This window comes from Ammoniphilus sp. CFH 90114 (genome assembly GCF_004123195.1).
In the GTDB taxonomy this organism is placed as follows: domain Bacteria; phylum Bacillota; class Bacilli; order Aneurinibacillales; family RAOX-1; genus YIM-78166.
In genome coordinates this window covers 54,909-170,251 of record NZ_SDLI01000006.1, presented here as the reverse complement: position 1 = coordinate 170,251, position 115,343 = coordinate 54,909, and the positions used below count along the sequence as shown (strand labels likewise).

General features: G+C 41.6%; 119 protein-coding genes, 1 other RNA gene and 1 pseudogene (1 of these 121 only partly in view). 85 read left to right on the top strand and 36 right to left on the bottom strand.

Features of this window, described 5'->3' with window-relative positions; genetic code table 11:
* The first annotated feature begins 77 nt into the window (after positions 1-77).
* Together EIZ39_RS15110 and EIZ39_RS15105 are read left to right on the top strand one after the other, a co-directional pair.
* Positions 78-938 (top strand): manganese catalase, encoded by an 861-nt coding sequence (locus EIZ39_RS15110; protein ID WP_129200814.1) that lies wholly within the window; start codon positions 78-80, stop codon positions 936-938.
* Between the two features lie 112 nt (positions 939-1,050).
* Positions 1,051-2,304: a hemolysin family protein gene (locus EIZ39_RS15105; protein ID WP_164985132.1), complete on the top strand. Its 1,254-nt coding sequence runs from the start codon at positions 1,051-1,053 to the stop codon at positions 2,302-2,304.
* A 188-nt stretch (positions 2,305-2,492) separates the two neighbouring features.
* Here EIZ39_RS15105 and EIZ39_RS26680 read toward each other — a convergent pair whose 3' ends face one another.
* Entirely contained in the window at positions 2,493-2,639 is a 147-nt protein-coding gene (locus EIZ39_RS26680) for a hypothetical protein (protein WP_164985114.1), read from the bottom strand.
* 176 nt (positions 2,640-2,815) lie between these two features.
* Between EIZ39_RS26680 and EIZ39_RS15100 the strand changes: the two genes are divergently transcribed.
* Together EIZ39_RS15100 and EIZ39_RS15095 are read left to right on the top strand one after the other, a co-directional pair.
* Positions 2,816-4,204 (top strand): hypothetical protein, encoded by a 1,389-nt coding sequence (locus EIZ39_RS15100; protein WP_129200813.1) that lies wholly within the window; start codon positions 2,816-2,818, stop codon positions 4,202-4,204.
* A 142-nt stretch (positions 4,205-4,346) separates the two neighbouring features.
* A complete protein-coding gene (locus tag EIZ39_RS15095; RefSeq protein ID WP_129201028.1) occupies positions 4,347-6,386 on the top strand; it encodes a molybdopterin-containing oxidoreductase family protein in 2,040 nt (679 codons plus the stop codon).
* A 44-nt stretch (positions 6,387-6,430) separates the two neighbouring features.
* Here the strand turns inward: EIZ39_RS15095 and EIZ39_RS15090 are convergent, their stop codons facing one another.
* Positions 6,431-6,667, bottom strand: a complete 237-nt coding sequence (locus EIZ39_RS15090; RefSeq protein ID WP_129200812.1) for a hypothetical protein — start codon at positions 6,665-6,667, stop codon at positions 6,431-6,433.
* 165 nt (positions 6,668-6,832) lie between these two features.
* Here EIZ39_RS15090 and EIZ39_RS15085 point away from each other — a divergent pair, with 165 nt between their 5' ends.
* The 4 genes from EIZ39_RS15085 (at position 6,833) to EIZ39_RS15070 (ending at position 10,474) form a co-directional block, all read left to right on the top strand.
* Positions 6,833-7,762 (top strand): DMT family transporter, encoded by a 930-nt coding sequence (locus EIZ39_RS15085; protein ID WP_129200811.1) that lies wholly within the window; start codon positions 6,833-6,835, stop codon positions 7,760-7,762.
* 159 nt (positions 7,763-7,921) lie between these two features.
* Positions 7,922-8,491 carry a TetR/AcrR family transcriptional regulator gene (locus EIZ39_RS15080; RefSeq protein ID WP_129200810.1) on the top strand — a complete coding sequence of 190 codons (570 nt, stop codon included), beginning with the start codon at positions 7,922-7,924 and terminating at the stop codon, positions 8,489-8,491.
* 52 nt (positions 8,492-8,543) lie between these two features.
* Positions 8,544-9,494, top strand: a complete 951-nt coding sequence (locus EIZ39_RS15075; protein ID WP_129200809.1) for an SDR family NAD(P)-dependent oxidoreductase — start codon at positions 8,544-8,546, stop codon at positions 9,492-9,494.
* Positions 9,491-10,474 carry an MBL fold metallo-hydrolase gene (locus tag EIZ39_RS15070; protein ID WP_129200808.1) on the top strand — a complete coding sequence of 328 codons (984 nt, stop codon included), beginning with the start codon at positions 9,491-9,493 and terminating at the stop codon, positions 10,472-10,474. Before EIZ39_RS15075 ends, EIZ39_RS15070 begins: the two co-directional genes overlap by 4 nt.
* 33 nt (positions 10,475-10,507) lie before the next feature.
* Here EIZ39_RS15070 and EIZ39_RS15065 read toward each other — a convergent pair whose 3' ends face one another.
* Positions 10,508-11,848 (bottom strand): sodium-dependent transporter, encoded by a 1,341-nt coding sequence (locus EIZ39_RS15065; RefSeq protein ID WP_129200807.1) that lies wholly within the window; start codon positions 11,846-11,848, stop codon positions 10,508-10,510.
* Between the two features lie 181 nt (positions 11,849-12,029).
* Here EIZ39_RS15065 and EIZ39_RS15060 point away from each other — a divergent pair, with 181 nt between their 5' ends.
* The 5 genes from EIZ39_RS15060 (at position 12,030) to EIZ39_RS15045 (ending at position 15,420) form a co-directional block, all read left to right on the top strand.
* Complete coding sequence (locus EIZ39_RS15060; protein WP_129200806.1) at positions 12,030-13,004, top strand: YbgA family protein; 975 nt, start codon at positions 12,030-12,032, stop codon at positions 13,002-13,004.
* A gap of 10 nt (positions 13,005-13,014) precedes the next feature.
* The gene (locus EIZ39_RS15055) at positions 13,015-13,479 is read left to right on the top strand and encodes a hypothetical protein (RefSeq protein WP_129200805.1); all 465 of its coding nucleotides are present in this window, start codon (positions 13,015-13,017) and stop codon (positions 13,477-13,479) included.
* A 41-nt stretch (positions 13,480-13,520) separates the two neighbouring features.
* The gene (locus EIZ39_RS15050; RefSeq protein WP_368666323.1) at positions 13,521-14,432 is read left to right on the top strand and encodes a virulence factor; all 912 of its coding nucleotides are present in this window, start codon (positions 13,521-13,523) and stop codon (positions 14,430-14,432) included.
* A complete protein-coding gene (locus EIZ39_RS27750; RefSeq protein ID WP_368666322.1) occupies positions 14,401-14,655 on the top strand; it encodes a HEAT repeat domain-containing protein in 255 nt (84 codons plus the stop codon). Before EIZ39_RS15050 ends, EIZ39_RS27750 begins: the two co-directional genes overlap by 32 nt.
* A gap of 126 nt (positions 14,656-14,781) precedes the next feature.
* Positions 14,782-15,420, top strand: coding sequence for a YpjP family protein (locus EIZ39_RS15045; RefSeq protein ID WP_129200804.1), 639 nt, complete (start codon positions 14,782-14,784; stop codon positions 15,418-15,420).
* Positions 15,421-15,695: 275 nt separating this feature from the next.
* Here the strand turns inward: EIZ39_RS15045 and recQ are convergent, their stop codons facing one another.
* Complete coding sequence (recQ, locus tag EIZ39_RS15040) at positions 15,696-17,834, bottom strand: DNA helicase RecQ (RefSeq protein ID WP_129201027.1); 2,139 nt, start codon at positions 17,832-17,834, stop codon at positions 15,696-15,698.
* Positions 17,835-17,856: 22 nt separating this feature from the next.
* On the bottom strand, positions 17,857-18,126 hold the full coding sequence (locus tag EIZ39_RS15035; protein ID WP_129200803.1) for a hypothetical protein: 270 nt from the start codon (positions 18,124-18,126) through the stop codon (positions 17,857-17,859).
* Positions 18,127-18,300: 174 nt separating this feature from the next.
* On the opposite strand from EIZ39_RS15035, the gene EIZ39_RS15030 reads away from it, so the two are divergent.
* The 8 genes from EIZ39_RS15030 to EIZ39_RS14995 all read left to right on the top strand — a co-directional run bounded on the left by EIZ39_RS15030 (position 18,301) and on the right by EIZ39_RS14995 (position 26,704).
* A complete protein-coding gene (locus EIZ39_RS15030) occupies positions 18,301-18,852 on the top strand; it encodes a cysteine hydrolase family protein (RefSeq protein ID WP_483296043.1) in 552 nt (183 codons plus the stop codon).
* 174 nt (positions 18,853-19,026) lie between these two features.
* Positions 19,027-19,416 carry a hypothetical protein gene (locus tag EIZ39_RS15025; protein ID WP_129200801.1) on the top strand — a complete coding sequence of 130 codons (390 nt, stop codon included), beginning with the start codon at positions 19,027-19,029 and terminating at the stop codon, positions 19,414-19,416.
* A 125-nt stretch (positions 19,417-19,541) separates the two neighbouring features.
* Positions 19,542-19,877, top strand: a complete 336-nt coding sequence (locus EIZ39_RS15020; RefSeq protein WP_164985113.1) for a hypothetical protein — start codon at positions 19,542-19,544, stop codon at positions 19,875-19,877.
* Positions 19,878-20,001: 124 nt separating this feature from the next.
* On the top strand, positions 20,002-21,153 hold the full coding sequence (locus EIZ39_RS15015) for a GNAT family N-acetyltransferase (protein WP_129200800.1): 1,152 nt from the start codon (positions 20,002-20,004) through the stop codon (positions 21,151-21,153).
* A gap of 11 nt (positions 21,154-21,164) precedes the next feature.
* Complete coding sequence (locus tag EIZ39_RS15010) at positions 21,165-21,689, top strand: GNAT family N-acetyltransferase (RefSeq protein ID WP_129200799.1); 525 nt, start codon at positions 21,165-21,167, stop codon at positions 21,687-21,689.
* 87 nt (positions 21,690-21,776) lie between these two features.
* The gene (locus tag EIZ39_RS15005; protein ID WP_129200798.1) at positions 21,777-22,031 is read left to right on the top strand and encodes a YuzF family protein; all 255 of its coding nucleotides are present in this window, start codon (positions 21,777-21,779) and stop codon (positions 22,029-22,031) included.
* A 78-nt stretch (positions 22,032-22,109) separates the two neighbouring features.
* Positions 22,110-23,006, top strand: coding sequence for a manganese catalase family protein (locus EIZ39_RS15000; protein ID WP_129200797.1), 897 nt, complete (start codon positions 22,110-22,112; stop codon positions 23,004-23,006).
* A gap of 167 nt (positions 23,007-23,173) precedes the next feature.
* Positions 23,174-26,704: a chemotaxis protein CheB gene (locus EIZ39_RS14995; RefSeq protein ID WP_129200796.1), complete on the top strand. Its 3,531-nt coding sequence runs from the start codon at positions 23,174-23,176 to the stop codon at positions 26,702-26,704.
* Between the two features lie 43 nt (positions 26,705-26,747).
* Here EIZ39_RS14995 and EIZ39_RS14990 read toward each other — a convergent pair whose 3' ends face one another.
* Positions 26,748-27,308 carry a hypothetical protein gene (locus tag EIZ39_RS14990; RefSeq protein WP_129200795.1) on the bottom strand — a complete coding sequence of 187 codons (561 nt, stop codon included), beginning with the start codon at positions 27,306-27,308 and terminating at the stop codon, positions 26,748-26,750.
* On the bottom strand, positions 27,295-27,981 hold the full coding sequence (locus EIZ39_RS14985; RefSeq protein ID WP_129200794.1) for a cobalamin B12-binding domain-containing protein: 687 nt from the start codon (positions 27,979-27,981) through the stop codon (positions 27,295-27,297). Before EIZ39_RS14985 ends, EIZ39_RS14990 begins: the two co-directional genes overlap by 14 nt.
* A gap of 214 nt (positions 27,982-28,195) precedes the next feature.
* On the opposite strand from EIZ39_RS14985, the gene EIZ39_RS14980 reads away from it, so the two are divergent.
* A complete protein-coding gene (locus tag EIZ39_RS14980) occupies positions 28,196-28,846 on the top strand; it encodes a CAP domain-containing protein (protein WP_129201025.1) in 651 nt (216 codons plus the stop codon).
* Positions 28,847-28,924: 78 nt separating this feature from the next.
* Here EIZ39_RS14980 and EIZ39_RS14975 read toward each other — a convergent pair whose 3' ends face one another.
* Complete coding sequence (locus EIZ39_RS14975; RefSeq protein ID WP_129200793.1) at positions 28,925-29,356, bottom strand: hypothetical protein; 432 nt, start codon at positions 29,354-29,356, stop codon at positions 28,925-28,927.
* 165 nt (positions 29,357-29,521) lie between these two features.
* On the opposite strand from EIZ39_RS14975, the gene EIZ39_RS26675 reads away from it, so the two are divergent.
* A complete protein-coding gene (locus EIZ39_RS26675) occupies positions 29,522-29,671 on the top strand; it encodes a hypothetical protein (protein WP_164985111.1) in 150 nt (49 codons plus the stop codon).
* 20 nt (positions 29,672-29,691) lie between these two features.
* On the opposite strand, the gene EIZ39_RS14970 is transcribed toward EIZ39_RS26675, so the two are convergent.
* On the bottom strand, positions 29,692-30,918 hold the full coding sequence (locus tag EIZ39_RS14970; protein WP_129201024.1) for an aminopeptidase: 1,227 nt from the start codon (positions 30,916-30,918) through the stop codon (positions 29,692-29,694).
* 155 nt (positions 30,919-31,073) lie between these two features.
* Between EIZ39_RS14970 and EIZ39_RS14965 the strand changes: the two genes are divergently transcribed.
* The 3 genes from EIZ39_RS14965 to EIZ39_RS14955 all read left to right on the top strand — a co-directional run bounded on the left by EIZ39_RS14965 (position 31,074) and on the right by EIZ39_RS14955 (position 33,510).
* Positions 31,074-31,595 (top strand): YfiT family bacillithiol transferase, encoded by a 522-nt coding sequence (locus EIZ39_RS14965; RefSeq protein WP_129200792.1) that lies wholly within the window; start codon positions 31,074-31,076, stop codon positions 31,593-31,595.
* Positions 31,596-31,642: 47 nt separating this feature from the next.
* On the top strand, positions 31,643-32,302 hold the full coding sequence (locus EIZ39_RS14960; RefSeq protein WP_129200791.1) for an L-fuculose-phosphate aldolase: 660 nt from the start codon (positions 31,643-31,645) through the stop codon (positions 32,300-32,302).
* 98 nt (positions 32,303-32,400) lie between these two features.
* The gene (locus EIZ39_RS14955; protein ID WP_129200790.1) at positions 32,401-33,510 is read left to right on the top strand and encodes a hydantoinase/oxoprolinase family protein; all 1,110 of its coding nucleotides are present in this window, start codon (positions 32,401-32,403) and stop codon (positions 33,508-33,510) included.
* 56 nt (positions 33,511-33,566) lie between these two features.
* Here EIZ39_RS14955 and EIZ39_RS14950 read toward each other — a convergent pair whose 3' ends face one another.
* The gene (locus EIZ39_RS14950) at positions 33,567-35,732 is read right to left on the bottom strand and encodes an alkaline phosphatase (RefSeq protein ID WP_164985110.1); all 2,166 of its coding nucleotides are present in this window, start codon (positions 35,730-35,732) and stop codon (positions 33,567-33,569) included.
* A gap of 248 nt (positions 35,733-35,980) precedes the next feature.
* Between EIZ39_RS14950 and EIZ39_RS14945 the strand changes: the two genes are divergently transcribed.
* The 3 genes from EIZ39_RS14945 to EIZ39_RS14935 all read left to right on the top strand — a co-directional run bounded on the left by EIZ39_RS14945 (position 35,981) and on the right by EIZ39_RS14935 (position 40,536).
* Positions 35,981-38,269 carry an Ig-like domain-containing protein gene (locus tag EIZ39_RS14945; protein WP_129200789.1) on the top strand — a complete coding sequence of 763 codons (2,289 nt, stop codon included), beginning with the start codon at positions 35,981-35,983 and terminating at the stop codon, positions 38,267-38,269.
* A 141-nt stretch (positions 38,270-38,410) separates the two neighbouring features.
* The gene (locus EIZ39_RS14940) at positions 38,411-39,109 is read left to right on the top strand and encodes a response regulator transcription factor (RefSeq protein ID WP_129200788.1); all 699 of its coding nucleotides are present in this window, start codon (positions 38,411-38,413) and stop codon (positions 39,107-39,109) included.
* On the top strand, positions 39,106-40,536 hold the full coding sequence (locus EIZ39_RS14935) for a sensor histidine kinase (RefSeq protein ID WP_129200787.1): 1,431 nt from the start codon (positions 39,106-39,108) through the stop codon (positions 40,534-40,536). The genes EIZ39_RS14940 and EIZ39_RS14935 overlap by 4 nt, the downstream gene beginning before the upstream one ends.
* Before the next feature lie 48 nt (positions 40,537-40,584).
* On the opposite strand, the gene EIZ39_RS14930 is transcribed toward EIZ39_RS14935, so the two are convergent.
* Positions 40,585-40,815 (bottom strand): hypothetical protein, encoded by a 231-nt coding sequence (locus EIZ39_RS14930; RefSeq protein ID WP_129200786.1) that lies wholly within the window; start codon positions 40,813-40,815, stop codon positions 40,585-40,587.
* 220 nt (positions 40,816-41,035) lie between these two features.
* Here EIZ39_RS14930 and EIZ39_RS14925 point away from each other — a divergent pair, with 220 nt between their 5' ends.
* Positions 41,036-41,371: an ASCH domain-containing protein gene (locus tag EIZ39_RS14925; protein ID WP_129200785.1), complete on the top strand. Its 336-nt coding sequence runs from the start codon at positions 41,036-41,038 to the stop codon at positions 41,369-41,371.
* 39 nt (positions 41,372-41,410) lie between these two features.
* Here the strand turns inward: EIZ39_RS14925 and EIZ39_RS14920 are convergent, their stop codons facing one another.
* On the bottom strand, positions 41,411-42,025 hold the full coding sequence (locus EIZ39_RS14920; RefSeq protein WP_129200784.1) for a TVP38/TMEM64 family protein: 615 nt from the start codon (positions 42,023-42,025) through the stop codon (positions 41,411-41,413).
* A 276-nt stretch (positions 42,026-42,301) separates the two neighbouring features.
* Between EIZ39_RS14920 and EIZ39_RS14915 the strand changes: the two genes are divergently transcribed.
* From EIZ39_RS14915 to EIZ39_RS14880, 8 genes are all read left to right on the top strand, one after another.
* Positions 42,302-43,441: a peptidylprolyl isomerase gene (locus tag EIZ39_RS14915; RefSeq protein ID WP_129200783.1), complete on the top strand. Its 1,140-nt coding sequence runs from the start codon at positions 42,302-42,304 to the stop codon at positions 43,439-43,441.
* A gap of 17 nt (positions 43,442-43,458) precedes the next feature.
* Positions 43,459-44,895: a sigma-54 interaction domain-containing protein gene (locus EIZ39_RS14910; protein WP_129200782.1), complete on the top strand. Its 1,437-nt coding sequence runs from the start codon at positions 43,459-43,461 to the stop codon at positions 44,893-44,895.
* A gap of 251 nt (positions 44,896-45,146) precedes the next feature.
* On the top strand, positions 45,147-45,839 hold the full coding sequence (locus EIZ39_RS14905; protein WP_129201023.1) for a CoA transferase subunit A: 693 nt from the start codon (positions 45,147-45,149) through the stop codon (positions 45,837-45,839).
* Positions 45,840-45,855: 16 nt separating this feature from the next.
* Positions 45,856-46,509 (top strand): CoA transferase subunit B, encoded by a 654-nt coding sequence (locus tag EIZ39_RS14900; protein WP_129200781.1) that lies wholly within the window; start codon positions 45,856-45,858, stop codon positions 46,507-46,509.
* Between the two features lie 24 nt (positions 46,510-46,533).
* Positions 46,534-47,853, top strand: coding sequence for a GntP family permease (locus tag EIZ39_RS14895; protein ID WP_129200780.1), 1,320 nt, complete (start codon positions 46,534-46,536; stop codon positions 47,851-47,853).
* A 39-nt stretch (positions 47,854-47,892) separates the two neighbouring features.
* Positions 47,893-48,678 (top strand): 3-hydroxybutyrate dehydrogenase, encoded by a 786-nt coding sequence (locus EIZ39_RS14890; protein WP_129200779.1) that lies wholly within the window; start codon positions 47,893-47,895, stop codon positions 48,676-48,678.
* Between the two features lie 149 nt (positions 48,679-48,827).
* On the top strand, positions 48,828-50,090 hold the full coding sequence (locus tag EIZ39_RS14885; protein ID WP_129200778.1) for an APC family permease: 1,263 nt from the start codon (positions 48,828-48,830) through the stop codon (positions 50,088-50,090).
* Between the two features lie 38 nt (positions 50,091-50,128).
* Entirely contained in the window at positions 50,129-50,875 is a 747-nt protein-coding gene (locus EIZ39_RS14880) for an SDR family NAD(P)-dependent oxidoreductase (protein WP_129200777.1), read from the top strand.
* Positions 50,876-50,923: 48 nt separating this feature from the next.
* Here EIZ39_RS14880 and EIZ39_RS14875 read toward each other — a convergent pair whose 3' ends face one another.
* Together EIZ39_RS14875 and EIZ39_RS14870 are read right to left on the bottom strand one after the other, a co-directional pair.
* Positions 50,924-51,025 carry a sporulation protein YjcZ gene (locus EIZ39_RS14875; RefSeq protein WP_129200776.1) on the bottom strand — a complete coding sequence of 34 codons (102 nt, stop codon included), beginning with the start codon at positions 51,023-51,025 and terminating at the stop codon, positions 50,924-50,926.
* Positions 51,026-51,131: 106 nt separating this feature from the next.
* Positions 51,132-52,307 (bottom strand): SpoIID/LytB domain-containing protein, encoded by a 1,176-nt coding sequence (locus EIZ39_RS14870; protein WP_240675822.1) that lies wholly within the window; start codon positions 52,305-52,307, stop codon positions 51,132-51,134.
* A 171-nt stretch (positions 52,308-52,478) separates the two neighbouring features.
* Between EIZ39_RS14870 and EIZ39_RS14865 the strand changes: the two genes are divergently transcribed.
* The 8 genes from EIZ39_RS14865 (at position 52,479) to EIZ39_RS14830 (ending at position 60,673) form a co-directional block, all read left to right on the top strand.
* On the top strand, positions 52,479-52,796 hold the full coding sequence (locus EIZ39_RS14865) for a DUF3870 domain-containing protein (RefSeq protein WP_205668566.1): 318 nt from the start codon (positions 52,479-52,481) through the stop codon (positions 52,794-52,796).
* A gap of 230 nt (positions 52,797-53,026) precedes the next feature.
* A complete protein-coding gene (locus EIZ39_RS14860) occupies positions 53,027-54,217 on the top strand; it encodes a CaiB/BaiF CoA transferase family protein (protein ID WP_240675821.1) in 1,191 nt (396 codons plus the stop codon).
* Between the two features lie 13 nt (positions 54,218-54,230).
* Positions 54,231-55,421 carry an acyl-CoA dehydrogenase family protein gene (locus EIZ39_RS14855; RefSeq protein ID WP_129201021.1) on the top strand — a complete coding sequence of 397 codons (1,191 nt, stop codon included), beginning with the start codon at positions 54,231-54,233 and terminating at the stop codon, positions 55,419-55,421.
* 125 nt (positions 55,422-55,546) lie between these two features.
* A complete protein-coding gene (locus EIZ39_RS14850; protein WP_205668565.1) occupies positions 55,547-56,350 on the top strand; it encodes an ABC transporter permease in 804 nt (267 codons plus the stop codon).
* Positions 56,351-56,354: 4 nt separating this feature from the next.
* Complete coding sequence (locus EIZ39_RS14845) at positions 56,355-57,164, top strand: ABC transporter permease (protein WP_129200773.1); 810 nt, start codon at positions 56,355-56,357, stop codon at positions 57,162-57,164.
* Positions 57,165-57,192: 28 nt separating this feature from the next.
* Complete coding sequence (locus EIZ39_RS14840) at positions 57,193-58,200, top strand: ABC transporter ATP-binding protein (protein WP_129200772.1); 1,008 nt, start codon at positions 57,193-57,195, stop codon at positions 58,198-58,200.
* Between the two features lie 92 nt (positions 58,201-58,292).
* Entirely contained in the window at positions 58,293-59,642 is a 1,350-nt protein-coding gene (locus tag EIZ39_RS14835) for a cytochrome ubiquinol oxidase subunit I (RefSeq protein ID WP_129200771.1), read from the top strand.
* The gene (locus EIZ39_RS14830; RefSeq protein WP_129200770.1) at positions 59,639-60,673 is read left to right on the top strand and encodes a cytochrome d ubiquinol oxidase subunit II; all 1,035 of its coding nucleotides are present in this window, start codon (positions 59,639-59,641) and stop codon (positions 60,671-60,673) included. Before EIZ39_RS14835 ends, EIZ39_RS14830 begins: the two co-directional genes overlap by 4 nt.
* A 152-nt stretch (positions 60,674-60,825) precedes the next feature.
* On the opposite strand, the gene EIZ39_RS14825 is transcribed toward EIZ39_RS14830, so the two are convergent.
* On the bottom strand, positions 60,826-61,224 hold the full coding sequence (locus EIZ39_RS14825) for a (deoxy)nucleoside triphosphate pyrophosphohydrolase (RefSeq protein WP_129200769.1): 399 nt from the start codon (positions 61,222-61,224) through the stop codon (positions 60,826-60,828).
* Between the two features lie 159 nt (positions 61,225-61,383).
* Here EIZ39_RS14825 and EIZ39_RS14820 point away from each other — a divergent pair, with 159 nt between their 5' ends.
* A complete protein-coding gene (locus EIZ39_RS14820) occupies positions 61,384-61,659 on the top strand; it encodes an HU family DNA-binding protein (RefSeq protein WP_129200768.1) in 276 nt (91 codons plus the stop codon).
* A gap of 72 nt (positions 61,660-61,731) precedes the next feature.
* On the opposite strand, the gene EIZ39_RS14815 is transcribed toward EIZ39_RS14820, so the two are convergent.
* Together EIZ39_RS14815 and EIZ39_RS26670 are read right to left on the bottom strand one after the other, a co-directional pair.
* A complete protein-coding gene (locus tag EIZ39_RS14815) occupies positions 61,732-62,667 on the bottom strand; it encodes a beta-ketoacyl-ACP synthase III (RefSeq protein ID WP_129201019.1) in 936 nt (311 codons plus the stop codon).
* A gap of 249 nt (positions 62,668-62,916) precedes the next feature.
* Positions 62,917-63,072: a hypothetical protein gene (locus EIZ39_RS26670; protein ID WP_164985109.1), complete on the bottom strand. Its 156-nt coding sequence runs from the start codon at positions 63,070-63,072 to the stop codon at positions 62,917-62,919.
* 231 nt (positions 63,073-63,303) lie between these two features.
* On the opposite strand from EIZ39_RS26670, the gene EIZ39_RS14810 reads away from it, so the two are divergent.
* From EIZ39_RS14810 to EIZ39_RS14800, 3 genes are all read left to right on the top strand, one after another.
* Positions 63,304-63,921 carry a LysE family translocator gene (locus tag EIZ39_RS14810; protein WP_129200767.1) on the top strand — a complete coding sequence of 206 codons (618 nt, stop codon included), beginning with the start codon at positions 63,304-63,306 and terminating at the stop codon, positions 63,919-63,921.
* A 203-nt stretch (positions 63,922-64,124) separates the two neighbouring features.
* Positions 64,125-65,807: a PAS domain S-box protein gene (locus tag EIZ39_RS14805; RefSeq protein ID WP_129200766.1), complete on the top strand. Its 1,683-nt coding sequence runs from the start codon at positions 64,125-64,127 to the stop codon at positions 65,805-65,807.
* An 18-nt stretch (positions 65,808-65,825) separates the two neighbouring features.
* Entirely contained in the window at positions 65,826-67,904 is a 2,079-nt protein-coding gene (locus EIZ39_RS14800; protein ID WP_129200765.1) for a molybdopterin-containing oxidoreductase family protein, read from the top strand.
* Positions 67,905-68,297: 393 nt separating this feature from the next.
* Here EIZ39_RS14800 and EIZ39_RS14795 read toward each other — a convergent pair whose 3' ends face one another.
* On the bottom strand, positions 68,298-69,392 hold the full coding sequence (locus EIZ39_RS14795; RefSeq protein ID WP_129200764.1) for a DNA polymerase Y family protein: 1,095 nt from the start codon (positions 69,390-69,392) through the stop codon (positions 68,298-68,300).
* 142 nt (positions 69,393-69,534) lie between these two features.
* Between EIZ39_RS14795 and EIZ39_RS14790 the strand changes: the two genes are divergently transcribed.
* From EIZ39_RS14790 to ffs, 5 genes are all read left to right on the top strand, one after another.
* Complete coding sequence (locus tag EIZ39_RS14790; protein ID WP_129200763.1) at positions 69,535-70,392, top strand: YitT family protein; 858 nt, start codon at positions 69,535-69,537, stop codon at positions 70,390-70,392.
* 12 nt (positions 70,393-70,404) lie between these two features.
* Positions 70,405-70,635: an excisionase family DNA-binding protein gene (locus EIZ39_RS14785; protein ID WP_129200762.1), complete on the top strand. Its 231-nt coding sequence runs from the start codon at positions 70,405-70,407 to the stop codon at positions 70,633-70,635.
* A 137-nt stretch (positions 70,636-70,772) separates the two neighbouring features.
* Positions 70,773-71,888, top strand: a complete 1,116-nt coding sequence (locus tag EIZ39_RS14780; protein WP_240675820.1) for a carbohydrate kinase — start codon at positions 70,773-70,775, stop codon at positions 71,886-71,888.
* Complete coding sequence (locus EIZ39_RS14775) at positions 71,872-72,789, top strand: pseudouridine-5'-phosphate glycosidase (RefSeq protein ID WP_129200761.1); 918 nt, start codon at positions 71,872-71,874, stop codon at positions 72,787-72,789. The genes EIZ39_RS14780 and EIZ39_RS14775 overlap by 17 nt, the downstream gene beginning before the upstream one ends.
* A gap of 80 nt (positions 72,790-72,869) precedes the next feature.
* Positions 72,870-73,140: signal recognition particle sRNA large type (gene ffs / locus EIZ39_RS14770), an RNA gene on the top strand.
* A gap of 74 nt (positions 73,141-73,214) precedes the next feature.
* Here ffs and lepB read toward each other — a convergent pair.
* Complete coding sequence (gene lepB / locus EIZ39_RS14765; protein WP_129200760.1) at positions 73,215-73,778, bottom strand: signal peptidase I; 564 nt, start codon at positions 73,776-73,778, stop codon at positions 73,215-73,217.
* 98 nt (positions 73,779-73,876) lie between these two features.
* On the opposite strand from lepB, the gene EIZ39_RS14760 reads away from it, so the two are divergent.
* Entirely contained in the window at positions 73,877-74,704 is an 828-nt protein-coding gene (locus tag EIZ39_RS14760; protein WP_129200759.1) for a YihY/virulence factor BrkB family protein, read from the top strand.
* A gap of 66 nt (positions 74,705-74,770) precedes the next feature.
* The gene (locus EIZ39_RS14755; protein ID WP_129200758.1) at positions 74,771-76,393 is read left to right on the top strand and encodes an ABC-F family ATP-binding cassette domain-containing protein; all 1,623 of its coding nucleotides are present in this window, start codon (positions 74,771-74,773) and stop codon (positions 76,391-76,393) included.
* Between the two features lie 70 nt (positions 76,394-76,463).
* Here the strand turns inward: EIZ39_RS14755 and hpaB are convergent, their stop codons facing one another.
* Entirely contained in the window at positions 76,464-77,912 is a 1,449-nt protein-coding gene (gene hpaB / locus EIZ39_RS14750) for a 4-hydroxyphenylacetate 3-monooxygenase, oxygenase component (RefSeq protein ID WP_129200757.1), read from the bottom strand.
* A 133-nt stretch (positions 77,913-78,045) separates the two neighbouring features.
* Entirely contained in the window at positions 78,046-78,324 is a 279-nt protein-coding gene (locus EIZ39_RS27090; protein ID WP_205668564.1) for a YjcZ family sporulation protein, read from the bottom strand.
* Between the two features lie 187 nt (positions 78,325-78,511).
* On the opposite strand from EIZ39_RS27090, the gene EIZ39_RS14740 reads away from it, so the two are divergent.
* Positions 78,512-80,998, top strand: a complete 2,487-nt coding sequence (locus tag EIZ39_RS14740) for a U32 family peptidase (protein WP_129200756.1) — start codon at positions 78,512-78,514, stop codon at positions 80,996-80,998.
* A 268-nt stretch (positions 80,999-81,266) separates the two neighbouring features.
* Here the strand turns inward: EIZ39_RS14740 and EIZ39_RS14735 are convergent, their stop codons facing one another.
* Complete coding sequence (locus EIZ39_RS14735; RefSeq protein ID WP_129200755.1) at positions 81,267-81,767, bottom strand: hypothetical protein; 501 nt, start codon at positions 81,765-81,767, stop codon at positions 81,267-81,269.
* 253 nt (positions 81,768-82,020) lie between these two features.
* Between EIZ39_RS14735 and EIZ39_RS14730 the strand changes: the two genes are divergently transcribed.
* The 6 genes from EIZ39_RS14730 (at position 82,021) to EIZ39_RS14705 (ending at position 85,620) form a co-directional block, all read left to right on the top strand.
* On the top strand, positions 82,021-82,533 hold the full coding sequence (locus tag EIZ39_RS14730; RefSeq protein ID WP_368666321.1) for an LbetaH domain-containing protein: 513 nt from the start codon (positions 82,021-82,023) through the stop codon (positions 82,531-82,533).
* Positions 82,534-82,615: 82 nt separating this feature from the next.
* Positions 82,616-82,969: a hypothetical protein gene (locus EIZ39_RS14725; RefSeq protein ID WP_129200753.1), complete on the top strand. Its 354-nt coding sequence runs from the start codon at positions 82,616-82,618 to the stop codon at positions 82,967-82,969.
* A gap of 111 nt (positions 82,970-83,080) precedes the next feature.
* On the top strand, positions 83,081-83,398 hold the full coding sequence (gene ppnP, locus EIZ39_RS14720; protein WP_129200752.1) for a pyrimidine/purine nucleoside phosphorylase: 318 nt from the start codon (positions 83,081-83,083) through the stop codon (positions 83,396-83,398).
* Between the two features lie 149 nt (positions 83,399-83,547).
* Entirely contained in the window at positions 83,548-83,736 is a 189-nt protein-coding gene (locus tag EIZ39_RS14715; RefSeq protein WP_129200751.1) for a hypothetical protein, read from the top strand.
* Between the two features lie 353 nt (positions 83,737-84,089).
* Positions 84,090-84,296 (top strand): WYL domain-containing protein, encoded by a 207-nt coding sequence (locus EIZ39_RS14710; RefSeq protein ID WP_129200750.1) that lies wholly within the window; start codon positions 84,090-84,092, stop codon positions 84,294-84,296.
* 58 nt (positions 84,297-84,354) lie between these two features.
* Entirely contained in the window at positions 84,355-85,620 is a 1,266-nt protein-coding gene (locus EIZ39_RS14705; RefSeq protein ID WP_129200749.1) for a DNA polymerase IV, read from the top strand.
* A 39-nt stretch (positions 85,621-85,659) separates the two neighbouring features.
* Here EIZ39_RS14705 and EIZ39_RS14700 read toward each other — a convergent pair whose 3' ends face one another.
* Positions 85,660-85,863 (bottom strand): DUF378 domain-containing protein, encoded by a 204-nt coding sequence (locus EIZ39_RS14700; protein ID WP_129200748.1) that lies wholly within the window; start codon positions 85,861-85,863, stop codon positions 85,660-85,662.
* A gap of 262 nt (positions 85,864-86,125) precedes the next feature.
* On the opposite strand from EIZ39_RS14700, the gene EIZ39_RS14695 reads away from it, so the two are divergent.
* On the top strand, positions 86,126-86,320 hold the full coding sequence (locus EIZ39_RS14695) for a helix-turn-helix domain-containing protein (RefSeq protein WP_129200747.1): 195 nt from the start codon (positions 86,126-86,128) through the stop codon (positions 86,318-86,320).
* A 156-nt stretch (positions 86,321-86,476) separates the two neighbouring features.
* A complete protein-coding gene (locus EIZ39_RS14690) occupies positions 86,477-86,689 on the top strand; it encodes a PLDc N-terminal domain-containing protein (protein ID WP_483296039.1) in 213 nt (70 codons plus the stop codon).
* A 9-nt stretch (positions 86,690-86,698) separates the two neighbouring features.
* Here the strand turns inward: EIZ39_RS14690 and EIZ39_RS14685 are convergent.
* Positions 86,699-86,821, bottom strand: a pseudogene (locus tag EIZ39_RS14685) (universal stress protein); the annotation flags it as partial.
* A gap of 185 nt (positions 86,822-87,006) precedes the next feature.
* Here EIZ39_RS14685 and EIZ39_RS14680 point away from each other — a divergent pair.
* The 5 genes from EIZ39_RS14680 (at position 87,007) to EIZ39_RS14660 (ending at position 91,788) form a co-directional block, all read left to right on the top strand.
* Positions 87,007-88,779, top strand: a complete 1,773-nt coding sequence (locus EIZ39_RS14680; protein WP_129200746.1) for an SLC13 family permease — start codon at positions 87,007-87,009, stop codon at positions 88,777-88,779.
* A gap of 340 nt (positions 88,780-89,119) precedes the next feature.
* Entirely contained in the window at positions 89,120-89,302 is a 183-nt protein-coding gene (locus EIZ39_RS14675; RefSeq protein ID WP_129200745.1) for a hypothetical protein, read from the top strand.
* 207 nt (positions 89,303-89,509) lie between these two features.
* A complete protein-coding gene (locus EIZ39_RS14670; RefSeq protein ID WP_205668570.1) occupies positions 89,510-90,451 on the top strand; it encodes an NAD(P)H-dependent flavin oxidoreductase in 942 nt (313 codons plus the stop codon).
* Between the two features lie 117 nt (positions 90,452-90,568).
* The gene (locus tag EIZ39_RS14665; protein WP_129200743.1) at positions 90,569-91,426 is read left to right on the top strand and encodes a hypothetical protein; all 858 of its coding nucleotides are present in this window, start codon (positions 90,569-90,571) and stop codon (positions 91,424-91,426) included.
* A 119-nt stretch (positions 91,427-91,545) separates the two neighbouring features.
* On the top strand, positions 91,546-91,788 hold the full coding sequence (locus EIZ39_RS14660) for a hypothetical protein (protein ID WP_129200742.1): 243 nt from the start codon (positions 91,546-91,548) through the stop codon (positions 91,786-91,788).
* 54 nt (positions 91,789-91,842) lie between these two features.
* On the opposite strand, the gene EIZ39_RS14655 is transcribed toward EIZ39_RS14660, so the two are convergent.
* Positions 91,843-92,628 carry a divergent polysaccharide deacetylase family protein gene (locus tag EIZ39_RS14655; RefSeq protein ID WP_129200741.1) on the bottom strand — a complete coding sequence of 262 codons (786 nt, stop codon included), beginning with the start codon at positions 92,626-92,628 and terminating at the stop codon, positions 91,843-91,845.
* A 91-nt stretch (positions 92,629-92,719) separates the two neighbouring features.
* Positions 92,720-92,911: a hypothetical protein gene (locus EIZ39_RS14650; RefSeq protein WP_129200740.1), complete on the bottom strand. Its 192-nt coding sequence runs from the start codon at positions 92,909-92,911 to the stop codon at positions 92,720-92,722.
* Positions 92,912-93,096: 185 nt separating this feature from the next.
* Here EIZ39_RS14650 and EIZ39_RS14645 point away from each other — a divergent pair, with 185 nt between their 5' ends.
* The 3 genes from EIZ39_RS14645 (at position 93,097) to EIZ39_RS14635 (ending at position 95,549) form a co-directional block, all read left to right on the top strand.
* A complete protein-coding gene (locus EIZ39_RS14645) occupies positions 93,097-94,098 on the top strand; it encodes an ABC transporter substrate-binding protein (RefSeq protein ID WP_129200739.1) in 1,002 nt (333 codons plus the stop codon).
* A 124-nt stretch (positions 94,099-94,222) separates the two neighbouring features.
* Positions 94,223-94,783, top strand: a complete 561-nt coding sequence (locus tag EIZ39_RS14640) for a spore coat protein (protein WP_129200738.1) — start codon at positions 94,223-94,225, stop codon at positions 94,781-94,783.
* 13 nt (positions 94,784-94,796) lie between these two features.
* Entirely contained in the window at positions 94,797-95,549 is a 753-nt protein-coding gene (locus EIZ39_RS14635) for a ferritin-like domain-containing protein (protein WP_240675819.1), read from the top strand.
* A gap of 253 nt (positions 95,550-95,802) precedes the next feature.
* Here EIZ39_RS14635 and EIZ39_RS14630 read toward each other — a convergent pair whose 3' ends face one another.
* Both EIZ39_RS14630 and EIZ39_RS14625 read right to left on the bottom strand, forming a co-directional pair.
* Positions 95,803-96,294, bottom strand: coding sequence for a hypothetical protein (locus EIZ39_RS14630; protein ID WP_129200737.1), 492 nt, complete (start codon positions 96,292-96,294; stop codon positions 95,803-95,805).
* Positions 96,295-96,393: 99 nt separating this feature from the next.
* Entirely contained in the window at positions 96,394-96,630 is a 237-nt protein-coding gene (locus EIZ39_RS14625; protein WP_129200736.1) for a hypothetical protein, read from the bottom strand.
* A 174-nt stretch (positions 96,631-96,804) separates the two neighbouring features.
* On the opposite strand from EIZ39_RS14625, the gene EIZ39_RS14620 reads away from it, so the two are divergent.
* A complete protein-coding gene (locus EIZ39_RS14620) occupies positions 96,805-97,698 on the top strand; it encodes a MerR family transcriptional regulator (RefSeq protein WP_129200735.1) in 894 nt (297 codons plus the stop codon).
* Positions 97,699-97,769: 71 nt separating this feature from the next.
* Here EIZ39_RS14620 and aspA read toward each other — a convergent pair whose 3' ends face one another.
* The gene (gene aspA, locus EIZ39_RS14615; protein ID WP_129200734.1) at positions 97,770-99,191 is read right to left on the bottom strand and encodes an aspartate ammonia-lyase; all 1,422 of its coding nucleotides are present in this window, start codon (positions 99,189-99,191) and stop codon (positions 97,770-97,772) included.
* A gap of 282 nt (positions 99,192-99,473) precedes the next feature.
* Here aspA and EIZ39_RS14610 point away from each other — a divergent pair, with 282 nt between their 5' ends.
* On the top strand, positions 99,474-100,664 hold the full coding sequence (locus EIZ39_RS14610) for a glycine C-acetyltransferase (RefSeq protein ID WP_129200733.1): 1,191 nt from the start codon (positions 99,474-99,476) through the stop codon (positions 100,662-100,664).
* Positions 100,665-100,691: 27 nt separating this feature from the next.
* On the top strand, positions 100,692-101,654 hold the full coding sequence (locus tag EIZ39_RS14605; protein WP_129200732.1) for an L-threonine 3-dehydrogenase: 963 nt from the start codon (positions 100,692-100,694) through the stop codon (positions 101,652-101,654).
* A gap of 54 nt (positions 101,655-101,708) precedes the next feature.
* Here EIZ39_RS14605 and htpX read toward each other — a convergent pair whose 3' ends face one another.
* From htpX to EIZ39_RS14590, 3 genes are all read right to left on the bottom strand, one after another.
* Positions 101,709-102,593, bottom strand: a complete 885-nt coding sequence (htpX, locus tag EIZ39_RS14600; protein WP_129200731.1) for a protease HtpX — start codon at positions 102,591-102,593, stop codon at positions 101,709-101,711.
* Positions 102,594-102,685: 92 nt separating this feature from the next.
* Positions 102,686-103,318, bottom strand: coding sequence for a 2,3,4,5-tetrahydropyridine-2,6-dicarboxylate N-acetyltransferase (gene dapD / locus EIZ39_RS14595; protein WP_129200730.1), 633 nt, complete (start codon positions 103,316-103,318; stop codon positions 102,686-102,688).
* Between the two features lie 94 nt (positions 103,319-103,412).
* The gene (locus tag EIZ39_RS14590; RefSeq protein WP_129200729.1) at positions 103,413-104,966 is read right to left on the bottom strand and encodes an ABC-F family ATP-binding cassette domain-containing protein; all 1,554 of its coding nucleotides are present in this window, start codon (positions 104,964-104,966) and stop codon (positions 103,413-103,415) included.
* Positions 104,967-105,122: 156 nt separating this feature from the next.
* On the opposite strand from EIZ39_RS14590, the gene EIZ39_RS14585 reads away from it, so the two are divergent.
* Entirely contained in the window at positions 105,123-105,536 is a 414-nt protein-coding gene (locus EIZ39_RS14585) for a hypothetical protein (protein WP_129200728.1), read from the top strand.
* 75 nt (positions 105,537-105,611) lie between these two features.
* Here EIZ39_RS14585 and EIZ39_RS14580 read toward each other — a convergent pair whose 3' ends face one another.
* The 3 genes from EIZ39_RS14580 to EIZ39_RS14570 form a co-directional block, all read right to left on the bottom strand.
* The gene (locus EIZ39_RS14580; RefSeq protein WP_129200727.1) at positions 105,612-105,896 is read right to left on the bottom strand and encodes a hypothetical protein; all 285 of its coding nucleotides are present in this window, start codon (positions 105,894-105,896) and stop codon (positions 105,612-105,614) included.
* A gap of 141 nt (positions 105,897-106,037) precedes the next feature.
* Positions 106,038-106,988, bottom strand: a complete 951-nt coding sequence (locus tag EIZ39_RS14575) for an isopenicillin N synthase family dioxygenase (protein WP_129200726.1) — start codon at positions 106,986-106,988, stop codon at positions 106,038-106,040.
* Positions 106,989-107,131: 143 nt separating this feature from the next.
* Positions 107,132-108,382: an NAD(P)/FAD-dependent oxidoreductase gene (locus tag EIZ39_RS14570; protein ID WP_129200725.1), complete on the bottom strand. Its 1,251-nt coding sequence runs from the start codon at positions 108,380-108,382 to the stop codon at positions 107,132-107,134.
* 130 nt (positions 108,383-108,512) lie between these two features.
* Here EIZ39_RS14570 and thiT point away from each other — a divergent pair, with 130 nt between their 5' ends.
* The 7 genes from thiT (at position 108,513) to EIZ39_RS14535 (ending at position 115,027) form a co-directional block, all read left to right on the top strand.
* Complete coding sequence (thiT, locus tag EIZ39_RS14565; protein WP_129200724.1) at positions 108,513-109,058, top strand: energy-coupled thiamine transporter ThiT; 546 nt, start codon at positions 108,513-108,515, stop codon at positions 109,056-109,058.
* 104 nt (positions 109,059-109,162) lie between these two features.
* Positions 109,163-109,693 (top strand): hemerythrin domain-containing protein, encoded by a 531-nt coding sequence (locus EIZ39_RS14560; RefSeq protein ID WP_129200723.1) that lies wholly within the window; start codon positions 109,163-109,165, stop codon positions 109,691-109,693.
* A gap of 275 nt (positions 109,694-109,968) precedes the next feature.
* Positions 109,969-110,826 carry a DegV family protein gene (locus EIZ39_RS14555; protein WP_129200722.1) on the top strand — a complete coding sequence of 286 codons (858 nt, stop codon included), beginning with the start codon at positions 109,969-109,971 and terminating at the stop codon, positions 110,824-110,826.
* Between the two features lie 441 nt (positions 110,827-111,267).
* Entirely contained in the window at positions 111,268-112,230 is a 963-nt protein-coding gene (gene coaA / locus EIZ39_RS14550) for a type I pantothenate kinase (RefSeq protein WP_129200721.1), read from the top strand.
* Positions 112,231-112,545: 315 nt separating this feature from the next.
* The gene (locus EIZ39_RS14545) at positions 112,546-112,803 is read left to right on the top strand and encodes a DUF2621 family protein (RefSeq protein ID WP_129200720.1); all 258 of its coding nucleotides are present in this window, start codon (positions 112,546-112,548) and stop codon (positions 112,801-112,803) included.
* Positions 112,804-112,993: 190 nt separating this feature from the next.
* Positions 112,994-114,565, top strand: a complete 1,572-nt coding sequence (locus tag EIZ39_RS14540; protein ID WP_164985108.1) for an AMP-binding protein — start codon at positions 112,994-112,996, stop codon at positions 114,563-114,565.
* Positions 114,566-114,637: 72 nt separating this feature from the next.
* Positions 114,638-115,027, top strand: a complete 390-nt coding sequence (locus EIZ39_RS14535; protein ID WP_129200718.1) for an ankyrin repeat domain-containing protein — start codon at positions 114,638-114,640, stop codon at positions 115,025-115,027.
* Between the two features lie 13 nt (positions 115,028-115,040).
* On the opposite strand, the gene megL is transcribed toward EIZ39_RS14535, so the two are convergent.
* Positions 115,041-115,343: the final stretch of a methionine gamma-lyase gene (gene megL, locus EIZ39_RS14530; protein WP_129200717.1), read on the bottom strand. It continues 888 nt past the right edge of the window; only the last 303 of its 1,191 coding nucleotides appear in the window; its start codon lies off the right edge, out of view; its stop codon occupies positions 115,041-115,043.

The following is a 115,343-nucleotide window of genomic DNA, read 5'->3' as shown; positions in this document are numbered from 1 at the left end:
TTCACAAATGTAACAGATAGGCATCTAGTCGCATAGCCTAAAGAGGTAATAATTTCTAGCTAAAGAAAGGTGAGCCTATGTTCTATCATGTTAAAGAATTACAATACCAAGCTAAACCAGAGCGACCAGATCCTGTATTCGCTAAGAAATTACAAGAAATTTTAGGCGGAGCCCACGGAGAAATTACAGTGGCTATGCAATATTTGTTCCAAGGTTGGGCAAGTCGTGCTGATGCTAAATATCGTGATTTACTTCTAGATACCGGTGCAGAAGAATTAGCACATATTGAAATGCTGGCAACTATGATTGCTCGTTTATTAGATAAAGCTCCTGTACAGCATCAAGAAGAATTTGTTTCTAAGGATCCTATTGTAGCTGCTGTGCTGGGTGGTATGAACCCTCAGCATGTGATCGTTTCAGGATTAGGAGCTCAACCTGCTGATAGTGTAGGGTATCCTTGGAATGGACGTTATGTCGATGCCAGCGGAAATTTGTTGGCGGACTTTCGTTCGAATTTGGTGAAGGAGTCAAATGGCCGTCTCCAGGCTGTAAGACTATATGAATCTACAACGGACCGTGGTGTAAAAGATATGTTGTCATTTCTCATAGCTCGAGATACCATGCACCAGAACCAATGGCTTGCTGCTATTGCCGAACTTGAAGAAAGGGAGGGACGCACCGTTCCGAACACATTTCCGCGACAACTCGAGAAACAAGAAGTTTCGTATGCTTTCTTCAATCTTTCGCGAGGTGAGGAAAGTGCTGCGGGTAGATGGGCAAAAGGACCGAGTCCAGATGGCTTAGGTCAGTTCCAGTATGTTTCCCAACCAAAACCTTTTGGTGAAAAGCCTGTATTAAAACCGGCACCTCCTTTTGTCCACAATACGATGCCTCCCTTGCCGCCGAAAGCCATGCCAAGTATGCCACCCCATATCTAAACAAAAGTTAACAAAATTACGAGCCTTCGTCTAATACGTTGGCTTTTTTTGTTATTATTCGTAGCGGATTGTACAAACTAATAGAAATAGATGGTTCGGGAGCGTGAGTGCATTGGACGTCGTGCCATGGGGATTAATCATTACACTTGGAATCCTAATCTTCATTTCTGCTTTTTTCTCTTCAGCTGAGACGGCTTATTCTAGTTTAAATAAAATAAGATTGAGAAATTATGTGAGTGAAAAAAAAACAGGTAGTGAAAAGGCGTTATACATCTCTGAAAATTTTGATCATGCTTTGTCCACGATATTGGTTGGTAATAATGTAGTTAATATTGCTGCTGCAAGTATTTCCGCGAAAGTCGCTACAGATTTATTCGGGGCGAGTAGTGGACTCGTCATTAGTACAGTTGTGATGACTATTTTAATTCTCATTTTCGGTGAGATCCTACCTAAATCTTTTGCGAAAGAGCATGCAGAGACTTACGCTTTAAAAATATCAGGTTCACTACATTTTCTCATAAGATTATTAACACCGATTAACTTCCTATTTTCTAAGTTACGTTCTTTCGTGACTCGTGCTTTTTCAGGTGGTCAAGAAAACGTACCTTCCATTACTGAGGAAGAAATTAAGGTTATGGTAGATATTAGTGAAGAAGAAGGGGTTATTAATAAAAATGAGAAGGAACTCGTTCATCGTTCCCTTGACTTTAATGAAATCATGGTAGGTGAGATTCTGACACCTCGCATTGATATGACCTCTATTGAGGTAGGACAACCTGTTGAAGAAATAAAGCATTTATTCTTTGAAGAAAGATTCTCTAGGGTTCCTGTCTATGAGGAACATATCGATAATATCATTGGCATTCTATCTGAACGAGAGTTCCTTACCGCTCTATTACAGGAAGATGAAATTCATGTAAAGTCCTTACTAAGAAAGCCCATGTTTGTAGTCGGTTCCATGAAGATAGCATCCTTGCTTCCTGAACTGCAGAAGAGTAAAAGTCACATGGCTATTGTGATTGATGAATACGGCGGTACAGCTGGATTAATTACATTAGAGGACATTTTAGAGGAATTAGTCGGTGAGATTTGGGATGAACATGATGAAAAAATCAATGTGATGACGAGACTGAATGAGACTACCTTTGTTTTTGACGCCCAATTTCAATTAGATGATTTTTCTAAGATCCTCAATATTCCTCATCCTGATAGTACTTATCATACAATTGGAGGGTGGATCGTGGAACAATTAGAGAGAGTGCCTATAAATGGTGAACAGTTTTGTTATGCAGATTACCAAATTATAGTAGAAGAAGTGGAGAATCGCCGCATCAGAAAAGTAAAAGTAGAAGCAACCCAAGCTTAGTAGAATAAAAGAGAGGGTCCCGGCTATAGGTGCAAGCTAGTGGTTTTTCCCATATAATCACAAAAGAAGGCTTCTCTCAACTGTGATGTTGAAAGAAGCCCTTTTTGTTTTATTTAACTCTGGCTTGTATTCTGCCAAATGTTAAAATTACCTTGCTATTCTACACCCCGTAACGGAACCCTTTACAACTAATGATCACTCTCTTTTTGAGCTTGACGTAAGGGTTCGTTTAATCGAAATTTGGGGTCTTGTTCATTTTCTTTGGGTTTAAAAGCAGGATCAATAGGATTGCTCTCCAATGGAGCTTTACCTTCTAATGGATGGTTTTCTTTCATATTGTAAACACCCCTAAATCAAAATTCTTTTTCGAATTTATCTTCCCCTAATCCCTCATGAATATCGGTCCATTTACAAATTTTTTATACTACCCCCATAAATATCCACTTGCATCGAATCTTATAATCGACTCAAAGGCAAAGTAGCATATATCAATCGTAAGGGAGTGTTAATTATGAAGAAAATCGTTGTTTCTTGTCTGGCTATGTCACTCATTTTCAGCTCTGGGCTATATGTAAAAGATGCAGGTGCAGCGCCACCACATAAAAACGATTCACCCGCTTCGGTGCAAAAGAAAACAGGATTAGAAAATGCCTTATCAAAAGGAAATAAAAACGATGTAGCCAAAGCAGCTATCCAAAGAAACATGGTTAAAAAAGAGGGGAAAATGGTGCCTCAACCGGTAGAACCGGTACCTGCTGATGTTACACTTTCTACTCTTACTATTGGTGGCTTAGATGCTAGTAAGCTGGAAGGACTATCGACTTCAGCTGGTGCAACGTTGGAGGTTGCAGAATTCACTAATTTTAAAGGTATTTCTTTTTCAACGAATAATAAGGATGTAAACACTACGGTATCTGTTAATAATTACGTGCTGCAACCTGATAGACTGGCCAACTTCATGTTCAGATCCGGAGACAAAATTGTTATCACAGTGAAAGATGGAAGTACTACTCAGACTTACACCATTCAGCTTGTTTCTTCAGTGGATTTAAGTTTGAATAAGTTTACTATTGGTGGTCTTGATGTAAGTAAATTATCAGAACTTACAACGACGAAAGGTGCAATTTTTAAGGTAGACAGCTTTTCTAATTTTAATGGGATTGAAATTCAACCGAAAAATAATCAAGCCAATGTTACGATCAGTTTAAATGGTGATAATCTCCCATCTTCTCAATGGAAGGATATTCAACTATTAAACAATGATGTCATTATCGTAACAGTTAAGGAAGGTAGTAATACGCTAAGCTACAAAATCACCTTAGTCAAGGATGCTATCCTGAAGTTAGACCAATTCAAGATTGGCGATAAGGATATTACAAACCTGTCGGGTTTGACTAGCGCCTCCGGAGCACTTCTTCAAGTAAGAAACTCTGATGATTTAAGAGGGTTAGATGTTTTGACCACAGATAATAATGCAGATATTACGATTAATATTAATGATGTCACCTATTCTCCTAGCCAGTATAGAGACCTAGCATTTAGAGTTGGGGATCGTGTCGCTTTAACCGTCAAGAATGGCCAGTTCGTAGAAGTGTATAAAGTGAAGCTGATCAATGAAGCTGATTATCCTTTAAAGAAATTTACCGTAGGGGGAATTGAGCTGAGCACTTGGGCTGGACTCACTACGACGAATGGAGCCGAAATTAAGCTTGAACAGCTAAAAAACCTAAATGGAATAACAGTTGAAGCAAAAGATGCTGACGCTACCGTTACAATAAGTGTAAACGATACAGTAATCCTTTCAGGACTTTCTAATTTTGCATTGAGAGCGAATGACAAAATTGTAGCGAAGATCAAAGAAGGGGATACAACTCAAACATTCCAAGTAACGATTAGGTAAAACACGGGCTATCCCACATCGGGATAGCCATTTTTTGTCTAGTAATGACAGGTATAGTAAAACAAGGTATGATACATGTAAATAAATCACATAAGGAATCATCAAGCGATAATAAGAGATAAGAGAGGTGATATAAAGGATGATGCCTTCCTATATAGATCAACCAGAGGGCGTTTTCCCTTCTGTATGTTCTTTAGACTGCCCAGATACATGTGGACTTCTTGTACACAAGAAGGAAGGGAAGATTGTAAAGATAGAGGGGGATCCCACCCATCCGATAACCCAGGGTGCCATTTGTAATAAAGTAAGGAACATGCCAGCTAGACTCTATGATGTCAACCGCCTTGCCTATCCAATGAGAAGGATAGGAGCTAAGGGAGAAGGACGATTTGAGCGAATTAGCTGGGACGAAGCGGTAAAAACCATCGTACAACAGTGGACCCGCCTCATTCATGAGCATGGTTCCGAATCTATTCTGCCTTACAGCTTTGCAGGAAATATGGGCAGGTTAAATATGGTTGCGATGGGCAATCGTTTTTTTGAACGTCTGGGAGCAAGTAGACTGGATCGAACCATATGCAATGCAGCGGGGAATACCGGCTATCGATATACGATGGGAGCGACCTACGGAACAGACCCAGAAGATACCATCCACTCTAAACTTCACATCTATTGGGGATGCGACGCTTTCAATACGAATATGCACCAAATCATGTTTTCGGAAAAAGCAAGGAAAAACGGGGCTCAAATTGTCGTGATCGATGTACAACAAAACCGAACAGGACAGTGGGCTGATTGGTTTATTCCGATCGTACCGGGTACAGATGCCGCCCTAGCCCTTGGTCTTATGCACATCCTGTTCAAAGAGGGGTTTATTGATGAGCATTTTATGCATGAATATACCCTGGGCTTTCAGGAATTAGCCGAGCAGGTAAAGGAATATGATCCAGAGACGGTGTCCGCTATTACAAAAGTTCCCGTGGCAGATATATATCGACTAGCCCGTCTGTATGGGGAAACTAGTCCTTCTTTTATCCGAATCGGGAATGGGCCACAGCACCATGACAATGGTGGTATGTTTGTACGCACCGTCTCCTGTCTACCTTCCCTTACAGGACAATGGATGGTAAAAGGAGGAGGGGCACTAAGAGAAAACGGTGATTTTGCTATGCTGCAATTTCCTTCCATCCCTTACAATCGACAACAGAAACCAACACGACTCATTAATATGAACCAAATTGGAGAAGCTCTTACGGAATTTAGTCCCCCGATCCATTCCTTATTTGTGTATGGGACTAATCCGTTAGTCGTTACCCCTGACTTGAACAAGGTTAAGAAGGGATTTGCTAGAGAAGACTTATTTACCGTAGTCCATGATCTGTTCCTAACGGAAACAGCAAAATATGCTGACATTGTATTGCCAGCCACTTCTTCCTATGAAAACTTAGATATCTACACTTCGTATTGGCATCACTATGTCCATTTGCAAAGGCCAGTTATGGAACCGTATGGAGAAAGTAAGTCAAATGTTGATGTATTCCGCTTATTGGCCCGTGGGATGGGTTATCAAGATAAGGAATTATATGAAACGGAAGAGGATGTTTTACGAAATGTTCTGAGTCAATCGGATAATCCCTACTTAAAAGGAATCAGCCTTGATAAGCTGAAGGAAAAGTCATTTATGAAGCTGGACCGCAATAATGGCCCCATGTTCCCGAATAAACTCCCAACCCCCAGTGGAAAAATAGAGCTCTTGTCTGAAAAAATGGCAAGTATAGGGTTGCCTGCGTTACCCGTGTACGCTTCAATAAAAGAGGGAGAAAAGTATCCTCTTCTGTTCATACCAGGACCTAATCGGGGTTTTCTTAATTCAACCTTTTCTAATAATGAAAAGCATATGTCTATGGAAAAAGGGCCGTTTCTTCATATTCACCCTAAAGATGCAGGAGAAAGATGCATTAAGCAAGGTGAGATGGTTCGAGTCTTCAATGATCGAGGTGAATGTGAGTTCGAGGCACTTGTAACCGAACGAGTCATTCAGGGGACCGTTGTGACTCATGGATTATGGTCTGATCAGCCAGGTACTAAACGTTTAGTTAATTCCCTTACATCCAGTCGTCTAGCGGACATGGGTGGAGGAGCTACTTTCTTCTCAACAAAAGTAGAAGTAAGAATTTGTTAAAACAAAACACAAAAAAACTCCGAGCAATGGAAACTCGGAGTTTTTTAATGAATAACCCCATCTTTATTTTCTTCTAGTATCATACGAAAGAAATAATACAGATCTAGTTTATGTTCCTCTGCAACCACTTGTCCGTTAGGGTAACGCATATCCGTTTGACGTATATCGTCCTCACTTTTTGGTTCTTTAAGCCAAGCCATAAAGTCTTCATCTTCCTTGAGATGGTTTAATACATGAAGAAGTTGTGGGTCAATGACAACGATTTTGGATTCCTTTTGCATTCCTAATCACCATACCAATCCTTGTGCTTTCCTTTATTGTTACTTATGAGGAAGACATTATTCATATAGGGATCAAGGTTAAAAAAAGTTTAGCCAAAAAGAATTATTTTTGTCATAATAAGTTTAGATATTCTGAAAAAATAGGCAGAGAGGAAATGACCCGGAATGAAACAGGAAAGGTTATGGTTGACCTATATTACATTAGCTGTTGCAACAAGTATTTGGGGAACAGCTTTCATTGCAGGCAAGTATGCAGTAGAAAGTTTTGAACCGATTACCGTTGCGTTTTTAAGATTTTTGGGAGCGACGCTGATCTTATACCCGTACATGAGATACAGGGAGAAGGATCGAGCTAAACCAACTCCAAGAGATTGGGGTCTCTTTGCTGTACTAGGTTTAACCGGTATAGCCATTTACAATATTTGTTTCTTTATGGCTAGTAAATATGCACCGGTAATCAAAAGTTCTTTACTCATAGCTTCTAATCCCGTGTTCATTACTCTTTTTGCTGGTCTATTTCTAAAAGAGGTAATCTCTAAAAATCACATTGTAGGAATGGTTATGGCTTTATTAGGAGTGGGGTTCATCATCTCTCAAGGAAAACTCGATGTTATCCTTGGCCTTCAATTTGAATTCATCGATCTCATCTTATTAGGAGCTATTTTAAGCTGGGCAGCTTATAGTGTTGTAGGGAAAGTCGTGCTGAATAAATACAATGCTGTGGTCTCCACAACTTACGCCTGTGCCTTTGGAACTCTATTCCTATTTCCCTTCACAATCATGGAAACCACATGGGCAGATATTACGCAAGCAAGTCTAGCAAGTTGGCTCTCCATTTTACACATGTCTATTTTTGTTACGGTCGTCAGTTTTATTATGTATTACGATGGCATACGTAAAATTGGGGCGTCTAAGGCCTCCATCTTTATTAATGTAATGCCCGTATCAGCCGTTGCTCTGTCCGTCATCATCCTCGGAGAACAATTTCAATTTTACCATTTTATCGGTGCCTTCATGGTGCTTGGTGGTGTTTATATCAGTACACTTAAGCTAAAAACGATGAAGAGCAGCAAAAACGAGGTAAAGTCCGCATAGTAGGATATTTAATGCAACTAAAAAAGTTGGGCTTGGATGAAGTATGATAAGAAACAATCATACTTTTTCAAGCCCTTTAACTTTCCTATTGACAAAGTCCATAATTATCCATTAATATTTATTTGAACAGTGTTCAATAAAAAGTAGAGGTAAATGTTCATGTCACCAAGAAAAGCTGTAGATAAAGAACTGACTAGAGAAATGATTATGAATGTGGCTCGAATGCTTTTTGTTAAGCAGGGGTACCAGCATGTATCGATGCGAAAAATTGCAGCGGAGCTGGGTTACAGCCATGGAGCTATCTACTATCACTTTAAGAACAAAGCTGAGCTTTTTTACGCCCTCGTAGAGGAGGATTTCTCTTTACTTAATCATGAGTTGGAAGAGGTGATGAGTCTATCAGCTCCTTCCATAGAGAAGATAAGACAAATATTATTAAGGTTCATTCGGTTTGGACTTACACACCAGAATCACTACGAAATTATGTTCCTATTAAAGGATGAAGAGGTTAGGGGGTATACGAACGAGGGACCTAATCGAAGCTATGACAACTTTGCCTCATCCTTATACTTACTAAGTGAACAGAAATTAAAGATTAAAGAAATCTGGTCTATCTTTCTCATGCTGCATGGATTTGTTGCCCATTATTGTCGAAGTGATCAAGACTATGACGAGGTAAAGGATCTTGCAGAATCCCATGTGGACTTCATTATGAGGGCGATAAGGTAATTATTTTTTTGAGTTTATTTGAACAGTGGTCAATAACAAGGAGGTCATGACATTGAAAAAAGCATTAGTATTAGGAGCTTCAGGAGGCATGGGCAGCGCAATTGTTAGAGAACTAGTAAGCAGAGGAACTCAGGTTCGTGCCTTTGCAAGAAACAGAGATAAGTTAGAAAGCATGTTTGGGACTCTCGATGAGGTGGAAATCTATTCTGGTGATCTCTTTAACGAGGAGTCTCTTTCCCAAGCAGCAGAAGGAGTGGAAATCATCTATCATGCAGCTAATATTCCTTATCAAGATTGGGCGACTAAACTACCTACTCTTATGAATAATATTCTTGGAACAGCCAAGAAACACAGAGCCAAATTGGCCATTGTCGATAACATCTATGCTTATGGAAGAAGTTACGGAACCCTTATAACAGAACAACACCCTAAAGATCCTCACACAAAAAAGGGAAAACTTCGACTGAATGTAGAACAATTAGCGAAAGAGTCAGGAGTCTCTATGTTCATAGCCCATTTTCCAGACTTCTACGGTCCGGATGCAGATAACACGCTATTGCATTTCCTATTCAAGTCCATTGTCGAAAATAAGAAAGCCATGTTTGTCGGCAAGCAAGACATCGCAAGGGAATATATCTTTACCCCGGACGGAGCCAAGGCGATAGTTGATCTGTCTTTACAAGATGACACATATGGTGCAAACTGGAATGTACCTGGATATGGTGTCATTACGGGTGCAGAGATTGTCAAGATTGCTAGAGAGACAACAGGTTACGAGAAGAAGGTTTCGACAGTGACAAAAAACATGATCCGAATGCTTGGCCTATTTAATAGTGGGATGCGGGAGTATGTAGAGATGTTTTACTTGAACGAAGAACCTGTCATTTTAAGCGGCGAGAAGTATGAACAGAAGTTTGGAAAATGGCCAAGAACCTCATACGAGGAAGGGATTAAGTTAACCCTAGAGCACTTAGCCAATCGGAGGGATAATACGAAGTCATGACAGATTTAGTTATACGAGGTGAATGTACGATCAGTCCTATGATCATACCTGTGAATAATGGACTGAAAAGCATTAATTTTTACTTACTCCGAAACGAGGAGGGGTTGACCCTTATTGATGCAGGATTGAACACAGAAGAATGCTGGAGTCATCTAAAGCTGGGTCTCGACAAAATCGATCAGTCCTTAGAGGACATAAACCAAATTCTTATCACACATAACCATCACGACCACGTTGGACTTGTTAATCGTGTTATGACAGCTTTACCTAGAGAAATTCCGGTGTATGCACACCAGGAAGCCATACCCCGATTAAAAAGAAACAAAGAGTTCTTTTCTATGCGAATCGATTTCTTTCAACAGCTGTATGAAGAAATGGGTTGCGGAGAAGCAGGGGAGAAACAAGTGAAAAAGTTAAGGGAAGCCATGGCCACTAATGAAAAGCACGCTATTCAGGCAGATATTATTCCCCTTCTTCCAGCAGGGCGTATAGCTAATTTAGATGTAATAGAGACACCGGGGCACTCCCCAGATCACGTGTCATTCTACGATAACAAGAATAAATGGTTATTTGTAGGCGATCATGTACTTGAACATATCTCCAGCAATGCCATGATCGAACCTACTAGCGATGGGAAGAGAAGGAAAAGCTTAATCGATTATTCAGAATCCCTAAAGATCTGTGCTAAGGTCGATGCAGATACATTGTTCACAGGGCATGGAGAACTCATTACTACTCATCGTGAATTCATTGCTGCTCGACTCCAACGACTCAATCAGAAGGCCGAAAGATTCCTGAGTGTCATTCAACAAGGTGTCACGACAGCAAGCGAATTGGCTCAAGCGAGTTATCGTCACAAGTATCAATCAGAGTTTGCTTTAGTCATGTCAGAGATTATAGGACATTTAGATTACCTAGAAGTTGCCCAGAAGATTAACAAGAAAAAAATGAATGGAGTATGGCATTACATAACGGTATAAAAAATAAGGCTACCACATGGTAGCCTTGGGTAATTACAATATTTCCAGTGCATGCAGGAACACAACAATAATCGCTAGCGGAACTAGATAACGAAGCAGCGTAAGCCATACCTTGTAAAAGGTTAGAGAAACCGACCTCCCTGCATCTAACTCCGTTCTTAAGATTTCAGGCTTGATTTTGAACGAAACAAATATCGAGATAAAGAGGGCACCGAGAGGCAACAAGATATTACTCACAAGGTAATCTGCTGTGTCAAAAATACTTTTTCCAGCGACGGTGAACTCACCTAAAGGCCCAAATGACAAAGCGGAAGGAATACCTAGCATATATATAGCTATCCCAATGATCCACGACCACTTTTTCCGCAACTTCTCGTTACCTTTTGTAATCGACGCAACAATAATCTCCAACATCGAAAAGGCAGAAGTTAGAGTAGCAAATAGAAACAACGCAAGAAAAGCCATGATGAACCATGCCCCGAAAGGAATCTTTTCAAATACGGAAGGCAGCACATTAAATAAGAGTCCCGGACCGCCAGCCGGCTCTAAATTTAGGGAGAAAACCGCGGGAAAGATTGCTAGACCTGCGAGTAATGAAATAAATAAGTTCAACCCGACTATAGAAGTAGCTGAACGTGTAAGACTCTCTTTTTTAGACAGATAGGAGCTGTAAGTCACCATAACAGAAGCCCCGATGCTTAAAGAGAAGAAGGATTGTCCCAAGGCATAAAGAATAGCTTCAGCTGTTATTTTTGAGAAATCAGGATATAGAAAGAAAGTAATTCCTTTCCATGCACCTTCTAGGGTTAATGAGCGAAAAATAAGAATGATAAACAAGATAAAGAGAGCAGGCATCATATATTTGCTTGTTTTTTCTATGCCTTGCTGAACTCCACGTGCTACGACAATACAAGTAATGAAGATAAATACGAATTGCGCTCCGAGAGCTTCGACCGGACTAGAGATGACTCGTCCAAATAGCTGTTCATACCCGCCTTCAGTGCCTAACAGTTGACCTGTTATAGAACGATAAAAGTAAGAAATAACCCAACCACCTACAACACTATAAAACGATAACAAGATAAAGTTGGTTACGACTCCCATTCGACCTACAAGATGCCAAGCAGAGCCAGGCGCCAAGGTTTGATAAGCACTAATGGCCTCCCTTTGCGTACTCCTTCCAATAATAAATTCACCTAATAACAGAGGAAGACCAAGAAAAATAGTAAAGAGCAAGAATAATAGAAAGAAAGCCCCCCCACCGCTCGTACCGGCTACATAAGGAAACTTCCAAATGGCCCCTAGACCTATTGCAGATCCCGCAGCGGCAAGAATAAAGCCTAACTTGGAGCTCCATTGTTCAGTAGTATTCAAGTGACTGCACTCCTTTTTGCGCTAATTAACCTAATTTAATATACTACAAGTGAAAAATCAACCCTATACTCGTCAAGATATTAGATAATAGTTATACGATATTTATACAAAACATTGACATCACAAACCACTTTTGCTACTAATGAAGTAGTAAAGAATATTGGAGGTTAGGTGGGATAAGATGGAGTTGTTTGAGAAGCCCATTGTTGTAGTTAGCAAGTGCTTAGGATACGATGCATGTCGGTATAATGGCGAGATGCTCGAGGATCCCATACTGGAGAAATTGGCACCTTTTATCAAGGTGGTTACGGTCTGTCCTGAAGTTGAAATAGGCTTAGGTATCCCCCGTGACCCGATTAGAATCGTTGATCTAAGTGGGGGAGGCGTGCGATTAGTCCAGCCTGCGACAGGTAAGGATTATACAGAAGAGATGAATCGCTTTTCCAAAGACTTCTTCAATTCCCTTGAAGAAGTAGACGGTTTTATACTCAAAAGCCGGTCTCCTAGTTGTGCGATTAGAGATGCAAAAATATATTCGGGGTTAGAAAAGGCACCTGTTATTGGAAAAAGCGGAGGCTTGTTCGGTCGCTTCATGATGGAAAACCTCTCCCACTTGGCAATTGAAGAGGATGGTAGGCTAAAAAATTATAACATTCGAGAACATTTTTTCATAAAGTTATTTACATTATCCAAGTTTCGATCCTTCAAGAAGACCCTATCTTTACCCTTACTTATAGAATTTCAAAGTAAAAATAAGTACCTATTTATGGCGTATCACCCGTCAGGACAGAAGAGATTAGGAAGCATTATTGCTAATCCTAAACGAAAGCCTATAACAGAGGTATATGTGGACTATGAAAAAGCCCTCTACGAGGTATTGAGTAGGCCCACCTCGAGTGGTTCTAATATCAATGTGTTGCAGCATATCATGGGGTACTTCAAAAAAGAGTTGAGTGCCAAAGAGAAGTCCTTCTTTCTTACTCTCCTGGATCGATATCGTGAGCAAAAGGTACCCCTCAGCAGTCCTCTCGGTGTACTAAAAGCTTGGGCTGTTCGTTTTGAAAATGAATATCTAATGAAACAAACGTACTTTGAACCTTATCCGCATTCCCTTATCGAATTATTAGACTCAGGAAAAGGCAGAGATCTGTCATGAGGAGGCCGTGATGGAAAAACAAGCGCTGAGAGTTGCCTCACGGGCTGGTATTGTAGCTGGCTTAGTCTTAGGACTTTTTTTAAAAGGAATGGAAGTTCTGACACAGACTAAAGTCTATACTTTACTCTTAAATCTCGATTATATTCCGTTTCTTAATCAGTTGAACTTACCGGAAATTATAGAGTTTTTATTCCATATGATCGTATCCGTTATCTTAAGTATTATACTCATGTTTATCATTCGACTGCGATCATGGTCAAAGCAGAAAACCTTTAACCTAATCGTTACTATCTCTATTTTTATAGGTATTCTTCTATACCCTACTACAGTCTTGTCCGAGCGAACACCCGGTCTGTTTGATCTAAGCGCCATAGCGTTTTGGATAGTGGGCCACGGTATCTATGGCATTGTACTTGGGTTCTACCTATGCAACCGATTCAAAGATGATTTAGAAAGGGATATTGAGTTACAATGAAAGTAAATGAATAACAATAATGACTAAGAAGGAGAGACAAGTTGAGAATCTTATCAATTGAACCTACCCCAAGTCCTAATGTAATGAAATTAAATATGGATAAAACACTACCGACTGGTGTCTCTTTGAATTTCACTTCAAAGAAACAAGATCATTCGCCTGAATATATCACTAAGCTTTTAGAAATTGAAGGCGTTGAGGGGGTATTTCATGTTCACGATTTTATAGCCCTTGAAAGGCATCCCAAAGCAGATTGGAAACAGATCCTTTCCCTAGTAGGCGTGGTATTTGGCGAGGCTTTATCCCTCGATCAGAGGACTGATACATCTCCATCTACCACCTTTGGTGAAGTAGAGGTTCTTGTACAAACATTCAAGGGTATACCCATGCAAGTGAAAATCATGAACCAAGGCGAAGAAATGCGGTTCTCCTTGCCAGAAAGATTCGGGAGAGCCGTGATGGCTGTACAAATGGCTTCAGAGAATCTACTTAAAGAACGAGAATGGCAGAATTACGGTTTCCGTTACGGTACATTTAAGGAAGTCGGAGAAGACATAGTAAATGAGCTGTCCGCAACTCACGGGGAACAGCGTCTGCAAGAGCTTGTCGCGCAAGCCATAAGTCAAACCCCGATTAACCTGAACCAGGAGGAAAAAGAATCACCTTCTAAGTTAGATCATCATCACCCAGATTGGGAGGTAAGATTTTCTGCTCTCGAAAGAATAAATCCGACAATCGACGATATTCCGATTCTCGCTCAAGCGATAAAAGATCCTAAAATGTCCATTCGTAGACTGGCTACTGTATATTTAGGAATGATAGGAAAACCGGAATGCTTACCCTATTTATTTATGGCTTTAAAAGATCAATCACCCGCTGTCAGGCGGAGCTGGAGATGCACTATCAGATATAGGAGACCCATTGGCAATAGGTCCCATGTCAGCCATGCTTAACGATTCTAATAAGTTGGTTCGTTGGCGGGCAGCTCGTTTTCTCTATGAGGTAGGCGATGCTTCCGCACTTGTTGCCCTGAAAGAGGCTGTTCACGATTCGGAATTTGAAGTTAGCTTACAAGCCAGAATGGCTGTGGAAAGAATAGAAAGAGGCGAGGAAGCAAGCGGAACGGTATGGCAACAGATGACTCAATTAAAAAACGTAAAGAATAAGAACGAGTAATACACTGGGGGAATATGCTCGATCTAACTCCCTCTTTTTCTTTGAATTTATGAAACCAATATGGCCTTGCGCACGTATAATAGAGGAAATATTGATATTTTCAAAGAATAGTAGGGGGGATAAACTATGTCATTGTGGCTTAGGAAAGCAACAAGTATATTAGTAACAGTCCTTACGCTTGGATTAGTAACACCTCCATATCCTATACATAACGTACCTCAACGAAGTGAGCCGGTCATAGAGGTAAAGCAATCCATTCTTGAAGAAGCCAGGGAAGAATCCTCTGCTTCACAATCAAGTTCTTGGGACGAGCTATCTTGGGAGGAACTATCTCAAGAAATTACCGACAGACAACAACTCTCTAAACAATTTACAGCCTTCATGGCTTACCATGCTGATGCACAAGTGCAAAGGAAGTTCGGCCCAACGATCAGTACTCGAGTAGGGGAAGATTATCGCCAAGCCATTTTACCTGAATTTCTTAAAGTAGTCGAACAGTTTAGTCACGATGCAGATGAGCCACTATTACGTCATGTGGCGATCACCCAGAGGCCTGCCTCAGGACAAGGGGAGAGGATTTTTCATCTATATGATTCCAGGACGGGGGAAGACGTCGTTCGTTATCATGTTCGAAGAGAAAAACCACCACAGGATGGATATTGGTTTAGCTTTCACTATCATTTAAGAGAAGATCAGTTTCAACAGCATTACGAGCTCGGAAAAATTTATTGGGACAAGAATACCCCTCCTCGCTGGGTATCTTAACACACGGAAAACTATCGGACATTTGATCCTTTACATTGTGGAATTTTGCTAAGATTGGCCCTTGAGCGGACATGCGGTACTCTATTTGTTAATAATTCCTCTCTTGTAGCCTGTTTGGTACAAAATAGCGGATCGAGTGTCCGATAAAAGCTACTTTTGAGGGTTTTTAGGGGGAATAACGGATCGTATGTCCTGTCCCATTAAGGCCAATTATAAAAGGTAAAAAGGGTGCCCCCAAATTTTGAGGGACACCCTTTTTCGTGCGCGTAGGAGACCTATGCTAATAGATTGTTCTTTACGAGTACCGCTTTGATTATCGTATAATCTATCTCCTCTGGAAGACTTTCCTTCAGAGGCTTTAATTTTTTTTCTTCTAACTCGCTATGCTTTTGCAACACTAATTGTTCTATTTCCCCAGAAAAAAAATAGTCCCAGTTTAATTCATGGCCCTCCTTATAAGCTTGGAAGAGATGTTCCGCTATCGTCGTTGGCGAGCGCTCGCGTTCATGTGCAATCTCTGTGATCGTGCGTCCTAGCTGAAATTCTTGGTAAGTAATGAAATAACTCGGATTTTCATCCGCTTTTTTCTCCATAACTATCGATGTCTTTACTGAGGGTTTCTTTTCTACAGGTCCATTCGTCTGGATATATTCGAGGATAGGCCGGAGAAATCTCTCCCCATACTGTTCAAATTTCCGTTCGCCAACTCCCTTGATCTGGAGCATATCCTGCTCGCTATCCGGAAGGAGACGTGCCATTTCTTTAAGACTAGCGTCTGAAAAGATAAGATAAGGGGGGAGATGGGATTCCTCAGCAATTACCTTACGGATCCTTCGCAAATCATCGAACAAAGTCTCATCGTAGTCCGTAGAATCTTTGGCCTCTGGTTTATTTGTTTTAATCCAGATTTGCTGTTCTCCTGTTAAGACTTTTAAGGCTAACGGTGTTAGCCTTAATGTGGGGAATTTCATATCGCCCATGGTTAAGTAGCCGTCTGCCGCAAGATAATAGATAAAATTCATAATATCTTTCTCTGTATATCGATGGAGCAGTCCGTAAGTACTTAACTTATGAAAACCCATCTCAAGCACCTTTTGGCTCTTCGACCCTTTTAACACCTTAGCCGTGAGCGTGGCTCCAAACCGCTCACCCATTCGCTTTACACAGGAAAGAACCATCTGGGCTTCCTTGGTCATTTCCACTTGGTTTCCGTCTTGACGACAGTTGCTGCAGCGGCCACATTCCATTTCACCAGCCAAATCACCAAAATAATCGAGGATATAACGTTGAAGACAACGATGAGTATGACCGTAACTCACCATCTCTTGGAGCTTTTTATATTCTGCGTGCTTTTTCTCATCCGAAATAGAAGACTGCTCAATCAGAAACTTCTGTAGTTCGATGTCTTGGCCAGAGAAGAGTAAATAGCAATCACTTGGTTCGCCATCACGGCCGGCTCGACCTGCTTCTTGATAATAAGACTCGATATTCATTGGCAGACCATAGTGTATGACATACCGTACATTCGACTTATCTATTCCCATCCCAAAAGCATTCGTGGCTACCATGACTGTCGCTTTATCCTGGATAAACTGCTCTTGTGCTTGCTTTCGTTCTTGCTCTGTTAATCCCGCGTGGTAACGAACAACAGGTATATGATGTTCTCGAAGCCAGTCATAGACCTGATCGGTCCATTTTCTTGTGGGAGTATAGATGATGCCAGATTCTTTTAGATGAGATCGTACATAATCCATGATGAAATCATACTTATCTACACCTTTGAGTAGATGAAAACTCAGGTTTTCTCGTGCAAAGCCCGTATTCACCGTATGTTCCTCATCTATGTTCAAGAGTTCCTGAATATCCTGGATAACATAGTCGGTAGCTGTTGCGGTTAAAGCAACGATAACCGGAAGACGCTGAAGCTTGACTAGGTTAGGGATAATGGATCGGTAACTTGGTCTAAAGTCATGGCCCCATTGAGAGATACAGTGCGCTTCGTCCAATGCAATGAGCGATAGTGGCACAGATTGCAAAGCTCGAATAAATTCGGGCGACTCCAAACGTTCGGGAGCAACATAGACGAATTGATAAACCCCGAATCTTAAGGACTCTAGTCTTTGCTGTTGTTCCATAGTGGAAAGCGAACTATTAATATAGGTAGCTCGAATCCCAAGGGAAACTAGTGAATCAACTTGATCCTGCATTAGAGAAATTAATGGGGAAATGATGAGGGCTGTCCCGTCCAATACTAAACCGGGAATTTGATAGCACAGAGACTTCCCGCCACCTGTTGGCATGATGGCAAGAGAGTTCTTTCCGCTTAGGATCTGTTCTATAATGGTCTGCTGTCCCATTCGAAAAGTAGGGAACCCAAAGTAGCGTTGCAGAATTTCTTGAGCTTTTGAAAGCATGTCAATCATCCTTACAGTTAGTTTAACATTTTCTCGCAATAGCCTCAGCTACAGCTAATATACCATCTTCATCGTCTGTATAAGCTGTCGATAACTGACTAATCCAGAAACGCGTATCATCCATTGATTTTGTACCTTCCTTGACGAACGTTGACCAGTTCCACTGAGGAATGGATACCAACCAACCATGGTCACGTTGATGACGCATGGATCGGTGAACATCGTAATCGATCTTAGTTACATAAATCTGTATCTTCTCTTCATTGACGTCTACACGAAATGCACGAATCATTTTCTAGCCAGCCCTTCAACTTATTTATTGCCTATCAGTATAGCTTTTCCAATAGAAAAAAGATACCCGTAAGCCTACTATGATCACAAAAACTGATTAAATTTATCAAATTCATCTATTTCAATAATCTTATTTAATTTGCTACGATGAGAATAGAAATCCTTTATCGGAGGTATAACCATGAATAGAGCTTTAATTATCATTGATGTCCAGAAAGCATTTGACGACCAATCCTGGGGCCGCCGGAACAATTTGAACGCTGAGGAGAACATAGCTAAATTGTTAACTCATTGGCGTGAGTGTAAACAGTTAGTCATACATATTCAACATATTTCACAACAAAATCGAGATTCTCTGTTTTACTTTGAAAAGGAAAGTAGTCACTTCAAAGAAGAAGTCCAACCCCTTGACGGTGAAATTATCGTACAAAAAAATGTAAATAGCGCTTTTATTGGAACAATGTTAGAGAATATCCTTCGCGAGACAGGAACAACAGATGTAGTAATTGTAGGTCTAACAACGAACCATTGTGTGGAAACAACAACGAGGATGGCTGGTAATTTAGGCTTTAATACGTACTTGGTGTCTGATGCCACGGCAACCTTTGACCGATTGGGACCTGATGGCCAACTATATAAAGCTGAAGATATCCAAAGAATGACATTAGCAAACCTTCACGAAGAGTTCGCCACTATTATTGATACAGAGAGTTTGTTGCGATTATAGAGCTACTTTTCTAGGTCTTTCGTTTAATCTTAGCCCTGCATGAAGTATTGCTGAAGAGGGAAGAATATGGAACAGAGTCGATAATGACTTGTTGCTTTAAGTATGCTTCATGTATAATAGGGTTTGAACTTCGCTAGGGCGAGAGTTATTTAAGATTAAGGGGGATTTATTTCTATGCCGTGGTGGATGTACACCATAATTATTATTGTGGTAACAGGAATTATTTATTATTTTCTTTACCGATCAATGAAAAAACGTCAGAATGAGTTTGACGCCATGTATCGGGCACATAAGGAGGTTCGAGAAATCTTCGTATTACATAAGAAAATCGTTAAGCAACCAATTCGACCTAACTTAAAGTTCCCTAAGGTGAAGACTTACCAAGTAACAGCAAGAGTAACCTTTGCCCAGAAGTCAAAAGGCGCAAGCTTTACTGCCACACAAAACGTAACATTTATGATCGATAAGAAAGAATTTGAAAAGATCCAGCCAAACCGCAAATATAAAGTGGAGCTATCCGGAAACTATATCGGAAAAGTTCTGCAGGGTAAGAAAGTAGGATAAGAAAAAAACCGCCAGCGCATGGCGGTTTTTTTTGCGATCGGATAGGTGAATACATAACCTACTGGCTCTGGGAAGAAAATAGTGGAGGCGATAAAATTGCTAAAAAAATAAAGGAGGTTTTATTTATGTTCATGAATCAACATGCCTTACAAGAAATTAACGAGGTAAGACAAGGTCTGCAAGCTATCATTCGTCAAACCCAGCAATCTAATGCCATGTACCAGCAAATGCTCCATCAAGAACAACAAAATGCCATCATGTGTGAGCAATTAGCACAAAGAGAACATCAAGCTGTTCAAACAATCCAGATGGCCCTTCAAGGGCATCAAACAGCACTGCAACAATTTCAACACATGATGAATCTTTGTAACCATCTAGAGCAAGATATCCGAGCTATGGCAAACCAAACGATGCAAACACAAATGATGAACCCAGTTTCTTCTATTCCCTACCGCCAATAATTTTCATCAAAAGCTGACTTCCATTTAGAAGCCAGCTTTATTTTTTTGTTTTGGTAGCCATATTTACCAAAAAATGATACATTTCGATAAGAGTAAGCAATCAACTGAGAAAGGATGAAAAAGTATGGCACAACTTCGGAAATTGAGCCAGGATGATCTTGACCAAAGTCTAGAGCTATCCCAATATGCCTTCCAATATGTCATTCCTAAAGAACAAATAGAAGATCGAAAACGAATGGCAAGTTTACAAGAAATCTGGGGGGAGTTTGAAGGAGATCAGTTACTCTCTAAGCTTCATTTGCTACCCTTATGCGTTTATATCGGGGGAAAGGCAATAGAGATGGGGGGAGTGGCAGGGGTAGCGACGTGGCCTCAGCACCGTCGGAAAGGAAGTGTAAGCAGGCTCATAAAGCAAGCGCTTTTATCAATGAGATCCAATCAACAAACTGTCAGCCTACTCCATCCTTTTGATTTTGCCTTTTACCGCAAATACGGATGGGAATGGTCTGTGTCCCATAAGCGATACACAATAGAGAAGAGGGATTTAAACTTTATGTCGGAGGTACCAGGACAAGTCATTCGACTGCAAAATAATCAACAGTTAGAAACCATTATGGAACTCTACGAAGCGTTTGCCAAAAACTACAATGGAATGCTGCTGCGTTCAAAAATGTGGTGGGATTATTACATTAAACCCTCAAATTACCAAATTGCGGTGTGTGAAGATGAGCAAAGGCTACCAAGGGGTTACATCCTCTATCAGGTAAAAGACCGTATCTTTGAAGTAAAGGAGTTTATTTATCTTGACGAGGTAACACGAAGAGGTTTGTGGAATTTTATTTGTCAGCATGATTCTATGATTGACCAGGTTAAAATGAAGGCAACCGAAGATGATAAACTTCCATTTTTACTATCCAACCCGAGAATCAGCCAAGATATCATCCCTTATTTCATGGCTAGAATCGTTGATGTAGAAGCATTTTTAAAGCTGTATCCTTTTACCAAGACCCCTGCATCCATAACATTGACCGTGACAGATCCCGTCGCAGAATGGAATAATGCAACTTACAGGCTAGAGGACGGAATCGTTCTAAAACAGGAGACACAGTCGGAGGGATTTTGCTGCGATATTCAAACTTTAACCGTATTATTACTTGGAACACAGACCGCAGATTTTCTCTATGCCAGCGGAAAATTAACAGGGGACATTACTTCTGTAAACAGATTAGCAGAAGTGATTCATTCAAAACCAAGCGCTTTATTTGATTTCTTTTAAAGGAGTAGAACATGAGTATAAACTTAAATTTGATTCGAGAAGAGGATGCCGAAGAGATTCTAGAATTTGAACTGGAAAATAGAAGTTTTTTCTCTTCTATAATCCCTGACCGCGGGGACGAGTACTTTTCACTTCACTACTTAAATCGTCTTTTGAAAGAGATTGTTTCTGATCAACACAATGGCAAATGCTTTATGTACTTAATTCGCAATGAAGAACAAAAGTTAGTGGGAAGAATTAACTTGTTTTCCGTCGTGAGAGATGATCTGCAAAAGGCTGAACTAGGTTATAGAATTGGTAAACGCTGCAATGGTAGAGGCTATGCTACTAAAGCCGTAAACTTAGTTATTCATGAAGCATTCTCAAGGAACGGGTTACGGAGACTTGAGGCTGCCACAGATCCTGATAATATTGGTTCACAAATTGTTTTAATAAAAAATAAGTTTCAATTTGTCGGACGCACGCCACAATATATTCGAGTAAATTCTGAATGGAAGGACAGCATTCACTTCAGTCTGCTAAACCCCAATCGGTAGCCCTCAACAAATATTTTTCAACCTCCTCACCACTAGTTAGGCGAATTCATACACTATATGGATCTTGTTGCAGGAGGGAATAGAAATATGCAGGGATATTATCCAGTTCAGCATAGCGCTTCGACTCCATCAGCCACCCCCATCACCACTTACACGCTTGTGGACCCTTATGTTTACCAGACTCTAAAAACGGTTGTTGGAAAAATGGTTATCGTAGAGACGGTACGAGGAAGTATTCGAGGGACTCTCCAGAAAGTGGTTCCAGATCATATTGTCCTTCAAGCGGGAGACTCTACTTTTTTCGTACGCATTCAGCAAATTATTTGGGTAATGCCCGATTAATAAGGAATGAAACAACCCGATCCTCTCATACATTGTTGTCAGGTATAAATGGATCTGACAACTAGAGGAGGGGCAACTATGTTTAAGCGTATCGACAAGCTGCAAATTGAATTACCAATGCCTAAACAACCTGATGCAAACGCAGCGGCCGCCGTGCAAGAACTGCTTGGTGGTCGTTTTGGTGAGATGTCGACGTTGAATAATTATATGTTTCAATCTTTTAACTTCCGCGGCAAACGGAAATTGAGACCGTTCTATGAACTTGTAGCAAGCATAACAGCAGAGGAATTTGGTCACGTCGAACTTGTATCCAATACCATTAATCTTTGCCTTACAGGAACCACCTACCCCGGTGATCCCGATATCGCCCCCATGCGAGATGCATTACATAAGAGAAATTCACAACATTTCATTGTAACCGCACAAGCTTCCATACCCGCTGACTCCATGGGAAGACCTTGGAATGGGGATTATGTATTTAATAGCGGGAACCTTATCCTAGATCTCCTTCATAATTTCTTTCTGGAATGTGGGGCTCGCACCCACAAAATGAGAGTATATGAGATGACGGATCATCCGGTAGCAAGAGAGATGATAGGCTATCTTCTTGTCCGGGGAGGGGTGCATGTCCTCGCCTATGCGAAAGCACTCGAAATTGCAACGGGTGTAGACCTTACCAAGATGCTTCCTATCCCCAATCTAGATAATAGTAAATTCGAGACAGCTCGCAAATATGAGGCTCAAGGGATACACCGCAAGCTTTATACTTGGAGTGACAAAGACTATCGGCAGATCGCAAATATATGGAAAGGTGTCCATCCTCAGGATGGAGGAAAGCTAGAAGTCATCATAGGAACACCTGAAGGAGGCCCTATACCAGAGCTAGAAGAAATACCCGAATCATTTGCTCCTGGCTTTAGTCCCGAAGCATTTATCGAGCTTGCTAAAAGATTGCAAAAATCTGCTGGACTCTAACGATCTGCTTTTCTAAACAAGCTAATTCTAGCATACTGATTAATAGATGGGCATTTAGGATGCTTACAGCATCCTCTTTTGTTTTTAAATTAGATAGGAAAATTGTACTCCTTTTTTCATTTTCATGGTAATCTTGTTTAAGTGGACTAACTATATAGGAGAAGAACATGGAATTAGATATGAACAACCAAACTACAAGAGTGGTCGGGATCGGGGCATCAGCAGGTGGATTAGAAGCACTTGAACAGCTTTTCGATCATCTTCCGAGTGATCTTAATGCATCCTATGTTGTCGTTCAGCATCTCTCACCGCGTTATAAAACTTATATGCCCGAATTATTGTCTCGACGTACGAAGATGAATGTGCAACTCATTGAGGATCAAATGCAACTTCAGCCCAATCATGTTTACGTGATTCCCGCTGAGCATTTTCTCACGTTAGAAGGGAACATCCTTAGTCTATGCCGTTATCAGGATATGAACAAGGCGAACCTGCCTATAGACGTTTTTTTTGAATCACTTGCCCGTGTACAAGGACCGAATGGCATTGGGATCATTCTCTCCGGAACGGGAACAGACGGAACTAACGGTATACGCTCTATCTACACTGCAGGTGGAACAACAATGGTTCAAGACGACCAAACGGCGGGATTCGATGGGATGCCGAAGAGTGCCATAGGAACAGACATGGTTCACTTCGTGGGTTCCCCAGAGGAGATTGCAAGCTACCTTATTTCTTGGATTCATTCAGATTACCTACCCAAAGAGGAAGAGTCTGATGAGTTAATCGATATTCTTCAATTTATCAAATCACGAAATGGCATTGATTTCACAGGATACAAAAGAGCAGGGATTATTCGTAGAATAAAACGACGCATCAGTTTAAAAAGCCTTTCTGGACTTCAGGAATACAAGGAGTTATTACTGACAGACCCTCAAGAGCTCTTATCCCTGCAGAAGGACTTTCTTATTGGTGTAACACAATTTTTTAGAGACAAGGATGCCTTTAACGAAATCTATAACAAGGTTATCCCTGATTTAGTAAAACAGAAAATAGAAGAGGGACAAAAGGAGATTCGAATATGGGTTGCAGGCTGCTCTAAGGGAGACGAGGCTTATTCCTTAGCCATCCAATTTCAGCACTATTTCGACCTTCACTACCCGGACTTTTCATTCCGAATGTTCGCGACAGACCTAGATGCTAATGCTATAGAATATGCAGGCCAAGGTATATACCCAGAAGAGGTAGCCCTTAATATGCCGGAAGAGTATGTTGAGCGCTATTTCACAAAGCAAGAAGATGTTCTCCAAGTTAATAAAGACATCAGGAAACGAATTGTCTTTGCTCCACACAATCTCATTAAGGATCCGCCTTTCGTTAACATTGACCTTGTATCATGTCGGAACATGCTCATTTACCTTCAGCCTGATATTCAAAAGAAAGTCCTTAGCCTTTTTCACTTTTCTCTAAATAAAAAAGGATTTTTATTTTTGGGTCCTAGCGAAAGTGTGGGTAAGCTCAATCATCTGTTTACTGTGTATAACCGCAAATGGAATATTTACCGATATCACGAAATTGACTCCTGGGTTTCGAATAGTGCTATAGAACTAGCACCTGCTAGAGAGCGTAAGCCCGATCAGCAAAAGCGCGAGAAGGTGCTGCCTATGCATAGGTCACCTCTTAAGAAGACAACCGAGCATCTGTATTCTACCTTATTAGCGAAATATATGAGACCCTGTATGATTGTCGATGACAACCATCAGATTTTACATACCTTTGGAGATGTCCGTCCTTTTGCCTCATTACCAAGTGGTGAAATGAGTTTTAATGTACTCAAGTTTCTGGATACACAATTGACCATACCAGTTGGAACCGGTCTTCATAAAGTGAAGAAAGAAGATAAATCTGTAGGATACAAATCAATCAAAATGCAACAAGGCTCCCATACAATTTATGTCAACCTATCATTTGAACCTCATTATGTAAATGGAAACTTACAATGGATTGTCATCTTTTTTGAACAAGAGGTTCTAGAGGATCATAGGGAGACATTAAGTCAACAAACGATACCTTGGCCAGATGGGCTTACCAATCAGCGCATTTATGATTTAGAACAAGAGCTGCGTTATACCCAAGAGAATCTACAAGCTACGATTGAAGAGCTAGAAACCACGAACGAGGAACTTCAAAGTACGAATGAGGAACTTATTGCGGCCAATGAAGAACTTCAAAGTACTAATGAAGAGCTCCAGTCCGTTAACGAAGAGCTCATCTCAGTCAATACCGAGCACCAGCGTAAGATTCAACAATTAACTGAGCTTAATAATGATATGGATAACTTGTTAACGAGCACAAAAATCGGGACAATATTTCTGGATATGGAAATGCGTATACGTCGTTACACACTTGCTGCTACCGAAATTGTCCATCTTTTGGAAGTTGATTTAGGCCGTCCTATCAGTCATATATCACACCGGTTAGATTATTCACAATTTTTGGATGACATTCGAACTGTCATTGAGACGACAGAAGAAAGGGTTGCCGAAGTTCAAAGCTTTGAAGGTTCTTGGTATAGCGTTCGCATTCTCCCTTACCGCACATTAGAGAACGTGATAAAGGGCGTAGTTATTACGTTTTTCAATATCACCGAACTAAAACGGGTTAATGCTGACCTTATGAATCTTTCTTATGTGATCCAACAGAGTCCAAGCTCGTATTTAATTGCAAATTCGGATAAAGTAATCCAATACGTCAATCCTAAATATCTTCAGCAGAGCGGATTTACGCTTGATGAAGTGCTCGGTAAGACCATTGAGGAAATGTACTCACATCATCAAGATCTAATTGAGATTTACCCTTCCATTAAACAGCACCTAGATAATGGAGTCGAATGGAAAGCTCAAATTCAAAATAGAAAAAAAGATGGCGATCCTTATTGGGAATCGGCAAGCTTCCTTCCTGTCAGAAATGAGCACCTTCAGACGATTCACTACGTGATGGTTGCAGAGGATATAACGGAAAGGATGAAGGCCGAGGAACTAGTTCGCAAAACTGAAATGCGATCGGCGGTAGGGGAACTAGCTGCAGGTATCGCCCATGAGATCCGTAATCCTTTAACCGCACTAAAAGGGTTTGTCCAGCTCATGAGGGCTGATGGAGGAAATAAAAATTACATCGAAATTATGCTTTCTGAATTTGATCGTATAGAACAGATTATCAATGAACTACTTATGCTATCTAAGCCATCTGCGATTAATATAAAAGAAGAAGATATTCTTGTTCTCCTAAACGATGTAATTATGTTGTTAGAAACACAAGCCATTATCAAAAATATCCGGTTTAAAACTGAGCACGACAAAGAGCTAGGGAAAATACTATGTATTGGTAATCAAATTAAACAAGTATTCATCAACCTTCTGAAGAATGCCATGGAGGCCATGCCAAATGGGGGGGACATTCATATTCGAGTCAAGAAGGAAGGGAATCGATTTATTACCGTTGAGATTATTGACCAAGGTCAGGGGATTTCAGAAAATGAATTAACTAAACTTGGACAACCATTCTATACTACTAAAGAAAAAGGAACAGGTCTTGGACTGCTTGTTTGCTTTAACATCATGAAGGATATCAATGGAAACATGGAGATTGATAGCGAAGTAGGCAAAGGGACAAAGATCAGTTTGGAAATTCCGATGTAAAAAATACAAAAGATAGCCAATGAAACTGCTAGTAACACAAGTTTCATTGGCTTTTATTTTTCACTTCTAAATTTTTAATAATGGTTTTTGCATCCTTTAAATGAAGAAAAATTTGACTAATAAAGTGAGCTTTCCTGTCCTCAAGAAGATCAGGTTGAATCTGCAGGAATAAGTCTTCCATCCATTGAAGTTTGGAAGCTAACTCTTCGATCTGCGGATCAACAGGTTTACCTATCTCTGGTTGCTTTCGTTGCTCTGGGGGAGCAAGAAGCTGCTGACGCAACTGTTGCAGCTGAAAGGAGAGTCTTTGCGAGCTTTGTTCTTTTTCCATGAGGATTAGATAGCCATAGCGATCCTCTTGCCACTTTTGATAGATATCGTAGAGGTGGAGTGTTCCATCTTTGTGTATAAGATTCAACTCAATCTTCTGAGTCGACTTCGGAACAATGAGTCTTTGAAGCTTCCTCTTACTTTCTTCATCCGTCCAATCTAATAGGCTCGAAGATAGTGAGAACTGTACCGCAACTTCAGAAGAATAGGCCACAATGTTCCAATCGGGCTCGATGAAAACTAAGGGTACTGGAATATAGTTAAGAACTTGCATGTTTACTCCATCCTGCTGACTCCTGTCCAACATGTGGATAATGTTCAAGGAAATCATGAAGACTTACTAAGTCAGGTATCACTATGGTTTGTGTTGAAAGATTATCGAGACTATATCGTTCACTTAATCTTCCTCCGAGGAGAATAGTCGGCCTATTCGGTAACAGCTGAAGCTGCGAAACATATTGTGAAATTTGCGGTAAATGATAGACGATCGAAACCGATATACCGATCACATCTGGTTTCCACTTCATAGCATTGGCTAAAGCATATTCCAGAGGTAAATTTGGACCTAAATAATGTACATTCCATCCCGTTTCCTCAAAAGTGGAAGACACTATCTTTAATCCGAGATAATGCTGTTCTCCTTCAGGACAGAAGAACATAGCTCTATATCTGGATTTCATACGGCAAGTCGAATGGGTAATCATGTATTGGCTAAGTAGGATATCACAAACCCCAGTGGCCAAATGTTCATCGGCTACATCGATGATATTGTTCTCCCAGAGTGAGCCTATATATCTCATGGCCTGAGTAAATAACTGATCATATATAAACAAGGTATTGTAACCCGTATTCGTATATCTATCGATAATCTTTTGTGCATCCTGTATTCTTCCGTCGAGCAAGTACTCAGCAAACTTTTCTATATCCGGCAGCATACCTTCACCCATCTCTCATGATCCTCTCGCTTCATTATACATCTTTCTCCAGAGAATAGGGCTACTAATGTCTGTCAATGCTCAAAACCTCTTTACTTCATCTAGCAACCATTTCTATTAGATTATCAACTCTATCACCCTCAAAAAGTGATAGAGTTTCGCGAAGGTATAAGAGTACCAACTAGATTTTACTTATGAAGGAGAGAAAAGCATGTTTAAAAGAGCTATGAAAAAAACATTTATTGTAACAGCATCTGCTGCACTTCTAGCCATTGGCTTGTCTTCACCTAGTTACGCTGCAACCGAGAATACAATAAGAACCTATTATACTTTCACATGGAACGGCTTTCAATTTAAAGTACCTGTTTATCAGGTTCAACCAACTCAACCAACCCAAACAACATCACCAGCTGAGACAACACAACCAACTCAAACACCGACACAAACAACGACACAAACAACGACTAGTCCAACGTCTACGAATCAAACTGTGATTTCTGAAGCCCAACAAGTGGTCAACTTAGTTAATGCAGAAAGAGCAAAGGTTGGTCTTGCTCCGTTGAAGTTAAATACTTCCTTGGCTAGTGTAGCAAAAGTAAAAGCCGAAGACATGAGAGATCAAAATTACTTTTCTCATACTTCGCCAAAATATGGATCTCCGTTTGATATGATGAAATCTTTTGGTATTAAGTACTCTTATGCTGGTGAAAACATTGCAGCCGGTCAAAAGACTCCTGAAGAAGTAATGAAGAGCTGGATGAACAGCCCAGGGCACAAAGCAAATATCCTAAGTAGTAATTTCACAGAAATTGGTGTAGGTTTTGCTAAAGGCGGAAGCTACGGAACCTATTGGGTACAACAATTTATTAAACCATAGTCAGTTAAGTCGGTCGAATGATCTATTTTATATAGTAAAGAAAGGCGCCCTGTGATGGGCGTCTTTCTTTATTTATACTTACTGGTAATAGTTCGTTGAACCATTTTGTTGCATGGTTTGATTATTTTGTTGTTGCTGACTAATAGATTGAAGCTGGTTTTGAGACTGAGAAATCAGCTGATTCATTTGAGATAGCATCTCAACAGATTGAACTGCCTGACTGGCTTGGTTTAGAACTTGAGCGGCTTGCTGAATATTAGATTGCAATTGTTCGAAGGATTGTTGCTGTTGGTTTTGAATCTGATTGGCAAATTGGTTCATTTGCGTCAACAGTTGGTTAGCCTGTGCTTGATTTTGACTAGTCCCTGTTGTCCCTGTTGTTTGAGATGTTTGTAATTGACTAAGAGTGCTTTGCATTTGGTTCAATTGATTGCGTAACGGTACCAGCTCTTCTGCAATTTCTTCTTTAGCTACTGCTTCTGCGATTTGTTCTGTTTTGTTCTTTGTCAATAAGAACGCCTCCTTTGTTGAATGAGATTCTTCTTCTCTCAAGAAAACATTTCTGCGCCAATATTCGGTGGGAACAATGGACATGCATCACACCACCTGTAATGGAATGGAATTGGCCTTGACTGTGACCGCCAGTAATAGCGGGAACTGGAGGACAGACTTATTATGGCTAAAGAAAAGTTAATAATGCATCGAGTGAGATCAAGTCTTAGAGAGGACTCTGTAAACGGACGTGATCCAATAGATCAAAAGCAAAAGAAGAGAGTTCACGAGCGTGGCTCTCTTCTTTTGTTTGTACAATATGTACGATTATGATTATGATGCAGCGAAATTACTCACGCCCAATTTCCATTTCGGAAGATAGGTTCACGTTTACCATCAGCCGTTTCGCCATCAATGTTCATGTGTTCAGAGCCAATCATGAAATCCACGTGAGTAAGGCTACTGTTTAACCCATGTTCTTCTAACTCTTCTTTACTCATTGTCTTGCCACCTTCTAAGCAAAAGGCATAAGAATTACCGATAGCTAAATGGTTTGAAGCATTCTCATCAAATAAAGTATTAAAGAAAATTAAGTTTGTTTTTGAAATGGGGGAATCATTTGGCACTAGGGCAATTTCTCCTAGGTAATGGGACCCTTCATCCGTCTCAATCAGGCGTTTGAGGACTTCGTATCCCTTTTCCGCTGTAAAATCTACAATCCTTCCTTGTTCAAAGGTCAGTGTAAATTCCTCTATTAAATTTCCGCTATAACTCAAAGGCTTAGTACTTCTCACGGTTCCATTAACCCCATGTTTTAGGGGAGTTGTAAAAACTTCCTCTGTAGGCATGTTGGCCATAAAAGGAGTCCCTTTCTCGTTATGGCTTCCCGCACCCACCCAGATATGAGCGGAAGGCAGCTCAATCGTAAGGTTCGTCCCTGGTGCTTCATAATGCAAGTAGCGGTATCTTTTATCATTGAGCATCGCTGCTTTGGCATTAAGAAGATCGTTATGATTTTGCCAGGCTTTTACCGGATCATTCGTTGTTATTCGGGTAGTCTCGAATATGGCTTGCCATAGAGCTTGCATTTGCTCTTGTTGCGGTAGATCTGGAAATACTTTTGCCGCCCAGGCAGGGGAAGGGACGGCTATCACAGACCAACTTACCTTATCTGACATCGCATAACTTCGAAACTTATTCATGGCTTGTCCGGTTGTCTTGTTCATCATTGCAATTCTCTCTGGATTTACCCCTTTTAATAGATCAGGATTTGCTGCAACAATCGAAAGGAAAGCTGCATTGTTCTCAGCCATTTCTTCAAATCCCTTTGCTCTCCACATTGGAAATTCCAAGAATGCTTCATCAGGGGCAAGATCATATTTTATCCGCGTTAGTTCATCATCTGTCCATTCAGTATGTACATGTTTAGCTCCTGCTTCATAAGCCTTACGAGCAATTTTCCTAACGAAATCTGCAGAAGCTAAAGGAGAAGTTATTACTAGAGTCTGACCTGCTTGGATGTTCACTCCCACTTTTACAGCTAACTGAGCATATCGGTCTATCATAGTTTCAAAATCGATCATAAGAACCCCCTAGGAAAATTATGGATACCTATCCATGTTAACATTTATTTTAATTAAATTAAAGTTGACTATTTGGGTCAAGAAGAGTAGGAAATATGGATAGCGATAAAGAAGAATAAAGAGAGGAAACATATTGAAGGGGAGAGAAGGAAATGATGGATGTGAGATATCCTGTTGGACACTATTCATATGAGGAAGAGGTAACAGATAAGCAACTGCAAGTCTGGATAGATGAGATTGAAGCCGCTCCTGCTCGTTTACGAGAGACGGTGATCCATTTGTCCGATGAACAACTAAGCACTCCTTACCGACCAGGAGGCTGGACGATCAGACAAGTCGTTCATCATCTAGCTGACAGCCATGTTAATAGCTACGTGAGATTTAAACTAGCGTTGACAGAGGATGTACCGACAATTAAACCCTATGCCGAAGACCGATGGGCGGAACTTCATGATTCTACAACCAGCATCCTAGTTTCATTAGATCTGTTGGATGCCCTACATAAACGATGGGTGATCCTTCTTCGTTCTCTTAACAAAGTTGAGCTTAATCGTACATTTCATCACCCGGATACAGGCAGGATCAGTCTTAAGGTTAACATAGGATTATATGCATGGCATGGTCGTCATCATATTGCTCACATTACTTCAATAAAAGAGAAAATGGGATGGTAGGTTACTATTAGTTCTTTTACTGGTATAAAAAGGAGAAGATGTAAATCATGTTACTAAAAAAGGAAAGAGAGCACATCGTAGAATATGGAAAAAAACTGATTCAGGCGGGCTTAACCAAAGGGACAGGGGGGAATATTAGTATTTTTAACCGTGAGGAAGGACTCATGGCTATAAGCCCAAGCGGACTAGACTATTTTCAGACAGAACCTGAAGATGTTGTCGTTCTAAACCTAGCAGGAGAGATTGTTGACGGTGCTCGAAAGCCCTCAAGCGAACTTGAGATGCATAGTATCTTCTATAAAAAGAGAGAAGATGTTAATGCTATTGTTCACACGCATTCCCCATTTGCGACAACCATCTCCGCTTTGCAGTGGGAATTGCCTGCGGCCTCCTATCTAGTTGCCTACGCAGGGTACAATGTGCGCTGTGCGAAGTATGCTACCTTTGGGACAACTGAACTGGCTGAATACGCCTTTGAAGCTATGATAGACCGGTATGCGGTATTACTCGCAAACCACGGCCTGTTAGCAGGTGGATTCGATATTGTGAATGCCTTTAATATTGCAGAAGAAATTGAGTTTTCTGCAGAAGTCTATTATCGTGCAAAGAGCATTGGAGAACCGGTCATCATCCCTGATGAAGAGATGAAAATCTTGGCAGAAAAATTCAAAAGCTACGGACAAATGAGCACAAAGAGAAACGATTAGTCGCTTCTCTTTTTTCATTTATTAACGAAGAGTATAAACCCCAGACCATTCGAGTAAGTATGGTGTTAGCTATATAGAATTTGGAGGGGGAAAGCCTCATGATGATTTTAGGAATCGATCTAGGCAGTACGTTTGATAAATACGTTTTTATTAATACTGAAGATAGAGCCGTACGGTTACACCGTCACCCTTCATCTTCTAGCCACGCATATGGGGTAGGACGGCTTAAAACCTTGTGTGAGCATTACGGTTTTGTTCCCTCAGACATTCGTGAGGTGATTTACGGAGCAACTATGATAGACTCATTGGAAGATTTATCACGACTTTTTCCTCATGCTAAAATGACGGATCCTGAACAAATGTCAGATAACTTTACTCATGATCAGAGAAACTTAATCCTGTTCAGTATGGGCGCGAGTACGATTTCTATAGAGGGCACGTCAGCCTTAACGGAGTTGAGCCAAATCGGGGGTGGAAGCATCATTACGTCCCCAGAGAACGAATGGTTTGCCTTTGATTCTTCATTTATCAGTTATTACCCAGGTCCAGCAAGTTTTGGGCAAGGGGGAACGCAAGCTACCGTTCTAGATGCTCATGTGTTACTGGGACGTTTATTTCCTTTTCATTTTCTTGGTGATAATCTTGCCTTATCAAAGAATGAAGCCTATGGAGCGATAAACCGTCTATCATCCCACAGGGAACAAGATCCCTTCGGAACAGCCAACCATATTATTAGTCAAATTAATCATTCAGTGAGCGCTTCACTACTAAATATCCTCAATCAACATAACCTGGTGGCTGAGGAAACTAACTTAGTCGCCTGTGGTGGGATGGGCCCCCTTCACGCCGTAGAGATAGCTCAGAATCTTGGGATACCTGAAGTCCTCGTACCTCGCTTTCCAAGTTTAGGCTTCCACATGAATGAAACCATATCCCGTTGGTTGAAAGAGAACGAGCCTCGCCTACATGAAAGAAATGCTGCGTCCGACGCATTACTCGAGCGATCTGAATGTTTATTTTGTATAGAAGATAGGCTTACCAATATGGAAGTATCCTTTTATGATCGAGAAAAACTGTTTACAGGAACAGCATTGTACGGACCAGCCATTGTTGTCCAAGCTGATTCGACAACTTGGATTCCTCCGTATTGCCATGCTGTAGTTGATGAGGATCAGTTTATACGGATCCAGGTTTCTTACTGTTACTAATCATCATCCAATAGAAGAAAACAGAGCACCAACTGGGTGCTCTGTTTCATTTAATCCTAGCTAGCAGGTGCAACCGGTGTTTCAGTATCTCCAGGAGTTGGCTCAACAGGTGTTACAGGCTCTGTTGGTGTCACCGGTTCTGTAGGTGTTGCTGGTTGTTCAGATGCTGCAGGTTGTTGCGGTGCCGCAGGCTCTGCGGGAGCTGGCGGTTGGGCAGGAGTTGCTGGAGCCTCATCTGCCGGGGCCGCAGCCGGTGCTGTGATGGTGATCGTCCTGGTTGTTTCATCCCAACCTACATCGGACCCTAGCGCTTCCCCTACAAAACGAAGAGGAAGCATCGTACGACCTTTCATCACTTGAGCAGGTACATCAAGTGTTAGAGTATCGCCATTTCGTGTAGCCTGACTCTGACCAATAACCAAGCTAACGGTTGTATCTTGCTTCCGGATGGACACCGTTCTGGTTGCTTCATTCCAATCTACAGTCGCACCCAACGCTTCGGAGATCTCGCGAATCGGGACCAGTGTTCTTCCCCCTGTAATCGTCGGCTGAACCGCAAACCTTACTCGCTCTGTTCCTACGAAGACCTTAATCGTCTGCAAGCCTACACCTGATATGGAAGAAATCATCTTAGGGACATCCGTATTGTCTATAACACCGTTAAAATTTTCAGCCCCAACGCCATAAGCAAAGATCGGAACCATGTTACCGGAGTGCCCACCGGTACCACTTAAGGAACGTATCTCAGTATTCATCGCCGCCGCATGGTGACGATCAGCAATGATACTTCCTATTTCCCAACCGATCTTAAACGAGGGAAGAATCTTCCCTTGTGCATCAACAATTCTTCCATTAAATTCAGCGATTTGTGCATCAGACAGATCAATGTTAGCATATCGCTTAAAAACATCACGTACACTGTTCGCGGTGTAAGAATTGTTTGTTGCCGTGTCTACGACTAATTGGGCAGCCATATATTCTGGTGTCACAGGAATGGATTTTAGTTTATTAATATCCATCGGTTCAGAAGCCGCAATCCCCATGGTCTCATGATCAGCAAGAGCGACAACGAGAGTGTCTCCATTCTGTCTTGCCCAATCCACTGCATACCTTACGGCATTATCAAAATCAATCGTTTCTTTCCAGATACTCGTAAAGTCCACTGCATGGGAAGCGTGATCAATACGAGCTCCCTCGATCATGGCAAAAAATCCTTGATCCCCTTTGGATAGAAGTTCAATCGTTTTTGCTGTCATATCCTTGAGCGTCGGTTCGTTGCTATTCAACTCATCGCGATCGATGACATAGTTCATAAAAGAATCATGAAATAACCCTAATAATTTATCACCCGTTGCTGCCTGCAACTCACTTCGATTGGTTACATAAGTATACCCTTGATCTTTAAATTTTTGGATAAGATCCACGCCGTTTTGTCTCTCGGCCGTAAAATAACTTCTTCCTCCACCAAGGATGACATCCACCTGTCCCCGGAATAACTGTTTGGCAATCTCCTCTTGTCCAGCTCGACTCAATACCTTAGCTGTAAAACCTGCAGGGGTAGCATCCGTTGCCGTATTGGTGGAGACGATTCCCACCTTTTTCCCTGCCATCTGGAAGACCTCTAAGATGCTATCAATCGGCTTTCCATCAGGGGTAACACCAATCATCGTATTTTTTGTTTTGGTTGCCGTACCTAAGGCGGTAGCGGCAGCCGCAGAGTCCGTAACATTATTATCAGCAGAGTAGGTTTGGGAGAGAGCAACATGAGGAAGGCTCTGGATAAAAAGTCGTCCTTCTTTTCCATGCTCGAACAAGCGAGCTACTTCCATTTGACCTATGCCCATACCATCACCAATGAGCACGATCACATTTTTTGGTTGTTTTGCCGCGGTAATATTCGCTGTTTGATTAGCATTACGTCCATTGTTGTTTATGGACAAATTCTGTTGTGTATTATCATCTAGATTCTCACTGTCTCGAAATGACGTTTGCCTGGTTCCGCGTTGCACAGGATCTGGACCCAGATCATTCGTGGCTCTGTTTCCGGCTTGTTGATCCATAGAATATTGACCTTGCTCTGGTCCTTGATTTGTATTCTTTGTCTGAGGATTCATCGATTCTGATTGTTGTACATTTGATCTGGGTGTAGCCGTTCCGCAACCCACCATACTGAGAGTCAATAAAGCAGCCAGAACCCCGTTTAAGATTCTTTTTCTCATCATTTTCCTCCATTGAGTATCAAGTATTGTATAGATGTGACTTCAATGGATAGTATTTGTTATTCAATTAAGAACAAACAATGTATATGTTGGTAAAAAGAGGATCATCTTCATTCACCTCCCCCTAAAGTAGGAAAGGCCTAAACCGCATATAGGATCGACTACCTATTTTTACCAGTTAATGAAACTTCCCATATCATTCCAGCGTCAAACAATCAGAACCGGTTGGAAATCAAAAAGGAGGAAGCGTTATGACGATGAATGTATCATCTTTTATCAAGGTTCTGTTGTTGATTGGTTTTATCCTCATCCACCCTTTTACTACCTCTGCTTCACAAGATCCTGTTGCAAGCATTTCGCTTAACCTATCTAAACTTACTCTAACCGTAGGAGAAGAAACAGATAAGCTTTCGGTAACGGTATTACCTTCTAATTCCAATCAGGCTGTTCGGTGGACATCCAGTTCTACTGGCGTGGCAACGGTTGATGACAAGGGAAGAGTGAAAGCCTTAGCCCCGGGGACAGCCTCTATCATCGTTTCTTCCGTTGAAGGTGGGTTGACAGCCGTTTGTTCGGTGACGGTAATACCAGAGGAAAAAAAGGTAGAAAAATTAACGTTAAACCAAACCCACGTTACAATCACATGGGGAAAGGAAGACGTCACTCTGAAGCCTGTTTTCCAACCTGTAGATGCGACAAACCAACAAGTAAACTGGACCAGTACCAACTCTCATGTTGCCAAGGTCGATAAAAATGGAAAAGTTACAGCAATAGGTATAGGCACAGCGACGATCGTTGCTACAAGTGTCGATGGTGGCTTTACCGCCACTTGTCAAATAAAGGTTATTGATTTCCCCGTGCATTCCATAACGTTAGATAAAACAAAATTGACTTTACATGCAGATGGTGAAACAGCTACCTTAAAAGCCACAATCCACCCAGCCGATGCAACGAATAAGAAAGTGCAGTGGCAAACTAGCAATCCCTCTATTGCATCAGTGAATTCGAAGGGAGTGGTTACCCCACTAAAGGCTGGAACAGCTACCATCACGGTGTCAACCGTAGATGGAGGGAAAAAAGCCACTTGTACGGTAACGGTCATCCCGCGATTTACAGACCTTATTGTAGATAAAGAAAGTGACAACAAAGTCACCATTACTTGGAACGGGACATCAGGAAACGTAAAGGCTGAATTAAAAAGAGGGAATTCTTTAATCCAATCCACGACAACAAGCAATCGAAAAGCTACCTACTCAAAACTAGAAAAAAATGCAGAATATAAATTATTCTTAAATGGACATCACGTGAAGACCTTCATCATTTCCCAACTTTCACATACGCAGATCAAGGATCTTCGTCTATATAAAAACCATTCATCAAGTGTTACGGTTTCGTGGAGCGGGACATCAGGTACAGTTCCAGTTACCCTTATACGAGACAGTAGAAAAGTCGATTCTATATCCACTAATAATCGGAGTGCAACTTTCTATGATTTAAATGAAGAAGCACAATATAAAATTCTTATCAGTGATAAATGGGTAAGTAGTTTTCAGCTAAAAAACTTAAATCAGCTAAAAGACTTTTCTATTGATGAGAAAACCAGCACAAGTATAAGCATGTCTTGGAGCGGTACAACTAGAACCGTATTCGTTGAACTCTTCAAGGATGGGCGTCGAATCGATTCCCTGTCTACTTCTAATCGAAAGGCTAAATTTCAAGGATTGGATCGCGATACAGAATATGATGTTTACTTGGATGGCTATTATGTTCGAACGGTAAGAACGGATAAAATTAAGAACCTTCGTGATTTAAGTGTAAAGAAAGTTGGCACTGGTGCGGTTGAATTTGTATGGACTGGAACGGATGGGTTAGTGGAAGTTGTTCTTCGTAGAGACGGGATTTTCTTTGACTCAAAAACAACAAAAGAAAGAAAAATCACCTTTTCAGGACTTGACGCCAATCAGGAGTATTCCATATACGTAGATGGTCACTACATCCGTTCTTTTAAAATTGATCTAAAAACATTTAAAGATATTCAAAATCATTGGGCTAAACTAGCGATCGAAAACTTGGCTAACCACGGGATTATCAATGGATTTAGTGATGGTACCTTTAAGCCCGATCAGACTGTGACCAGAGAACAGTTCGTAACCATGTTAATTCAGGCCAAGAACATATCATTAAAAAAAGCAGAAAACTCATTCAGTGATGTGACGACAGACCGTTGGTCCTCCGCTTACATTGCAACCGCTATTGACCAGGGCATTGTTGTGAAGAGTGAATATGGCACTCATTTTCGCCCTCAGCAAGCCATTAGTCGCGAGGAAATGGCGGTGATGACGGCTCGCTTCCTAAAACTAAAAGCAGCACCTTCAGCTATTCAGTTTAAGGATCAAAGAAAGATAAACAATAAAGGTCTAGTTGGTGCCGTAGTAAAGGAAAAAATTATACTAGGATATCCTGATCAGACCTTTAGACCAGATCAACCTCTTACTCGCGCCGCGGCAGCCGTTGTCATGAACCAAATATACAAACCGTAATCTAGAGGGAAAGGCCTATTCATTAGGCTTTTCCCTCTTTCTTCCTTGCATGTTCCCCCCATAAAATCTGGTGAGTTTGCGAAAACAATCGTGAGGGTAATTGAATCCTTAACGTGAATTCATAAAAGGGGGAACACCATAATGGAGCACATTAAGGTATTATTAGCAGATGATGATCCTAATGTAAGAGAAATCATACGTCTTTACTTCAGCAATCAAAAGATGAATCTTATCGAGACTGATCGGGGAGACCATGCGGTTGACTTAGCCAAAAAGCATTCACCTGATCTCATTATTTTAGATATCATGATGCCTGGAATGGACGGCTTCGACGTCTGTCGCGAGATTCGGAAATTTTCTGATGTCCCTATTATCATGCTCACAGCAAAGGAAGAAGAGATTGATCGAGTTTTAGGGCTGGAAATCGGGGCAGACGACTATATGACGAAACCCTTTAGCCCAAGAGAGCTCCTTGCAAGAATGAAAGCTATTTTTCGTCGTTTACAACCTAAAGATGCGCAAGACGAAAATGCAGCTCAGACATTAAACTTCGGTAACTTTGTCATCGACATGCTAAAGCGAGTTGTCATCATAGATGGCGAGAGTCTGCTCTTAAGGCCAAAAGAATTCGATTTACTTGTCCATCTAGCCAAATCCCCGGGAACGGTTTTTACTCGTGAACAGTTGCTCGAACAAATATGGGGGTACGACTTTTTTGGAGATATTCGTACAGTAGATGTCCATATTAAGAAAATTCGCCAGCGTTTAAACCCGTTAGATTACCAGGTCATACACACGATGTGGGGAGTAGGGTATAAATTTGAGGTAGCCGCTTCATGAGATGGGTACACAAAACTCTTTTTCGTCGCCTTATGATCAGTTATTTAGTCACTGTTCTCCTAGGCCTTGGCGTTGTTGGATTGTCCATTACATGGTTCACCAAGGGCCATCTCTATGAACGTACACAGGAAGAATTAGTGCGTAAAGCGAAGAGAGTGAATTTAGCGATTCAACATACGTCTGTACCCAATGAGTCAACAGTCGAGCTTCTCGCGTTCTTCGATCAATCCTTTGATAATCGAATTTGGGTTTTTAATAGGGAAGGAGAGATTATCGCCACCTCCATGAAGGATGAAGTATTCCTTGGGAAGGCTGTTTCGCAGAGAATTGCTTCTACCGTATTGACAGGTAAGGACATCCTAACCGAATTAGAGTTTGAAGGATTAAATAAACCGATGCTCTCTGTTGTCGTGCCTTGGGGCAAAAAGGATCATATATATGGTGGAATCGTACTCCATGCACCCGTGGAAGGGATGGCTCAAACCGTGAATTATATTAGGGAAACCATTCTCTGGGCTACTCTATTCGGAGTCATTTTCTCAACAGCGATTGTATCTTATATATCGTGGTCAATCTCCCGACCACTAAGGAAAATTGAACGCACGACAAGTGAGATTGAAAGAGGAAACTATCATCAGCGTGTTCACATTGAACACCCTGCTGAAATTGCGGACCTTGCCGAAACCATCAACTGTCTAGCAGAGAAATTAGAGCAAGTTGAGAATACCAAACGTTCCCAAGAAAAAGTGAGGAATGACTTCCTGACTAATATTTCCCACGAGCTGCGAACTCCATTAACCGCCATGCAGGGCTTTTTAGAGGCGTTGCAGGATGGGTTAGTCGAGGATGAAGATACACGTTTAAGGTATTATCAAATCATGTATCAGGAAACCTTGCAAGTGAATCGCCTGGTAGATGATTTGATGGAATTGATTAAGCTCCAAAATAAAGATGTAACCCTATATAAAACACCAGTACAAATAGATGAAGTTATTCATATAGTGGTTCAGTGTTTATCTAAAGAAGCAGAGGACAAAGGGACTCGCTTGAAATCGCAGATCGAACCCAATCTTCCTACGATCCTCGCAGATCCAGATCGTTTAATCCAAATCTTAAAAAATTTAGCCACTAATGCTATAAAATTTACCGAAAAAGGATCTGTAACCATCGAGGCCAAACAGATGGGTCAACATTTACAAATTCAGGTTGTGGATACGGGTATGGGGATTCGAGAAGAAGATTTAGAGCGTATATGGGAGCGATTCTTTAAAGGAGATCGAGTTCGTTCCAAAACCATTAAAGGCACTGGGTTAGGTTTAGCCATTGTTAAAGAATTAGTGGAAATGCATGATGGAGAAATCTCTGTTAAAAGTAAAGTAGGTGAGGGGACTACCTTTACGTTTAGTCTTCCCATTGTTGAAATATAAAAAAGTCAGAGGCAGCTCGGATGTTCGAGTTGCCTCTGTTTCGCTTGTTTAGTTAGTAGTCGTTTCGCCTTGTTCTTCTGTTGTCTCACCTTCTACTGCTGTATCATCTGCCGGCTCTTGAATATCCCCATTAGCAGGTAGGGCAGGCTGATCAACGGCAGGAGTTTCACTTGTTGGTTGGTCTAAAGATCCGCCACTCGGGCTTTCCTGAGATGAACATCCTACTGCTAACACTATAGCCAATGCACCAGTCATCAATAACATAAAGAACTTTTTCATTTTTAATTCCCCCTTAGGTTTTATTCTTGCTTCCCACTCCTCTGTGGGATTGATTTCATTATACAAAGCGACTATGACCAATCTGTTTTCACTTTGTGAAAAGTTAGAGGATCATTGTGAATTTTTTATGACCCTGTTCTTAGGCATAGGAATAGATGTTGTGATAGACTATAAAGGAACGGAAAGGGTATTTACTTAAATAAAGGGAGAGGTTTTACATATGTCAACTCCAACACTACCACCTAAAACATGTGAGATCGATCGAATGATTACAAAACCTGAGGATATTGAGAGGGTTATTGCAGGAAAAAAAATCTCCACCCGTAGAAACGGCAGATACGCCGATCCAGGTGAAGTCATGATCTTGAATGGAAAATCGTTTCGTGTAGATCGAGTTTATCAAGAAACTTTGGGAGATCTAAACGATGAGAAGGCGAAGATGGAAGGCTATGATAACTTAGAGGAATATAAACAATCTATTTTATCTATCCACCCTGGGATGCCGTGGCTTCCACAAATGAAGGTATGGGTTCACGAATTCTCTGCAGTAGAATAAAAAACAAGAAAGGCCATGCGAGTACACTCGTATGGCCCTTTATGTTCTGTAGCGTCTTTCCCATAGACGGTAGAGGAATATTGTAATGGAAAAAAAGATCGCATATACCCCAATGGTAACTATCAAATTTTTAGGATCTGAAACCAGATTATCCCCAACAAAGGCAAACAGTAGCATAGCTGGCACTTTCCCAATAGATGAGGCGAGAGCATACACCATAAAAGATACTCTGCTTAAAGCGGAATAGATATTAATAAAGATCGAAGGAATGATGGGTATCATTCTGCTAAATAAAATCACAAGAAAAGCATTTCTTTCAAACAACAAGGTGACTTGCTCTGTCCTCTTATATTTTTTTAAAAATTGAGCTCCCCATTCTTGATAGCCATATCGCACAAAAATAAACATGATAAGAGAAGCCATCGATGAACCTATCCAAGTGATAATCCCCCCGGACAAAGGTCCGTACGCCGCTCCAATCACCCCTCCTACAATCGGATAAGGTATAACAGGAAATAAGGCCATGAATGTAGCCATCAAGGTCGTAATAACCGGATTGTTAGCTTGCTGAAACCAAGCCAACAAGGAATCCCCATATAAATAAACACCATAAGCTATTCCAATATAAAGAACAGTCAAAGCCAGCTTTTTCATCAGGTTCCCCTTTTAACGACGATCTTCATTTCCCTTACGAATAAAATAAAACATAAGCCCACCAAAGATGAGAGCCACTATAAACATCGTAACAAAAACAGCATATAACATTTTCCGCTTCCTCCTAACATTTCTACTGCCTAAGTATACCTATGTTTAATACTATTTTCAAAGTATCTTCAAGCCTATGAAAGATAAGGCTAGCTTTGGCTTTTTCTTTAGCTTAAAAAGGTGGTAAACTAGGGTGAACGTAAGCTTAAATACACGGAGGATCGTATGAAAAAATTAGGCATTATCTCAACATTAGCTGCGTCTTTCCTATTCTCTTCTGTTACTCATGCAACGAATCTTCCATTTTCGGATGTGACAGACCACTGGGCTTCTGTTTCTATCCAATGGGCGATAGAAGCCGATGTCGTGAAGGGTTATAGCGATGGGACATTTAAACCCAACTCTTTTGTAACAGAAGCCGAGTTTTTAACTATGCTTTTCCGGGCTTTACCTACTCCTAATCGAGAAGAACTAAAAGAAACCAAGCATTGGTCAGATCATGTCTATCACTGGGCATCTACACTAGACTATCCGATAACAGGTCAAACCAATTTGACTATTCGAAACCAACCGATTAATCGTAAGCAAGTAGCTGAAATTATAGCTGCAGCAAACGGGGACCCCTTTATAGGCGATGCGGCTATTTTATATTGTATGGATCGAAAGCTAGCAAACGGGAAGATCAAACATGAGAATCCACTTGAAGCTTACAAAGGAAATGATTTACTTACTCGTGCAGAAGCCGTACAATTTCTCCTAAACGCTCTACAAAATGGGCTAAAGGAAACACAATCTGCTTCTGATCGCGGTGAAACCACGACAAAAAGATGGACAACTCCTCCTGATATGATAATAGACCCTAAGAAAGATTACAGAGCAACAATCGTGACTAACAAGGGACAATTAACCATCGAACTATTCGCAAAAGATGCACCAAAAACGGTGAATAACTTTGTTTTCCTTTCTAAGGAAGGCTACTATCAAAACGTGCTCTTCCATAGAGTGATTCAAGATTTCATGGTGCAAACAGGAGATCCAACGGGAACTGGCCGTGGAAATCCTGGATATCGATTCCAGGATGAACTGAAATCCCCAGCTGCACATCAATATGAGTTGGGAGTAGTAGCCATGGCTAATGCAGGACCTAATACGAATGGAAGTCAATTCTTTATCTGTAACGGGACAGGCAGTGAAAGCCTAAACCTCTATCCCATGTATACCATTTTTGGTCGTGTGGTGGATGGATGGGAAACCCTCGATTCCATATCGAATGTTGAAGTAAAACTTAATGCAACAGGCGATGAAAAGAGCGTACCTGTAGAAGACGTCTTTATCCACAACATCCTCATCCATGAGAAGTTATAGGTAGAGGGGATAGAACTGTGAAAATAAAGCAAGAAGGTTGGGTACACCGTCTACTTCGTAGCTTAAACCATGAAGTAAACAAGTCCAATAAAGAACTAGATTTATATCGTACAGCTCTAGAGCACGCCTATGAGGGAATCATCATCGTAGACCGTGATGGTTATATCCAGACGGCCAATGAAACGTATGCCTCCTTCGTTGGGCAGGATGATGTTAACAGCCTCATTGGCAAGCATGTTACTGAAGTGGTAGAAAATACAAGAATGCATATCGTAGCCAAAACCGGTCAAGCAGAAATTGCCGATCTCCAATTAATAAACGGACATCAGATGATCGCGCATCGTCTTCCTGTCATTGTGGACGGCGAAGTCGTAGCAGTCGTTGGGAAAATCATGTTCCAAGACATTGATGATCTCTTTGCCATGAACTCTAAATTCTCCAAGCTGTACAAGGAGTTGGACAATTACAAGAATGAAGGCACCAGAAGAATAGGAGCCAAGTATTCGTTTGATCATATCGTTGGTCAGAGTTCTGTGCTGGAAAAGGTAAAAAAACTAGGAAAAAAAGTGGCTAAGAGCGACACGACTGTTTTGCTTAAGGGAGAAAGCGGTACGGGTAAGGAGTTGTTTGCTCATGCGATCCACCGAGAGAGCCTTCGAGCCAACGGACCCTTTATCCGTGTAAACTGCGCAGCCATTCCTGAAGCTTTGTTCGAATCCGAATTGTTTGGATATAAAGAGGGTTCCTTTACAGGGGCCAAGAGGTCAGGAAAAAAAGGGAAGTTTGCCTTAGCTTACAATGGAACCATCTTTCTTGATGAAATTAGTGAGATGCCACTAAGTATGCAGGTAAAGTTACTTCGCGTTCTTCAAGAAAAGGAAATTGAACCCGTAGGAGCCGAATCACCGGAGCCTATTGATGTTAGAATCATTGCTGCCTCGAACAAGGATCTTGAAGTACTTGTCGAACAAGGATTATTTAGGGAGGATCTTTATTACCGCCTTAATGTGTTGATGATTGAGATTCCCCCGCTGCGGGAGAGAAAAGAAGATATTCCCTTATTAGTAGACCATATATTGAATCAGTTGCGTCTCGAAACACGCATACAAGTAGATGGAATTGAAGAACAGGCTATGCAGATCATTTTAAATCACCCCTTCCCAGGCAACATTCGAGAATTGCGCAATCTCCTAGAACGATCGCTATACGTAAAAGAAAGCAACGAGATCACCGCAACCGACCTGCCACCTAATCTATTTCGCAAGCGCATGAAGGAATCTACCATCATTCGGGATGGCTCAACCTTGCAGGAAATTGTGGAACAAGTAGAGCGTGACACCATTCTTAAGATTCTAAAACTGGAAAATGGAAATAAATTATTGGCAGCCAAACGGCTCGGGGTGAGCAAATCAAGTTTTTATGCCAAACTAGATAAGTACCAAATTTCCGAATAAAAGAGCATCCAACCGGATGCTCTTTTCCTGTTGTCAGGACTTTATTCCTGATGTACGGAAAAAATAATCAAATTAAATCCTGAACTCAAATAAGCTTTTCCCCTAAATCAGACAGTCAAAACCGTAGTATCACGGCATTTGTCACAAATTCGTAAATTCAATTTATGTTATTGGCACGCTTCTTGCTTAATAAAAGACCATGAAAGCGATTTATTTTGAAACAAGTACGCGATAGAACGAAAGGAGCATGGATGATGAGTGTTTACACAACAATTCAAGAAGCCCTATCCGGAATTCAGGACGGAGCGACACTTGTAGTAGGCGGATTCGGCCTCGTAGGTATTCCAGAAAATTTAATTTTAGGATTGCGAGAAAAAGGAGTAAAAGATCTAACGGTTATATCCAACAACTGTGGAGTCGATGATTGGGGTCTAGGCCTTCTATTAAAAAATAAACAAATTAAAAAAATGGTAGCCTCTTATGTAGGTGAAAATAAGGAATTTGAACGTCAATTCTTATCCGGTGAACTAGAAGTGGAGTTGGTTCCTCAGGGAACATTAGCCGAGAGAATTCGAGCCGGCGGAGCTGGTATCCCTGCTTTTTACACACCTGCTGGTGTGGGTACACCCGTAGCGGAGGGGAAAGAGGTTCGTGTCTTTGATGGGAAAGAATATGTTCTTGAAAAGGCTATCAAAGCCGATTTTGCCCTAATTAAAGCTTGGAAAGGCGATCAGTTAGGGAATCTCATCTATAACAAAACGGCACGAAATTTCAACCCCATGATGGCTGCCGCCGGGGCCATTACTATTGCAGAAGTCGAAGAGTTAGTTGAAGTGGGAGTTATGGATCCAGACGCCATCCATACTCCGAGTGTTTATGTACAACGCATTATTCAGTGCAGCCAATATGAAAAGAGAATTGAACGTAGAACAGTAAGGGCATAGAAAGGAGAGAGCGAAAATGAGCTTAACAAGAGAACAATTAGCACAACGTGCTGCAGAAGAAATCGAAGACGGTTACTATGTGAATTTAGGTATTGGGATTCCGACATTAGTGGCTAACTACATCCCTCCAACCAAACAAGTTATTCTTCAGTCCGAGAATGGCTTACTCGGAATTGGTCCCTATCCAACAGAAGAAGAAGTTAATCCCGATCTAATCAATGCTGGGAAAGAAACCGTTACCATGATACCTGGAGCATCCTTGTTTGATAGTGCAGAATCCTTTGCCATGATTAGAGGGGGCCACATCGATGTTGCCATTCTCGGTGCCATGGAAGTATCAGCGAAGGGAGACTTAGCGAACTGGATGATCCCGGGCAAGATGGTGAAAGGAATGGGAGGCGCTATGGACCTCGTTCATGGAGCCAAGAAGATCATCGTCCTCATGGAGCATGTTAATAAGTATGGTGAGACTAAAATTCTAAATCAATGCTCATTACCGCTGACAGGGAAGCAAGTCGTGAACCGTATTATTACGGATCGAGCAGTAATGGACGTAACCGAAGAAGGTCTAGTGCTCGTTGAGGTAGCCGCAGGTTATACCGTTGAAGATATCAAAGCATGCACACAACCTGAGCTCATCATTTCTCCAACGTTGTTGATTAAAAACTAGAGAGACGGAAAAGGAGGATTTATTATGTTAAGTATGATTGGCTTAGTTGGGGGACTTGGTCTCCTGATTTTCTTAACCATGAGAGGGATGAATCTGCTTGTTGCTGCCCCATTGTGTGCGGTCTTCTTAGCCGTATTAAGCGGTATCCCTTTGTTTCCACAACTCGTTGCCGAAGGGGAGGCGAACCTTGTAGGTAACTATATGGCTGGTTTTTCCGGGTTTGTAGCCTCTTGGTTCCTCATGTTCTTACTTGGTTCGATCTTCGGTAAGGTTATGGAAGATACCGGAGCCGCTGACAGTGTATCGAAATGGGTTGTAGAGCGTCTAGGAATGAAGCAAGCTGTACTGGCTGTTGTTGCCGCGTGTGCTATCCTTACGTATGGTGGAGTTAGTTTATTCGTCGTGGCTTTCTCTGTTTATCCTTTAGCCTTGAGCTTATTTAAACAGGCTGATTTGCCTCGTCGCTTCATCCCTGGAGCATTGGGATTCGGTTCTGTAACCTTTACGATGACCTCTGCAGGATCTCCAGAGATCCAAAACTGGATTCCGATTAAATATTTAAACACAAGCCCCTATGCAGGATGGGAAGTTAGTCTAATTGTAGCCGTTTTCATGATTGTTTTTGGATTCTGGTGGTTGCAAAGAATGATCAAGAAGGCCGTTGCCAATGGAGAGCGTTTCGTATCTAGAGCAGGTGATCCTGTCGTCGTAGAACGCGAACTGCCTAATCCAGTTCTAGGACTTATTCCTTTATTAGTGGTACTCGTTATTTCCTTTATCTATCATGACAGCTTGAAGCAATCTGCCCTTATTATTGCTCTACTTGGTGGAATCGTGGCCACATGGGCCCTAAATCGCAGACATTTAAAGAATGTATGGGAATCTGCTTCCAACGGAACGCTAGGCGCGTTGATCGCTATCGCCAATACAGCAGCAGTTGTTGGTTTTGGTAGTGTAGCAAAGGTTTCTGACGCTTTTACTTCAGCTGTTGAAGCCTTTACCCATATTCCAGGGAGTCCCCTAATCGGCGCTGCCATCGCGATAAGTGTCATTGCCGGAATGACCGGGTCTGCCTCTGGTGGTCAATCTATTGCTTTACCATTGATCGCACCGGGTTATCTAGACGCTGGGGTAAATCCAGAAGCCTTACACCGTGTCGTTGCCATTTCTTCCGGTGCCTTAGATTCCTTGCCGCATAACGGCTACGTAGTTACAACGATTCGAGGAATTTGTGGAGAGTCCCATAAGGATGCCTATGCTGCTGTTGGAGCCCTAACGGTCATCGTCCCTGTCATTGGAGTTATCATTGCTATTGTTCTGTTTTCATTAGGCGTAGGCATTTAATTTATAAATTAGCATCTTAGGTAAGAGGGGAGAATTATAATGGGGAATTTAGTAGCTGGGAAGATTGTATTTATCACAGGTGCTGCAAGCGGAATCGGTCTAGAAATTGCGACTTCATTTGCACGGGAAGGGGCTAACGTCGTCATAACTGACTTAAATGAAGCAGCAGCCAAGGAAAGTGCAAAGAGACTGCAGGAAGAAGGGTTAAAAGCTATTGGTCTTGGTTGTGATGTGACAAATGAGGTGCAAATCAAAGCTGCGATCTTGCATACGATCACCGAGTATGGTCGTCTCGATGTATTGATTAACAATGCAGGACTTCAGTACGTGTCTGCCCTTGAAGATTTTCCAACTGAAAAATTCGAACTGCTTGTTAAGGTCATGTTAACAGCACCCTTTATCGCCATTAAACATGTCATGCCTATTATGAAGAAGCAGCAATTCGGAAGAATTCTGAACATGGCTTCCATCAACGGTTTAGTTGGTTTCGCAGGGAAAGCTGCTTACAATAGTGCGAAGCATGGAGTCATAGGATTGACAAAGGTGGCTGCATTAGAAGGAGCAACACATGGGATAACAGTCAATGCGATCTGCCCTGGATACGTCGACACTCCATTAGTACGAAATCAATTAGCAGACCTTGCCACAACAAGGAATGTCCCACTTGAGAAAGTATTGGAAGAGGTGATCTATCCTCTCGTTCCTCAAAAAAGGTTATTAAAAGTACAAGAAATTGCAGATTATGCAATGTTTCTAGCCAGTGATAAAGCTGGTGGAATTACAGGCCAAGCTGCGGTCATAGACGGCGGATATACAGCACAATAACTCACAAAAAGATGGACCTATAAAAAAGGTTCATCTTTTTTTAAGGAAATCGAAAAAATGAATGATTTACCTCAAAACTATTGATTTTACATTCCTCTCCACTCACCGTATAATCCCAATAGTAGATAAAAGCATGTGGAGGTAAAATCATGAAAACGAATAAGCTAGGGCCCTTTTTACTGAGTGGACTGATCATTGGCCCGATACTCGGCTCGGGTATCATTATCTTACCGCCTCTTATTCATCAAGTGACTGGGGACTATGCCCTGGTTGCCTGGATCCTTATGATGGCTCTAAGTATTATGTTTGCTTTTTTATTTGGGAAACTAAGTATATTATACCCTGGGGATTCCGGTGCATCACTTGCGGTAGAACAGGCTTTTGGAAAATCATTTCGAACTTTGAGTGCTAACTTTCTCATATTAGCTGTTTGCTTAGGACCGATTGCCGTACTATCCACAGCGGCAGAATATCTCCATCTATGGTTAGGGTGGAATCCCTATCTTATTACCCTGGGGTTAATGATTCTTACTTATAGTATTTTATCCATGAACATCATGTCCGTTGGAAAGCTTTCCCTGATTCTCTCTAGCAGTATCGCGTTTATCCTGGTTACAGGCGCTATTATATCCCTGCTTTATTATCGGGGAGAGGTTCTCATTTCGACCCCTTTTGAATGGCCGTCCTTTGGCTACAGCTTACTTCTATTATTCTGGTGTCTCGTCGGATGGGAGATTGTTGGTAATTACTCAGGAGAGGTTCGGGAACCGTCAAAAACAATTCCCCGTGCGATTGTATTTAGTGCCATAGTAATCACTGTTGTTTCCTTAACGGTTGCTGCTGCTGTTCAGTGGATGGATCCTGCCACTATAGGCTTAGGTTCTGAGGCCACTGGGAAACTCGACATGATTCTTGTCCCACTGTTTGGCTCTTTCTCACTACCTGTTATTTCGCTTATTACAACTGCCCTTTGTATCAGCACCGCTCTGATGGTAATTGGAGGAGTATCACGTTTAATTTGTGCACAGGCTGAACAAGGGATCTTTCCATTATTTTTAGCAGCCCGCACTAAGAACCATGTACCATTCTCTGCGATGATGGCCTTATTCACCATACATCTTATTACCTTCACCTTTGTCTTACTCGACTGGGCGACCCTAAAGCAACTAGTCGCCGTGGCAGACGGCTTCTTCTTGTGCAATGCTTTACTCGGCATCTTGGCTGCTTTTAAATTAGTGAACCAGGGGTGGGTTCGTACTATAGCCATCTTTTTGGCCATCTGCTTTCTTGGTATCCTTTTGTTCTCCAACGTATGGGTACTGATTCTAATCGCCTTACTAACTTCTTGGCCTTTATATACCCGCTTGAGAATGAGAGTACCCGATAAAAACGAAGTGAATAATATTGTATAATTCATTCAACGTAATAAATATTTAAGGAGTAGATCATCATGACCTTTCAAGATCACGTCGTTATGGTCACAGGAGCAGGTAGGGGTATCGGAAAAGCCATTGCTATTGCGTACGCCGAACAAGGAGCTAAAGTGATCATTGCAGACAAATCCTTAGAGGAAGCTAATCAAACTGCAAACCAAATTCAGCAAACAGGGGGAGAGTGTTTGGTTGTAGCCCTTGATATTAGGAATATTGATAAGCTGGAAGAAGGGGTTCAGCAGATTACAGATAAGTATGAAAAAATCACCATTCTGATTAATAATGCTGGGGTATCCTTCTGGAAGTCACCTTACGAGCTTACCATGGAAGAATGGGACGACGTAATGAATACCAATCTAAGAGGCACTTTCTTCTTAAGTCGTGAAGTGGCAAAAGTAATGAAGCAAAATGGGGGAGGGTCCATCGTCAATATCTCGTCTACTCGAGCGATAATGTCAGAGCCTCATTCAGAAGCCTATGCAGCTTCAAAAGGAGGAATCCTCGCTTTAACGCATGCCCTAGCCGTTTCGTTAGGACGTGACCGCATCCAAGTCAATGCGATTAGCCCAGGTTGGATTGAAACAGGAGACTACGAGGCCCTTCAAGAGAGAGATCATCAGCAGCACCCAGCCAATCGCGTAGGGAAGCCAAGTGACATTGCGCGCGCTTGTCTTTACTTAACCAATCCCCTTAACGACTTTATTTCGGGGACAAATTTGATTATTGATGGTGGAATGACTAGAAAGATGATTTATGAAGAATAAGAAAAAATCAGCGGGAGGTTTCCCGCTGATTTTTTTGTCCGTATGGTCCTAGTAGAATACTCCAGGACGGGAAATAATGACAAGCAAGATATAGAGAACCAAAATAAACGCCAAGCCACCGCCTAGACCTACACCAGCTGCATAGCTCATTGTATCTGCCTCCTTCCTTATGAGGTTAATTTATCTTATGTCCATCCTTGGAATTCGGCAGGGCGGATGCCCTAGGCAAAACGTTTATTTTTTTATCATGCGGCTGTTAATGATGAGTAATGGTTGTTCCAGGGAAGTAGAAGTGGATAATATCCTCATACGATTTTCCTTTCTCCGCCATATAGTGGGCTCCCCATTGACTCATTCCCACTCCATGTCCGTATCCTTTTCCTCGCATAATAAAAACATCGTCTTCCAATGTAAGGGAATCAATAAAATAACTCTTCAATAGATTTCCCCCTAACATGGGCCGGATGTGAGAGAGAGGAACGTCATCAAGGGTAATGGTCTGAAAAAGAACAGTCCCATCGATCAGGCGCTCTAGAAATTCGACTTCAATAGAGCCCTTCACTGCTCGTTGAGAACTTCGTCTGACTTTTGATAACTCGAAACGGGGGATAGAAAGTATTTTCAAATCCCCACCGTATCCCTTCCGCTCAAGCCACTTCTTCATTGTCTCACTTACCTTCCGGTCCTTTTCCTCTAACGAATCCCACCAGTCTTCTTGATCCCCTTGAAATACGCCCGGGTTAATCTGGGTTTGATGCAACTCAAACTCCCAAGGATGCACAGGATCATAGGGATCGGTTTTGATCGGATAATAATGAATCGGGTTTCCACCCCATACATTCGCATTACTTTCCGTTACCCCGCCATTACTGGCAGAATAAAAAGCCTCAATAAGTCGATTCTTAAATGTGACCACCTCTCCACGAGTTTCCTCTACCGCTTTCGTTGTACTAGGGTACCAAGCATATCCACCATATACTTGAAAGCTGATTGTATCGTCCATCTCCTTTCTCATATGCGTTACAGCGTAAGTTCTCGCAGCTAGGGATTGAGCTTTCAACGTTTCAATTCCCCAAGTAGGGTAGACTTCGAACGGTACGACCCCCTTTAGATAATCTTCTAGTGGCAGTTGGTTGACCGGTCTAATCCATTGTTCATCTTCCAGTCGAAACTCCATCGCACCTAAGTAGGGTCTTCTATTAATCCGTACAACATGGTGCTGATCATACCGTTCAGGAATAAGAAACAAGGGCCCCTCAATAGTATGAGTCAGCCCATTGCCTTCGAGAATGAATGAACTTTCTTGTACAGTCAGGGAATACTTGACTCCTTCTTGCCATGAAAAGGTAGGATCTAGGGAGTTAAAGTTTCCCGTCAAATAAAATTCGATATGATCCTTATTCCCTAAATAATTTACTAACTTTACTGTCACAAGTTCATCCGCCTTTACGGAGGGAGATGTAATGGTAAGTAAAAATAGACTAAGAAATGTGACCATCATTTGATATCTCATGGTAGGTAATATTCCCTGAACTGTTCATTGGCTATTCGATTTGTTATATTATAGGTGTAGGGTATACACAATAGGGGAGAGATTAAAACTATGGCATCTATTCATACGATTTTTATTGCTGGCCACTCCAAACTTCCACAAGGGATGGCAGCCAAGAGTGTGTTCGATACTCTAACGATCACGGTCGAGATCGACAAGAAATACGGGGTAATATTAGAAGCTTCTTGCACACTTGCAACAGAACATGGGCGTAACTATGTAGGGGAAATACTTAGGGGAATGAGCTTAAAGGATGGTATCGATGAGCCAATTCGCTTGCTTCAACATCACTATCGCGGAAGAGCAAGCAATGCTCTTGTAGCCGCACTAAAAGATTTGTTCACTCAGTTCGAGCAACTAAAAATCTGACTATTGACAAAAGTTCGAATTTATTATATTCTAACATTAGGTTCATAGATATTGGTGTCCCCAATACGTAAGCTGAATCGTTTCAATAGTCACAAGTGACTGCCTTGTTTATTAGATCTTTCTAGCCGGAAGACGTTACATAAACGAAGGAGCCAGTCTAAAACAGCATGATGCGAAGCATTGTGTTCGTTTTTGACTGGCTCTTTGTATTTTAAGAAAGGGGAATGAAGGTGGCTTCTTCTGCTTTAGGAAAACTCAAGATTTTAGATCTGACAAGAGTCCTTGCTGGTCCATTTTGCACGATGATTCTAGGAGATTTAGGTGCAGACGTAATTAAAATAGAGAGTCCCCACGTAAAAGATGACACACGTCACTGGGGTCCTCCTTATGCCAGTACAGAGAGCGCGTATTACTTATGTGCTAACCGTAATAAGAGAGCCATAACCCTTGATTTAAAAAGTGAAAAAGGAAAAGAAATCTTCAAGTCTCTTGTTGCACAGTCAGATATTGTCGTCCAAAACTTTAAAGCTGGTACCATGGAAAGTTTAGGCTTAAGCTACGAAGTTCTTCATGATATAAATCCACAACTCATATTGGCCTCCATTTCAGGCTTTGGTCATACGGGGCCGTACAGTAAGGAGCCCGGTTATGATTACATCATTCAGGCCATGTCCGGACTCATGAGCATTACAGGAGACCAAGGAAGCGGCCCTACGAAAGTTGGGGTTGCCATCGCTGATGTGTTAACAGGACTTTATACAGCGGTTGGCATACTCGCCGCCATAAATGAAAGAAATCATTCAGGACAAGGTCAAAGTATTGATATTTCTTTATTCGATTCACAGATCTCCGCCTTAGTTAATGTGGCTAGTAATTATCTCATCTCAGGAGACATTCCATCTCTACTTGGAAACCAACACCCCAACATCGTTCCATATCAGGTTTTCCCCACAAAAGATCAAGACATGGTGGTAGCAGTCGGTAATGATAACCAATTCAAGAGGTTTGCTGAAGTCTTAGGGATGGCAGAACTTGGAGTAAATGATAAGTTCATAACCAATCCGAACCGACTAAAGCACCGACAAGAACTCACCACAATCATCACAGAAAAGATGAAGCAAAGGTCAGCAGCCGAATGGCAACTATTATTAAAAGAAGCTGGCGTACCTAATGGACCCATCAACAATATGCAACAGGTATTTGAACATCCTCAAGTCAGAGACAGGAATATGGTTGTAAAGATGAATCATCCAACCGCCAATCAAATACAACTAGTAGGCTCTCCATTAAAGCTATCAAGAACAAAGGTGGAGATGAGAAGACATCCTCCTTTATACGGAGAACATACCGAAATGGTTTTACGTGAACTGGGCTATACCGAAGACCAAATCATAAATATGAAAAAAAACAAAGAGATCTAGGAGGAGACTTATGTTGAATTTTTCTTTAACAGAAGATCAAGTAGCCGTTCGGAAGATGGTTCGCCAATTTGTGGACCGAGAGATTAACCCCTACATACAAGAGTGGGATGCAAGAGGTCACTTTGAAGCCAATATCTTAAAGAGATTGGCCGATCTAGACCTGATGGGAGTCTGTATACCTGAGAAGTATGGTGGAATAGGAATGGACTATAACACACTAGCCATCATTTGTGATGAGCTAGAACGGGGAGATACTGCCTTTCGAACAGCCGTTTCTGTTCACACCGGATTAAACAGTATGACCTTACTTCAATGGGGGAATGAGTACCAAAAGGAAAAATATTTAGTTCCCCAGGCGCGGGGGGAAAAGGTGGGAGCGTTTGGACTGACAGAGCCTAATGCCGGTTCGGATGTAGCTGCTATGTTAACCACCGCAAAATTAGATGGAGACCATTATATCCTCAACGGATCTAAAACTTGGATTTCCCTCTGTGACATTGCTGACCACTTTCTTATCTTTGCTAAAACGAATAAAGAAAAACAGCATCATGGAATTAGTTGCTTTATCGTAGAACGGCAATACCCTGGCGTCACAACGAAGGCCATTAAAGGAAAGTTAGGAATTCGAGCTGGTAATACGGGTGAAGTTTTCTTAGAAGAAGTTAGAGTGCCGAAGGAAAACTTGTTAGGGCAAGAGGGAGAAGGATTTAAAATTGCCATGTCTGCCTTAGATAACGGACGGTTTACCGTTGCAGCGGGGGCATGTGGACTCATTAACGCTTGCTTAGAAGCGAGTATTAAATATTGTCATGAACGAAAGACGTTCGGAAAAGAAATCGGACGGCACCAGCTAGTTCAGCAGATGATTGCTAAGATGTCCGCTAATCTTGAAACTTCGCGACTTCTTGTGTACCAGGCTGGATGGCTGAAGAATGAAGGGAAACGCAATACCAGAGAAACATCTCTTGCCAAGTGGTTGGCCTGTGATGCAGCATTCGAAGCCGCAAATGATGCCGTGCAAATCCATGGAGCCTATGGCTATTCTAACGAATATCCGGTAGAACGGTATCTACGAAACTCTAAAGCTCCAGTCATCTACGAAGGTACAAGAGAAATTCACACGATTATGCAAGCTGAGTATGCACTGGGATATCGGACAGATAAACCGCTAAATCAGATGTTGCCTTCTTGGCCTTTTGAATAAAACCTTTCCTATTAGCTTCCTCGTCGTGAATGCGAGTGAAGCTTTTTTTATCTCCCACGTTTTTTCGCTTAGGAAAAATGAATATACTATCTGAAAGTAATAAGCTAAGTAAAGGGAGGACAAGAGTGAGGTCACTTCGGATGTATCTAGAGTTCTCGCGCAAAGCCTTTCAGCGGTCAGCTGCTTATCGGTTTGATGCCTGGACGCGGTTATTATCAAACATTATCTTTTTATTTATGTGGGGGTTTATCTGGCATGGGTTATATAGTGGGAAAGAGCCAGTCAGCGGGGTAACTTTTGAATCGATGCTGAGCTATATCATCATTAGTCAAATGTTACAGGGGATTCACGGAGCAGGGACTCCTCTTTGGGAGATCCAAGAAAGAGTACGTACCGGTGACATCGCGATGGAAATGATGAGACCGTATGACTATCCGACGCGAAGCTTATTTTCAGACTTCGGCAACATTGCGTTTCACATGATTACAGCTGTTCTTCCCTTATATATTGTGTTGTTCTTCAGTTTCGACTTGAACATGCCTACAACTCTTAGCCAGTGGGGGCTGTTTGTGTTCTCTGCCTTTCTTGGTTACCTTATTCGTTACAGTCTTGAATTAACCTTCGGTTTATTTACCTTCTGGTTGATAGAAACCGGTGGGGTAGAGGATATTTTCTACTTTTCCATTTCCCTTTTCTCTGGCTCTGTCATTCCGTTATGGTTTTTTCCAGACTGGCTAGAGTTCGTTGCACGATTCCTTCCCTTTCAGGGGATCTTCTTTGTGCCAAATTCTATATTTGTAGGTCAATTACAGGGAGAAGAGCTATACCTTGCCTTGGCCACTCAGATCCTCTGGCTGTTCATCTGTTATGCCCTTTTAAGATGGGTATGGTCAAGAGCCTCAAATAAAATTGTCGTGCAAGGGGGATAGAGGAATGAAATCCTGGGCACGTGGAAGTAGGATGTACGTTCAGATGGTGAACGCAAGTATAAGAGCCCAAATGCAGTATCGTTATGCTTTCTTCATGAATATTATCGGTTGGGCGATGAGTTATGCTGGGACGGCTGTAACCATGTGGGTCATGCTTCACTCATTTGGATCTCTAGAAGGATGGACTCTATGGGAATTAATCTTTTTATTTGCTTTAGCTGTCCTATCATGGGGTATTTGTGTTCTCTTTTTCTTTCATTTTCGCAGTTTAGACCAATATATTCTAAACGGTACCTTTGATCGTTTTTTAGTTCGCCCGATCCATCCCTTTTTTCATTTCATGGCGATGAAATTTGATATCGGTGCTTTCGGACAACTGTTATTTAGTATCGTAGCTGTAGCGATTGCTTATCATCAACTTCAATTGGAATGGACAATCGGTAAATGGGGAATCTTTGCAGGTGCTGTCCTAGGAGGAACCCTCATACAGGGGGGATTACTAGTTCTTATCTCTGCGATTGCATTTTGGACAACACGATCAGAAAGATTTTATTGGGTTGTGATGTTCCCAGCCAAAAGCATGATGAATTATCCTTTAACCCTTTATCCACGAATTATCCAATGGGTTGTGATTGTCGTCATTCCTTTTGCTTTTGTAAACTATCTTCCGGCCCTTCTATTACTTGATAAGAGTCATCCATTCTACTCCTCGTATTGGGGGTCAATGAGTGCAGTCATAGGTCTTATTTTTTTCTGGATCTGTTATCGAATATGGATGCTTGGATTAGATCGATATAAAAGTACGGGTTCTTAAATTATGGTTTCGTCAGGGGGCTCAAACGGTGAGTTTAATTGAAGTTAGGAATCTCTCTAAAGAATATTTTATCGCCAAACGTCAAGAGGGAATGTGGGGGGCTGTCCGCAGTTTGTTCCATAGGGAGTACATCACGAAGTCAGCCGTTCATGATGTCTCTTTTTCCATTGAAGCAGGGGAAGTCGTAGGGTATATTGGGCCGAATGGCGCAGGGAAATCCACCACCATCAAAATGCTGACAGGAATCCTTGTTCCCACATCGGGAGAAGTACACGTTAGAGGTTTGATTCCCTATAAAGAGAGGCAGAAAAACGCTCGTCAAATTGGCGCTGTTTTCGGGCAACGCTCTCAGCTCTGGTGGGACCTCCCCACGATTGAATCCTTCGAACTTCTAAAGCAGGTTTACTATATCTCTGAAGAGCAATATCGAAAAAATATGGACACCTTTGCCGAGATCCTCGGCTTGCATGAGTTTTATCAAACCCCCGTTAGACAGCTTTCTCTAGGACAAAGGATGAGAGCAGATATCGCTGCCTCCTTGCTGCATAATCCATCCATTCTTTTTCTAGATGAACCAACCATCGGGCTCGATGTTGTAGCTAAAGAACGCATGCGTACGTTTATTCAAGAAATGAATAAAGAACGCGGCATTACCGTCATCTTAACCACCCACGACATGTCCGATATTGAAAAGCTATGTAAGAGGATGATTTTAATAGATCAAGGCCGCGTGATGTACGACGGAGGATTGTCCACCATAAAGGACCACTTTGGTAAAACAAGAATCTTAGTCGTGGACTTAGAGCAGGACCGACCAGATCTGAGAATAGAAGGAGCGGAGCTGATAAGAGAAGAAGGACCTCGGAAATGGTTAAGATTTAATCGGGAAGAATTTACTGCTGCACAGATTATTCAGAAGGTCTCGGAGAGAGCCGAAATTATGGATCTGTCTTTAGAAGAACCTGAAATCGATTCCATCATCCGTCAGATGTATCAAGAGGGATATGAAAATAAAAAGGCTAATCCTAGCGTCTAAACACTGGGTTAGCCTTTTTCCATTTTATGATGAATTGCCTTTGTAAAATAAGGAATAATATCCCTGTGATATTAAGAGAAAGGATGGAACTCATGGATCATGTATTAACCGCCCGATCATTGTTTGGAATGACGATGGGTTTTCACATTATTTTTGCTACTCTTGGTGTAGGCATCCCTCTCATGGTCCTATTTGCTGAACTCCTGTATCAAAAAACGAAGGACCGAGATTATGCCCTTATGGCAAACAGATGGACAAAAGGATTTGCCGTCTTACTAGGGGTTGCCATTCCAACAGGCACCATTGCCGGGGTGCAGCTATCCTTACTATGGCCGGGATTCATGGAAGTGGTAGGGAAGGTGATGGCCTTACCTTTTCAAATTGAGATTTACGCTTTTTTTGTAGAAGCCTTGTTTATGTCTATCTATGTTTACGCAGCGGATCGAATCTCTCCTGCCATGCGCATCATTAGTGTTACCTTAGTGGCAATAGGTGCAGCCGCGTCTGCCATTTTAATCACGAATGTCCATGCCTTTGAAGGAACCCCTACGGGATTTAGAATTGTCAATGGGGAAATTGTGGATGTGGATCCTTGGGCTGCTTTCTTTAACCCTAGTTTCTTTGTTACCGCAGCACATGTAACGGTTTCAGCTTTTATGACAGGGGCCTTCGTCATCGCTTCGATATCTGCCTATAAGATGATGAAAGAAAAGGTACAAAATAACGTATATCACTTTCATCGCAAGGCCTTAGTTCTAAGCCTAGCCGTAGGAGGATTTTTTTCACTCATTACAGCTGTAAATGGTCATGAAGGAGCTCAATTACTGCACGTCTATCAACCAGAAAAATTGGCGGCAGCTGAAGGCTTGTTCGAGACGCAGCCCTATGCTCCACTTGCCATTGGCGGATTTACGGACAGGGAGACGCAAACGGTTAAATATGCAATTCATATTCCTTGGGCCCTGAGCTTCCTTGCTGGGGATCGATTTGATACGGTGGTCAGAGGATTAAATGATTTTCCCGAAGAATGGTGGCCGCCTTTGTTCGTCCATACTCTTTTCAATGCCATGGTGGGCATTGGGTCATTGCTCATTTTGTTAGCTATAATCGGTTTTCTTTGGAATAAAGTTTTAAAGCGAGATGTGTTCCCTCGTTGGATGATGTGGTCATTCGTCGCTGCAGGTCCACTATCGATGCTTGCTGTTGAGTTCGGTTGGATTTTTGCCTGTACAGGGCGGCAGCCTTGGGTAATCTATCGAATGATGACCACAGAAGAGGCTGTCACAGGTTCAACTCAACTAGGCTTATTGTTTTCACTCTTTGCCTTGGTCTATGTTATCTTAGGTATCTCCGTTGTTCTCGTATTACTGTACTATTTCCGTAGACATCCCGTTCGTAAAGAACTAGGAGAGAGAACGGATGCGGCTGGAGGGACGATATGAGTACGGATGAACTACTTGCGGTATCCGTCCTATGGGGATTCGTTTTTATTTATGCTGTTATGGCTACGATGGACTTCGGGGCTGGATTTTGGTCTATGGTTTACATTAATCGCGAGAAAACGAATGCCACGAATATCTCGAATCGCTACTTATCCCCGACATGGAAAGTAACCAATGTCTTTATTGTAGGGATTGTTGTAGCCCTCATCAGTTTTTTTCCGGGAGCCACCTATACACTAGGCACGGTTTTACTGATCCCAGGCAGTTTAATCCTTATCCTTTTGTCTATCCGAAGTGGTTTTCTTGTTTTCTCACACATTGCTGAAGATTATCGTAAGGGCCTGACTTATATATCGGGAATCACAGGTCTTCTTATTCCCGGATTACTGATTGCGGTTCTTCCAATCACCCATGGAGGTTATATCGAAATCATCAATGGGGTAGAACAGCTTCAGTTAGATATCCTATTTACGAGCCCACAAACCTATGCATTTATGGCTTTTGCTATTAGCAGCACTTTGTTTCTCTCTTCTTTATTGTTGGCGGATTACTCGAATGTCGCGGATGAAAAAGAAGCCTATGCTATTTATCGCCGTGATGCCGTGTTGCTTGGTCCCATCGTGTTATTTACAACATTTTTTATTATGCTAACAATGGAAATCGAGGCTCCATGGATCTATCAAAACATGATGGAGTACTTTCCATTATTGCTCACTTCCATTCTCATTTTCCTTCTGGGATATATTGCGCTATTCCTTCCTTCGGGTGTGAAGAGAAGGGTAACAGGAAGACCAAGAGCTGCTGTTGTTGCCGTTGTTACACAATACTTATTAGCTAGTTATGCCTATGGGAGAGCGCACTTGCCGTACCTCGTTTATCCGATTGTAACCGTAGAATCCGGATTTACGCACCCAGCTACCTTTCGTGCTGTGTTTATTTCTTATATTGTTGGATTTGTCATCTTGTTTCCTGGCTTTATCTATTTCTGGAGACTGTTTATGAACGATCGAAGATATATACGCCAGGAGTAAGAAGTTGGCTAACTTACCTTAATCCGACAAGGTAAAATTTATTAGTATTCATGTCGTAAAAAAGTACGTATAATCAAGATAACTAAACGAAATAAGTTTAGTGTTGAGAGTGATTCCCCACCATAGTTCTCTTATGGTGGGGCTTTTTTTTGTTACAGTGCTCGACCCATTAGTTGATCAATCGTTGGAAGATCTGCGGGGGCCCATTCTAATTGCTCGATTGTATTTATAGGCAACCACTCAATGCGAGCATGATCGTTAGCTAAAGGGCTACCTTCCGTAATCTTTGCTTCAAAAGTGATCAAATGGACAATAATAAAGGGATATTCATGATAAATATCAGCTACTTGATTACCCACTGAGATTGTACACCCTAATTCTTCTTGAATTTCCCGTACCAACGCCTCTTCTGGGTGTTCGTTATGCTCTAACTTCCCTCCAGGGAACTCCCACAGATTCGGCATAGACATGGAAGGTGAACGTAACGCACAGAGAACCTCATCTTGATCGTTGCGTATCACAGCTCCGACAACATGTATCGTTTTCTTCATATAAAAGCTCCCCTCATTCAGACGATAATACTATTATGACAAAAAAGAACGACATTTTTCGCCTATTCGGCAAGTTTTTACCCTTTTCCCCTTGTTTTCGAACGTAAGTTTGGATAATATGATAGCACATGACCAATATTTCTCTATGGAGGGAATTTAATGAACAAGACAGAATTAATCGCCTATGTTGCGGAGTCCGCAGAATTAACGAAGAAAGATGCAGCGAAGGTAGTTGAAGCTGTATTTGAAGCGATTGAAGGAAGCTTGAAAAAAGGGGAGAAAGTCCAGTTAATCGGCTTTGGTAACTTTGAAGTACGAGAAAGAGCCGCTCGTAAGGGACGTAACCCGCAAACTGGTGAAGAAATCGAGATTGCCGCTTCGAAGATCCCTGCTTTCTCTGCAGGAAAGTTGTTGAAGGAATCGGTTAATGCTTAAGTTAAGGTAACATCATAATAAGCCTTGGTTGGATCTACTCCCACACCAAGGCTTTCATTATGATAGTCACTATTATTTACCCCATACTAAGGCAATAGATCCCCATGTAAGTCCTGCCCCGAAGCCGACCATGATGACCATATCTCCCGATTTCAATCTTCCTGAACGGAGTTCCTCCTTAATTGACAGAGGAATGGTCGCTGCACAAGTATTAGCATATCGATCTAGGGTGATTGAGAATTTCTCCTTCGTCACGCCAAGCTTATTAGCTGCTTCTTCAATAATACGCGAATTCGCTTGATGGGGAATGAAAAGATCAACCTCATCAAGATTCAGTCCAGCTTTCTCCGCTACATGTTGTATGGATTTAGGCATTTGTCTAACGGCGAACTTATAAACTTCTCTTCCGTTCATTTTTAGGTGATCTCTAATATAGAGTTGTTCGGCTCCGCTGCCATCCGAACCTAGATCAAAAGATAAGATCCCTTTATCCTCAGAAACTGGCCCCATCACAACAGCTCCAGCCCCATCTCCGAAAAGAATGGCCGTGTTACGATCTGTCCAGTCTAGCTTCTTAGACACCTTCTCAGCACCGATCACTAGAACATTCTTATATGTGCCCGTCTCGATAAATTGCTTAGCGACAACCATGGCATAGATAAAACCCGCGCAGGCAGCGCTCAAGTCAAGTGCCGGAATATGCCGGGCTTTTATTTTATCTTGGACAAGACAGGCTACAGATGGGAAACCTTCGTAATCTGCCGTCCCAGTAGCAACGAGGATAAGATCGATATCCTTTGCTGTGATTCCAGCCTGTTCAAGCGCTTCTAACGAGGCATTAGCAGCAAGATCTGAAGTATCCATGTCAGAGGAGGCAATTCTACGTTCTCTTATCCCCGTACGAGCAATGATCCAATCATTCGATGTTTCTAATTTTTCCTCGAATTGATGGTTAGTCATTATCTGTTCAGGAAGATAATGCCCAACGCCTAATATACCAGCACGTATCATTTATCCAATCAGCTCCAATTTTTGCAATAATATATAATACGTAATATAAAAGAATACGGTTTTCACTAACATGACTGATACATTTTACCATACAATAAGGCTGACTTCTAATGATTTTATGACTAGGTACCAAGAAATTCATTCATAATTCCAAAATAAGTATATCAGTTTTTCCCACATAAATATATAACCCCACAAACACTCCTCATCTCGGTCGGCTTGTGGGGTTATATTTATTCTTTTGACTCATCGAATTAGCTGTATTAATTTTAATAAACCTTTTGTCCAGTCCACCTTTTTCGCATTTTCATTATTTAAATTCCACGCAATACGTGTCATTTTCTCCCATTCCCTTTGTTGTTGTTCACAAGTTTTCTCAGCTACATAAATATGCAATTCCATTTAGAATCCCTCGTCTCACTAAATTTTTTATGTCTAATTCCATTCTAGCCAAATTCATCCAAAGAAAAAGTGAAGTTCGATTGCAGTGGATTTCACCTTTTAATAACGAGATGTCTTAGGTGCTCTTTAATGCATTAGAATATTAGACTGTTAGCATATTAGCAGAGGTTCTTGCGAAGCCAAGAGGGACGTGATTAAATGTAAAAAAATAAAGAGATGAGGAGAGAGAAAATGATTGATTCATGGCTATTATCCTACATAATTGTATCCATTATGATTGTCCTTATTCCGGGCCAAGATATGTTGTTTGTTCTTACACAGAGTATTAGCTCTGGCAATAAGGCAGGCATAAAAACCGTCTTGGGGTCGATTACAGGAACATTGGTGCATACTATCTTGGCAGCTGCAGGTTTGTCCATCATTTTTCAAAAATCTATAGTAGCTTTTAATATATTAAAGTTTGTAGGTGTCATTTATCTTTTATATTTAGCTATTCAATCCTTCCGAGAAAAAGGCACCATAGCTCTGCAACCACAGAATGGCAGTAGCCGTGGATATTTTAAGAAAGGAATGATCATGAATTTGTCGAATCCGAAAGTCGCCATCTTCTTTTTAACCTTCTTACCTCAATTTGTTGATCCAACAAGAGGTCATGCGGGTGTTCAGATGTTATTATTCGGCTTCATTTTCATTCTAGAAACTCTTATCATTTTTACTATAATCTCTATTTTTGCCTCCAAGTTGGGAGAAAGAATGACAGGAAGCAACTTATTCATGAGGGGGCTGAAATATTTTAAAGGAACGGCTTTTGGAAGTCTTGGTCTTAAGCTGCTTCTCTCAAGTAAGTAATATAAAAACTTTGAAGAGGCTGACCCTTGAATACGGTAAAACCGATTCCAAGGGTCAGCCTTGTTTGTTTTTTCTAGTGAATCCAAGTAAATTTTGGAATGAACGACATTTACTATGGAGAATTGACGGAAAACATCATATAATTCAATTACAAATATAGAAAGATTTGCCGAAGATGGGAGAAATATTGGGGTGGAGGTTCAATGTACAAAACTTTATTTAAGAAATATTTTAGAATTCCTGTCATCTGTTTTTTCCTGTCCGTTCTTATCCTGTTAGCGGGTTATTACATCATTTCAACGTATGAAAGCAAGAATGTAATACTGTTCGTTTTTATTACGCTTGCCTTTCTTATGACATTGAACTCCGTATTTTTATATCGGACACTAAAACGAAACGATTTAACCTTAGTTAACCAGAAGAAACAGTGGAAAGAAGCAGAAGAACTAGTGGTTAAACAGGAGCAGAAGTATCGCTCTATCTTTGAGAATAGCACCCATGCTATAATGGTCACCGATATTAATGGGAGAGTATTAGATATCAATCCTTCCTTTACGAACATGTATGGATGGACTCTAGATGAGATTATTGGCGAATGCTTACCTATGGTTCCAGATATATTTATAGATACCGTTCTTCAAGATAACCAAAAGGTGGCTGAAGGAGAACGAATTATCAATAAAGAAACCTTTGGTAAAACCAAAGACGGAAGACTAATTGATATTAGTTTATCCGTATCTTCTATCATAGATAATGAGGGTAAAATCACAATATTTAGCTTAGCACGGGATATTACCGAGAAGAAAATGGCTGTGCGTCAACTCGAGATCATGAAAAGTGAACTTCAACAAACCATCCGCCACCAACAAGGTATCATTTTTAAGCTACGGAAAAAAGGAAATCGGTTTATTTACACGATGTGCGATGGCCGCTTACTGTCGCGACTGGGTCTTAGTACTGAAGCGGTTGTGGACAAGGAAGACAAGGATTTCATGTCTTTGGAGAGAGCAAGAACTTTCACCACCTACTATGAGAGAGCTTGGAAAGGGGAAGAAGTCTTTTACGAATTCAGTTTAAGATCAGGTATCACATGTCTCACTAACCTTACCCCGATCATAGAAAACGGTAAGACGATCGAGCTTCTTGGTTCTAGTATTGATGTAACGGACAAGAAAAGATCGGAGGAAATGCTCATGAGATCAGAAAAGCTTTCAGTGGTGGGAAAATTAGCTGCCGGTGTTGCTCATGAGATTCGTAATCCACTTACCTCGATCCGTGGATTTTTACAGTATCTAAAACCTTCTAGTCAAGAAGATCATCAGAAATTCTTTGATGTTATGTTAGATGAACTAGACCGGATTCATGATATCGTGAAAGAATTCTTATTTCTCGCCAAACCTCACGAATATAAATTCGAATCAGTAAACTTAGTTGCGATTACCCAGCAAGTCATAAAGCTTCTAGAACCACAATTTATATTAAATAATGTTCAAGTCTCCTTAAGCTATTATCAACTAGATGACATGAAAGTAAACGGCGAGCCTAATCAGTTAAAGCAGGTCTTAATTAATGTTCTTAAAAATGCTGCAGAAGCAATGGAAGAAAAGGGGGGCATGATCCATATCCACATTACGCATTGGGAAGATCAATACATCATGCGAATTCGTGATGAGGGTTGTGGAATCCCTAAAGAGCGATTAAAAAAAATCGGCGAACCATTTTTCACTACAAAGGAGAAGGGCACCGGTCTAGGAATGATGGTAACCCATAAAATTATAGAAGGACACGGTGGAACGATTCGAATTGTGAGTAAAGAGGGGGAGGGAACATTAGTAGAAATTGGCCTCCCAGAGATAACCCCTCAAAATCTATTCATTTTAAAATAAGAGAGGAGGAAATACAAGTTGACTAGGTTTATCGAAAAGCAAGAGGGAGTTTTTAGATCTGTATGTCCGTTAGATTGTCCCGATACATGTGCCTTGCATGTCTATAAGGAGAATGGAAAAATCGTAAAGGTAACAGGAAACCCTGAGCATCCGGTTACCCAAGGTGCTATATGTAATAAGGTTAGGAACATGACGGAGCGTATTTATCACCCTGAACGACTCATGCATCCTATGAAAAGAGTAGGAAAAAAAGGGGAGGGTAAGTTTGAACCCATCAGTTGGAGTGAAGCCATGGAAGAGATCACCCAACGATTTAAGGGAATCATAGCTTCCGATGGACCCGAAGCCATCCTTCCATACAGCTTTTATGGGAATATGGGTCTCCTCAATGCTGACGGAATGGATCGCCGTTTTTTCCACAAGTTAGGATCGAGCCAACTCGACCAGACGATTTGCAGTATCGCAGGCAACGTCGGTTTTGGTTATACCATGGGGATAACAGGAGGACTGCAACCTGAAGAAACCGTGGATTCTAAACTTATCATCGTATGGGGCGCCAATCTAGTCAGCACGAACATGCACCAAATGATCCTAGCAGAAAAAGCCCGCAAGAATGGTGCGAAGGTCATCGTGATTGATGTTCATAAAAATCAGACCGGGAAATGGGCTGATTGGTTTATTCCTATCCTTCCCGGCACAGATGCCGCCTTGGCCTTAGGAATCATGCATGTTCTGTTTAAAGAATTCATGGTGGATGAGGCATTCCTTGCAAAATATACACACGGATACGTTGAGCTTCGGGAGCATGTCAAAGAATATACCCCCAATAAAGTGGCTCAGATTACAGGTGTGCCTGCCTCAGACATCATAGAGCTAAGTCGATTATATGGAACCATTTCCCCAACCTTTATTAGAATCGGAAACGGACTTCAACATCATGACAATGGCGGTATGGCAGTACGAACGATTGCCTGTCTTCCAGCCCTTACTGGTCAATGGGCGAAGTGGGGAGGAGGCGCGACGAAAAGTAACGGATGGTATGCTCGTCTGAATCAACAGGCCTTGGCCCGTCCTAACTTGCGTACCAATACGAACGCTCGAATCATCAACATGAATCAGTTAGGATCGGCGTTACTGGATCTCCATGATCCGCCGATAAAAGCCCTATTTGTTTATGGAACGAATCCAGCGGTCGTAGCCCCCGATACGAATCAAGTCATACAAGGTCTATTACGGGAAGACTTGTTTACAGTTGTACATGATCTATTCCTTACAGATACAGCAAAGTACGCTGATCTTGTCCTTCCAGCTACTTCTTCCTTTGAAAATACTGATTTATATAAGTCCTATTGGCATCCTTATATACAGCTACAAGAACCGGTTATTTCACCGCTAGGTGAAAGTAAGTCCAACTTTGAACTATTCCAATTACTTGCTCAAGCTATGGGTTATCATGAAGAGGAATTCAAAGAGAGTGAAGAGGATTTAGTGCGACAAGCACTAGATTATCCTTCTAATCCTTATCTAAGCGGGATTACATTAGAAGGTCTAAAAGAAAAAGGTTGGATGAAGGTCAACTTGCCAGATAAGAAGCCTTTTCTTCAAGAGCTTCCCACACCAACAGGCAAAATTGAGCTCTATTCTTCCATTATGGAAAACATCGGACTGCCAGCTTTACCTACCTATATTCCGCTTATTGAAGGCTATGATGGTGAGCGTATACCAAGTGAGACGGATTCCTATCCTTTAATGCTAATTACACCACCCAACCACAATTTTTTGAATTCCACCTTCTCTAATGTCCAGAAGCTCCAAACCATCGAGAAGGAACCATTATTACAAATTCACCCTCTGGATGCCAGCCGTCGTGGTATTGTAGATGGTGATCTTGTTCAGGTATGGAACGGTCGAGGAGAGTGTCAATTAACAGCTAAAGTGGTGGATCACATGCTGCCAGGCGTTGTCGTAAGTCAAGGTTTATGGTGGGAAAGTCCAGAAAAATCGCAAGCTGTCAATAAACTTACATCAAGTCGGATAGCAGATATGGGTGGAGGGGCGACTTTCTTCTCAACTACCGTAGAAATTAGGAAATCCTAAAGACGATTGGCTCCTTCCAATAAGGATAGGGGCTTTTCCTTTGTTCCGCCATGTCGAAAAATGTAAAAAGAAGAAGATATAACGAGAAAACTCAAGATAGGAAGATATAACTACAAAAATAGACAGAAAATTGCCTAATTCAGACTTTTACAAAAACAGTACTCTTATGTTAGAATCTAATTACATCAAAGAACAACAGAAATGAAATACATAAGAACTGAGGTGATGGTACTCCAGAAGTCAATTCTTATAGAGGAGGGGTGCGATGGTCGAATCTCTATAAAAAGAACAAAATGAATGTTGATGAATAGAAAGGGAAAAAAATGAACACGGAAGATGAATCGCGAACGCCCTCAACTCTAGTATAACTAAGAGTCTGAGGGCGTTCATTAATTAGTACTTAAGATCTAAATCAAGCAAAGATAATTGGTCATATTGAGTGTCATCTAAATTCGACAGCCGAATGCCGAACAAGCGTATAGGCGTCTCATTAAGATGATCCAGATAGAGTGTTCTTGCCGCTTGAAGGATAAGGCTGGCGTCATGGGTCGGAGCTGATAAAGTTAAACTCTTGGTGTAAGATCTTCCGATACGCTCCGTCTTATAAACGATGGATACGGTTCGTGCTTTTTTATTTTTTTCCTGGAGGCGACCGCTCAGACGCTGAACCATCTGTTTTGCGATACCAAGGATAATATTTGAATCGGCGGTATCTTCGTTGAATGTCGTTTCCTTCCCGATCGTTTTATCCCCTTTCTCTCGCTCCTCATCCACTGCACTCGATGACCGTCCATTAGCATATTGATGCAATAACTCCCCACGCTTACCCAATAAGGCTCTTAGCACCAACAGATCGGCCTTAGCTAAGTCTCCAATCGTCTTCATCCCGTTCTTCGCTAGTCTTTCCTCCGTTGCAGCTCCGCAGCCATACAACTCGTTTAATGGTCGTGGATGATAATACGTCATAAATTGTTTAACCCCCATCTGAACAATTCCTTGGGTTTTTTTAACTTCGGAGGCCATTTTTGAGATAATTTTATTCGGTCCAATACCGATGGAACATGGAATATGGATTTTCTCCCATAATTTTTCTTGAATATAACGTGCTATTACGATAGGGTGAGGACCGTTACTTGAGCGCTCCGTAATATCAATGTAAGCTTCATCAATAGAAGCAACCTCTGTAGGACCAATCAAACGAAGAAACTCCATTATTTTACTTGAGATGCTGTGATATAGACTATGATCCCGCTGAACAAAGATAGCATCTGGGCAACACTTGCGTGCTTGATATACAGATTGAGTCGTGTAGACCCCTTTTCTCTTCGCTTCATAGCTACATGCGATCACGAGTCCCTTTCTTTTATCCGTAAGAGATCCACCTACAATAATGGGCTTATTTCTGAGAGTAGGGTTGATACTTTGATGGCAACTTGCAAAAAAAGCATTCATGTCCGCCATGAGTATGATCCGTGCTTCTTCTTTCATTTTGCTAAACCTCGTTTTTATCCATAACTAAGAGTAGTATGGCATACTTAATTAGAAAACGAAACAAATTCGTACTAGACGATTTCCTTAGAAACTTGTACCATATAGGCACAATATCTGATAGATCTGTGAGGTGCTCGTATTGCAAAAAAAGTCCCTAATCTTTGTCTTTCACCTGATTGTTAATTTACTGGCATCCTTGGTTACGGCCTTAGCTTTTAATTATCTTATTATCCCCAATAATATTTTGAGTGGGGGATTAACAGGTATTACAATTGTAATTAATTATTTTACGGGATGGGGAGTAGGTCTCTTATACTTTCTCTTCAACATCCCTATCTTTATTTGGGCGTATAAAGAGCTTGGCAAACGCTTCATTGTCTACAGTGGTATAGCCGTCCTCGTTTTATCCGTATTTATAGATTACCTACCATTAAAGCCTTATTTTGTTACGCAAGATCCTATGCTGGCCTCGATATATGGTGGAATCATGCTAGGATTAGGGGTTGTTCTCTGGCTTCGCATTGGAGGATCAGGCGGAGGGATGGATATTGTCGCTGTCTTGTTGAATAAGCGATACGGTTTATCTGTAGGCCAAGTTAGTTTAGTCCTCAATGGTATAGTTATTCTGATGTCTACATTTATCTACAGTGTGGAACAAACAATGTATACATTAATCACCATTTTCGTCTCAAGCAAAGTGATTGATGGGCTGCAATCCGTCCAGAGTAAGAAGACCGTTATGATCATTTCCCCTCAATCTCGTGTCATTACAGATCAGATCTGGAGCAAGCTCAATCGTGGCGTTACTTATCTTGACGGAAGCGGTGCCTATACAAATCAAGAAACCAAAATCATTATGTGTGTCATGACACGATTTGAAATTGCTGAATTAAAGAGACTCGTGTTTCAAATTGATCCTGATGCCTTCATTACCATTAATACAACCGATGAAGTTCTTGGACACTTCAGAAAAGGGAAGGCTAGCACATCCATTTAGGGGGCATACCCAATGTATCTAACAATTAAAGAAACCGCGGAGTATCTGAATCTACCTGAAGAAATAATTCGCCAATTCATTCAGGAGAAGCGTATTCGTGCATTATTTGACGGCGAACAGTACCTCATTAACAAAGAGCAATTCAATCACCATCTAGAACAGATGGAAAAACTCAAAAAATCCCTTGAGGAAGAGGCACATGAAGCCATTCCCGAAGATATAGATTACAAAGATGAAGACTAAGGAGGGCTTAGCTCAACGTTTTGAGCTAGCTCTTTTTTCTTTTACAGAGAAATGGGGAACCTAAAATACAATAAGGTTGCGGCACATTAAACATATGTTTATAATCTAAACATATGTCTATTAATGAGGTGATGCAAGTGGATAAAGAAGAAGCAATCTTGCATTGGATTAAAGAAAACCCTTATATCACACAGAACGAACTAGCACAAAAACTAGGGCTCTCCCGATCTGCTATAGCGGGTTATATCTCTCAGCTTGTTAAGAAAGGGAAAATTATGGGGAGAGCCTACGTACTACCTGAAGAGTTAAGGATTACATGTATTGGTGGCGCTAATGTGGACAGGAAGGCTACAAGTTTCGAGAGAATTCAATACCACACTTCGAATCCCGTTAAGATGGAACAGTCCTGCGGGGGAGTCGCTCGCAATGTGGCAGAGAACCTTAGCAGGCTAGGTTGTCCCACTTCTTTATTATCTTTTATAGGAGATGACCAAGAAGGCCAGTGGTTGTTATCAACGACAAAGGAACGTGGAGTTGACATAACAAATTCTTATGTAATCCAAAAGAAAAGAACGGGAACCTATACGGCTGTCCTTGATCATCAAGGAGAGATGGTGCTTGCCCTTGCGGATATGGAAATCTATGATGATTTATCCCTAGACATGATTACGGCGAGATGGCCATATATCGCTTCTTCTCGCATGATTTTTGCCGACACCAATATGCCAAGGGAACTTCTTGTCCATCTGATTCACCGCTGCAGCGATGAAGCCATTCCCTTATGTATTAACCCCGTTTCCGCATTTAAAGCCAAAAAGTTATTAGATAACTTAAGCGGAATTAACTTGCTGATCTTAAATCGGGATGAGGCGGAGGCCTTAACCCAGCAAAAAATTGAGGATCTGAACCTTGCTTTTTCTGCTTGTAAAAAACTCATGCAACAAGGAGTGCAGAGGATCGTCCTGACACTCGGTCAAGAAGGAATATGCTGGATGGATCACGCGGAAAGTGGTCACATCCCTGCAGAAATCATTCGTGTAGTCGACGTTACAGGAGCAGGTGACTCATTGGTAGCCGGTGTCCTGTTTGGATTAACAGAAGGCGAATCACTGGAAACGGCCTGCCGACTCGGGATGGCTTGCGCTCACTTCACCCTACAGACCCATCAAACCGTCGCTGCTTTGTCAGCGGAGCAAATTAAAAAAATGATAACTACCCAAACAAAGGAGAATGAACATGAATCAATGGCTTGATTTTTCACCTGAAGTAAGAGAAGCGAAAGAGAAAGGATTGCCTATAGTCGCACTAGAATCCACCATCATTTCCCATGGCATGCCTTATCCACAAAATGTAGAAACAGCCAAGGAAGTGGAGGAGATTATCCGCAAGAACGGAGCAGTACCCGCAACCATTGGGATCATGGATGGGAAAATTAAAATTGGATTAACGGATCAAGAACTTGAATTTTTTGGTACGAATAAAGAGATTTCAAAGGTAAGTCGCAGAGATTTCCCTTATATTGTTTCTAAGAAAAAACATGGAGCTACGACCGTTGCAGCCACCATGATTAGTGCGAAATTAGCCGGCATTGAAGTTTTTGTTACAGGAGGCATCGGCGGAGTTCACCGTGAAGCTGAGCAGACAATGGACATCTCAGCTGATCTCACAGAGCTTGCTCAAACGGATGTTGCGGTTGTCTGTGCGGGGGTTAAATCTATTCTTGATATTGAGAAGACACTGGAATATCTCGAAACCTGGGGAGTGCCGGTTGTTGGCTACAAAACGGATGAATTCCCAGCGTTTTATTCTAGAACTAGCGGTTTTGGTGTAGATTATCGTTTGGATGAGGCTGAGCAAGTGGCTGAGTTAATTCGAACCAAATGGGATCTTGGATTAAAGGGCGGCCTTGTCATTGCAAACCCTGTTCCAGAAAGCCATGCCTTGAAAGAAGATGAAATCGAACATATTATCCAAAAAGCATTAGAAGAAGCCAAATCTCATCTGATTAAAGGAAAGTCTGTCACTCCGTTCTTGCTCGGCAAGATTAAAGAATTAACACAAGGAACAAGCCTTGAAGCCAATATTGCGTTAGTAAAACACAATGCGGAAGTCGGTGCCCAAATCGCCGCTGCTCTAACCAACAATCGTAAGTAGTAATCCCGTTTCCATTTGAACCATTCATCTCCTAATGAAGACTACCGCTAATTGTGATAAATTAATTCTTGTAACAAATACCGTGCTGAAACGGGGAGGTAGCGGTTCCTTGTCACCTGCAATCCGCTATAGCAGGGTTGATGCTTTACCTGAGGGACGGTCATGTGGAGCCTGGGGTATGGAACTTGTGATGAAGATCGCAGCACCTTTGCAACAAAGACGCTCTTGAACGGGTCAGGTCCGGAAGGAAGCAGCCATAAGAGAGATGTGCTCTGTGTGCAGAGGAGACGGGTCGGAGCAAGGGAAATACATTCCGTCTGGATGAACGATTTCGAAGGTATAAGCGCACGGTATTACATAATTATAAATCAACCCCCTTTAGGGAAATCATGAAGGCTCATGTTTTCTTAAGGGGGGTTTTTGAGTTACTGAAACATCATCTTGCCTAATACATTGCTCAGAGGAATACTTCCAATAAATCGGCTGTCATTACTATGATTACGATTGTCTCCCATGACGAACACATGTCCTTCAGGCACCACGATCATATCATCGGAATGATAAGTCATCATTTCCTTTATGTAGGGTTCCTCTAAAGGGATACCGTTACGGACAACGACGCCGTTTTCCTTAAACTCTAATATGTCACCCGGCTTACCTATAATTCGTTTAATCCAAACATGACGTCCTTCGTCTGATGAGCCCCGAGTCAACAGATCCACAATAAAGTGATCTTGAATATCATCCATCAGCGTCCGTTGACGGTCAATTCGGCTGTCTACAATCACAATATCACCATAATCTGGTGGTTCATTGAAGGTATGTCCTACTTTAGAGATGAATACCTTCTGATTATCCTCAAGTGTTGGTTCCATAGATACACCCGACACTTTGGTTGGTTGGAAAACAAATACATTTAACGCTATGGAGATACCGGCCGCGACTCCGAGTGCCTTGGCCCAGCTCAATCCCTCTCGAAAGAAACTCATACTTACCCCCTCCAAGGATCGTGATACAATATAGACGAAAGAGGTACAATATAAGTTACATAAGAATGTGTATTTTTTATAAAAGGGGGTTCTTTTAGGTGGTTACCCGAATCCTAAAAGAGTTATGGGTACACTTTGAGAAAGATGATATACTTGGATTATCCGCTCAATGTGCCTACTACTTTCTACTCTCGTTATTTCCATTTCTTCTTTTCACCTTAAGCCTATTAGCCTTTTTGCCGATAACCGCTGAGGAAGTTATTGAAGTTCTTCAACAATATATCCCGGAAGGGGTCTCTAGTGGTATGGAAGTCCATCTGCGATCCATTCTTGATGTACGAAGAGGAGGGGCCTTATCCTTCGGTATTTTATTTAGTTTATTTACTGCTTCTGCTGCCATGGATGCTATTGTAAAAGCTGTGAATAAAGCATATGGATTACCGGATCGCAAGAGCTTTATTCATTCTCGACTGTTATCGATTATGCTGACCATTAGTCTTCTATTGGTTGTCGTATCTGCTTTAGTACTAAGCGTCTTCGGACATGCCATTGGGGATTGGATGCATGCCACATTAGCGATCCCGGAGGAAAAGATCAACCTATGGCACGTCTTGCGCTGGATTATTAACTTCATCATTGTTATGATCGTATTTATCGGGATTTATTACTTCGCTCCTAACACCTGCTTAACTTGTAAGGAAGTACTTCCTGGGGCGGTAATAGCGGCGATTGGCTGGCAAGTAGCCTCCCTTGGTTTCTCTTATTACGTAAACAATTTCGGAAATTACTCCGCTACCTATGGAAGTCTAGGTGGAGTCATTGTCTTATTGCTGTGGTTTTACTTATGCGCTCTGATTATCTTAACAGGCGGGGAAATTAATGCATTAACCTATGGGTATAAGGAAACAAAGAGGAGAGTGGGATAAACGCGAAGTTTATGATAAAATAAGTATTTGTGAGTGTAAATTAATGAGGGAGAAGGATTTAATTATATGATTAGTACGAACGGTGTAACACTGCGCTATGGAAAGCGCGCTCTATTTGAAGATGTAAATATTAAGTTCACCCCTGGCAACTGTTATGGTTTGATCGGTGCGAACGGTGCAGGAAAGTCCACCTTCCTGAAGATCTTAGCGGGAGACATCGAACCGAATAAAGGGGAAGTGGTCATTAATCCCGGTGAGCGCTTGGCAGTATTGAAGCAGAACCACTATGAATTCGATGAATTCGATGTGCTTAAGACTGTCATCATGGGTCACAAGAGACTATACGATATCATGGAAGAGAAGGAAGCTCTTTATTCTAAGGCAGATTTTACAGAAGAAGACGGCATGAAGGCTGCCGAGCTTGAAGGAGAGTTTGGCGAGATGAACGGTTGGGAAGCCGAATCCGAAGCGGCTGGACTTCTTATGGGCCTTGGTATTAGTAAAGATCTGCACGATAAGAAGATGAAGGATCTTGGCGGCAACGAGAAGGTTCGTGTCTTATTAGCCCAAGCGTTGTTTGGCCGACCTAATAATCTTTTACTGGATGAGCCGACTAACCACCTTGATGCCGAGTCCATTGCTTGGTTAGAGAACTTCTTATTAAATATCGATGACGATACGACCGTTATTGTCGTTTCCCATGATCGTCACTTCTTGAATACAGTCTGTACCCATATTGCAGACATCGACTTTGGTAAGATTCAGATGTACGTGGGTAACTATGATTTCTGGTATGAATCGAGCCAGCTTGCCCTTCAATTGATGAGAGACCAGAATAAGAAGGTTGAAGAGAAACGCAAAGAATTAGAGAAATTTATTGCTAGATTTAGCTCTAACGCTTCCAAAGCGAAACAGGCCACTTCACGTAAGAAGCAGCTTGAGAAATTAACGCTTGACGACATCAAACCTTCATCTCGTAAATATCCTTTCATCAATTTCAAATCGGAAAGAGAAGCGGGTAAGCAAATTTTAACAATTGACCAGATCTCAAAAGATATCGATGGAGAAAAGGTATTGGATAAAGTGAGCTTCACTGTCCACAAAGGAGACAAGATTGCTTTTGTCGGACCGAATGGGACAGCGAAATCTACCTTATTTAAAATTCTAATGGGTGAGCTGGAAGCGGATAACGGAGAGTATACATGGGGGGTTACAACATCCCAGGCTTACTTCCCTAAGGATAATGCCGAATACTTTGATGGTGTTGAACTGAATCTTGTGGATTGGCTGCGCCAATATTCTAAGGACCAAGATGAAACATTTGTCAGAGGCTTCCTAGGCCGTATGCTCTTTTCCGGAGAAGAAACCCAGAAGAAGGCAAGTGTACTGTCTGGAGGAGAGAAGGTTCGCTGTATGCTTTCGCGTGTGATGCTTGTCGGTGCTAATGTTCTTATCTTAGATGAGCCGACAAACCACTTAGACCTTGAATCCATTACCGCCTTGAATAATGGAATGATAGACTTTGATGGTACAGCTCTGTTTGTATCCCATGACCATCAGTTCGTTCAAACCGTAGCTAATCGTATTATTGAAATTACTCCGCAAGGAATCATCGATAAGATGACAACCTATGACGAGTATTTAGCCAACCCTGAAGTGCAAAAGTTAAGAGAAGAAATGTACGCTTAGTTTAAATACGAAAAAACTCCCTATTTTCTTTCGAGGAAGATGGGGAGTTTTCTTTTTTAAAAAACCGTATTTACTTTTTCTTCTTATGCCTTTTTAAGAACTCTTCCACTCTTGCCACACAAGATGATCGATCATAAATTTCATAAAGTTCTTCCGCTTTTCTTATGGGGTCGCCAAAGAAAAAGCGTTCATAAAGAACTTGACGCGTACCAAAGGCGCTCATGCAAAGGTCCCATGCAAGCCGAAACAGCTTTATTTTTTCATATCCATCACGAGGTTCTGATTGAAGCAGAAAGTTAAGGTCGTGGCCTATTTCCGAATAGAAATCTTCTTCACTTGGAATCGTCACTAAACCGCTTGCACCAATAAGCTGCATAATCTCAATGATTCTTGGATACATCTTCGGAAAGTATTGTCTAGCTGCCCATAGAGGTCCTTTAGCAGGAAGCATATTACCCCACCGGTCCACTTGAGCATTCACTTCAGACGAAAGAAGTAATGCTTTTAGCATTTCTAAAGTGACAATAATTTCGCCGATCTTTTCTTTCACATGAGGGTGGTGACCGACTTTCGTTGTATCTGTCATGAGTTGTAAGACGCCTAGAGCGAATTCAGACTTGACGATACTCTTACAGAGAACCTGATGGGTAATGTGGTGGTTCACATTACTTTCCCGATAAAGCTTATTTGCTATATCAACTCTCTCATAAAAAAACACTCGATTCCAAGGCACTAAAACCCGGTCAAATAAGACGATAGAGTCCATTTCTTCAAATCGTGAGGAGAGGGGATAATCGTACGTAGACGTACCATAACTGAGGGGCTCCCGACAAATAAACTGTAAGCCTGGCGTGTCGGTCGGTATGGCAAAAGCAAAGGTATGGGGATCTGTTTCGCTAAATAAGGATGCGGTGTTAGAGACAACGAGGATTTCATCAGTCGTTCCGCCCTTTGTGGCCATGAGTCTCATTCCGTCTATGATGATTCCATCATCATTTTTATCTACAATACAAGCTGCAATAGATTTTGCATCCGAATCTTCTCGAATGATCGACTTAGGACCTATAAACGTATGACTTAAGGCGAGATCGTTTTCTCTGCAATGCTCATAAAAACTACGCATATTTTCCGCTAACATAGGGTCTTGATCGGTAAGTAACGCGGCCGCCGAGCTTAAAGCCATGATCATGGTGTTCATGTAATCAGGGGACCTTCCCATCATTCCCGCATGATAGGTTGCCCATTCTTGAATGGTGAATCTCCGTTGTTCTAAGTCCTCCTTCGTCCTTGGCTGCATAAATGAAGTCCCTACTAGATCTCCTGATAGAGGGGAAGTATAGGTCATTACCCTTTTCTTACTCGGATCATGTTGAAGATCATAGAGAGCCGCTTGACTCTCGATTAGCCCACGAAAAGACGGATGTCGATTCATATTTTTAACCTTTTTCCCTTTTAACCATATAGTGGGCTTGCTTTTTCTTAGCTGACTTACATACTCCTGACCTGTTCTTATGGGCAATACCGTACACCTCCGTTCTGATTTTACTATTTTACTTGAACATCACCTGCTTTTGGTTCTGTCTAGGAGGAGGAACGTTGGAGAGGGTGGCCGGTAGTGGGCACCCTCATTAAATCAATAACTCAATAAATCGTTACCACCATGGACGGGCAATAATTACCAATAGAATAAATAGAACCAAAATAAAGGCATAACCACCATCTGCCACGCAAGGTGCAGCAGCTGCGACAGGGGAGACCGGAGCCATAGGGCCCATAGGAGCCTTCATCGGTTCCATATGTGTCATCATCGGAGCTACAGGGGGCATATTTTCGTACCCATAAGGTGAAACGGGCGGTACATTAGCAAAACCAGTATAAGGAGCTGTTGGGGGGACATTGGCATAACCATGATGGAAGCTTGAAGCCATCATTTATTACCTCCTTTTTTTTGTTCAGGTTATCTTATACCCATAGCCCGGTGATTGTTTGTACGTCTGCCTATGTTCTCTAAAGTTGGGCGGGCAAATGAAGGGTTATCCTAAAATAGGTGTTTGTCAAGGTTAGAGGGATCGGGTACAATTAGTCCTTGGCAGGTTATTACGGGAAGGATGAAGACCCTTGAAAAACATCTCAAGAAATACAATTGAGTTACTAGCTCCCGCCGGTAATTGGGATTGTCTACGTGCAGCTGTAAGCAATGGCGCTGATGCTGTATTTTTTGGTGTAGGAAAATATAATGCACGTGTTCGTGCGGATAACTTCCAGATGGAAGAACTCACGGACATCATGGCATACTTGCATAAATACGGAGTACGAGGTTATGTAACGTTTAATATTTTAGTATTTGAAAATGAGCTTAACGAAGCGCGTCAATTGGTTGAAGCCTGTATGGATGCTGGGGTTGACGCTTTAATTGTACAGGACATGGGCTTAATGAAGATGATTAGGGAATTGTCACCGGACTTTCCGATTCACGGTTCTACACAAATGACGGTGACATCTCCTGAAGCTGTTGATTTCCTAAAGCCTTACGATATAGAAATTATTGTTTTAGGTAGAGAGAATAACTTAAAGCAAATCCGCACGATTGCCGATAAGACAGATACTCCGCTTGAGGTATTCGTACATGGAGCTCTCTGTGTTTCTTATTCCGGCCAATGTCTAACTTCTGAGATGTGGGGTGGACGCTCGGCCAACCGCGGAGAATGTGCGCAAGCTTGCCGATTGCCCTACGAATTAATCGTAGATGGTGAGAAAAAAGAAATGGGCAACATTGCTTACCTTCTCTCACCTAAGGATCTCGCCGCTATTGATCTTGTTCCTGAGCTGATTGAGGCCGGCGTCTCCTCGTTTAAGATTGAGGGACGTCTTAAATCACCTGAGTATGTAGCCAATGTTGTAAGTAAGTATCGTAAAGCTATTGATGAATATATGGCTGGTCGAGACTATACTCCTTCTGCTGCAGAAATCCGCGAACTTCAGCAAAGCTTTAGCCGTGGATTTACTCATGGTTTCCTAGAAGGAACAAACAACAAGCAACTATTGGACGGGACCTTCCCGAAGAGCAGGGGAGTTTACCTAGGCACGGTGAAAAAGGTACTTAAAGATGCGGTACTCTGCGATATAGAAGCGCCTTTAAAGCGTGGTGATGGTATTGTGTTCGACGCAGGCCGTCCTGAGAAGAAAGAAGAAGGCGGACGTGTCTACGATCTTCGACAACGTGGAGTGAAAGTGGAAGGGGAAGTCCAGGATGGTCTTGTGGAGATTGTACCTGGCAGACATGATATTAATTTAACAAAGGTTCGAGTAGGGGATCGGATCTGGAAAACTAGTGACCAAGAGTTAGATCGTCGTCTACGTAAAACGTACGAAACGGAACAAGCATTTAAACTATTCCCACTAGAGATTACGGCAAGAGGGGAAATAGGACAGCCGTTGACAAGCGTATGGCGAGATGTATCAACAGGAAATACCGTCACTGTAGAATCTACGGAAATCATCGAGGAAGCAAGAAAGAGACCTCTTACAGAAGAATATCTTCTTGAGCAGTGGGGTCGACTCGGTGGGACCATTTATGAATTAGATCAAGTACAATTACAATTACCAGGTGACGGTATTATACCGGTAAGTGAGTTGAACCGTATGAGGCGGGTTGCGGTGGAGCAACTGCTCATCCTCAGGGAAAAGCCACGTGCCTATCACAGAAATCTCGAAACTAACGTTTCACCAACAAAAGTTACGGATACTGAATTTACTTCAGCCCAACTATATGCCCTCTGTCGAACGATCGAGCAAATCGAGGCAGCATGTGAAACCGATGCAAACTATGTCTACGCAGATTTTGAATTTACAACAGATTATCCTGAAGCCGTGCAAATTGCAAGACGCTATGGGAAACCTATTGCTCTAGCCACTCCTCGCATTCATATGCCGGGTGAGAATGGAATCTTGAATGGGATGATAAAAGCTGAGCCTGATGCTATACTCGTAAGAAGTCTAGGGGCTCTAGAGTACTTTAATCAGATCAATTGCCCACTGCCTCTTTTCGGCGATTTTTCACTCAACATTGCCAACCATAAGGCTGTCCAACTGTTTCTGAATCATGGGTTAGAGCGCGTCACACCTTCTTATGATTTGAACATCCAGCAAATGATCGACTTGCTTGGTGGTACGCCAGACGCTGAAAAAATGGAGATCGTGATCCATCAGCATCTCCCTATGTTCCACACTGAGCATTGCGTTTATTGCACCTTCTTAAGTGAGGGCACGGACTTTACCAACTGCGGACGCCCTTGTGAAACACACCGTGTCTCTTTGCAGGACCGCATTGGGATGCTTCATCCCGTACGTGTAGATATCGGGTGCCGGAACACGGTTTACAATGCCATCGAACAATCCGGTGCAGAGTATCTGCCACAATTTGATCAATTAGGGATCCGTCATTATCGAATCGAATTCTTAGAGGAAAACGCATCAAAAGTTAAAGAAGTTATTGCTTTATATCGTCAAGCTTTAGAAGGAACTCGTACAGGTACGAGCGTATGGAGAACCCTTAAAGCGACCAACCAACTAGGGGTAACTCGCGGGCAGTTAGTGAAGCAATAACGGCTGCTGTGGTGAATAGGTACGGATAGACGAATAAGGGAAATTTTTTCCCTTGTTTGGCTTCAGACACGAAAAATGGCGGAAATAAGGGAATTAACTTCCCCTAATCTCTAAAATTGAGCTAATCCTGAGTTGATTTCATTAGATAAGGGAAATATCTTCTCCTATTTGAATAAAAAAATAGGTATTATCTAAAATAGAGGGAAATCTTTCCTCTATTTTTTTGTGTTGCAGAAAAGATAATAGGGTGAGACCATTTCCCTTCACCCTACACTCCTACCTTCAACCACAGGATTTCCCCATCGATTTCCATCTGTTTTATCGAACCCTTTTTTATCTTTCGAATGACATCCAGCTGATTCAAATCTAAAAATATTTGCTTATCTTGATAACGAAGATGTGGTGGGCGATTAAAGATCTGCTCATTCACTTTTTCGTTCATAATAGGGTGCATCTCTCGAATCACAAAGGAAACCACTCTACCTTGCACACTAGAGGGTTGAAGAATCAGGGTGAACGGAACTTTTAACAGCCATTTCCTCGCTACACCCTGTATCACTAACGAAGAAGTGACGAAAGTGACTTTAATTTTCTGAACATCCTCGATTTGTGCCTGGATCAGTGCCGTTTGAATCATTTTAGCTGTTATTGGAATGGGAATATAGGCTTCTCCCCATGTTTTTCCTGCATTCTCTTTGAGCTTTCTGATCTCTGGGTGATAGGCCAGTCGATTAAGCTTTCTTCTTATCTGTTGGACAAAACGATTCATAACCTTCTCCCATCTCATTTTACTTATACGTTATAGATATGCACCCTGACCACGGCTGGCGAAACCATTCAACAAACACTTGAATAAGATAGCCTAGAGTAGCCAAGGAAAAGAGTTGTGATAGATGAGAACATTTTCGCCTTACCATTTTATTGGTCCAAATCCACCCACGACATTAAACCCTGTCTCTCGATACCCGAACATTCACGACAGTGCTTTTCTTAGTCCTTTTAGCTGTATCTTGGGAGATGTCATGATCAGAAAAAATGTCTTCATTGCTCCTTTCGTTAGCATAAGAGCGGATGAGGGTTCACCTTTTTATATTGGGAGTCATTCGAACCTACAGGACGGTGTCATCCTTCACGGACTAGCCGATGAATTTGTAGAGGTGAAGAATCGGAAGTACTCCATCTATATAGGAAAGGAAGTTACTTGTGCTCATGGCTCTATCGTACATGGTCCTTGTCTAATCGAGAATAAGGTCTTTATCGGTTTTCAAGCCACGGTTTTCGATGCCACCGTTAGGGAGGGGGCTTTTATTTCTTCTGGTGCTGTCGTAACGAACGGTGTAACCATAGGTCCCAATCGCTTTGTTCCTCCTGGGGCTAGCATCGACACTCAAGAAAAGGCAAACTCTTTATCCCTTGTTCCAGAAGATAAAGCCGAATTCGCCAAACAAGTTCAACGTGTGAATCAGGAATTTCCAGCCAGTTATTCGTTATTGCTTGGTAAACGACGTTGTTCCTGCGGAATGGCATGTTCATGACAATCCCCCCCTAATGGGATAAGATGTTGCAGGAGGTATCATACTACTGTAGACAAGAAATTAGGGGAGGGATCAATAGAACATGGAAACCTACTTCGCGAATGCCCAAGAGCTATGGGAAGCTCTTCAAGAGCACGGTGGCGTTTTGATTCGAGATTTCGAACTGTCCCATTATGGAGATGAAGATCATGCGGCTGGCTACGTCCTCTTATACAAAGGAATTACTCATGACATCCACCGTGTGAACAAAACGGTCGAGATGCTGTATAACAAGCTGGCAGCTGCTGGATTTGAGAACAATATGGAGTTCACTTATCGAGATATCGAACGTCCTGATAAATACAATGGGGCGAAAAGAGAAGCGGTTATTGAGCTATATCCTGGTCTACATATGGCTGAGACGGATGACCAAACGGCTTTTGAAGATCAAATGTAGTTACTTTTAAAGTCCTCACAAGAGGACTTTTTGCTATTCCTAAGGTTTTTGTTGCTACAATGTTCCTTCATAGGTATATTTAGATTTATAACAGATAAAGGAGAGAGAACATTGGCACAGTTTGATCAAGTAACCGTTATGAAGGAAGCAAATATTTATTTTGACGGAAAGGTAACGAGCCGTACCGTTTTATTTCCTGATGGAACAAAAAAAACACTCGGCATTATGATGCCTGGAGAATACGAATTTGGAACAAGTGAAGAGGAGATTATGGAGATCGCTGCAGGGGAACTGGATGTTCTTCTTCCAGGAGAAAGTGATTGGAAAACGTTTGGTGCAGGCACGCAATTTATTGTACCCGCCAACGCATCTTTTAAGTTGAAAGTTTATAAGGTTACAGACTACTGTTGCTCTTATATTAAAGCTTAATAGATATATTGAACCGGAAGTTCCAGCTTCATAGAAGTGGATACTCTCCGGTTATTTTTGGATTGTCTTCAAAAAAAGTAGATTCTCCCTAGTAGATATGATATGATATGTCCGATAAAAGTTCCCTTCCATGAAGGAGGTTTATTATAATGGGTATTGCTCAATTAGACAGCCTAACAGGTTCACTATTCGCAATTGGTGCAATTGTTATTCTCTTAGCAGGCTCTTTCTTTAGCTTCGGTATTTTACGTTTCTTCCAGAAGCGTTTCTTCCAAGGTACGGTATCGTTAGTATTAGCTATTGCCAGCTTCGTGGCTTTGCTCTTATATGTTGATTGAATAAGAAGGGACCGTTCACACGAGTGATTGGTCCCTTTTTTAATTGGATATATCAATGGTTCCTAATTATTACAAGTTGCTGTAAAATATGATTTGTTTGTTTCGTGAATATGGGACGAATTTCTACAGCGGCTGGCTGTTTTGCTGCACAAGACTTATCTGGATGGATCATCCGAACATTACTGGACGAAGATATGGGTTCCCTCTCAAAATAACATACTATGAATCCAAGTGTCCTCATCATGGGGGACACTTTTCTTTTTACGTTTTTACGTGGTAACTTTTTGCATCTTGCATGTTCTGGTGAAGTTCGCATAAAATAAGAACAAACGTTCCGTTCAAAGGAGGTTTATATGCTCGTTGATCTTGATCGTTATGTATCTTCTGGTCAACCACTCGAGATGATTTATCTCGATCGCCAAGGTCGAATCACCCAACGTCAAATTCTACCTTACTCTATCACAGGAGATCAGATGAAGGCTTACTGCTTAACCCGCAGAGCCATTCGATCCTTCTTAATTAACCATATATTGTCCATTCTTCCCGCTAAACACGCGTAGGGGAGCTTGTCATGCTCTCAAATAGAACGTATGTTCTAACTTTTAATGAGGTGAATCCATGTTTGATTATAGTCAAATGCCCCAGCGCTCGATCCTCATGCTAGATGCCAAGAGCTTTTATGCTTCTGCCCATTGCTCCTTGCTTGGGCTAGATCCTCTTACTGCATATTTAGCTGTGGTTGGTGACCCCGAGCGAAGCGGCTCTATCGTTCTCGCTGCATCAGCAGCGTTAAAGAGAGATTTTGGCGTTAAGAACGTCTCGCGCTTCTTTGAACTGCCTCAGGATCCTCGAATCCAAGTTGTCAAAGCTAGGATGTCGAAATACCTAGAGATTAGTTTAGAGTTAACCAAAATTTTGGGGCGCTTTTCCCCATTCGATAGCATTTTACAGTACTCCGTAGATGAGGCCTGGATCGATATCACCGGAACAGAAAAGTTGTTTGGTGATAAGTGGTTTGTGGCAAGAAAAATTAAGCAAACGATCTGGGAAGAATTACGTATTCCCGTGGCCATTGGCATAGGTCCCAATATGCTCCTGGCCAAGGTCTGCTTGGACTTAGATGCCAAAAAAGCGCCAGAAGGAATTGCCGAGTGGACTTTCGAAGATCTTCCTTCAAGATTATGGCCTCATCCCGTTAAGGACATGTGGGGAATTGGATCCCGAATGGAGCGAAATCTAAACCGGATGGGCATTCGTACTGTCGGCCAATTAGCAGGCTTTGAATCCGCTTTACTCGAGAAGCGATTCGGCATTATGGGCGTCCAGATGTATAACCACGCTTGGGGAATTGACTTCTCCCGTGTACAGCCTAACTACAACCAAACGCATAAGAGCTACGGAAATGGAATTACATTGCTTCGAGATTATGTATTACCCTCCGAAATTAAGATTGTTATCCGTGAACTGTGCGATGAAGTAACGAGTCGGGCTCGTAAAGATCGAATGGCTGGCAGAACGATTTCTTTAGGAATTGGATACTCAAACGGTTACGAAGGAGGCTTCTCCCGGTCTTTATCTATTGATACGCCTACGAATCTAGAAGATGAAGTATACAACGTTTGCCTGCAACTGTTTAATACCCACTATACATTAGGGACAGAAGTCCGCAACATCTATGTGGCCCTGTCTAATCTTACCCCAGACCAAGAAGTACAGTTGGATATGTTCAGTTTTAAGACACGGGAAAAAAAGAGAAATTTAGCCTTTGCCGTAGATCAGATTCGAGATGTGTTCGGATCTACCTCCATTATTAAGGCCTCAAGCTTAGTAGAAGGAGGGATCGCGCTAGAACGAAGCGCAAAGATTGGAGGGCACTATGGATAGAAAAAGAAGAGGAACCTGCGAGGGTTCCCCTTCCATACGTTATGAATTAGCCTTGACCTTATTAATTAAAGTGAAGGAGTAGATAGCAGCCACACCAACCAAAATGTAGACAATACGAGCGGGCCAGCCGTCCATTCCTCCTAACAATCCACCAACTAAATCCCACTGAAATAATCCGAAGAGAAGCCAGTTTAACCCACCAACAATAATGAGAACAAGTGCTGTTAAATTTAAGCCACCCATGACCAAACCCTCCCTAGATTGGAATTTACATCCTATACTGCATCATTATTATATAATTATTGTATAAGTTTTGTAAAGAAAAAAATTATATGCTATATTCCAATAGGGGAGTAGGAGTTAATTGTCGTAAGTTTAAATTTTCTAAAAAGGCGATTGGACGAAGATTCCATGTTAAAATTTAGAAAAACAAGAGAGTGATGGAGTGCTAGGAAGGAACTGACAAGATAAAAGGAAAACCAAGATAAGGTGGGAAAAAGGCTATATGTACCCTCGTGAGATCATAGTAAAGCTCGGTATGAGCGAATATATCCTTTGGCGTTATCTGGAACAACGACAATTTGTCATTCCATCTATGGATGAAATGGTCAACCATTTTGGTAGACATCGTCGAACCATAAAGACATGGTTAAAGAATTTAAAAGAGAACGGCTATATCCAAGGGAAAAAGGTTCACTAATCAAAAAGTCGCTATCCTGCTTGAAATGGGGGAGGCGACTTTTTTTTCCACGTAAAAAGGACTCTTCATAATAAGAGTCCCGTCATAAAAGCAAATCATGTGAAACTTTCATAGATTGCAAACGTATGATGTATTAAGGAAGGAGGAGGAGTTAAATTGAATATCGAGTTAGCTTTCGCACCCTTTTTCATCATGCTGTTTATTATGGCAGCTTTTTTTATTTTTAATATTGTAACGAGTATTTGGGCTTATCGGGATTCTTTAAGAAAAGGAAACAGTAAAGAATACTCTGTTATCGTGCTGATAGGAACACTCTTTTTCCCGATCATTGGGCTTATTATTTATTTTATCATTCGAAACGATAGATGATCTAAGATCTTATTTGACAATGATGACTGACACCGAACACATCTGTGTAACTTGATGACTCACGCTTCCAAGAAATAATTCATCAAACGCAGAAAGTCCTTTACTTCCCATAACAATTAAGTCCACCTGATTGGCCTTAGCGTGATTTCATTTTACACCGATTCTTATCATGGAAAAGTGGTGAAACTCGACAAATTATGAATCTTTAGTGAATGGCGATATTAACCCTTTTTTGCCGGGCGCATATCATGTCTCTAGATAAGTGAAATAGTTTGAAGACTCATCTAGAGGAGTAGGCAAAAGGAGGGGCGTTTTTTATGACATGGGAGATTGCCTTGGTTATTCTTGTCGTAATTATCATGCTTTACTTCTTAATACGAGAGATATCCAGGCCCGAATTTGTGATTTTTTGTGCATTGGCCTTCCTTCTCCTCACTGGGATATTAAGCCCAACTGATGCATTGAGAGGATTCTCCAATGAAGGCATGTTAACCGTTGCTTTTCTATTCATCGTTGCAGGAGCTGTACAACAAAGTGGCCTGATTGGGCAAATTGTAATGAAGTCACTAGGTTCCGGCAAAAACACTCGCAAAGCGCTTGTCCGCATGATGTTCCCCGTTTCAGCTCTGTCTGGATTCCTAAACAATACTCCAATTGTAGTCTTATTTACACCCATAATCCGAAAATGGTGTCGGGACAACAATATCTCCCCATCCAAATTCTTGCTTCCTTTATCCTACGCTACGATATTCGGAGGGACGATTACGCTTATCGGTACCTCAACCAATTTACTTGTCCACGGAATGATGATTGAACAGGGGATGAAAGGCTTTAGTATGTTTCAGTTAGGCATGGTAGGGATACCTGCCTGTATAGCTGGCCTCGTCTATATGGGAACGATCGGTTACCGGTTGCTACCGTCTCGTAAAACCTCCGAAGAATCTTTTAGCGAGAGTACGAGGGAATACTTGTCAGAAGCGCTTGTACTAAAGGATTCTCCTATCATCGGTAAAACGGTTGAGGAAGCGGGACTCAGGCATCTAGAGGGGTTATATCTAATTGAGATCATCCGCAATGGACATCGGATTGCTCCCGTTCAAACGGACCGCACTCTCTGGGAAGGTGACAGGCTTATTTTCACCGGATTGGTTTCGACTATCGTCGACCTTCAAAGGATTAAAGGACTTAAAATTGAGACCGGAATTGAACTGAAACTAGACGACCTACACAATGGGAATGCCTTTTTAGTAGAGGCTGTGGTCTCGCACCAGTCTTCTATTATAAACCAAACCGTAAAAGAGAGTAGTTTTAGAGGTAAATATGGAGCGGGGGTCATTGCTGTCCACCGTAACCAAGAACGAATTAACAGTAAAGTTGGGGACATTCTGTTTAAACCTGGTGACACCTTGCTTCTCCTAGCCGGGAAACAATTTATGAAGCGTTGGCTCAATTCTGGTGATTTTTATCTGATTTCACCAGTGCCACAGCCTGAAAGGACTGACCCTAAAAAGGGAACGCTATCCATCATCGTCTTGCTTATTATGGTTATACTTGCAACTTTTGAGATTCTATCTATGTTTAAAGCCGCAGTACTCGCCGTGATTACTTTATTTATCACGAAGGCGATCACCTTCGAAGCAGCTAAAAAACATATACATTTTAACGTGTTAATTATGATAGCTAGCGCAATTGGAATAGGGATTGCTATCGATAAAACGGGAACTGCTGCATGGATTGCCACATCCTTTATCCATATCACGAAAAGCCTTGGTGTCGTTGGCATGCTTGCTTGTGTTTACCTAATTACCACTTTTTTCACAGAAATTATTACGAATAATGCAGCCGCTGTCCTCATGTTTCCCATCTCACAGGCCATTGCCCTGCAAACAGGTGCGGATCCCACGGCCTTCTTCGTTACCATTACCATCGCAGCATCTGCAAGCTTTGCCACGCCAATCGGGTACCAAACCAATCTCATCGTCTACGGACCCGGAGGTTATCGATTCTCAGATTACTTAAAAGTAGGGATCCCTTTAAATCTCTTATATATGTTTATCACGGTTACGACAGTAGCCTTCCTCTGGTTATAACTCTTACATTAGAATTGCATTAGGTAGTAAATGATCCCGATCACGCAAGGGATAAGATAATATAAATAAACGGTTGCTTTACTTTTCATGGGAAACCTCACCTCTCTTAAGATTATGGATCAATTATGATTTCATATTATATACATGGATCTTGAATATTGTCAAACAGTTCTGTATATTCCTTACAAACACAACATTGACCGACATACTTCTACAAATAACACCCTGGTGAAATACATTCTATGTTCCGTTTTTCTCTGTTATGACACTTGACCCTAAAAAAATCCGTGAGTATTTTCCTAAATTGTAGTAAAGTCTATAGCAAAGGAGATGATCATAAGTGTACAAATTAATATTAGTTGAGAACACCATTACCTATGGCAACCAGGATAAGGTCAACATGACGATGAAAAAGAAACCAGAATGCACCGTTCTTCGCCATAATATTGATGACATTAAACACGAAGTCCTTAAGATCCAACAGGAAAATCCAGAAACCAAGGTAGTATTTGTTGGAGTGTAGAACCGGAAGAAGGCCAATAGCCTTCTTTTTTCTTTTTTAGCGGTATTGAGTATGTCCAAAATTAGTCACAACTTTACTTTAAAGATCTTTGCACGTATAACTCAGATAGTATATAGTTGTTATATGATTCCTGGGGAGGAATTAAAATTATTTCCGAAGTATAGGGGGTAACAGGGTTTGAACATTCCAAAACTTAAAATTGCCCACATGACTCCAGAGGTACCTATTATACAGGGGGGCATGGGGGTTGCTGTGTCTCTGAGCGGTCTTGCCTCGGCTGTGGCTAATGCTGGAGGCATAGGCATCATTTCCGGAACGGGAATTCCAATCGAAGAGATGAGATCTCATATTCGACGCGCAAGGGAATTGACTCAAAGCAAAGGATATATTGGAGTGAACGTTTTGTTTGCGATGAAGGAGTTTGCCGAAACCGTCAAGGCAGCCATGGAAGAGAAGGTGGATTTTATTATTTCCGGAGCTGGCTTCTCGCGAGATATGTATAGCTGGGGAAAAGAATACGGTGTTCCTGTCATCTCCATCGTCTCGTCTGCGAAATTTGCGAAGTTAGCGGAAAGACTAGGAGCGGCTGCGATCGTTGTAGAAGGTCATGAAGCCGGGGGGCATTTGGGGACAGAACGCCCATTATTTGATATCTTACCTGAGGTTATTGAAGCCGTTGACATTCCGGTTATAGCAGCGGGAGGAATCCTAACAGGCGCCGACATCGCTAGAGCGTTTGAATTGGGCGCATCTGGCGTACAGATGGGTACAAGGTTCGTGGCTAGTGAAGAATGCGATGCACACCCAGCCTTCAAGCAAAAATATATTGAGTGCCAAGAAGGGGAAACGGTACTCGTTAAAACGACCGTTGGATTAGAAGGTCGAGCCATCCGCAACCACTTCATCGAGAAGGTCTGCGAAGGTTCTAAAATGAAGATAGAAAAGTGCCGTCAGTGCCTTAAATCCTGCTCTTACCAATTTTGCACATTAGATTCCCTAATCCGATCTGTAAAAGGAGATGTGGAGGAAGGTCTCGTTTTTGCAGGTGCGAGGGTCCACGAAATAAAAGAAATACTCCCGGTGAAGACCATCATGGATAACCTTATCAGTGAACTAAAAATATCCTTGGTGCCAACACCTACACCATAATATCAAGCTTGATGAAGCGGGCCTTATAGGCTCGCTTTTTTCTTTGGTCGAAATTTAAGACAGCATAAGGTATCATAAGAGGGGGAAACAAATTTCTATGTTTTAGAGGAGTGTCCAATGAACGAAGAGAAAAAAGTATGGGTCATTAATGGCCAAAAGATAGAGTTAAACCAGCAAACAGCGGACATGCTGCAGGCATTAACAGATCCCACTCAGGTACGATCGATGGTGGACGAGCTTATTCATTTTTCCGACGCAGCAAGAGGCGGATTTTCCAATATACAGAACCAGAGCTTCATGAAACGGCTAATGGGTGGGGTAACAGGTAAAAGTTCACAACAAATGGCCCATGCTATGGAAAACTACCATGAAGCTATGCAATTTATAGGGTACCTTAGTACATGTTTATACATACAGAACCTTCAATGGAATGAGCAATTGAAAGTCGTCCAACCTATTCTTGAAGAGTGGGAGAAGGGGCAGCATGAAGAATGGAGAACCCAGATAGCCCTACAGACCGAGAATAAAAAACTCATGGAAGTCTCCGAGGACCAGCAAAAAAAGCTCGACGACATCCTCGTACGATTAGCCATTGTCGCTAAAGAGTATAGAGAAATGGAAAACTGGCGCGACGAGTCCAATATCCATATCCATCGAATTGCGGAAACCGTTGATCTAGCGGACAAGAAATTCAAAAAATCCATTTCAGAATTAAGATTCCTCCAAGAAGAGATCGCAAGAGAGACGCGTGCAAACAATGAGAAAATGAAGGATGAAATGACTGTATTTCAAACAGACGCAACAGAATTGTTATCTCAACTAAAGAGTTTCATGGACATTCAACAACAACGTTCCGAGCAGCTTTGCGAAAGAATGGACTTATTGCAATCTTATATAGAGATGCCTTGGTGGAAACGCATTTTTGCCCGAAAACTGAGGAGGCAAATAGCAGCTGCAAAAGAAAGACAATCATGAATGAGTCAAAACCCCAACTATTATGAAGAAATTTGACGAAAAAGCTACACACACAACGCTTATTAGACTTGTTATAATGTAGAGCAGTAAGTATGCGTGTAACTGAGGGGATAGCAAAAATGGATAAGAAAACAAAAGACGAACTAATAGAACTAGGCTTTATTTCTGTAGGCTTTATTAACGATCTGGAATACCTATGTAAACCAGATGAGTTAGAGGATGAAGAGGAAGCCTTCACTTATATTGCAGTAGACAAGGACGGAAAAGCGCTATGGTATTTTCCTAGAACAGCTTATGTAAATGAAATTGATGCTCTATCTATTATGAAGAAGCGACTTATAGAAAACCTATTGGTAAAATAGCGACGATGAATACGAGCCTGTATCCGAAGTTTGTGGATACAGGCATTGATTTTGTCAATTTAGGTCTAGTTGAAACATGGGTTTTACTAACGTTGAAACAAAGACAAATTCAGCCTCCTTTTGTATATCAGGAATATGTTTCTTGAGGACAGCCGCTGTTTTTTTTCCTGGAGGTCCGACATGTCCAATAGCGATACACTCAGGATGATGCTGAATATGTTTTAGAAGTATGCGGAATTGCTTATCTATATGGGATGTCTTGTATATATCATCAAGAAAAATATGATTTTCTATTAATGGTACTCCGATCTCCTTAGCTAGTTCAGGAATGACGCTTTTATGAGTGGTTTTACTGTCAAGATAGATAAGGTTGCGCTCCTTACAGACTTCTAAGACAATTCTCATGACCCTCGAGTCTGCGGTGGCTTTTGAACCCATATGGTTATTCATCCCTGTGGCATGAGGAACTTGATCTACCGCTTGATTAACTCGCTTTCGGATCTCCTCATCGCTTAGGTCTGTCGTAATGGCTCCTGGACCTAACCAACTCTTTTTCCCTCTTCTTGGCTCCATAGGGAGATGAATGAACACTTCATGTCCCCGCTTATAGGCCCATTCAGCATCACGTTTGGTAGTAGGCAAGAACGGCATAACAGCTACGGTTAATGGTATATCCAGCTGAAGAATTTCCTCTGTCCCCAACATGTCATTACCGAAGTCATCAATAACAATAGCCACTTTTCTAGACTTTTCCTCCTCTGCAAATGAAGGAACCGTTTGGTTTAGACATAAAACCAAAAAGTAGAACAAAACCGCAAGTCTGTTCAGTGGTTTTCTCATCCCTTATCTCCTTTTATCCTTATTTTCTTTATCATCCCCGAATAAAGAAGACATATGAAAACAAAAAAGGCTTCCGGTTAGGGAAGCCTGATTAATGAGTTCTTTTGGGTGATATTTTGATTTTTCCTTTCAATACGTCTTGATAAGGGAAGGTCCATTTTGCTCGATTATTCTTTTCGTTGACAATCACTTCATTATGGTTCCACTTTTCAATTTTCGCGTGAAAAGTTATACCTTTCTCCCAAATGGTAACGGTTACATCTTTTCCGGAAGTATAGTACATTCATCTTCCCCCTTAATGAAGTTAACTTATATCTTATTATACTATAATTACAGCAAATATGGAAGCGCTTGCTCAATTTGTCGAAACAAAAATCCTGTTGAACATTTCGTTTGTCTATAATATAATACAAAACATTAAGAAAAATAAATTTAGATGAGTGAGTGGAGATTAGAGGAGGAGAGCTTATGAAGAAGTTTTTATCATTAACCACAATGGGAGCTATGCTATTTCTTGCGGCTTGTGGAAACCAACCTGCACCTACTGCAGGTAACGATGCAGCACCAGCAGAGAAGGTTGTAAAGATTGGTATTACACAAATTGTAGAGCATCCTTCGCTTGATGAAGGAAGAAAGGGATTCTTGGCTGCACTTAAGGACGCAGGGTATGAAGAAGGTAAGAATCTAAAGGTCGATGTACAGATTGCACAAGGGGATATGAACAATAACATTACCATTGCGCAGAAACTTGTTAATGACAAGAATGACCTGATCTTAGCTATCGCTACCCCAAGTGCGCAAGCCGCTGCAAAGGCCGCACAAGATATTCCAGTTGTGTTCACTGCCGTGACGGATCCTCTGGGTGCTAAGCTAGTTTCTCAAGTGGATAAGCCTGGTTCGAATGTAACCGGTATGTCTGACACGCATCCTGATGGAATTAAGAGCACCATCGGAGCGATCAAACAATTCTTCCCTGAAGCGAAGAAGGTTGGGCTTATCTACAATAGTGGTGAACAGAACTCTGTATACAACATAGAGAGTGCGAAGAAAGCTATAACATCCCTAGGAATGGAAGCTGTTGACGCTACTGCAGCTACAAGCTCTGAAGTTCAACAAGCCGCTGAATCTTTAGTGGGACGAGTAGATGCCATCGCGTACTTCAAGGACAATACAGTTGCATCTGCTTTAGAAGCCGTTATCCAAGTGGCGAATCAGAATAAGCTGCCGTTCTTTGCAGGGGACGCTGACTCGGTTAAACGAGGAGTATTTGCCGGATCAGGTGTCGAAGAGTTTGACATCGGGTACAAGGCAGGAGAGATGGCGATTGAGATACTTAAAGGGAAAAATCCCGGAGATATCTCTGTAGGATTCCCAGACAAGACGGATCTTTACATTAACCTAAAGGCCGCTAAGGATGCTGGAATCGAAGTAACGGAAGAAATGAAGAAGAATGCTATCATCATTGAGTAACACAAGTAAGAAGAGCCTAACGCATCTAACGCGGTAGGCTCTTTTTGCATGAATAATAACCGCAATAACTGTGATAATAAAAGAGTAAACCAATTACTACCAATATGATGGAGGGGTTATTACCATGCGTTGGGCAGCACACGAATTTTTAGAAACTCAAGAAGCACTTCGAAGCAAGGCAGCGACAATTGAACTGTATGGAGCATTGATGGGAATGACACAAGATGCTCACCTTCGAGATATCCTTCAAAATCAACAACGTCGTGAGATTCAAGCTTATCAGCAAGGCGTAAACTTGCTGCTTGGCAAAGGGGTCCAAATGCAAGCACCACATACTCCACAGATGAACGTATATGAGCAGCCACAAGTTGGCTTACAGCAACCTACCATGTCCGCTCCGAACCCACAAGCGACGAAGCTATCGGATATGTCCATCTCTACCGTATTATTAAATTTGCATAAATCAGGGGCAGCGGTGGCTATGTTATGGGCTTGTGAGTGTGTAGATCCTCAAGTCCGTACTTACCACGCAACTTGTGCAAACGTCTGCCAAGAAATGGCCTATGAATTATGGCAATTCATGAATTATAAAGGCTATTACCAAGCTCCGCAGTTAGCTGATCATACCATGAACACAATGATCCGCCCATTCCAGGGACAAAATATGACATCGATGATGATGTAAAGGAGTAAGGTAGATGAATTTGAATGAACAAATGGGACAAGTAGGCGTACCTAATCCAGATATCACAAGGATTATGACGAATATGAGTAACTTCCAAGGTGAGTTTAACTTAACCAAATCGGGGTTCAATCCCCAAATGCCTGGACACCAAACCGCTCACCACATGATTTTGCGGCAACAACCAAGAACAGTTAAACAGATTGGAGCAGGCATTGGGCTTCCTTATGAAACAAGATTAGAAATGGCCCTCATGCTTGATGACCACCAGTGTGCCCTAACTGTAGCCCTGCATCAATACAATAAACACCATTGGCTTACAGAAGGAGCAGAAGCTTTTCTCAGTCTTCATGAACTCCTAAACGAACATCGTGAAAAAACGGTGAAGCACATTGATATGGTAGGTGAAAGGGTAGCTCGATTAGGAGGAGTACCAACCGCTCATCCGGTAACGCAACATGAGCTATCTTACATTAAGCACGAGGTAGAAGGAAGGTATACCGTTCGTGATTTCATTCGAAATGATTTGGAGCATGAACTTAAGCTGCAAGAAATGTTAAGAAGAACCATTGCTCGTGCTGAGACATTACACGACTTCGGAACTTCAGAGGTCCTGCAAGAAGTGTTAACAGACCGAGAGGACTTCGGCTACCACCTATACAGTGTGCTTGAAGACGATACATTAGTTCGGGGCATGACACACCTAATTGACGGCAGTGGGGATATGGCAGGAGATCGTCCTATGAACCCAAACACCAAACTACAATAACTACGAAGAAACTGTAAAAGATAAAGGCTTGCCTTGAGAAGAGGCAGGCCTTTGTCATCTTAAACTGATTAATGCTCTTCTTCTAGTAAAGCAAAGAGCTGATGAAATAGGATAACGTAAACGGTAACGAGTAACCCGGCTCCAACACTTACCCAGGTAAACATGGGTATCCTCCTTATTGTTCCTGATGCGGATGAATATAGATTATTAATTCTATTTTAACATAAATGACAAAAGGTAGGTAGTTACCTTGTTAATGTTTAGAAAGGAAGTTAGCACCCAGCACAACAAAAATTTTCCCATCATGAATGTCTACCTGTTGAATCTCCATGTCATCGAATTCTTCCATCTTTTTTAGCGGCTCCAGATTTAAAGTTAGAAGACCATCTTTAAAATGTAAGTAGGGCGGGTGATTGAATACCTTCTGGTTCAACCAAGGAACGTTTACGGGTGTCATTTCATCCACGAGGAACGCTAATGCTCCTCTCTCTGTAGAAACAGGTCTCATAGTCATAGAGAAAGGAATCTTAATCATTAATTTACGAGCAACGCCCGTGACGACAATGGACGTATCGTTTATGACGACATGGATATCTTGCAGTTCCTGTCCCTTGACTTGGTTGATCAGATCTTTGAGCAGGTCTGCTTTAAAAGCAAAAGTTTGGGTGGAGTTAGAATGATCTGCAACAGTCCGATATGCAATACGAGTAGACTCTCTTCTTACTTGTTCAAAGAAGTTATTCATCTAGGAGGCCCCCTCTGTAACAGCTATATCCTAAACATATCCTTTTTATCTGGATATATGACTAAAAATAGCCGTCCCATTGGGGAACAGCTAATTCACTTAAAAGATGAAAGGGAAAAAGAAGGGGAGAGGAAAGAAAAAGAAGGGAAAAAGCTTTACTTGAGCCTTCGGTGTCCCGGACTGCACTTGTCTCATGACTAAATAGTTGCCTCGTATTCCTTGTACAACCATTTGATACCTCTTGCCATTTGAATCTCTTATAACAATAGTTTTCCCTCTTAGTTGCTTTACGGCAGATTCTAGCTTTCTGCGTTTGCTTTCTGGTAAGCTCCTCATCTCACGCTGACCTCCTTAATGTTAGCTACTAGTATTCTATTAAGGGACCTGACAAAACGCTTGGACCTTTTAAACACAAAAATTTGCTGAATCAAACTGTACAACATTTGTATCCATATTGTACAATTAGAATAGAGAAATGTTTCATTTTCAGTAAAGAGAGTAGGTTTAACCGTGTATCCAATTAAAAAAGTCTCTGAGTTAACAGGAATACCTGCAGTAACGATTCGCGCCTGGGAGAGACGTTATGGTCTTGGACCTTCAGAACGAACGGAGGGTGGCCATCGTCTTTATTCTGAGAACGATGTATTAGATTTGAAGTGGTTAAAGAAACAAACCGAAGAAGTCGGAGTCAATATCAGCCAAGCCGTTCAGCTTCTTGCTCAAAGAAAACAGCAAGCTGAAAAAGCGGTAACCAGCAGTTCAAGCAGGGAATTACAGGAATTGGACTTAAAACGCATGGATACGTTATATGAATCTCTTATTGCGTTGGATTCCAATAAGGCGAGCGAGGCCCTAGAGCTATCCTTCGCGGTTTGGCCCATCGAAACCGTCCTACAAAACGTGCTGCCACAGCTCTTGCATCGGATCGGAGACGAATGGGAAAAGGGGAATATCTCCGTTGCTCAGGAGCACTTCGCGAGTAACTGGATTATGCACCGAATCAGCCACCTTCTACGTGTCTTTCCGGTTGATAAGACCTATCCGCGCGCACTAGCTCTGTGTCCACCTGGTGAACATCACCAAGTCGGGTTGCTGTTGTTCACTCTGTTTTTACGGAGAAAAGGCATGGACGTCGTATATCTGGGACCAGATACTCCTGAAAACGGATTAGATAAAGTCATTACAGACTTGAATATTGGTTTAGTCTGTATTTCCATTACTAGACCTGATTTACAGAGGGCCGTAAGGGAGCTCATTAGCCAATTAACAACCGAACATCCTGGACTTAAGTTTGTTATAGGGGGTCAAGGGATGTTGAACGCTCCTGAGTCTCTACAGAACTGGAATATCGGTCATTCGTCTGCACTCTGGGATCAATGGTTTGATTTGGAGTGGATGCGATAACCAAAAACGAAAGGGGATGACCCTAGGGACACTTTTAGTTGTCCTGTTGAGTCATCCCTTTTTTTTCTTAACTACCTTTCCTTTAACGACGCTCCTGCAATACCCGGATAAGTCATCTCATAAGGATCAAGAATAATTTGCAGTTCTTCTTCACTTAATACATTATAAAGCAAACATAATTCTCTAACGGACTTACCCGTTTCGATCGCTTCCCTGGCAATCCTGGCTGCCGTCTCATAACCTAAGTGCGGGTTAAGAGCTGTAATAATGCCAACACTTCGCTCTACATATTCTTTGCATCGCTCCACATTTGCCTCAATTCCTTCTAGACAATGACGAGTAAAGACATCAAAAGCTTGATTCATGATGCTAAGAGACTGAATTAGGTTGAAAAATAGAACAGGTTCCATCACATTTAATTCAAGTTGTCCTGCTTCAGCTGCAAGACAAATTGTATGGTCGTTCCCCATAACTTGGAACGCGACTTGATTAATTACTTCACACATGACAGGATTCACTTTACCAGGCATGATGGAGGAACCAGGCTGTCTAGCTGGCAAGTTGATTTCTCCAAGTCCTGTGCGTGGACCAGAAGCCATTAATCGCAGGTCGTTGGCAATCTTGGACATATTAATCATACATACTTTCAGACTAGCAGAAACTTCTGCATAAACATCCGTATTCTGAGTAGCATCAATAAGATGATCCGCAAGGACAAGTGGGTATCCACTGCTTTCTGCTAAGAGTTCAACCACTCGGGTGATATAGCGTGGATCCGCGTTCAGACCTGTCCCTACTGCCGTAGCTCCCATATTCACCTCATAGAGATGCTCACGGGTTTTGCGAATACGCTTCATATCTCTAGCTATCGCTTTTGAATAAGCCTCGAATTCTTGTCCTAAACGGATAGGTACTGCATCCTGAAGATGTGTTCTTCCCATCTTAATAACAGCATCAAATTCCTTCGCCTTCGCTTGGAACGTACTTAACATAAACTCCATCGTGTTCAAGAGTTGATCAACGAGGGAGAGGATGGCAATCCGAACAGCAGTAGGAAAAGCATCATTCGTAGATTGAGACATATTCACATGCGTATTCGGGCTTAAGCTGAAATAATCCCCTTTAACCCCGCCCAATAATTCAATTGCCCGATTGGCGATGACCTCATTGGCATTCATATTAATGGAAGTACCTGCACCACCCTGTATCGGGTCAACAATAAACTGCTCATGCCATTGTCCGGCAATAATTTCTTCGGCTGCCTGTACAATCACAGCTCCCAGTCTAGGATTCAATCGAGAGACCTCCATATTAGCCTCTGCAGCCGCCTTCTTAACAATCGCAAGCGCCTTAATTAATTCACCGTGAATCCGATATCCCGTGATAGGAAAGTTCTCCACAGCTCGTAAGGTTTGAATTCCATAATAAGCTTCTAGAGGAACCTCTTTCTCACCAAGAAAATCCTTTTCCAATCGAAATTCTGTCTTTATCATTTGTCAGCACTCCTTAATAATGGTCACAAGAAATATAGTAACATACTTCATGGCTTGTGTGAGAAATATAATGGAAAAAGCTATGTAATTTACTGGGATAGCTCAACGCCCATTTTTGTCCACATCATGTGGACATCGCGGCTTGAATATGGTAACTTTAAAGTATAAAACCCGATGTGCCACGGTTGTATACGCTCTACATATTGTGCTTGTTGAGTGGACATTTGTTCTTTCAAAAAAGTTCAGTCATATAAGTTTGTCAAAATACTGGAGGGATTATGAATGTCAAGCAAAGTGTTGGATCGTTTTTTAGAGGAAAATCTAGGAGATTTGAAAAGGAAGGGTCTATATAACATTATCGACCCATTACAAAGCGCTAATGGACCTATGATTACGATTGGCGGAAAACAACTAATTAATCTTTCTTCTAACAACTACTTAGGCTTAGCTACAGACCCTCGTCTCATCGAAGCAGCTACAGAAGCTACAAAAGAATTCGGTGTCGGAGCCGGTGCCGTCCGCACCATCAACGGAACTCTTGAGCTGCATGTAAAATTAGAAGAGAAGCTTGCTCAATTTAAGCATACAGAAGCCGCCATTGCCTATCAATCCGGATTTAATTGTAATATGGCTGCTATCTCCGCTGTAATGGATAAGGAAGACGCTATCTTGTCTGATGAATTAAACCACGCTTCCATTATCGATGGATGTCGATTATCTAGAGCCCAGATCATCCGCTTTAATCATTCAGACATGGATGACTTGCGAGCAAAAGCGAGAGAAGCTAAGGAATCGGGCAAATACAATAAAGTAATGGTCATAACCGATGGGGTATTCTCTATGGATGGGGATATCGCTAATCTTCCAGACATTGCTACCATTGCAGACGAATTCGATTTGATTACCTATGTTGACGATGCACACGGATCAGGCGTATTAGGTCAGGGAGCCGGAACCGTAAAGCATTTTGGATTATCAGAAAAAATTGACTTTCAGATCGGGACTCTGTCGAAGGCCATCGGCGTCGTAGGAGGCTACGTGGCTGGGAAGCAGGAATTAATTGACTGGCTTAAGGTAAGAAGCCGTCCATTCCTTTTTTCTACTTCCCTGACTCCTGGAGATGTTGCTGCCAGTATTAAAGCGATCGATATTCTCATGAGCAGCACAGAACTACATGATCAATTGTGGGAGAACGGCGACTATCTAAAACAAGGTTTAAAAAATATGGGGTTCGATATTGGAGAAAGCCAGACACCTATTACCCCATGCATCATTGGCGATGAACGGAAGACTCAAGAATTCAGCAAGAGATTGTATGATGAGGGTGTCTATGCCAAGGCGATCGTATTCCCAACTGTCCAACGCGGAACAGGAAGAGTGAGAAATATGCCAACTGCTGCCCACTCAAGAGAAATGCTAGATCAAGCATTGTCCATCTATAAGTTGGTTGGAGAGGAAATGAGAATCATTTAATAGGATAAATAGGGGAGGAGCAACCGCATGAAAAAAATACTGATTACCGGAGCCCTAGGTCAAATTGGATCCGAGCTCACCTGCCACATGAGAGAAATATACGGGTTAGAGCAAGTCATTGCAACAGATATCCGCAAAGGGGCAAACACGGCGGTAGAATCTGGGCCTTTCGAAATTCTCGATGTAACAGATGCTCAGGCTATGTATGATATGGCAAAAAAACATCACGTTGATACCATTATTCATTTAGCCGCTCTCCTATCCGCAACAGCTGAAGCAAAACCATTACTCGCTTGGAACCTCAATATGGGAGGGCTAGTGAATGCCTTGGAAGTGTCAAAAGAGCTAGGATGTCAGTTCTTTACCCCTAGCTCTATTGGAGCCTTCGGACCAAGCACTCCAAAAACCAAGACTCCACAAAATACAATTCAAAGGCCAACTACGATGTATGGTGTGAATAAAGTGTCAGGGGAACTACTGTGCGATTACTATTATCAGAAATTCGGCGTAGATACCAGAGGACTCCGTTTTCCTGGACTTATCTCCTATGTAACGCCTCCTGGGGGAGGGACAACGGATTATGCTGTTGAGATCTATTACCAAGCCATTCGCCAAAAGGCTTACACTTCCTATATTGATAAAGGCACTTATATGGATATGATGTATATGCCCGATGCATTACAAGCGATTATTTGCTTAATGGAAGCCGATCCTGCTTACTTAAAACACCGCAATGCTTATAATGTGTCTGCCATGAGTATTGATCCGGAGGCCATTGCGACTTCCATTCGTAAGGTTATCCCTGATTTCGAGCTATCTTATCAAGTAGATCCAATAAGACAGTCTATTGCAGAGAGTTGGCCTGATTCTCTTGATTGTACAATAGCAACGGAAGAATGGGGCTTTAACCCGCTTTACGATCTAGATCGAATGACGGTTGAGATGCTGGGAAAGTTAAGTGAAAAATACAGTTTGGTGGGAACAAGTTAATCCATAAAAAAATAAGGCTGCCTCGAATGGGTTCGAGAGCAGCCTCGTTTTTATTTACCTGCCAGCCTCAAGGCGACGAATGCGTTCATCTAAGTCAGGATGACTGGAGAACAATCCGGCAAGGCCACGTTTTCCATTGATCTTAAGGGCAGCGAGAGATTTTTGTTCCGTATCAACGAGTTCTACTGTGTTTTTAAGTGATTTTAATGCATGAATCATATTTTGCTTTCCACCTAAGTAGGCTCCACCGGCATCGGCATGAAATTCTCGATAACGAGAATAAGCCATGACGGCAATACTGCCGAGTATGGAAAAAAGGATGTCAAAAATAATTACAGCGGCAAAGTGAACAATTGGGGCAAGTTCTTCTTTTACGAAACGCGAGGCAACATAAGCCATGATTCGAGACAAGAACACAACAAAGGTGTTAATGACCCCTTGAACAAGCGTCATGGTAACCATATCGCCATTCTCGATATGCGCCACTTCATGAGCTAGTACACCGATAACGGCTTCTTTATCCATTCTTTGTAACAATCCGCTAGACACTGCAACTAACGAACGATTCTTTGAAGGCCCTGTAGCAAAAGCGTTCACCTCTGCTGAGTCATAGATTCCTACTTCAGGCATTACCGTAATACCTGCCTTACGGGAAAGACGATGAACTTCCTCAAGTACAAACCTCTCTTCTGCAGTAAGGTGAGGGTTCTTCTGATCGATGATTTTAATCTTCATCATCCACTTCGCCATCATTCGTGACATGGCGAGTGAGATGAACGCTCCACTAAAACCGACTACACCGCTAAATACAAGCAGAGCCGTGAAATCAATCCCCTCAGCGGTTATGTAATTTCGCACTCCCAACATACTAGTCACAATACTGATCGTAATGATGACTAGCATGTTCACTAATAGAAATAATCCAATTCTCCTAAACATACGGGGTGAATTCATCCTTTCTTTTTCTGTTTCACTTTTCGTATACGGAACACTTCTTCATTAGGTTTCAGTTTTTTTCTGAGTAAAACTGCTTAATAAATGGGAGAATGGATGACTTCACCTGCTTGTACATCCTTCGTTACAATACACCCAGCCCCAATGATCGCTCCGGTTCCAATATGTATCCCTTCCATTATGACTGCGTTAGGGCCGATAATCACATCATCCTCAATGGTTACCGGACTTGCATGAGGAGAAGAGATGACTCCTTTAATCACAACGCCTGCACCTACATGACACCTCTTACCAATAGACGCTCGACCACCAATAACAGCGTTCATATCAATAAGGGCTTTTTCACCGATTCGAGCTCCAATGTTAATACAAGCCCCCATCATAATGACCGCATCCTTCTCAATTGTTACACCTTCACGAATGATCGCGCCAGGTTCAACTCTTGCATCCACATTCTTGATATCGAGTAAATCGATAGTCGAATTCCTTCGGTCACCCTCAACAACATAATCTTCAATGACAGAGGAGTAGTTCGCAAGTATGGGTTGAAGCACTTCCCAGTCGCCAAACACCATCCCTCCTTCACCCATCCGGATGACTCTTACATCTGGGCCGAATGTCACTTGATCCAGCTTACCTTGAATATAGATCTTTACCAGTGTTCTCTTATTATTATTCTGTATTCTTTCCAATATCTCTTTCGTGTCCATCTGATCCTCCTTAAGAAATAGGGTAGGGCCGGCCATCAGGCCAGCCCTAAATTCACCCTTGGCCTAACGCCAAGCGCTGTTTATTCCACTTACTCTAAGCATTCTGCATGGACCATTCTTCTACGTTCCATACAGTTGTTACCCAATCTTCATAAAAGTCTGGCTCATGGCAAACCAGAAGAATAGTTCCTTTATATTCCTTCAAAGCACGCTTAAGCTCTTCTTTAGCTACAACATCAAGGTGGTTAGTAGGCTCATCAAGCAAAAGCCAATTGCTGTCCCTCATCATCAACTTACATAGTCGAACCTTGGCTTGTTCACCACCACTCAACATATTCAGTGGGCGAGTAATATGTTCATTCGTCAGTCCGCATCGAGCCAAAGCCCCACGAACCTCATGTTGGTTCAAGTGAGAGTACTCATTCCAAACATCGTCAAGCGGTGTCAAATTGCCGGCCTTTACTTCTTGTTCAAAATAAACAGGGTAGAGGAAGTCGCCTAAATAAGCGGATCCCTTCCAAGGATTAATCTTGCCTAGAATGGTTTTTAGAAGAGTGGATTTACCTACCCCGTTACACCCGATAATCGCTATTTTTTCACCACGTTCGATCGTCATGCTCATCTTCGGGAGGAGAGCAGACGTGTAACCAATCTCTAAATCTTTACCTTCAAAAATAGTTTTCCCACTCGCTCGTGATTCCTTAAACCCAAATGTGGGTTTCATCGCTGTTTCTGGACGATCAATTCGATCAATTCGCTCCAACTGCTTCTGACGACTCTTTGCACGACCAGAAGTAGAATATCTCGCTTTATTCCGTTGAATAAAGTCTTCTTGCTTTTTAATAAACTCTTGTTGTTTTTCATATGCATCGATATGTTGTTGCTTATTAATATCGGCCATTTCTAGGAACTTCTCGTAGTTGGCCTTATATCTGGTTAACTTCGAAAATTCTAGATGATAAATGACATCTACGACTTTATTCATGAATTCTGTATCATGGGAAATCAGAATAAAAGCGAAAGGATAGTCCTTCAAATAATTAGTCAGCCATTGAATATGCTCTACATCCAAATAGTTCGTAGGCTCATCAAGAAGAAGGACCGTCGGTTTCTCAAGAAGCAGTTTAGCCAGAAGAACCTTTGTACGCTGACCGCCACTAAGGGAGGCTACGTCACGTTCTAATCCGATAGCATCTAACCCTAAACCATTGGCCATTTCTTCCACTTTTACATCTGACAAGTAAAAACCGCTTGCATCTAAACGTTCTTGTATTTCTCCCATTTGCTCAAGAAGATCCTCTAACTCTTCAGGAGTGGCATCGCCCATTTTCTCGGAGATTACCATTAATTCTTTTTCTAACTCGTAAAGGGGAAGGAAGGCATCTCTAAGGATGTCCCGAATTGTTTTCCCTGGAGTAAGCTTGGTATGTTGATCTAAATAACCATAATGGACCTTGGGTGTCCACTCAACCTTCCCATCATCACGGACAATTTGTCCTGTAACAATATTCATCAGGGTGGATTTCCCCACTCCATTAGCACCTACTAATCCAACATGCTCCCCAGCCAAAAGGCGGAAGGAGACATTCTTAAACAAGGTTCTATCGCCAAAGCTATGGCTTAAGTCTTCAACTGTTAATAAGCTCATCGTGTTTCTGGTTCCTCCTGTACTTACGGATGTGCATACTTTTGTTCCATCTTAACTGATTTGAATAAAATAATAAATCCCCTATATCAACCAAAAAGTCATCTTGTATTTAATAAAAGGGGGAGGGGAAGCTAAAAAGAAAAAAGGTGGTGCCCCTTGCAAAAGAAGATCATAAGTCTCCTGTTTGTTTTAATATCTCTTTGCATACAGCCCGTCTGGGCTGAGTATATGGCTGACATAGAAGTGTTTGATATTGAAAAAGAACAAATCGTGAAGCGAATTGCTAATACGACCGAAATCCAAGAGGAGATGAAAAAGTACCTCGACTCGATTGATCGTACGATTCCACCCTTAGAAGAGCTGCCGAAAAAAGGGCAAATGATTCGAGTTCCATTGCATCCTGGTATTAATGTAGGAAACCAATGGATGAAATCCATGGTTTATGAAGTCTTTTTCATTGTTCTTCCGGAGAGGGATCCTTTCGTCATCCTTTATGATGATGCGCGCAAGGCTTATTTGCTGCAATCACCCTATACTCCCAAAACCCTTATGAGTGTAATCACCGAATAAAGGGAAAGGGATCGAGCAATAGAAAAGAATCAGATTAAGCTAATCTGATTCTTTTTTTGTCCGCTTAAGTTTCAGTTAACTTTCGAAGTAACACTTGTGATTCTCTTCAAGTATCATCTCTTTACAACGGGGGCAAACCAATCCCTCTTCAATTAGCTTATCTAGGTTCTCTCGGTTATATCGCATTCTTTCTTTGACCTCATTCGTTTGAAGCTTTTTTTCGGTCAATTGATCGAAACAAGGAAAGCATATATAATGAACATCTTTTTTCTCGTTAAAAGGGATTTCCCAACTCTCTAATTCGAAAGAACGATATGGTTCAGCATGATCAGCACCGCATATTTCGCACTTATGGTTCATAATTCGCTCCTTTTTTCGTAGCCTTTTTATTCATTCAGTATAGCATTCCGTTCTTGTTTTGCAAACTTGGCAGAGAAAAAAGGCAGCCCAAAAAGTCACAGTATTTATGACCTGTTTGAGACAGCCTCTTTCAACCTAGTGTTACTCTTTAATTAGCCCAATTTCAACCAAGCGTTGATATAAAAACCCTCCAGCGGTGATAGGCGGATACTTCTCGGGATTATCCACTGAAACGCAAGAAGGAATTGTTTCTAACAGATAGTTACTGTATGGATGAACGAAGAACGGCATGGAGTAACGAGATGTATTTTCCCCCTTAGGATTAACTACACGGTGGGTTGTAGAAGGGATCACTTCATTAGTAATGCGAGACAGCATATCTCCCGCATCTACAATAATCTGACCCTTTTCAGCGATTACCGGCATCCAATCTCCGTCACGTGTTAACAATTCTAGACCAGACGCTGTAGACTCCACGAGAAGGGTAATCAAGTTAATATCCTCATGTTCAGCTGCCCGAATCGCGTCAGGATGCGCGAACTCATCTAGTGGGGGATAGTGAATGGTACGAAGAACACTGTTTCCATCGTTAATCATATCAGAGAAAAAACCCGATCTAAGATCAAAGTGAAGAGCTAAAGCTTCAAGCATATTGCGAGCCACTCGCTCTAATTCTCTGTAAAAATTCAATGCGTATTTACGAAGTTCAGGAAGTTCTTCCGGCCAAACATTCGCAGGATATTCAGAAGTAAGGGGGTGACCCACGGGCAATTCTTGACCCACATGCCAAAATTCCTTCAAGTCGCCAACTTTACGATTTTTTGCATGTTCCTTCCCAAATCCTGTATAGCCCCGTTGGCCTCCTTGAACCCCTTCGTATTGCTTCTTAACAACGTTATCTAGGTTATAGAATCTTTCCCACAATTCATAATTCTTATCAATAAGCTTTGGATCTACACCGTGACCTTCGAGGATAATAAAGCCAATCTCCTTAAGACCTGCAGCAAATTCTTCTGCGAATTGTGCACGCTGAGCAGCATTACCATACGTGTAGTCTTTTAAATTTAGTGTGCGGATTAATGGTCTAGACATTCCTTAAGAACCTCCTGAATAAGTAGGGTAAACGATTACAAAGAAAGAATTTCCTTTCGTAGTGTAACACGTTGTCTGACATCTAACAACCGTTTTTTACCTTATGAAATGAAAAAACAGAGGAAGGCTGAAAACCGTCCTCTTTATCTGTTACTTGTTTGGTAAGGGGCTCGATTAAAGCGAAATAGATCAGCATCCTGATGAGTGCCTTGCGTAATGAGGCTCGTGATTATTTGGGCAGCAATCATGCTGTAAACCGTTCCATTTCCTCCATACCCCAGAGCGAAATAGCAATGCGGATATTCAGGTTGTTCACCAATAAGAGGGTATCCATCATGCGTCCCCCCAAATGTAGCAGACCAATAATAATCTGCACGGAGATTGGGGATAGAGGGGAACAATTCTTGCACCGCTTGTACAAGGAGATCTCTTTTATGTATTAACCGGGCGTCTCGCTGCTCCGCTTGGACCATTGGCTCATCAAATCCGCCAGCGATAATACGGTTGTCCACGGAGGTGCGGATATACAGATAAGGTCTCGCTGTTTCCCATATCAAGCAACGATCAGGCCATCCCGTAAATTCCTCAATGGGCTGGGTTACGATAGCATAGGAACTTGAGAGTACTGCATTCGCATTATTCTGTAATTGAATCTGTGTCTCGTAACCCGTTGCGAAAATGACCTTCCTCGCCTTGATTCTTTTCCTATTTTTTGTATACAGAACAACATGATCCTTTTCTGTTTCACGACTCACGATTTCCGTTTCTTGGTAAGCACGTAGGCCAAAATCAACTGCGCTGTAGATTAAGGAGTTTGCAAACTTATAAGGGTTAATATCGGCATCCCCCGTAGCAAATATGGCCGCCGGTTTGGAAAAAGAATATTTCTCGCGAATTTCCTCCTCCTTCATATATCGAACCGGAAACCCATGCTTCTTCAAGGTGAGATATTCCTTCTGTAGGGAAGGAACATCTTCAATAGAAGTAGCGTAATAAAGACTGTCCCTTGAAACATAATCTGGAAAAATTTTTAGCTTGTTACAAAGCTTTCCTATTTCAGAAACCGCATTTTGACAAAGTTTATAAAAGCGAACCCCTTTCTCTTCACCAAAGGTGTTAATACAAGCCGTTAACTCCTTATCGTTCGCGAATTGGAGTAACCCCGTGTTCGCGCTTGTACTGCCGAAACCAAACCTTCTCCTGTCAACAATAACGGTATCCACCTGTTGCTCTGCTAGATGATAAGCACATAGAGAACCCGCCTCGCCACCACCGATCACTAGCACATCGCACACAATATCCTCTTCTAATTGAGGATAAGTAGGGGGAGATGGAAGTGTGTCTAGCCATGACAATGGTCCGTTTTTCAAATCTAATCCATGTTGCAGTTCCATAATCCAACACCCCTCTATTTATTTAGACTGAGTTGCTTCTTGTTAGCCAGTTTAAGTTGTATAATTTTCCTGTTCTAATATAATAATGCAGTAATCATTTATTTTAGCTTGAGGAGAAAGGAGTATATTCATGCAAAGAAATCAGACAAATATTATGGTTGAAACCGCATTAATGACGGCGTTGGCTTATGTATTAAGTTTGATTCAATTTGGCGGGTTGTGGGCACAAGGTGGCTCTATATCCTTAGTCATGATCCCCATTGTTATTTTGGCTTTCCGTAGAGGGGTAAAGGCGGGGATCACCGCAGGATTGCTAGTCGGTGTGTTAAAAGCGATGCTTGGTGGCACCATTGTTCACCCTGTACAACTAGTATTGGATTACCCTGTAGCTTATGCAGCTATTGGTTTAGCTGGTCTATTTAGCTTAGAGAACCAACAACGGGGAGGAAGAATAACAAGGGCGATACTAGGCATTACGATTGCTGCCTTAGCTCGGTTTGTCTCTCACGTGGGATCTGGAGTCGTTTGGTTTGGAAGCTATGCACCAGAAGGGATGCCTGTATTGCAGTACTCGATATGGTACAACTTATCTTATCTTCTACCTGAAGTCATTATTAACAGTATTATTCTTATTTTCTTAATTTCCAACCGTTATTCCTTATTAGCACCAAAATAAAAAACGTTAGAAAACAAGTGACAACCATCACTTCTTCTTTTCTTTTAACACGCTATGATTAAGATATTAGAACGTCATTACGATACACGAAGGAGTGTTGAGAAATGAATCATTCTTTTTGTAGCGGTTTTGCAGAGAGAGACTTTATCAGCCTATGTCCTGCGTTAGATCATCTCTATAAGGAGCACACACCATTACGTAAACAGATGGAAGAGTTCAATACCCTTGCTAAAGACTTGCAGAGGATAGAGGAAGGTTCAACTAGGGCAGAGATGTGGAGAGAGCTTATACGAAAAGTTGAAGCGTTTGAGAAGGATCTTACCCCTCACTCAGAAATCGAAGAAGGAGCCTTATTCCCTCTGTTAGCTCACTATATTGGACGGGAGACCGGACCTATTGCCGTAATGGAATATGAGCATGACCAGGCCAAGGGATACCTTAAAGCTTTCTTAGAAGAGGCCTCCAAATCAGTAGATGACATGAAAAGGAATGAATTAGCCTCTTATGCTATCCAAACTTATATTATTTTAAGTGATCATTTTAGTAAGGAAGAAAACATCTTGTTTCCTATGGCGGAGAAGTTTTTGACTGATCTAGAGAAGGACAAGCTTTATCAGCTTATGATTCAAAGATAATTCATGGGGCTGGGTCTAAAATATAGCAGTAAAAATTTCCGCTATTTTACAATAATATAAGAATAGAGCCGTAATAAGGGAAAAATAGCCAAAAATAGAGACTTTTCAGGGGATTAACGGTAGTTTTTCCCCTTATTTTCTCGGTTTTATCAATCAATCAAAATGAAAATAGCGGAAAAAATTCCCCTTAACTGCCCCTCCTCCCCATTCATAATTACAGCCATTCTAACGCAAATTAGGAATATGAATACAGATAGAGAAGAGGTACTCAAGCCTTGTTAAAGAAAAAAATCGCCTGGATAACAGACAGCACAGCCTATATCACAAAAGAACTTAAGGACCATCCTGACGTCTATATCGTGCCATTATCTATTTCATTTGGGGACCAAACGTATGAAGATGGAGTCGATCTTACAGCCAATGAACTATACGAGAAAATTCGAAATTCTAAGCAAATCCCCAAAACATCCCAACCATCACCCGGTAGGTTCATGGAGCTCTACGAGAAGTTAGAGGAAGAATATGAAACAGGAATTGCCGTTCATATTTCTAGCCAACTGAGTGGAACGCTTCAGGGGAGTGTCCATGGAGCTCGAATGGCGGACTTTCCTCTCGAAGGAGTGGACTCGAAGTCTATGTCCTATCCTATAACAACACTTCTGTATAAAGGGATGGAACTTGAAAAGGAAGGCCTTGATGTTAAAGAAATTTCTACTCGCCTTCGCGACGAGGCCGACAAAAGTCAAAACTACATACTCATTGGTAACTTAGATCAATTTTATAAAGGGGGAAGAATGTCCGGAGCGCAGTATCTTCTCGGCAATTTACTACAAATAAAACCAATCATTCGAATTAATCCCCGAGGAGAATTCGAGATGGTAGAGAAAGTCCGCTCAGAAAAGAAAGCCATTCGCAGAATTCTTGACCTCTTTGATGAAGCCTATCAGAAGAATAGGATAACAGGCATACAGATTATGCATGGCAATGTTCCAGCCAAGGCAGAAGAGTGGAGAAAAGAACTTCAAGCCCTATATCCCGATTTAGAAATTTTCGTAGGCGAAGTAAGCTCTACCATTGGCGTACACGCTGGGGAAGGAACGGTCGCCCTCACATGGACCAACCAGTCAAAATGAAAAAAGAGAGGGATATAGATAAACAACTATATCCCTCTCTTTTTTTACTTTACCACTGTACGAGGTATCGAATCTTGCCGACGTCATCCTTAAAAATAATTTCCATGAATTTTTCAAAAGCAGGTTCATCCCAATAAGCTGGCGCTTCAAGATCATGTTTACGTTCGAATTATACGATAGCTCCTTCAAGGGTATCAGCATAAATGACATGGTCTCTTTCCTCAAAATCAGGATTCTCGCTTTCAAGCAGTTGAAAGATATATCTTTTCAATATGTTCTTCTCCTGTCTCAATCGTAATTCGTGATTATTATATAACAAAAAATCTAGAGAAATAAGTAGGATAAAAAATAAAAAGTTCTCATAGACGGTGAATTTGCTATAATGGTCTGTATGATTAATATCGCTCGTGCATGCGTAGTTCAAAGGAGGTTCCTTAAAACATGTATGAAAAACCGTCTGACGATGAGAATTATTCACCTTATATAACATTTAATCGTAATGAGTGGGCAAGTTTAAGGGATTCTATTCCGCTCCCCCTAACTCAGGAAGAATTAGAAGCCTTAAAAGGCTTAAATGAAAAAGTGTCCCTTGACGAAGTATCCGAAATCTATCTACCCCTATCTCGTTTACTTAATCTTTATGTGGCTACCACACAGGAGCTTCATCTAGCAGCAAATACGTTCTTGAATAGTACAACAGAAAAGGTCCCTTATATTATTGGAATAGCAGGAAGTGTGGCCGTTGGAAAAAGTACTTCGGCAAGGATTTTACAAGCTTTACTTTCACGCTGGCCGAACCACCCTAAGGTGGAATTAGTGACAACGGACGGATTTCTCTATCCCAATCGGATTCTAGAAGAACGCGGGCTGATGAAGCGTAAGGGATTTCCGGAGAGCTACGATATCCGAAGACTGATACGTTTTATGGCTGATATTAAGTCGGGTAGACCAGAAGTTACTGTACCTACATACTCACATTTATATTATGATATTTTGCCTGAAGAGGTAAAGGTTATGGAGAAACCCGACATTGTCATTGTGGAGGGAATTAATGTCTTACAAATGCCTAACACCCGTAACCAGCGAAAGATTCCAAGGGTATTCGTGTCAGATTTCTTTGATTTTTCGATTTACGTTGACGCTTTAGTAGAGGACATCTATAAATGGTATGTCGAGCGTTTTCAGTTGCTGCGAGATACAGCATTCCAAAACCCAGCATCCTATTTCCACCGCTATAGTCAATTGACAGATGAAGAAGCCATCGAAACAGCCAAAAAGATTTGGTTAGAAATAAATGAGGTTAATCTACAACAGAATATCTTGCCCACACGTGAACGTGCACATTTAATCTTGGAAAAGGGAGCCAATCATTCCATCAACAAGGTGAAACTGCGCAAACTATAAGTAAAGCAACCAGGTACGGTTTAGTCACCTGGTTTTTCATTTTGTCTAGTTCTTACAGAGTTTGTCTTGTTATTATCGTATTTATGTTGTAAATTGGGAAAAGCAAAAAAAATAGTCCCCGTTAAGGGACCTAGATTGAAAACTCTCAACCTAAACTACCAATTCGTTTAGTTAAAATTATTATCGGCATTACTAGAAAAACATTTATATAATGAATAAAAAAAATTAGTTTTTTATTCATTATGGTAGCCGCTATAATTTTGTTATAATGGTCAATGCTTATAATTGATAAAATATAGGAAGGAAGATGGAACAATGGAATGGCAAGAAGACGCAAAAGAATTATTAGATGAGTTATTAAAACCTATCCCCGTATTTGTACGACCTATGGCAAAGAAAGGGATAGAAAAGAAAATATTAGAAGCGGCAGAAGGACAAGTGACTAAGGACGCTGTCATTCAAGGTTATCTCGTTGCTTCTCCTGGAGATATGCAAGAGAGAGCCATTAAACTGCTCCAAGCTAAGGGAATCGACCTTACACCTTATAAGGAGTTGCTGGAGAAATTAAAGTAAAGAAGAATACATAGATTTTTTCTTCTAGTGTAATAGGGAGCCATTTTGCCTTGGCTCCCCCATATGTTCGACAACGGACATCCCCGCAAAAGTACGCGCACCACTTTTGTTTTCCCTTCTATATTAAGGAGAAGCTCTCAGCACTATACTATAGATATAAATGCCGATCGTTGCAGAAAAAGGTGATGAAATGACAAGTTTAAATACTCCCTCCCGGGTTGAACCCGTTTATAGCTTAGAAGAATTGGCTGTAAAAACAACAGCAAGAAATAGAAATCTATTTCATGACCTCGTGCATGCCGCTGATAAGTACGGTCATGAACGAGTCATCATAGAAGATATCGAAAAAGCCATTCGGTACAAAGACTTAATTTTAGGAATATATGTACTGAGCAACAAACTTGAGACTCTACTTCAAGATCAACAAAAGGTTGGAGTATTTCTTCCTAACTCTATTGGCCATGTCGTTACTTTATTTTCCTTATTCCGTCTGGGAAAGACACCCGCAATCCTTAACTTCACCATGGGGGAGAATAGCTTAAAAGACTGTGGAGAAGCCGCAGACCTAAAAACCATCCTGACTTCACGCAAATTCTTGGAGAAAGCCAACTTGCAAGGACTTGTCGATTCACTGGCACAATCCTTTACCATCGTTTATCTTGAAGATGTTAGAGAAAGCCTCACCATCTTCAATAAATTTAAAGGACTCATTGATTCCAAATTTAAGCGGATGGCGTCTACTACTGTCAATGAAGTCATCTTATTTACATCCGGTTCCGAGAGTAAGCCAAAAGGAGTCATTCTGACTCATGACAATATCTTTGCTAATATCTCACAAGCTCTCAATGTGATTGAGTTAAATACAGAGGACAGGTTCTTTAATCCTCTTCCCATGTTTCATAGCTTTGGTTTGACAGTTGGAACCCTACTCCCAATCATATCGGGAATGTACAGCTATTCTTTCCCAAGCCCTTTACATTATAAAGAAATCCCTAGTTTAGTTAAAACAAAAGCCGCAACGGCACTTTTTGGAACTTCAACATTTTTGGAAGGTTACGAAAAATATGCACACGATGATGATTTCCGTACAATAAGGTATGTCATTGCTGGGGCTGAAAGATTAAAACCACAAGTACAGGAAAAATGGCAAAGTCGTTTTGGGATCCACATCTTAGAAGGTTACGGAACCACGGAGGCCTCTCCGATCCTTTCATTAAACACCCCCGACTATCAAAAGGCAGGAACGGTGGGGAAGCTTCTTCCCCTTGTTGACTATTTTATTGAACCGGTAGAGGGCATTAAAGAAGGCGGGAAACTACTCGTTAAAGGGCCAAACCTTATGAAGGGCTACTTGCTTCATAATACGGGTTTTGTTCCACGTCCGGAATGGTATGACACCGGTGATGTGGTATCAGTAGAGGACGATGGTTTCGTAAGGATTCTTGCTCGACTAAAACGTTTTGCAAAAATTGCAGGTGAAATGATTTCCCTCAATCATATCGAACAAATAGCCGCAACCTGCTTTAAAAGACCAGAATTCTTCGCCGTAAGTGTACCTGACGAGCGAAGAGGGGAGCGAGTCATCTTATTTACCACCTACGAGCAAGCAAGTGAAAAGGAACTGGCTCAATATGTGAGATCGATCAAGCAGTCTAATATCCTCATCCCTTATAAAATGATCTTTATAGAGACGGTGCCCGTGCTAGGAAGCGGAAAAACAGACTATGTCACTTTAACGGAAATGGCCAAACAAATTCACTAGTAGATTGACTGGAATAACTTGAAATCAGACTACGTATGCTCTCAAGAGATTGTAATTGGGGAGGGTACTGAAATGAGCGAGGACCATCTGATCGAATTGGTGAGAAAAAATAACATTGCAGATCTAATAGGCTACTTGGGTACCAATATCAATCAGCGGAACACGAAGGGCGATACGGCTTTATTGATTGCAACTAGATTAAATAATCGAACACTTGTGAATCACTTAATTAATCTAGGAGCAGACTTTAATCAGGAAAACCAAAGAGGGACTACTGCCTTAACCCTAGCCATATTTAATGGTTATATGGATATCGCAAAAGATCTCATTTTTTCAGGAGCAAAAATTCTGACCGAGAAAGATAAGGCTGGTGATAGCTCTCATTTAGTTCATACAGCAACGTATAAGGCTAATCTAAGGAAGATTGAAAAAGAATGCAACATAAAGGCCGATCGTAATTGATCGGCCTTAAACGTTATGCCTTTGATAGAGCCTGCTCTAAATCATCGATAATATCAGAAACATCTTCTATGCCCACGGATAGTCGAATTAACCCCTCCGTAATGCCCATAGCTTTCCTTTCATCGATAGGTATTACCGAATGAGTCATGGAAGCAGGATGTTGGATGAGTGTATCAACATCTCCAAGACTTACCGCCCTCTTGCATAATTGAACTTGATTCATCATACGCACTCCGGCATCAAAACCACCGCTCAATTCGAAACTGATAACCCCACCATAGCCTTCCATCTGTCTGGTAGCTAAGTCATACTGGGA

Bases quoted from the DNA above. Each gene is read 5' to 3' on its own strand.
- EIZ39_RS14845 (WP_129200773.1), top strand. From the start codon at position 56,355: ATGAAATCCTGGGCACGTGGAAGTAGGATGTACGTTCAGATGGTGAAC.
- EIZ39_RS15015 (WP_129200800.1), top strand. From the start codon at position 20,002: ATGGCACAACTTCGGAAATTGAGCCAGGATGATCTTGACCAAAGTCTA.
- EIZ39_RS15035 (WP_129200803.1), bottom strand. From the start codon at position 18,126: ATGATTCGTGCATTTCGTGTAGACGTCAATGAAGAGAAGATACAGATT.
- EIZ39_RS27090 (WP_205668564.1), bottom strand. From the start codon at position 78,324: ATGATGGCTTCAAGCTTCCATCATGGTTATGCCAATGTCCCCCCAACA.
- EIZ39_RS14725 (WP_129200753.1), top strand. From the start codon at position 82,616: ATGGAAACCTACTTCGCGAATGCCCAAGAGCTATGGGAAGCTCTTCAA.
- EIZ39_RS26675 (WP_164985111.1), top strand. From the start codon at position 29,522: ATGGCTAAAGAAAAGTTAATAATGCATCGAGTGAGATCAAGTCTTAGA.
- EIZ39_RS14645 (WP_129200739.1), top strand. From the start codon at position 93,097: ATGAAGAAGTTTTTATCATTAACCACAATGGGAGCTATGCTATTTCTT.
- EIZ39_RS15110 (WP_129200814.1), top strand. From the start codon at position 78: ATGTTCTATCATGTTAAAGAATTACAATACCAAGCTAAACCAGAGCGA.
- EIZ39_RS15100 (WP_129200813.1), top strand. From the start codon at position 2,816: ATGAAGAAAATCGTTGTTTCTTGTCTGGCTATGTCACTCATTTTCAGC.
- EIZ39_RS15055 (WP_129200805.1), top strand. From the start codon at position 13,015: ATGGAAAAACAAGCGCTGAGAGTTGCCTCACGGGCTGGTATTGTAGCT.
- EIZ39_RS14590 (WP_129200729.1), bottom strand. From the start codon at position 104,966: ATGAGCTTATTAACAGTTGAAGACTTAAGCCATAGCTTTGGCGATAGA.
- EIZ39_RS14885 (WP_129200778.1), top strand. From the start codon at position 48,828: ATGAAAACGAATAAGCTAGGGCCCTTTTTACTGAGTGGACTGATCATT.
- EIZ39_RS14630 (WP_129200737.1), bottom strand. From the start codon at position 96,294: ATGAATAACTTCTTTGAACAAGTAAGAAGAGAGTCTACTCGTATTGCA.
- EIZ39_RS14735 (WP_129200755.1), bottom strand. From the start codon at position 81,767: ATGAATCGTTTTGTCCAACAGATAAGAAGAAAGCTTAATCGACTGGCC.
- EIZ39_RS14820 (WP_129200768.1), top strand. From the start codon at position 61,384: ATGAACAAGACAGAATTAATCGCCTATGTTGCGGAGTCCGCAGAATTA.
- EIZ39_RS14985 (WP_129200794.1), bottom strand. From the start codon at position 27,981: ATGGGTGAAGGTATGCTGCCGGATATAGAAAAGTTTGCTGAGTACTTG.
- thiT (WP_129200724.1), top strand. From the start codon at position 108,513: ATGCAAAGAAATCAGACAAATATTATGGTTGAAACCGCATTAATGACG.
- EIZ39_RS14925 (WP_129200785.1), top strand. From the start codon at position 41,036: ATGTCAACTCCAACACTACCACCTAAAACATGTGAGATCGATCGAATG.
- EIZ39_RS14890 (WP_129200779.1), top strand. From the start codon at position 47,893: ATGGGGAATTTAGTAGCTGGGAAGATTGTATTTATCACAGGTGCTGCA.
- EIZ39_RS14730 (WP_368666321.1), top strand. From the start codon at position 82,021: ATGATCAGAAAAAATGTCTTCATTGCTCCTTTCGTTAGCATAAGAGCG.
- EIZ39_RS15020 (WP_164985113.1), top strand. From the start codon at position 19,542: ATGTTCATGAATCAACATGCCTTACAAGAAATTAACGAGGTAAGACAA.
- EIZ39_RS14895 (WP_129200780.1), top strand. From the start codon at position 46,534: ATGTTAAGTATGATTGGCTTAGTTGGGGGACTTGGTCTCCTGATTTTC.
- EIZ39_RS14570 (WP_129200725.1), bottom strand. From the start codon at position 108,382: ATGGAACTGCAACATGGATTAGATTTGAAAAACGGACCATTGTCATGG.
- EIZ39_RS14915 (WP_129200783.1), top strand. From the start codon at position 42,302: ATGAAAAAATTAGGCATTATCTCAACATTAGCTGCGTCTTTCCTATTC.
- EIZ39_RS14990 (WP_129200795.1), bottom strand. From the start codon at position 27,308: ATGCAAGTTCTTAACTATATTCCAGTACCCTTAGTTTTCATCGAGCCC.
- EIZ39_RS15045 (WP_129200804.1), top strand. From the start codon at position 14,782: ATGTCATTGTGGCTTAGGAAAGCAACAAGTATATTAGTAACAGTCCTT.
- EIZ39_RS26680 (WP_164985114.1), bottom strand. From the start codon at position 2,639: ATGAAAGAAAACCATCCATTAGAAGGTAAAGCTCCATTGGAGAGCAAT.
- lepB (WP_129200760.1), bottom strand. From the start codon at position 73,778: ATGAGTTTCTTTCGAGAGGGATTGAGCTGGGCCAAGGCACTCGGAGTC.
- EIZ39_RS14625 (WP_129200736.1), bottom strand. From the start codon at position 96,630: ATGAGGAGCTTACCAGAAAGCAAACGCAGAAAGCTAGAATCTGCCGTA.
- EIZ39_RS14905 (WP_129201023.1), top strand. From the start codon at position 45,147: ATGATGAGTGTTTACACAACAATTCAAGAAGCCCTATCCGGAATTCAG.
- EIZ39_RS15085 (WP_129200811.1), top strand. From the start codon at position 6,833: ATGAAACAGGAAAGGTTATGGTTGACCTATATTACATTAGCTGTTGCA.
- recQ (WP_129201027.1), bottom strand. From the start codon at position 17,834: ATGCTTTCAAAAGCTCAAGAAATTCTGCAACGCTACTTTGGGTTCCCT.
- EIZ39_RS14935 (WP_129200787.1), top strand. From the start codon at position 39,106: ATGAGATGGGTACACAAAACTCTTTTTCGTCGCCTTATGATCAGTTAT.
- EIZ39_RS14785 (WP_129200762.1), top strand. From the start codon at position 70,405: ATGTATCTAACAATTAAAGAAACCGCGGAGTATCTGAATCTACCTGAA.
- EIZ39_RS14695 (WP_129200747.1), top strand. From the start codon at position 86,126: ATGTACCCTCGTGAGATCATAGTAAAGCTCGGTATGAGCGAATATATC.
- EIZ39_RS14560 (WP_129200723.1), top strand. From the start codon at position 109,163: ATGAATCATTCTTTTTGTAGCGGTTTTGCAGAGAGAGACTTTATCAGC.
- EIZ39_RS14945 (WP_129200789.1), top strand. From the start codon at position 35,981: ATGACGATGAATGTATCATCTTTTATCAAGGTTCTGTTGTTGATTGGT.
- EIZ39_RS14830 (WP_129200770.1), top strand. From the start codon at position 59,639: ATGAGTACGGATGAACTACTTGCGGTATCCGTCCTATGGGGATTCGTT.
- EIZ39_RS15095 (WP_129201028.1), top strand. From the start codon at position 4,347: ATGCCTTCCTATATAGATCAACCAGAGGGCGTTTTCCCTTCTGTATGT.
- EIZ39_RS14795 (WP_129200764.1), bottom strand. From the start codon at position 69,392: ATGAAAGAAGAAGCACGGATCATACTCATGGCGGACATGAATGCTTTT.
- EIZ39_RS14665 (WP_129200743.1), top strand. From the start codon at position 90,569: ATGAACGAAGAGAAAAAAGTATGGGTCATTAATGGCCAAAAGATAGAG.
- EIZ39_RS14650 (WP_129200740.1), bottom strand. From the start codon at position 92,911: ATGTACTATACTTCCGGAAAAGATGTAACCGTTACCATTTGGGAGAAA.
- EIZ39_RS14810 (WP_129200767.1), top strand. From the start codon at position 63,304: ATGATTGATTCATGGCTATTATCCTACATAATTGTATCCATTATGATT.
- EIZ39_RS14995 (WP_129200796.1), top strand. From the start codon at position 23,174: ATGGAATTAGATATGAACAACCAAACTACAAGAGTGGTCGGGATCGGG.
- EIZ39_RS15000 (WP_129200797.1), top strand. From the start codon at position 22,110: ATGTTTAAGCGTATCGACAAGCTGCAAATTGAATTACCAATGCCTAAA.
- EIZ39_RS15010 (WP_129200799.1), top strand. From the start codon at position 21,165: ATGAGTATAAACTTAAATTTGATTCGAGAAGAGGATGCCGAAGAGATT.
- EIZ39_RS14655 (WP_129200741.1), bottom strand. From the start codon at position 92,628: ATGAGAAAACCACTGAACAGACTTGCGGTTTTGTTCTACTTTTTGGTT.
- EIZ39_RS14955 (WP_129200790.1), top strand. From the start codon at position 32,401: ATGATGATTTTAGGAATCGATCTAGGCAGTACGTTTGATAAATACGTT.
- EIZ39_RS15090 (WP_129200812.1), bottom strand. From the start codon at position 6,667: ATGCAAAAGGAATCCAAAATCGTTGTCATTGACCCACAACTTCTTCAT.
- EIZ39_RS14980 (WP_129201025.1), top strand. From the start codon at position 28,196: ATGAAAAAAACATTTATTGTAACAGCATCTGCTGCACTTCTAGCCATT.
- EIZ39_RS14660 (WP_129200742.1), top strand. From the start codon at position 91,546: ATGGATAAGAAAACAAAAGACGAACTAATAGAACTAGGCTTTATTTCT.
- EIZ39_RS14610 (WP_129200733.1), top strand. From the start codon at position 99,474: ATGTCAAGCAAAGTGTTGGATCGTTTTTTAGAGGAAAATCTAGGAGAT.
- EIZ39_RS14900 (WP_129200781.1), top strand. From the start codon at position 45,856: ATGAGCTTAACAAGAGAACAATTAGCACAACGTGCTGCAGAAGAAATC.
- EIZ39_RS14940 (WP_129200788.1), top strand. From the start codon at position 38,411: ATGGAGCACATTAAGGTATTATTAGCAGATGATGATCCTAATGTAAGA.
- EIZ39_RS14545 (WP_129200720.1), top strand. From the start codon at position 112,546: ATGGAATGGCAAGAAGACGCAAAAGAATTATTAGATGAGTTATTAAAA.
- EIZ39_RS14920 (WP_129200784.1), bottom strand. From the start codon at position 42,025: ATGAAAAAGCTGGCTTTGACTGTTCTTTATATTGGAATAGCTTATGGT.
- EIZ39_RS14835 (WP_129200771.1), top strand. From the start codon at position 58,293: ATGGATCATGTATTAACCGCCCGATCATTGTTTGGAATGACGATGGGT.
- EIZ39_RS14535 (WP_129200718.1), top strand. From the start codon at position 114,638: ATGAGCGAGGACCATCTGATCGAATTGGTGAGAAAAAATAACATTGCA.
- EIZ39_RS15060 (WP_129200806.1), top strand. From the start codon at position 12,030: ATGGAGTTGTTTGAGAAGCCCATTGTTGTAGTTAGCAAGTGCTTAGGA.
- EIZ39_RS14710 (WP_129200750.1), top strand. From the start codon at position 84,090: ATGCTCGTTGATCTTGATCGTTATGTATCTTCTGGTCAACCACTCGAG.
- EIZ39_RS14670 (WP_205668570.1), top strand. From the start codon at position 89,510: ATGACTCCAGAGGTACCTATTATACAGGGGGGCATGGGGGTTGCTGTG.
- EIZ39_RS14775 (WP_129200761.1), top strand. From the start codon at position 71,872: ATGAATCAATGGCTTGATTTTTCACCTGAAGTAAGAGAAGCGAAAGAG.
- EIZ39_RS14865 (WP_205668566.1), top strand. From the start codon at position 52,479: ATGGCATCTATTCATACGATTTTTATTGCTGGCCACTCCAAACTTCCA.
- EIZ39_RS14705 (WP_129200749.1), top strand. From the start codon at position 84,355: ATGTTTGATTATAGTCAAATGCCCCAGCGCTCGATCCTCATGCTAGAT.
- EIZ39_RS14640 (WP_129200738.1), top strand. From the start codon at position 94,223: ATGCGTTGGGCAGCACACGAATTTTTAGAAACTCAAGAAGCACTTCGA.
- EIZ39_RS26670 (WP_164985109.1), bottom strand. From the start codon at position 63,072: ATGGAATTGCATATTTATGTAGCTGAGAAAACTTGTGAACAACAACAA.
- EIZ39_RS14580 (WP_129200727.1), bottom strand. From the start codon at position 105,896: ATGAACCATAAGTGCGAAATATGCGGTGCTGATCATGCTGAACCATAT.
- EIZ39_RS14715 (WP_129200751.1), top strand. From the start codon at position 83,548: ATGGGTATTGCTCAATTAGACAGCCTAACAGGTTCACTATTCGCAATT.
- EIZ39_RS14635 (WP_240675819.1), top strand. From the start codon at position 94,797: ATGAATTTGAATGAACAAATGGGACAAGTAGGCGTACCTAATCCAGAT.
- EIZ39_RS14875 (WP_129200776.1), bottom strand. From the start codon at position 51,025: ATGAGCTATGCAGCTGGTGTAGGTCTAGGCGGTGGCTTGGCGTTTATT.
- EIZ39_RS14805 (WP_129200766.1), top strand. From the start codon at position 64,125: ATGTACAAAACTTTATTTAAGAAATATTTTAGAATTCCTGTCATCTGT.
- EIZ39_RS14960 (WP_129200791.1), top strand. From the start codon at position 31,643: ATGTTACTAAAAAAGGAAAGAGAGCACATCGTAGAATATGGAAAAAAA.
- EIZ39_RS14880 (WP_129200777.1), top strand. From the start codon at position 50,129: ATGACCTTTCAAGATCACGTCGTTATGGTCACAGGAGCAGGTAGGGGT.
- EIZ39_RS14680 (WP_129200746.1), top strand. From the start codon at position 87,007: ATGACATGGGAGATTGCCTTGGTTATTCTTGTCGTAATTATCATGCTT.
- EIZ39_RS15080 (WP_129200810.1), top strand. From the start codon at position 7,922: ATGTCACCAAGAAAAGCTGTAGATAAAGAACTGACTAGAGAAATGATT.
- EIZ39_RS14965 (WP_129200792.1), top strand. From the start codon at position 31,074: ATGATGGATGTGAGATATCCTGTTGGACACTATTCATATGAGGAAGAG.
- EIZ39_RS15025 (WP_129200801.1), top strand. From the start codon at position 19,027: ATGCCGTGGTGGATGTACACCATAATTATTATTGTGGTAACAGGAATT.
- EIZ39_RS14605 (WP_129200732.1), top strand. From the start codon at position 100,692: ATGAAAAAAATACTGATTACCGGAGCCCTAGGTCAAATTGGATCCGAG.
- aspA (WP_129200734.1), bottom strand. From the start codon at position 99,191: ATGATAAAGACAGAATTTCGATTGGAAAAGGATTTTCTTGGTGAGAAA.
- EIZ39_RS14930 (WP_129200786.1), bottom strand. From the start codon at position 40,815: ATGAAAAAGTTCTTTATGTTATTGATGACTGGTGCATTGGCTATAGTG.
- EIZ39_RS14950 (WP_164985110.1), bottom strand. From the start codon at position 35,732: ATGATGAGAAAAAGAATCTTAAACGGGGTTCTGGCTGCTTTATTGACT.
- htpX (WP_129200731.1), bottom strand. From the start codon at position 102,593: ATGTTTAGGAGAATTGGATTATTTCTATTAGTGAACATGCTAGTCATC.
- EIZ39_RS14700 (WP_129200748.1), bottom strand. From the start codon at position 85,863: ATGGGTGGCTTAAATTTAACAGCACTTGTTCTCATTATTGTTGGTGGG.
- dapD (WP_129200730.1), bottom strand. From the start codon at position 103,318: ATGGACACGAAAGAGATATTGGAAAGAATACAGAATAATAATAAGAGA.
- coaA (WP_129200721.1), top strand. From the start codon at position 111,268: ATGTATGAAAAACCGTCTGACGATGAGAATTATTCACCTTATATAACA.
- EIZ39_RS15005 (WP_129200798.1), top strand. From the start codon at position 21,777: ATGCAGGGATATTATCCAGTTCAGCATAGCGCTTCGACTCCATCAGCC.
- EIZ39_RS14755 (WP_129200758.1), top strand. From the start codon at position 74,771: ATGATTAGTACGAACGGTGTAACACTGCGCTATGGAAAGCGCGCTCTA.
- EIZ39_RS14825 (WP_129200769.1), bottom strand. From the start codon at position 61,224: ATGAAGAAAACGATACATGTTGTCGGAGCTGTGATACGCAACGATCAA.
- EIZ39_RS14575 (WP_129200726.1), bottom strand. From the start codon at position 106,988: ATGTCTAGACCATTAATCCGCACACTAAATTTAAAAGACTACACGTAT.
- EIZ39_RS15070 (WP_129200808.1), top strand. From the start codon at position 9,491: ATGACAGATTTAGTTATACGAGGTGAATGTACGATCAGTCCTATGATC.
- EIZ39_RS14540 (WP_164985108.1), top strand. From the start codon at position 112,994: ATGACAAGTTTAAATACTCCCTCCCGGGTTGAACCCGTTTATAGCTTA.